This is a genomic window from Vibrio sp. R10-SG3-ISO10 (assembly GCF_059834185.1).
Window position 1 is genome coordinate 109347 of record NZ_JCBDHG010000002.1, and the last position, 115343, is coordinate 224689.

Annotated in this window: 102 protein-coding genes, 1 pseudogene and 1 riboswitch (2 of these 104 cut by a window edge); of the genes and pseudogenes, 36 read left to right on the plus strand and 67 right to left on the minus strand. The window is 42.8% G+C overall.

The window, feature by feature from the left end; translation table 11 throughout:
* A protein-coding gene (locus AC6R16_RS01300) for a GGDEF domain-containing response regulator (protein ID WP_500673586.1) crosses the window boundary here: on the minus strand, positions 1–762 show its 5' portion. Its footprint begins 174 nt before the window's first position; only the first 762 of its 936 coding nucleotides appear in the window; its start codon is at positions 760–762; its stop codon lies beyond the left edge, outside the window.
* Positions 763–986: 224 nt separating this feature from the next.
* Here AC6R16_RS01300 and AC6R16_RS01305 point away from each other — a divergent pair, with 224 nt between their 5' ends.
* Positions 987–1424, plus strand: coding sequence for a DUF3069 domain-containing protein (locus AC6R16_RS01305; protein ID WP_500641102.1), 438 nt, complete (start codon positions 987–989; stop codon positions 1422–1424).
* A 41-nt stretch (positions 1425–1465) separates the two neighbouring features.
* On the opposite strand, the gene modC is transcribed toward AC6R16_RS01305, so the two are convergent.
* From modC to AC6R16_RS01325, 4 genes are read right to left on the minus strand one after another with little or no spacing between them, the layout of a single operon-like run.
* Positions 1466–2572 carry a molybdenum ABC transporter ATP-binding protein ModC gene (gene modC / locus AC6R16_RS01310; RefSeq protein ID WP_500673300.1) on the minus strand — a complete coding sequence of 369 codons (1107 nt, stop codon included), beginning with the start codon at positions 2570–2572 and terminating at the stop codon, positions 1466–1468.
* On the minus strand, positions 2569–3267 hold the full coding sequence (modB, locus tag AC6R16_RS01315; protein WP_500641104.1) for a molybdate ABC transporter permease subunit: 699 nt from the start codon (positions 3265–3267) through the stop codon (positions 2569–2571). The genes modC and modB overlap by 4 nt, the downstream gene beginning before the upstream one ends.
* A gap of 2 nt (positions 3268–3269) precedes the next feature.
* Positions 3270–4025, minus strand: a complete 756-nt coding sequence (gene modA / locus AC6R16_RS01320; protein WP_500673301.1) for a molybdate ABC transporter substrate-binding protein — start codon at positions 4023–4025, stop codon at positions 3270–3272.
* 11 nt (positions 4026–4036) lie between these two features.
* Positions 4037–5494 carry a cobyric acid synthase gene (locus AC6R16_RS01325; protein ID WP_500673302.1) on the minus strand — a complete coding sequence of 486 codons (1458 nt, stop codon included), beginning with the start codon at positions 5492–5494 and terminating at the stop codon, positions 4037–4039.
* Positions 5495–5668: 174 nt separating this feature from the next.
* Here AC6R16_RS01325 and AC6R16_RS01330 point away from each other — a divergent pair, with 174 nt between their 5' ends.
* The gene (locus tag AC6R16_RS01330; protein WP_500673587.1) at positions 5669–6043 is read left to right on the plus strand and encodes a YgiW/YdeI family stress tolerance OB fold protein; all 375 of its coding nucleotides are present in this window, start codon (positions 5669–5671) and stop codon (positions 6041–6043) included.
* Positions 6044–6140: 97 nt separating this feature from the next.
* Entirely contained in the window at positions 6141–6659 is a 519-nt protein-coding gene (locus AC6R16_RS01335) for a hypothetical protein (protein WP_500673303.1), read from the plus strand.
* A gap of 45 nt (positions 6660–6704) precedes the next feature.
* Here the strand turns inward: AC6R16_RS01335 and cra are convergent, their stop codons facing one another.
* The gene (cra, locus tag AC6R16_RS01340; protein WP_500673304.1) at positions 6705–7682 is read right to left on the minus strand and encodes a catabolite repressor/activator; all 978 of its coding nucleotides are present in this window, start codon (positions 7680–7682) and stop codon (positions 6705–6707) included.
* A 304-nt stretch (positions 7683–7986) separates the two neighbouring features.
* On the opposite strand from cra, the gene fruB reads away from it, so the two are divergent.
* The 5 genes from fruB (at position 7987) to glgC (ending at position 15367) form a co-directional block, all read left to right on the plus strand.
* The gene (fruB, locus tag AC6R16_RS01345) at positions 7987–9120 is read left to right on the plus strand and encodes a fused PTS fructose transporter subunit IIA/HPr protein (protein ID WP_500673305.1); all 1134 of its coding nucleotides are present in this window, start codon (positions 7987–7989) and stop codon (positions 9118–9120) included.
* Between the two features lie 11 nt (positions 9121–9131).
* Positions 9132–10106 (plus strand): 1-phosphofructokinase, encoded by a 975-nt coding sequence (gene pfkB / locus AC6R16_RS01350; RefSeq protein ID WP_500673306.1) that lies wholly within the window; start codon positions 9132–9134, stop codon positions 10104–10106.
* A gap of 19 nt (positions 10107–10125) precedes the next feature.
* Positions 10126–11862 (plus strand): PTS fructose transporter subunit IIBC, encoded by a 1737-nt coding sequence (gene fruA, locus AC6R16_RS01355; RefSeq protein WP_500641112.1) that lies wholly within the window; start codon positions 10126–10128, stop codon positions 11860–11862.
* A 236-nt stretch (positions 11863–12098) separates the two neighbouring features.
* Positions 12099–14000 carry a sensor domain-containing diguanylate cyclase gene (locus AC6R16_RS01360; RefSeq protein ID WP_500673307.1) on the plus strand — a complete coding sequence of 634 codons (1902 nt, stop codon included), beginning with the start codon at positions 12099–12101 and terminating at the stop codon, positions 13998–14000.
* Positions 14001–14152: 152 nt separating this feature from the next.
* Positions 14153–15367: a glucose-1-phosphate adenylyltransferase gene (glgC, locus tag AC6R16_RS01365; RefSeq protein WP_500673308.1), complete on the plus strand. Its 1215-nt coding sequence runs from the start codon at positions 14153–14155 to the stop codon at positions 15365–15367.
* Between the two features lie 67 nt (positions 15368–15434).
* On the opposite strand, the gene AC6R16_RS01370 is transcribed toward glgC, so the two are convergent.
* Positions 15435–18575 carry a chitinase C-terminal domain-containing protein gene (locus AC6R16_RS01370; protein ID WP_500673309.1) on the minus strand — a complete coding sequence of 1047 codons (3141 nt, stop codon included), beginning with the start codon at positions 18573–18575 and terminating at the stop codon, positions 15435–15437.
* Between the two features lie 380 nt (positions 18576–18955).
* Entirely contained in the window at positions 18956–19840 is an 885-nt protein-coding gene (locus AC6R16_RS01375; protein WP_500673310.1) for an AraC family transcriptional regulator, read from the minus strand.
* A gap of 141 nt (positions 19841–19981) precedes the next feature.
* Between AC6R16_RS01375 and AC6R16_RS01380 the strand changes: the two genes are divergently transcribed.
* On the plus strand, positions 19982–21130 hold the full coding sequence (locus tag AC6R16_RS01380) for an iron-containing alcohol dehydrogenase (RefSeq protein WP_500673311.1): 1149 nt from the start codon (positions 19982–19984) through the stop codon (positions 21128–21130).
* Positions 21131–21192: 62 nt separating this feature from the next.
* Complete coding sequence (locus tag AC6R16_RS01385; RefSeq protein ID WP_500673312.1) at positions 21193–21816, plus strand: lysoplasmalogenase; 624 nt, start codon at positions 21193–21195, stop codon at positions 21814–21816.
* Here the strand turns inward: AC6R16_RS01385 and AC6R16_RS01390 are convergent.
* Together AC6R16_RS01390 and torS are read right to left on the minus strand one after the other, a co-directional pair.
* On the minus strand, positions 21813–22340 hold the full coding sequence (locus AC6R16_RS01390; RefSeq protein ID WP_500641119.1) for a GNAT family N-acetyltransferase: 528 nt from the start codon (positions 22338–22340) through the stop codon (positions 21813–21815). The two genes, AC6R16_RS01385 and AC6R16_RS01390, sit on opposite strands and share 4 nt — an antisense overlap.
* Before the next feature lie 7 nt (positions 22341–22347).
* Complete coding sequence (gene torS, locus AC6R16_RS01395; protein WP_500673313.1) at positions 22348–25239, minus strand: TMAO reductase system sensor histidine kinase/response regulator TorS; 2892 nt, start codon at positions 25237–25239, stop codon at positions 22348–22350.
* A gap of 80 nt (positions 25240–25319) precedes the next feature.
* Here torS and torT point away from each other — a divergent pair, with 80 nt between their 5' ends.
* Together torT and AC6R16_RS01405 are read left to right on the plus strand one after the other, a co-directional pair.
* Positions 25320–26336, plus strand: coding sequence for a TMAO reductase system periplasmic protein TorT (gene torT / locus AC6R16_RS01400; protein ID WP_500673314.1), 1017 nt, complete (start codon positions 25320–25322; stop codon positions 26334–26336).
* Between the two features lie 9 nt (positions 26337–26345).
* Positions 26346–26801: a methylglyoxal synthase gene (locus AC6R16_RS01405; RefSeq protein ID WP_004743830.1), complete on the plus strand. Its 456-nt coding sequence runs from the start codon at positions 26346–26348 to the stop codon at positions 26799–26801.
* 434 nt (positions 26802–27235) lie between these two features.
* On the opposite strand, the gene AC6R16_RS01410 is transcribed toward AC6R16_RS01405, so the two are convergent.
* Together AC6R16_RS01410 and AC6R16_RS01415 are read right to left on the minus strand one after the other, a co-directional pair.
* Positions 27236–27883 carry an HAD-IA family hydrolase gene (locus AC6R16_RS01410; RefSeq protein WP_500673315.1) on the minus strand — a complete coding sequence of 216 codons (648 nt, stop codon included), beginning with the start codon at positions 27881–27883 and terminating at the stop codon, positions 27236–27238.
* 216 nt (positions 27884–28099) lie between these two features.
* The gene (locus AC6R16_RS01415; RefSeq protein ID WP_500673588.1) at positions 28100–28606 is read right to left on the minus strand and encodes a flavodoxin; all 507 of its coding nucleotides are present in this window, start codon (positions 28604–28606) and stop codon (positions 28100–28102) included.
* 267 nt (positions 28607–28873) lie between these two features.
* Between AC6R16_RS01415 and AC6R16_RS01420 the strand changes: the two genes are divergently transcribed.
* On the plus strand, positions 28874–29341 hold the full coding sequence (locus tag AC6R16_RS01420; protein ID WP_500673316.1) for a CreA family protein: 468 nt from the start codon (positions 28874–28876) through the stop codon (positions 29339–29341).
* Positions 29342–29390: 49 nt separating this feature from the next.
* Here the strand turns inward: AC6R16_RS01420 and AC6R16_RS01425 are convergent, their stop codons facing one another.
* Entirely contained in the window at positions 29391–30125 is a 735-nt protein-coding gene (locus AC6R16_RS01425; protein WP_500673317.1) for a hypothetical protein, read from the minus strand.
* Positions 30126–30467: 342 nt separating this feature from the next.
* Here AC6R16_RS01425 and AC6R16_RS01430 point away from each other — a divergent pair, with 342 nt between their 5' ends.
* Positions 30468–31772 carry an inosine/guanosine kinase gene (locus AC6R16_RS01430; RefSeq protein WP_500641125.1) on the plus strand — a complete coding sequence of 435 codons (1305 nt, stop codon included), beginning with the start codon at positions 30468–30470 and terminating at the stop codon, positions 31770–31772.
* Between the two features lie 32 nt (positions 31773–31804).
* Here AC6R16_RS01430 and AC6R16_RS01435 read toward each other — a convergent pair whose 3' ends face one another.
* Positions 31805–32407 carry a beta-phosphoglucomutase family hydrolase gene (locus tag AC6R16_RS01435; RefSeq protein WP_500673318.1) on the minus strand — a complete coding sequence of 201 codons (603 nt, stop codon included), beginning with the start codon at positions 32405–32407 and terminating at the stop codon, positions 31805–31807.
* Positions 32408–32552: 145 nt separating this feature from the next.
* On the opposite strand from AC6R16_RS01435, the gene AC6R16_RS01440 reads away from it, so the two are divergent.
* A complete protein-coding gene (locus AC6R16_RS01440) occupies positions 32553–34313 on the plus strand; it encodes a methyl-accepting chemotaxis protein (RefSeq protein WP_500673319.1) in 1761 nt (586 codons plus the stop codon).
* Positions 34314–34355: 42 nt separating this feature from the next.
* On the opposite strand, the gene AC6R16_RS01445 is transcribed toward AC6R16_RS01440, so the two are convergent.
* From AC6R16_RS01445 to AC6R16_RS01460, 4 genes are all read right to left on the minus strand, one after another.
* Positions 34356–34538 carry a DUF7661 family protein gene (locus AC6R16_RS01445; protein ID WP_500673320.1) on the minus strand — a complete coding sequence of 61 codons (183 nt, stop codon included), beginning with the start codon at positions 34536–34538 and terminating at the stop codon, positions 34356–34358.
* Between the two features lie 105 nt (positions 34539–34643).
* Complete coding sequence (locus tag AC6R16_RS01450) at positions 34644–37796, minus strand: efflux RND transporter permease subunit (protein ID WP_500673321.1); 3153 nt, start codon at positions 37794–37796, stop codon at positions 34644–34646.
* Between the two features lie 10 nt (positions 37797–37806).
* The gene (locus AC6R16_RS01455) at positions 37807–38925 is read right to left on the minus strand and encodes an efflux RND transporter periplasmic adaptor subunit (protein WP_500673322.1); all 1119 of its coding nucleotides are present in this window, start codon (positions 38923–38925) and stop codon (positions 37807–37809) included.
* A 100-nt stretch (positions 38926–39025) separates the two neighbouring features.
* Positions 39026–39586, minus strand: coding sequence for a GNAT family N-acetyltransferase (locus AC6R16_RS01460; protein WP_500673323.1), 561 nt, complete (start codon positions 39584–39586; stop codon positions 39026–39028).
* A 254-nt stretch (positions 39587–39840) separates the two neighbouring features.
* Between AC6R16_RS01460 and AC6R16_RS01465 the strand changes: the two genes are divergently transcribed.
* The gene (locus tag AC6R16_RS01465) at positions 39841–40968 is read left to right on the plus strand and encodes an acyl-CoA desaturase (RefSeq protein WP_500673324.1); all 1128 of its coding nucleotides are present in this window, start codon (positions 39841–39843) and stop codon (positions 40966–40968) included.
* Positions 40969–41012: 44 nt separating this feature from the next.
* Here AC6R16_RS01465 and AC6R16_RS01470 read toward each other — a convergent pair whose 3' ends face one another.
* From AC6R16_RS01470 to AC6R16_RS01485, 4 genes are all read right to left on the minus strand, one after another.
* Complete coding sequence (locus tag AC6R16_RS01470) at positions 41013–41786, minus strand: substrate-binding periplasmic protein (RefSeq protein ID WP_500641440.1); 774 nt, start codon at positions 41784–41786, stop codon at positions 41013–41015.
* Between the two features lie 192 nt (positions 41787–41978).
* Complete coding sequence (locus tag AC6R16_RS01475) at positions 41979–42485, minus strand: GNAT family N-acetyltransferase (protein ID WP_500641132.1); 507 nt, start codon at positions 42483–42485, stop codon at positions 41979–41981.
* A 72-nt stretch (positions 42486–42557) separates the two neighbouring features.
* Positions 42558–43817: a DEAD/DEAH box helicase gene (locus tag AC6R16_RS01480; protein WP_500673325.1), complete on the minus strand. Its 1260-nt coding sequence runs from the start codon at positions 43815–43817 to the stop codon at positions 42558–42560.
* A 35-nt stretch (positions 43818–43852) separates the two neighbouring features.
* Positions 43853–44428: an acyl carrier protein phosphodiesterase gene (locus AC6R16_RS01485; RefSeq protein WP_500673326.1), complete on the minus strand. Its 576-nt coding sequence runs from the start codon at positions 44426–44428 to the stop codon at positions 43853–43855.
* A 575-nt stretch (positions 44429–45003) separates the two neighbouring features.
* Here AC6R16_RS01485 and AC6R16_RS01490 point away from each other — a divergent pair.
* The 3 genes from AC6R16_RS01490 (at position 45004) to AC6R16_RS01500 (ending at position 48396) form a co-directional block, all read left to right on the plus strand.
* Positions 45004–46206: an aromatic amino acid transport family protein gene (locus AC6R16_RS01490; RefSeq protein WP_500673327.1), complete on the plus strand. Its 1203-nt coding sequence runs from the start codon at positions 45004–45006 to the stop codon at positions 46204–46206.
* 161 nt (positions 46207–46367) lie between these two features.
* Positions 46368–47504, plus strand: a complete 1137-nt coding sequence (gene msrB, locus AC6R16_RS01495) for a peptide-methionine (R)-S-oxide reductase MsrB (protein ID WP_500673328.1) — start codon at positions 46368–46370, stop codon at positions 47502–47504.
* 154 nt (positions 47505–47658) lie between these two features.
* Positions 47659–48396 carry a MipA/OmpV family protein gene (locus AC6R16_RS01500; protein ID WP_500673329.1) on the plus strand — a complete coding sequence of 246 codons (738 nt, stop codon included), beginning with the start codon at positions 47659–47661 and terminating at the stop codon, positions 48394–48396.
* Between the two features lie 76 nt (positions 48397–48472).
* Here the strand turns inward: AC6R16_RS01500 and dbpA are convergent, their stop codons facing one another.
* Together dbpA and folE are read right to left on the minus strand one after the other, a co-directional pair.
* Complete coding sequence (gene dbpA / locus AC6R16_RS01505) at positions 48473–49849, minus strand: ATP-dependent RNA helicase DbpA (RefSeq protein ID WP_500673330.1); 1377 nt, start codon at positions 49847–49849, stop codon at positions 48473–48475.
* A 271-nt stretch (positions 49850–50120) separates the two neighbouring features.
* Entirely contained in the window at positions 50121–50774 is a 654-nt protein-coding gene (gene folE / locus AC6R16_RS01510) for a GTP cyclohydrolase I FolE (protein WP_004746842.1), read from the minus strand.
* 156 nt (positions 50775–50930) lie between these two features.
* Here folE and moeA point away from each other — a divergent pair, with 156 nt between their 5' ends.
* The 5 genes from moeA (at position 50931) to AC6R16_RS01535 (ending at position 56239) form a co-directional block, all read left to right on the plus strand.
* Positions 50931–52166 carry a molybdopterin molybdotransferase MoeA gene (moeA, locus tag AC6R16_RS01515; RefSeq protein WP_500673331.1) on the plus strand — a complete coding sequence of 412 codons (1236 nt, stop codon included), beginning with the start codon at positions 50931–50933 and terminating at the stop codon, positions 52164–52166.
* Between the two features lie 9 nt (positions 52167–52175).
* Positions 52176–52925, plus strand: a complete 750-nt coding sequence (gene moeB / locus AC6R16_RS01520) for a molybdopterin-synthase adenylyltransferase MoeB (RefSeq protein ID WP_500673332.1) — start codon at positions 52176–52178, stop codon at positions 52923–52925.
* Between the two features lie 32 nt (positions 52926–52957).
* Entirely contained in the window at positions 52958–53272 is a 315-nt protein-coding gene (locus AC6R16_RS01525) for a hypothetical protein (RefSeq protein ID WP_500673333.1), read from the plus strand.
* 93 nt (positions 53273–53365) lie between these two features.
* Positions 53366–55312, plus strand: a complete 1947-nt coding sequence (locus AC6R16_RS01530) for a methyl-accepting chemotaxis protein (RefSeq protein ID WP_500673334.1) — start codon at positions 53366–53368, stop codon at positions 55310–55312.
* A gap of 93 nt (positions 55313–55405) precedes the next feature.
* The gene (locus AC6R16_RS01535) at positions 55406–56239 is read left to right on the plus strand and encodes a sulfurtransferase (protein WP_500673335.1); all 834 of its coding nucleotides are present in this window, start codon (positions 55406–55408) and stop codon (positions 56237–56239) included.
* Positions 56240–56375: 136 nt separating this feature from the next.
* Here the strand turns inward: AC6R16_RS01535 and AC6R16_RS01540 are convergent, their stop codons facing one another.
* The 13 genes from AC6R16_RS01540 to AC6R16_RS01600 form a co-directional block, all read right to left on the minus strand.
* Positions 56376–56942 (minus strand): OmpA family protein, encoded by a 567-nt coding sequence (locus AC6R16_RS01540; RefSeq protein ID WP_425667160.1) that lies wholly within the window; start codon positions 56940–56942, stop codon positions 56376–56378.
* A 1-nt stretch (position 56943) separates the two neighbouring features.
* Positions 56944–58254, minus strand: a complete 1311-nt coding sequence (locus AC6R16_RS01545) for a TadE/TadG family type IV pilus assembly protein (RefSeq protein WP_500673336.1) — start codon at positions 58252–58254, stop codon at positions 56944–56946.
* Position 58255: 1 nt separating this feature from the next.
* Positions 58256–58840, minus strand: coding sequence for a tight adherence pilus pseudopilin TadF (gene tadF, locus AC6R16_RS01550; protein ID WP_004746854.1), 585 nt, complete (start codon positions 58838–58840; stop codon positions 58256–58258).
* Positions 58830–59360 (minus strand): TadE family protein, encoded by a 531-nt coding sequence (locus AC6R16_RS01555; protein WP_500673337.1) that lies wholly within the window; start codon positions 59358–59360, stop codon positions 58830–58832. The genes tadF and AC6R16_RS01555 overlap by 11 nt, the downstream gene beginning before the upstream one ends.
* Complete coding sequence (locus AC6R16_RS01560) at positions 59357–60481, minus strand: tetratricopeptide repeat protein (RefSeq protein ID WP_500673338.1); 1125 nt, start codon at positions 60479–60481, stop codon at positions 59357–59359. The genes AC6R16_RS01555 and AC6R16_RS01560 overlap by 4 nt, the downstream gene beginning before the upstream one ends.
* Entirely contained in the window at positions 60478–61344 is an 867-nt protein-coding gene (locus AC6R16_RS01565) for a type II secretion system F family protein (protein WP_500673339.1), read from the minus strand. The genes AC6R16_RS01560 and AC6R16_RS01565 overlap by 4 nt, the downstream gene beginning before the upstream one ends.
* Complete coding sequence (locus tag AC6R16_RS01570; protein WP_500641149.1) at positions 61344–62258, minus strand: type II secretion system F family protein; 915 nt, start codon at positions 62256–62258, stop codon at positions 61344–61346. The genes AC6R16_RS01565 and AC6R16_RS01570 overlap by 1 nt, the downstream gene beginning before the upstream one ends.
* A complete protein-coding gene (locus tag AC6R16_RS01575; protein WP_004746859.1) occupies positions 62255–63520 on the minus strand; it encodes a TadA family conjugal transfer-associated ATPase in 1266 nt (421 codons plus the stop codon). Before AC6R16_RS01575 ends, AC6R16_RS01570 begins: the two co-directional genes overlap by 4 nt.
* Positions 63517–64710, minus strand: coding sequence for an AAA family ATPase (locus tag AC6R16_RS01580; protein ID WP_500641150.1), 1194 nt, complete (start codon positions 64708–64710; stop codon positions 63517–63519). The genes AC6R16_RS01575 and AC6R16_RS01580 overlap by 4 nt, the downstream gene beginning before the upstream one ends.
* Before the next feature lie 2 nt (positions 64711–64712).
* A complete protein-coding gene (locus tag AC6R16_RS01585) occupies positions 64713–65174 on the minus strand; it encodes an ATPase (protein WP_500673340.1) in 462 nt (153 codons plus the stop codon).
* Positions 65174–66499 carry a type II and III secretion system protein family protein gene (locus tag AC6R16_RS01590; protein WP_500673341.1) on the minus strand — a complete coding sequence of 442 codons (1326 nt, stop codon included), beginning with the start codon at positions 66497–66499 and terminating at the stop codon, positions 65174–65176. Before AC6R16_RS01590 ends, AC6R16_RS01585 begins: the two co-directional genes overlap by 1 nt.
* Positions 66500–67276, minus strand: a complete 777-nt coding sequence (locus AC6R16_RS01595) for a pilus assembly protein CpaB (protein WP_500673342.1) — start codon at positions 67274–67276, stop codon at positions 66500–66502. It lies immediately after the preceding gene.
* Between the two features lie 61 nt (positions 67277–67337).
* Entirely contained in the window at positions 67338–67547 is a 210-nt protein-coding gene (locus AC6R16_RS01600; protein ID WP_500673343.1) for a Flp family type IVb pilin, read from the minus strand.
* A 157-nt stretch (positions 67548–67704) separates the two neighbouring features.
* On the opposite strand from AC6R16_RS01600, the gene AC6R16_RS01605 reads away from it, so the two are divergent.
* A complete protein-coding gene (locus AC6R16_RS01605; protein WP_500673344.1) occupies positions 67705–68208 on the plus strand; it encodes an A24 family peptidase in 504 nt (167 codons plus the stop codon).
* On the opposite strand, the gene AC6R16_RS01610 is transcribed toward AC6R16_RS01605, so the two are convergent.
* Together AC6R16_RS01610 and AC6R16_RS01615 are read right to left on the minus strand one after the other, a co-directional pair.
* Positions 68198–69112: a LysR family transcriptional regulator gene (locus AC6R16_RS01610; protein ID WP_171325211.1), complete on the minus strand. Its 915-nt coding sequence runs from the start codon at positions 69110–69112 to the stop codon at positions 68198–68200. The two genes, AC6R16_RS01605 and AC6R16_RS01610, sit on opposite strands and share 11 nt — an antisense overlap.
* A gap of 802 nt (positions 69113–69914) precedes the next feature.
* Complete coding sequence (locus AC6R16_RS01615) at positions 69915–70895, minus strand: sugar-binding transcriptional regulator (protein ID WP_500673345.1); 981 nt, start codon at positions 70893–70895, stop codon at positions 69915–69917.
* A gap of 451 nt (positions 70896–71346) precedes the next feature.
* Here AC6R16_RS01615 and tal point away from each other — a divergent pair, with 451 nt between their 5' ends.
* Both tal and tkt read left to right on the plus strand, forming a co-directional pair.
* Positions 71347–72297: a transaldolase gene (gene tal, locus AC6R16_RS01620; protein WP_500673346.1), complete on the plus strand. Its 951-nt coding sequence runs from the start codon at positions 71347–71349 to the stop codon at positions 72295–72297.
* 82 nt (positions 72298–72379) lie between these two features.
* Positions 72380–74371: a transketolase gene (gene tkt, locus AC6R16_RS01625; protein ID WP_500673347.1), complete on the plus strand. Its 1992-nt coding sequence runs from the start codon at positions 72380–72382 to the stop codon at positions 74369–74371.
* 48 nt (positions 74372–74419) lie between these two features.
* Here the strand turns inward: tkt and AC6R16_RS01630 are convergent, their stop codons facing one another.
* On the minus strand, positions 74420–74890 hold the full coding sequence (locus tag AC6R16_RS01630; protein WP_500673348.1) for an Lrp/AsnC family transcriptional regulator: 471 nt from the start codon (positions 74888–74890) through the stop codon (positions 74420–74422).
* A gap of 150 nt (positions 74891–75040) precedes the next feature.
* Here AC6R16_RS01630 and AC6R16_RS01635 point away from each other — a divergent pair, with 150 nt between their 5' ends.
* Entirely contained in the window at positions 75041–76003 is a 963-nt protein-coding gene (locus AC6R16_RS01635) for a hypothetical protein (protein ID WP_500673349.1), read from the plus strand.
* Positions 76004–76080: 77 nt separating this feature from the next.
* Here the strand turns inward: AC6R16_RS01635 and AC6R16_RS01640 are convergent, their stop codons facing one another.
* The 3 genes from AC6R16_RS01640 to AC6R16_RS01650 form a co-directional block, all read right to left on the minus strand.
* Positions 76081–76599 (minus strand): NUDIX hydrolase, encoded by a 519-nt coding sequence (locus AC6R16_RS01640; protein WP_500641164.1) that lies wholly within the window; start codon positions 76597–76599, stop codon positions 76081–76083.
* Between the two features lie 94 nt (positions 76600–76693).
* A complete protein-coding gene (locus tag AC6R16_RS01645) occupies positions 76694–78331 on the minus strand; it encodes a methyl-accepting chemotaxis protein (protein WP_500673350.1) in 1638 nt (545 codons plus the stop codon).
* A gap of 197 nt (positions 78332–78528) precedes the next feature.
* On the minus strand, positions 78529–79005 hold the full coding sequence (locus AC6R16_RS01650; RefSeq protein WP_500673351.1) for a GNAT family N-acetyltransferase: 477 nt from the start codon (positions 79003–79005) through the stop codon (positions 78529–78531).
* Positions 79006–79160: 155 nt separating this feature from the next.
* On the opposite strand from AC6R16_RS01650, the gene AC6R16_RS01655 reads away from it, so the two are divergent.
* The gene (locus tag AC6R16_RS01655; protein WP_500673352.1) at positions 79161–80159 is read left to right on the plus strand and encodes a 2-hydroxyacid dehydrogenase; all 999 of its coding nucleotides are present in this window, start codon (positions 79161–79163) and stop codon (positions 80157–80159) included.
* A 55-nt stretch (positions 80160–80214) separates the two neighbouring features.
* On the opposite strand, the gene AC6R16_RS01660 is transcribed toward AC6R16_RS01655, so the two are convergent.
* A complete protein-coding gene (locus tag AC6R16_RS01660; protein WP_500673353.1) occupies positions 80215–82575 on the minus strand; it encodes a Lon protease family protein in 2361 nt (786 codons plus the stop codon).
* 206 nt (positions 82576–82781) lie between these two features.
* On the opposite strand from AC6R16_RS01660, the gene AC6R16_RS01665 reads away from it, so the two are divergent.
* Positions 82782–83276, plus strand: a complete 495-nt coding sequence (locus AC6R16_RS01665) for a hypothetical protein (protein ID WP_069669383.1) — start codon at positions 82782–82784, stop codon at positions 83274–83276.
* A 13-nt stretch (positions 83277–83289) separates the two neighbouring features.
* Positions 83290–84912: an ABC transporter ATP-binding protein gene (locus AC6R16_RS01670; RefSeq protein ID WP_500673354.1), complete on the plus strand. Its 1623-nt coding sequence runs from the start codon at positions 83290–83292 to the stop codon at positions 84910–84912.
* 95 nt (positions 84913–85007) lie between these two features.
* On the opposite strand, the gene AC6R16_RS01675 is transcribed toward AC6R16_RS01670, so the two are convergent.
* Positions 85008–85907: a LysR family transcriptional regulator gene (locus tag AC6R16_RS01675; protein WP_239824401.1), complete on the minus strand. Its 900-nt coding sequence runs from the start codon at positions 85905–85907 to the stop codon at positions 85008–85010.
* Between the two features lie 155 nt (positions 85908–86062).
* Between AC6R16_RS01675 and AC6R16_RS01680 the strand changes: the two genes are divergently transcribed.
* The 4 genes from AC6R16_RS01680 (at position 86063) to AC6R16_RS01695 (ending at position 90814) form a co-directional block, all read left to right on the plus strand.
* Entirely contained in the window at positions 86063–87754 is a 1692-nt protein-coding gene (locus tag AC6R16_RS01680) for an L-lactate permease (RefSeq protein WP_500673355.1), read from the plus strand.
* Positions 87755–87913: 159 nt separating this feature from the next.
* Positions 87914–89053, plus strand: a complete 1140-nt coding sequence (gene lldD / locus AC6R16_RS01685) for an FMN-dependent L-lactate dehydrogenase LldD (RefSeq protein ID WP_500673356.1) — start codon at positions 87914–87916, stop codon at positions 89051–89053.
* A 190-nt stretch (positions 89054–89243) separates the two neighbouring features.
* A complete protein-coding gene (locus tag AC6R16_RS01690; RefSeq protein WP_500673589.1) occupies positions 89244–90032 on the plus strand; it encodes a PhzF family phenazine biosynthesis protein in 789 nt (262 codons plus the stop codon).
* Between the two features lie 164 nt (positions 90033–90196).
* Positions 90197–90814, plus strand: coding sequence for an esterase/lipase family protein (locus AC6R16_RS01695; protein WP_500673357.1), 618 nt, complete (start codon positions 90197–90199; stop codon positions 90812–90814).
* Between the two features lie 4 nt (positions 90815–90818).
* Here AC6R16_RS01695 and AC6R16_RS01700 read toward each other — a convergent pair whose 3' ends face one another.
* The 4 genes from AC6R16_RS01700 to AC6R16_RS01715 all read right to left on the minus strand — a co-directional run bounded on the left by AC6R16_RS01700 (position 90819) and on the right by AC6R16_RS01715 (position 93985).
* Positions 90819–91265, minus strand: a complete 447-nt coding sequence (locus tag AC6R16_RS01700; protein WP_500673358.1) for a low molecular weight protein-tyrosine-phosphatase — start codon at positions 91263–91265, stop codon at positions 90819–90821.
* Positions 91258–92685 carry an O-antigen ligase family protein gene (locus AC6R16_RS01705; RefSeq protein WP_500673359.1) on the minus strand — a complete coding sequence of 476 codons (1428 nt, stop codon included), beginning with the start codon at positions 92683–92685 and terminating at the stop codon, positions 91258–91260. The genes AC6R16_RS01700 and AC6R16_RS01705 overlap by 8 nt, the downstream gene beginning before the upstream one ends.
* A gap of 52 nt (positions 92686–92737) precedes the next feature.
* The gene (locus AC6R16_RS01710; RefSeq protein WP_500673360.1) at positions 92738–93184 is read right to left on the minus strand and encodes a hypothetical protein; all 447 of its coding nucleotides are present in this window, start codon (positions 93182–93184) and stop codon (positions 92738–92740) included.
* A gap of 162 nt (positions 93185–93346) precedes the next feature.
* Complete coding sequence (locus tag AC6R16_RS01715; RefSeq protein WP_500673361.1) at positions 93347–93985, minus strand: hypothetical protein; 639 nt, start codon at positions 93983–93985, stop codon at positions 93347–93349.
* An 812-nt stretch (positions 93986–94797) separates the two neighbouring features.
* Between AC6R16_RS01715 and AC6R16_RS01720 the strand changes: the two genes are divergently transcribed.
* Positions 94798–95808: an SDR family oxidoreductase gene (locus tag AC6R16_RS01720; RefSeq protein ID WP_500673362.1), complete on the plus strand. Its 1011-nt coding sequence runs from the start codon at positions 94798–94800 to the stop codon at positions 95806–95808.
* A gap of 34 nt (positions 95809–95842) precedes the next feature.
* Here AC6R16_RS01720 and AC6R16_RS01725 read toward each other — a convergent pair.
* From AC6R16_RS01725 to AC6R16_RS01810, 18 genes and pseudogenes are all read right to left on the minus strand, one after another.
* Positions 95843–95974 (minus strand): annotated as a pseudogene (locus AC6R16_RS01725) (IS5/IS1182 family transposase); the annotation flags it as partial.
* Between the two features lie 83 nt (positions 95975–96057).
* Positions 96058–97782, minus strand: coding sequence for a hypothetical protein (locus AC6R16_RS01730; protein WP_500673363.1), 1725 nt, complete (start codon positions 97780–97782; stop codon positions 96058–96060).
* 71 nt (positions 97783–97853) lie between these two features.
* Positions 97854–99128 (minus strand): HlyD family type I secretion periplasmic adaptor subunit, encoded by a 1275-nt coding sequence (locus AC6R16_RS01735; RefSeq protein WP_171320915.1) that lies wholly within the window; start codon positions 99126–99128, stop codon positions 97854–97856.
* On the minus strand, positions 99125–100789 hold the full coding sequence (locus AC6R16_RS01740; RefSeq protein ID WP_500673364.1) for an ATP-binding cassette domain-containing protein: 1665 nt from the start codon (positions 100787–100789) through the stop codon (positions 99125–99127). The genes AC6R16_RS01735 and AC6R16_RS01740 overlap by 4 nt, the downstream gene beginning before the upstream one ends.
* Positions 100790–100848: 59 nt before the next feature.
* Entirely contained in the window at positions 100849–101850 is a 1002-nt protein-coding gene (locus tag AC6R16_RS01745) for a calcium-binding protein (protein ID WP_171320913.1), read from the minus strand.
* 142 nt (positions 101851–101992) lie between these two features.
* Positions 101993–102080, minus strand: a riboswitch (cyclic di-GMP riboswitch).
* Positions 102081–102328: 248 nt separating this feature from the next.
* A complete protein-coding gene (locus tag AC6R16_RS01750) occupies positions 102329–102907 on the minus strand; it encodes a serine O-acetyltransferase (protein ID WP_171320912.1) in 579 nt (192 codons plus the stop codon).
* A gap of 14 nt (positions 102908–102921) precedes the next feature.
* The gene (locus AC6R16_RS01755; RefSeq protein WP_171320911.1) at positions 102922–103398 is read right to left on the minus strand and encodes a glycosyltransferase; all 477 of its coding nucleotides are present in this window, start codon (positions 103396–103398) and stop codon (positions 102922–102924) included.
* Positions 103395–103850 carry a glycosyltransferase gene (locus AC6R16_RS01760; RefSeq protein WP_272788282.1) on the minus strand — a complete coding sequence of 152 codons (456 nt, stop codon included), beginning with the start codon at positions 103848–103850 and terminating at the stop codon, positions 103395–103397. The genes AC6R16_RS01755 and AC6R16_RS01760 overlap by 4 nt, the downstream gene beginning before the upstream one ends.
* The gene (locus AC6R16_RS01765) at positions 103847–104902 is read right to left on the minus strand and encodes a glycosyltransferase family 4 protein (RefSeq protein ID WP_171320909.1); all 1056 of its coding nucleotides are present in this window, start codon (positions 104900–104902) and stop codon (positions 103847–103849) included. The genes AC6R16_RS01760 and AC6R16_RS01765 overlap by 4 nt, the downstream gene beginning before the upstream one ends.
* Positions 104895–106010 carry a glycosyltransferase family 4 protein gene (locus AC6R16_RS01770; protein WP_500673365.1) on the minus strand — a complete coding sequence of 372 codons (1116 nt, stop codon included), beginning with the start codon at positions 106008–106010 and terminating at the stop codon, positions 104895–104897. The genes AC6R16_RS01765 and AC6R16_RS01770 overlap by 8 nt, the downstream gene beginning before the upstream one ends.
* Entirely contained in the window at positions 106007–107227 is a 1221-nt protein-coding gene (locus tag AC6R16_RS01775) for an O-antigen ligase family protein (RefSeq protein WP_500673366.1), read from the minus strand. The genes AC6R16_RS01770 and AC6R16_RS01775 overlap by 4 nt, the downstream gene beginning before the upstream one ends.
* Positions 107224–108459 carry an MATE family efflux transporter gene (locus AC6R16_RS01780; RefSeq protein WP_500673367.1) on the minus strand — a complete coding sequence of 412 codons (1236 nt, stop codon included), beginning with the start codon at positions 108457–108459 and terminating at the stop codon, positions 107224–107226. The genes AC6R16_RS01775 and AC6R16_RS01780 overlap by 4 nt, the downstream gene beginning before the upstream one ends.
* A complete protein-coding gene (locus AC6R16_RS01785) occupies positions 108447–109478 on the minus strand; it encodes an acyltransferase family protein (RefSeq protein ID WP_500673368.1) in 1032 nt (343 codons plus the stop codon). Before AC6R16_RS01785 ends, AC6R16_RS01780 begins: the two co-directional genes overlap by 13 nt.
* 1 nt (position 109479) lies before the next feature.
* Entirely contained in the window at positions 109480–110760 is a 1281-nt protein-coding gene (gene tviB / locus AC6R16_RS01790) for a Vi polysaccharide biosynthesis UDP-N-acetylglucosamine C-6 dehydrogenase TviB (RefSeq protein ID WP_500673369.1), read from the minus strand.
* 44 nt (positions 110761–110804) lie between these two features.
* The gene (locus AC6R16_RS01795; protein ID WP_500673370.1) at positions 110805–113012 is read right to left on the minus strand and encodes a GumC family protein; all 2208 of its coding nucleotides are present in this window, start codon (positions 113010–113012) and stop codon (positions 110805–110807) included.
* Between the two features lie 41 nt (positions 113013–113053).
* On the minus strand, positions 113054–113584 hold the full coding sequence (locus tag AC6R16_RS01800; RefSeq protein WP_500673371.1) for a polysaccharide biosynthesis/export family protein: 531 nt from the start codon (positions 113582–113584) through the stop codon (positions 113054–113056).
* Positions 113585–113597: 13 nt separating this feature from the next.
* Positions 113598–114836: an outer membrane beta-barrel protein gene (locus AC6R16_RS01805; RefSeq protein WP_500673372.1), complete on the minus strand. Its 1239-nt coding sequence runs from the start codon at positions 114834–114836 to the stop codon at positions 113598–113600.
* A 7-nt stretch (positions 114837–114843) separates the two neighbouring features.
* Positions 114844–115343: the 3' portion of an undecaprenyl-phosphate glucose phosphotransferase gene (locus tag AC6R16_RS01810; protein ID WP_500673373.1), read on the minus strand. It continues 910 nt past the right edge of the window; the window shows 500 of its 1410 coding nt (coding positions 911–1410); its start codon lies beyond the right edge, outside the window; the stop codon is at positions 114844–114846.

Genomic DNA, 115343 nt, shown 5'->3' on the forward strand with positions numbered 1-115343 from the left:
TGCAGCCTCTATAGATGATTTAATTCGCTCGGCGTTTTTCGTCGCTTTTTCATCATCGGTATAGCCGAGTAACACAACAAACTCCTCACCGCCATAACGACCTACGACTTCTCCGCTTCTCGTAAACAACTTGGATAATGTAGAAGCGATTTCTATTAAACAGCGATCACCTTCAATGTGACCATAATTGTCGTTGTATAGTTTGAATCGATCGACATCAAGTAAAATGATACTTAGAGGAAGCTGGTGACGGCCATGCAATGAAATCATCTCTGTGAGTTTCTCGTCGACATAACGTCTGTTTTTTACTTTAGTTAAACCATCTTCTTGTGCTAATTGTGCTAGCTCTTCATTTGCTTTCGCCAGTGCGGCAGACTTTTGTTTAAGCTCTCGACGCATAAAAGCGATACGTTGCATCGCTATTAACTTGGAGTTGAGCACGATCTTGTCAACGGGCTTTATTAGATAGTCGTCACCACCCGCTTCGATGGCACTTGCAATCATCGTCGGTTCATCGTGACTACTTAAAAATATAATAGGTACCCAATCAGGGAAGCATTCTCTGATTTTAGCCGAGACTTCAAATCCATCCATTTCAGGCATTGAAATATCAAGTAGAACAAGATCGGGTTCAAACTTAGGATACATCTCCAGAGCCTCTTGACCCGAACTGGCCATTTCAACTGTATGTCCTAATTGTTTTAACCTGATCGCCAGCTGTATACGCTCCATTTGAACGTCATCAACCAGCAAGATGTTCATCGACGAACCCGTTATTTCCACTATTAATTACCCTTTAATTCGTTTTGGTCTTAGCCTATATGAATCATTTTCCCTTACCGCTTCATACGAACAAAATCGCTAAGAAATCACATGCTTAACAAAAGCATACTCCACCTTGGTTTAATCATCCATTTAAGGTTGACATTTATCCCTAATTTTTTACGATAGCGCCGATACACACACATTTTAAGAGAATATTATCCATGTCTGACGTTGATCAAACAGAACAGCCTAAAGTAGATCTTGCAGAAGTGTCTGCTGAGTTGCGCCAAGTGATTGAATTTGATGAAGTTCCAGAAGCAATGCACTTAATGGTAACGTCAATCCATGAAGTTTCTGAGGAAGCGGTTCGTGAATCGTGGAATGAACTGCCAAGCAGCGCACAAAATGTACTAGATAATTTTGAACAATTTCATGCCTTAGTATCTGTGAGCCAAGCCTTTGCTGGACTCAATGTAATGGAAGAGTTTCCAACGCTAAACCTTCCAAAAGATATGACAGATGAGCAAAAAGAAGAGTACCGTGCAGAATTACTAGACCAAGTCCTACACAACTGTGTTAAAGACATGGTTAAGCAAATCAAAAAAGCACGTCGTGACCCTATTCTAAAACGTGATTTTACTGACGTGTTCGCGAAGTAATTAATTGCTAAAAACTTAAACGCCGCTTTCCGCGGCGTTTTTTAATTGGATACTACGACATCTCGTTGAGTAACACTCACACCTTTAATTTGAACGTAAACCAGAGCCCCTTCTTCGAGCTCTAATTCATCTCTTGCCCAAGCAGTAATTGTTGCCACCAAGAAACACCCTTGTGACAGTTCAACTTGAACCGATACACTGATTCTATCTTGGCTGCTAGCGTGCGTTTCTACTCTCGACACTCTACCTTGCAGTACATTTCGAATAGACGTCCGCTGAGGCTCATCAAGCATTATCGATACATCGTTGGCTCTGACTTGTAGCCTAACTGGCGAACCTAGCTCACCGTCAATCTTTTGTACCCACAGGGCAACGTCGGGAGCCAGTTCAACCTTAGACAACGCATACTGATTGTTGTGTTCTACGACCCTGGCTTCAAACAATGAGCTTTGTTCAGAGAAAGATTGCCAAGGTTTCATGGCTCGTGATGACCAAACTTCTTCAATTGGGCCAGACACCGCAACTTTACCTTCATCAATCACAACTAAGTGACTTGCAAGACGTAATACTTCATTCAAACTGTGAGAAACATAAATTATTGGTATCTCTATGTTCTGCGAGAGTTGTTCTAAGAATGGCATCACTTCTCGCTTACGCGGTAAATCGAGTGAGGCAAGAGGCTCATCCATCAATAGAATATTTGGCTTAGACAGCAGCGCCCTACCTATCGCCACACGTTGTTTTTCTCCACCTGAAAGTTGGTTCGGATAGCGCCCTAGTAAAGGTTTTAACGCTAACAACTGAACAACTTGCTCAAAGTGGGATTCATCTGGGATGGAAACCCCATAATTGAGGTTTCGTTCTACCTTAAAATGGGGAAACAAACGTGCATCTTGAAACACATAGCCAACATTGCGTAAATGCACAGGAACATCAATTTCAAGTTCTGAGTTAAAGAGCGTCTTGTTGCCGATAGCAATCAAGCCATTGTCAGGTTTTTTTAAACCTGCAATGGCGTTAATCAGCGAAGTTTTACCTGCCCCAGAGCGACCAAAGACGGCGGTAATGCCTTTTTCTGGTAGTGTCAGGTCTATGTCGAACTTAACGTCGCCAAGCCGCTGTTGATAACGTGCTGTTATTCCCTTCATTGGCTTGCTCCCAATCGGCGCGCACTCACCCTAGCTAACCACTCAGAAATAAGCATCGACGCAAGCGCGATCGCTATCGAGATTAAACATAATCTCATAGCTTCTGCTTCAGAGCCTGGAGTTTCGATAAAGGTGTACATTGCGAGTGGAAGGGTTTGAGTTTCACCCGGGATATTTGAGACGAAGCTGATTGTCGCCCCAAACTCTCCCAAGCTTCGCGCAAAAGAAAGCATGGTACCGGTGATGATCCCAGGGATCGTGAGCGGCAAGGTTATAGTGAAAAAGATCTTAATTGGAGAGGCGCCTAATGTTGCTGCCGCTTGCTCTAATCGACCATCAACGTTTTCTAAGCTGAGTCTTATAGAGCGCACCATAAGTGGAAGCGCGACAACGATACAGGCCAGCACTGCTCCTTTCCAACTGAAAGAAAAGACTAAACCAAAATGCTCATCTAGCCAGTTGCCAAGAACGCCTTGCCTACCCATTGAAATAAGCAGCAAATAACCAATCACTACTGGTGGCAAAACCAAAGGGAGATGAATCAATGAATCCAACAAGCTTTTTCCAAAAAACTGTTTTCTCGCTAACAGCCATGCAAGACCAACCCCTAACGGAATCAACCAAACAATCGCAAAGAATGCAACTTTTAGACTTAATAGTAATGCTTGATACTCGTAATCGGTTAGCAAACTCACCTCTATTCCACTACCTCAGTAAAACCATACTGTTTAAACACACTTTGAGCTTGTTGACTATGTATAAACTTAACAAAGCGTTGAGCCTCTAACTTTTCATTGAGCGGTGCCATCGGATAAACAATGTGAGTGTGTGAATTATTGGGTAAAGACGCCACAACATCGACCTTGTCACTTAACAACGCATCTGTTTTGTAGACGATACCAAGAGCGGATTCGCCTCTTTCCACTAACGTTAAAGCGATACGTACATTGTTTGTCGGAGCGAGATGCGTTTTTACTTCACCCCAAACCCCTAAGTTAATTAGCGCTTCTTTGGCATAGATACCAGCAGGTACTGCATTAGTTTGTCCAATCGCGAGGCGAAATCCCTCTAATGCTGACATCCATGACTCTCCCGAATTTACATCCAACTGAAGAAGACTACCTTTTGGAGCAATGGCGACTAAGCTATTCGCCGTGACGTTAGTGACAGCGTCACTTAAAACAACACTCTGCTCAACAAGGTAATTCATCCACTTTTGATTCGCAGATATATAGATATCAGCAGGAGCTCCTTGGGCCAATTGACGCGCCAACGATGCACTTCCACCATATACGGTTGTCACCGAAACATCATTTGATTCTTCATACTGCTCGACCAGATCATTGACGACGTTGGTCATTGATGAAGCGGCGTAAATACGCAACGACTCAGAGTGAGCACTAAAGCTAGCACATGCAATAAAGGCTAAAAGAGATTGTTTTAAACTGGTCATAGTCACGTTGGTTATAATTCAGGCCAGAGTTTTTTCAGATCAAGATGCTGTTCTATCGCATCAGCAATTCTATCAATGGCCTTTTGTTGATTTAGTTGATGATCTATTTTCGCTACGTTTTCAACTCCAGCCCACTTACAAATGGCTGATACCGCGTCAGCATTATCAAAGATACCATGGAGGTAAGTACCAAGCACTTGATTGCAATCACTAATCGTGCCATCAAACTGCTTATTTTCCAGTTCAATGAGGTGATTCGAAGACACATCACTAACACCAGCGTGAATTTCATATCCACTGACAGCAATCTTATTTCCTTCTAGTGTCATTATACCGCTCACATTGGTTAGCGTTTTACTTTCCTTAAGTTCAGTCTCGACGCATAAATGCCCCAACCCCTGACTTGATCCCGGGGCACTTTCAATACCCATTGGGTCATGAATCATCGAACCAAGCATCTGGTACCCTCCACAAATGCCCATGACTTTACCACCTAACCTAAGGTGTCTATTGATATCTTTATCCCATCCTTGACTACGAAGATAATCAAGATCATTTCTGACTGATTTTGAACCAGGCAGTATGATTAAGTCGGCATCAGATAAGCGTTCTCCTTTACCTACGTACCTAAGGTTAATATCTGGGTTAAGTCTCAGCGTATCAAAATCTGTATGATTACTAATGCGTGGAAATACAAGAACGACAACATTTAGCTTGCTGTTTTCGCTGCTCACTTGTTGAGTATTGATCGCATCCTCGGCCTCTAAGTCAAAGCCATGTAAGTAAGGTAAGACCCCAATCACGGGTTTACCTGTTTTCTCTTCTAACCAATCAAGTCCTGGTTCTAATAGGGATATGTCGCCTCGAAAGCGGTTAATGACAAAGCCTTTTACTCTCGCCTGTTCACTATCAGACAGCAATGCTAACGTACCGTAAAGATGGGCAAATACACCACCACGATCGATATCTGCCACAATGATTACGGGAACATCTGCCTCTTCTGCAAACCCCATATTTGCGATGTCATTGGCTCTTAGATTGATTTCTGCTGGACTTCCCGCACCTTCAATCAAAACCGACTCATATTGAGACTGAAGGTGAGAAAAAGATTCCATTACTACTGGCAGAGCGACCTTTTTGTAACTTTGGTAACCAATAGCGTCGACCGTCGTAGTGGCCTTACCCTGAAAAATGACCTGAGCACCCATATCCGAATTTGGTTTAAGCAACACCGGATTCATATGGACGCTAGATTCAATGTTACAGGCAAGAGCTTGAACAGCTTGCGCTCGGCCTATCTCTCCTCCGTCTGGGGTAACGGCACTATTGAGCGCCATATTTTGAGGCTTAAACGGGGCGACATTAATCTTTCTTCGCGCTAAGACGCGGCACAAACCTGCCACTAGAACACTTTTACCAGCGTCTGAAGTCGTGCCTTGAACCATTAGTGCTTTCAATGTGGATTGCATGAACTATTGATACTTATTCGATTTATTGGAGTAACGCTAATAATAACGGTATTCGGCCAATTTCCTCAACAATATGAATGGAATATGAATCTGACACTCAGCATGGATTCAAATTGGGTTTGTTTTAATAGCACCATCAAACAAACACTGCCTTACATTAAAAAGGAAAACATGATGAAAAAAGTAATTCTTGCTACTGCTGCGACACTAATCCTTGCTCCAACCTTCGCCCTAGCAAAAGATGGTCACCATGAAAAAGGGACTGGTATTCAATATAGCGGCCCTGTAGAGCTTACTACTGTCGATACCCTACTAACTGACACGAGTATGTTCACAGAAAAGAACGTTGTCGTTGAGGGGAATCTTTTACGACAAGTTAAAGGCGATACTTTCATATTCTCTGACGGTAAGGGAGAGATTCAAGTAGAGCTGGACGACGACATTCATATGACACAGTCAATTGATCATACGACAAAAGTTCGTCTTTTTGGTGAGTACGAAGGTGGAAACACACCAGAAATTGAAGTAGATCGTATTCAGATTCTATAAATCCACTGAATTAGTTCTCTGATTAGGCTATGATTTGGCTTGCTTATTGCAAGCCATTCTTTTTAGTCAATTTATTGTTGTTAGTCGGAGACTACTTTTGAAAAAAATCATTTTGGCCAGTGCCCTAGCGATTGCTGGCATCAGCGCAAGCGCCCAAGCGAACAATTTTAACTATAACTTTTTCGAAGTTCGAACAGCTATTGGCCCTGAAATGACAGGTGCCGAGTTTAGTACATTCTTTACTGAAAACTCGCACTTTATTCTCCGCGCAGACACTCAGTTTGACAAAGACTACGACCTTGCTGGCGGTATCGGATTTAACGGCCCTATCAGTCAGTTCGCCGACGTTTACGGACAGTTACTTATCCACCAAGTTAAATACACAGAAGAAGCCGGCGGTGAAAGTGATACCCAAGCAGAGATCAACGTAGGTGTACGCCTGTGGCTAACAGATCAAATCGAAGCTACGGGACGCCTCGGTCGTAATGATGATGCGTCTGTATTCCATGCTGGTGTGCGTTTCCACTCAACGCAACAACTTTCTCTTTCAGCAGAAACTCGCAACAACGGTCTTTATGGCCCGCAAGTGACTATGTCGGTTCGATTCCAATACTAATCAACCAAACAAAAAACTAAGCCCTGTTATTTACGGGGCTTAATTTTATCTAACAACGATTTTTCTCGGTACTAACTCAACGCCAGCTTGATATCGTTTGGCTGCAGCATTAAGCGCCAGCTCCATCGCACTATCAGCAATGAGTTCAAACTGCTGTGGTAACGAGTTGATTTTCATAGGTAGGAAATCCAATAGACGATTATCACCAAATGTCGCTATCTTAACCTTATTTGCCAAATCTGGATTTTCCAACAGTACATCCAACACCCCTTCTAATAAGGTATAAGAGGTAGTGACGATAGCGTCCGGCACCTTATCTGCTTTGCACCAAGCGTTAAGTACTTGTTGTCCATCTTTGCGATTGAAGTGTTCTCCATAGCCGACAACGGGTTTTACCTTATGCTGCTTTGCCGCTGATATGAACCCAAGCTCGCGCTCACGAGAAATATTTAGCTCAGGTAATGCCCCAATAAGACCAACACTTGTTACATTGTCACTAATTACCGACTGGGTTAGTTCAAAAGCGCCGCCAAAATCTTCACTGATGACACAAGAAAAGTGCTCGTCATCAAGGGGACGGTCAAGTGCAATGACTGGTGTCCCTTTCGCTTTAAGCTCCAGATAAAATTCACTTGCATTGGGTATTACACTAGCCACAAAAAGTGCATCAACTTTACGGCTAACCAGTGCTTGAACAACGTTTTTTTCTGTTTTTGGTTCATCGTCAGAGCAGGCTATTAAAATCTGATAGCCTGCCGAACGTGAATTCTGTTCAAGCAGTTTGGCTAACCTCGCGTAACTGGTGTTTTCTAGATCTGGAATAATGAGTCCAAATGAGCGGCTCTGCCCAGCTCTTAAGGTGCTTGCAGCGAGATCAGGTCGGTAATTGTGTTCATTCACCACGTCCATCACTTTTCGCTGAGTTTTCTCGCTAATTCGATATTTTTGAGCTTTACCATTGATCACATAACTCGCGGTTGTCTTCGAAACCCCGGCAAGTTTTGCTATCTCATCTAGTGTCATATCCACAACCTTTGTTCTGTGCGCCGGATCATAATACTTTATAAATGATCTTACGATGAGTTGAATTATATGCTGAAACGATTCAGTATTAAAGCTGAAAGGATTCAGCAAGGTCTATAAAGTGAGTAAAGTCACTAATTTTTGGGTGTTTGTTCTAAGTAGCAGCCTTTTATCAATAAGTTAGACCCGTTGACGCTGAACCAATATTTTTTATCTTTTTGCTGAATCGATTCAGTTAAGCAAAAAGCCATTGAAAATGAAGACTCGATTAAAAGTTTAAATCCCTTAAGGCTGGAGAAGCACCATGCTTAAGTTAGTGAAAAGTGACATCACCCTTTCCCAAAATGCGACCGATAAGTTTGAAGCGATAAAAAGCATTGCGCAGGCTCTAACGGAGAAAGGCCTTGTTGAACAAGGTTATGTTGAAGGCATGCTAAACCGAGAGAAGCAAAACTCGACTTTCTTGGGGAACGGTATTGCGATCCCACATGGTACGACCGACACACGATCTATGGTCAAAACGACTGGCGTTTCTATTCATCATTTCCCTAACGGTGTTGAGTGGGGAGATGACAACAAGGTGTTTGTCGCAATTGGTATCGCGGCTAAATCCGATGAGCACTTAGGCATCCTTAAACAACTAACAAAAGTTTTGGCTGCTGATGGCGTTGAAGAACGTTTACGTAATGCTAAAACTGAACTGGACATCATCGCCCTACTCAATGGCGATGTTCAATTAGAAGCAGACTTCGATGCGGCACATGTTCAGTTAAAGTTTCCAGCAAGTGACATGGTACAAATGAGCGCGGTTGCGGCAGGCCTTCTTAAAAATACAGGTTGTGCAGGCGCAGAATTCGTTGCCGATCTCGTAACGAAAACACCTACACACCTTGGTCAAGGTCTCTGGCTTGTAGGTAGTGATAAGCAAGTAACACGTACTGGCGTTTCTTTTGTTTCCACCGCCAATGATTGTGAGTTTGAAGGCAAAACAGTTCGTGCTCTCGTCGCTTTCGCTGCTTGTAACAACGCTCATCAGCCTATTCTCAAGACGATTGCAACGCTTGTGTTTAACAACGAGCACAACAAGTTACTGGATGCAACCGAAGAGCAGATAATAGCGCTTTTGAAAGGCGAAGAAGTCACTAATGAACGCGATGAAGCGGGTAATACTGCCACGTTCAAGATCAAAAACGCGCACGGATTACATGCTCGCCCGGGTGCAATGCTGGTTGCGGAAGCGAAAAAATTCGAATCAAACATTCGCGTTGTTAACCTTAATGGTGACAGCAAAGCCGTTAATGCAAAGAGCCTCATGAAGGTTATCGCGCTAGGTGTCAAACACGGCCATCAACTTCATTTTTCTGCCGAAGGTCCAGATGCTGAGCTAGCACTTGAATCTATTGGTAAAGCGATTGCTTCTGGCCTAGGTGAAGGTTAAGGAACATGACCATGTCTGCATTTAAAACGAATAAAGTCGTTACCATCACGCTAAACCCAGCTCTTGACCTAACAGGCTCATTGGACTCGCTCTTAGTAGGCTCAGTAAGCCTAGTTGGAAAGAGTAACCTACATGCCGCGGGCAAAGGCGTGAACGTCGCCAAAGTACTGAGTAATCTTGGCGCAGACGTCACCGTAACCGGCTTTCTTGGTAAAGATAACCCGGAGCTTTTCCATCAGCTATTTGACGATATCCAAGTCAACAATGAGTTTGTAGAGGTGCAAGGCGCAACTCGTATTAACGTCAAGCTCGTCGAAGCCAATGGTCAAGTCAGCGATATTAACTTCCCCGGTGTTCAAGTCACCAAAGAAGAATTAGAGCGATTTGAACAAACCCTATTTCGCCTAGCAGAAACTCACGACTACTTCGTACTTGCAGGCAGCCTTCCGGGTGGTGTCAGCGCAGAGCAATGCGCAGCTTGGATTGAAAAGCTCCATCAACTCGGCAAAAAGGTGTTGTTTGATAGCAGCAAAACCGCATTGCGTGCAGGCATTGAGGCTCAACCTTGGCTGATCAAACCCAATGATGAAGAGCTCAGTGATCTAATTGGTGATCATCTTTCAACACCAGAACAATGCCAATCAGCGGCACAAACGCTAAGCGACAAGGGCATTGCCAATATTGTCGTTTCAATGGGTTCTGACGGCGTGATGTGGCTTAACCAAGGTCAATGGTTACATGCCAAGCCACCACGTATGAATGTTGTCAGCACAGTTGGCGCCGGCGATACGCTTGTCGCTGGATTGTGCTGGGGTCACATGCAACTCATGCCCAAACAAGATTTATTACGCTTCGCCACCGCTCTCTCTGCCCAAGCAGTAAGCCAGGTTGGCGTTGGAATTACCAGTCAGGAAGAACTGGATAACATCAAGCTCCAAACACAAGTAAGCGAGCTCTACCCTAATACGAACTTAGACAACAACTAAGGAACAGAAGGTTATCAGTATGAATATTGCCATTATTACAGCTTGTCCGAGTGGTGTTGCAAACAGCATCATTGCGGCAGGTCTACTAGAACAAGCCGCCGCTAAACTAGGATGGAATGCGAAAATTGAGTGCCAATCCAGCGTGATTGAATCAACACTGCTTGTTGATTCGGACATTCAACAAGCAGACGTCGTTATCATTGCGGCTAATACTCCGGTTGATACTTCTCGTTTTGTAGGTAAGAAAGTTTACCAAGCTGATATCAGCACAGTAGCAAAGGATGCATCGACGTTCTTACAAACTGCCGTTGAAAATGCAGCCATTCTAGAGCAAGCAACCACAGTCGCAGCCCCAGCAGAAAATACATCAGCAACTAAGAAGATTGTTGCTATTACAGCATGCCCAACAGGTGTAGCACATACGTTCATGGCAGCGGAAGCACTTGAAGAAGAAGGTAAACGCCGCGGCCACCAAATCAAAGTGGAAACACGTGGCTCAGTAGGCGCGAAAAACCAGCTGACCGACCAAGAAATCGCTGATGCCGACCTAGTCATCATCGCAGCTGATATCGAGGTACCACTTGACCGATTCAACGGCAAGATGATGTATCGCACCAAAACCGGACCAGCTCTTAAGAAAACTGCTGAAGAAATGGACAAAGCGTTTGAGCAAGCAAACGTATACCAACACTCAGGTTCTTCAAATAGCGCTTCCGCAACAGAAGAGAAGAAAGGCGCATACAAACATCTGATGACAGGTGTATCTCACATGCTTCCTGTGGTCGTTGCTGGTGGTTTGATCATCGCCCTATCCTTCGTTTTTGGTATCGAGGCATTTAAAGAAGAAGGCACACTTGCTGCTGCATTGATGACCATTGGTGGCGGCTCGGCATTTGCTTTGATGATTCCTGTTCTTGCAGGTTACATCGCATTTTCCATTGCTGACCGTCCGGGCCTAGCTCCGGGTCTTGTTGGCGGTATGCTGGCAAGCTCAACTGGTGCAGGCTTCCTTGGTGGTATCGCTGCAGGTTTCATCGCAGGTTATGCAGCCAAACTACTAGCCGACAAAGTATCACTTCCACAATCGATGGAAGCTCTTAAACCAATCCTGATCATCCCATTCGTGGCTACCCTGTTCACAGGCCTTGTGATGATTTACATCGTAGGCGGCCCAGTATCTGGCATCATGAATGGCTTGACAGACTTCCTAAATAACATGGGCTCTGACAGTGCTGTGCTACTGGGTATTATCCTAGGTGCGATGATGTGTTTCGACTTAGGTGGGCCGGTAAACAAAGCGGCATACGCATTTGGGGTTGGCCTGCTTGCTTCACAAACATACGCGCCAATGGCCGCTATCATGGCAGCGGGTATGACACCAGCTCTAGGTATGGGGCTAGCGACATTTATTGCTAAGAACAAGTTCGAGCAAAGCGAACGTGAAGCAGGTAAAGCGTCATTCGTGCTTGGTCTGTGCTTTATTTCTGAAGGTGCCATTCCATTCGCTGCGAAAGACCCAATGCGTGTTATCCCAGCATGTATGGCTGGCGGCGCGCTAACAGGTGCTCTGTCTATGCTCTTCGGTGCTAAGTTAATGGCTCCACATGGCGGACTGTTCGTACTATTAATCCCTAACGCAATCACTCCAGTGCTAATGTACTTGGTTGCTATTGCGGCAGGTACAGCGGTAACAGGTTTCACTTACGCATTCCTAAAAAACAAAGCAGAAGCAAAGCAAGAAACTGCAACTGCTTAAACGTTTCTTGCCACTCCCCCGATAGATGGCAAAAGCACCTCTCCTTAGAGGTGCTTTTTTTTATTTGAAACGACCCTTTATCGTCGACATGATTCACTGGTTAGGTGTACCAATGCCTATTTATTCTTATTAGCACATACATTCATAATTAATATTCAACCACGCTCACAGTAAGTGTAATGATATCGTAGTATGATTTACCCCTTACTGACTAACTTAATAATTAGAATAGTTAAATGCGCAAACGTGGTTCCAAAATCTTCTTTCAATTTATCGCTGTTTTCTTTGCGCTGTCGTTTGTCCCTTTCCTCTATTTTTATACTCAGCTTTCACAAGTAGACCAGCAAACCAAGCAATATGTCGAACAACTCAATCGCAATAAGCTTGAGTACTCAAAAGTAGAGCTACAAACTTCGTTGCAAAAGATATCGTCATCACTTCGCTATCTATCAAATAATGGCGTATTAAACCAAGCTATCTTGAACCCATCCCGCCAAAATCTTGATGCTTTAGAAGAATTTTGGCTACTCATTGCTCGAACACAGGGTTATTACTCTCAATTACGCTTTATTGACAAAGATGGTATGGAGATTGTTCGCATAAACAGCGGCGAGCGATTTATTGAGATTGTTGAACCAGAACGTTTACAATATAAAGGCGACCGTGACTACTTTGCTTTTGCCAAAACCTTAGGTGATCACGATACGGGTAGTTTTGGCATTGACCTAGAAGTCGAAAATAACAAACTAGTTAAGCCTTATCAGCCGGCTTACCGCGTAATATACCCCATAACACTTAATGGTGAACGCAAAGGTTACTTTGTCGCAAACCTTGATCTAAATCGTTTGTACTATGGCTTGGCGTACAAGCGTAATCAGTTAAATCTACCCATTGTCGCGACGGGCGACGGGTTTTATTTAATGTCGACGAATGGTGAAAAGATTTTAGGTAATTTGGTAGATGAACACCGAGAGTCCAACCTTTCTCGGCAGTTCCCTCAGCTATGGCGATCACTACAGTTTAGTAAGTTTGGCACTGTTAAAGAGCGTGATTACTGGATTTCTTATACATCTACCGATCTTAATGAAGTCGAACACGTTGACCAACTGATCTTTTTTATCAAAACCTCCTTTGATGAAGCTCATGCGTTCACTGACGATGCGCGACATGATCTCTATATCCAAGCAGCATTCATTCTTATCATTTTATTCTTGCTCACATTCACCTTTGTGACATGGAATCATAACCATGAAAAAAACAGCTTAGATAGTAAGATAGCGCGCGCAGCGATGAACGGGATGTCAGCAGTCGTTATTACTGATCGAAACAACAGAATCATCCAAGTGAACAGCGAGTTCACAAGGATTAGTGGCTATACGTTAGAAGACGTAAAAGGCCGCCCACCTTCGTTGTTTGCTTCAGGAAAGCATCTGCAAGAGTTTTACATGAATATGTGGAAGATTCTTGAAGAAAAAGGCTTATGGGAAGGCGAAGTCGTCAATAAGCGTCGAGATGGTTCATTAATTACCGAAATTCTGCGCATACAGACGGTCAAAGACCGTTTTGGCGTCATTCAGTTCTATGTCGCGTCATTTGTCGATATATCACATAGAAAAGAGCTAGAAGACCGCCTAAGAGAACTTAGTGAAAAAGACCCGATGACTTCGCTTTGGAATCGTCGAAAGTTCGATAGCGAGATGCAAAATCAAGCAATGCGTACAAAACGTTACTCTGATCATGAGTCCGCCACATTAGCATTAATTGATATTGACCATTTCAAACGCGTTAATGATAAATATGGACATGATCGCGGTGATGAGGTGATTAAAGATGTAGCGGGTAGCCTAACCCACCACTTGCGTGAAACCGACGTTATCGCTCGAATTGGGGGCGAAGAATTCGCTATCATCATGCCACATACCGATCTACGCGAAGCCGAAATGGTGCTCAACCGAGTAAGAACAGCAATCAATCTAGAAAGCGAGCTAAACATTACAGTAAGTGCTGGTGCAACCGAAATCTCTGCCAAACCTGAAGAGACCTATAAACGTGCAGACATTGCACTTTATGAGTCAAAATCACTTGGTCGCAATCAAGTGTCAGTCCTTTCGGTAAGCGAAACTCACTCGATTGCTTAATTTTGGTGCAATATTCAATTTATATGCACCAAGTTCACACATTTTTCGTGCAGACGTTTGCAACAAGCCTTATTAGTACGCTGTTTGCTAGTTGGCGCAGATCTTGAACTAACCTTCATATGTCGTTTGTTGCGCTATATGGAGATAGAAACATGCAAGATACCCTTACCGTTATCTTAGCTGGGGGAATGGGCTCTCGTTTGAGCCCTCTCACGGATGACCGCGCTAAACCAGCCGTACCTTTCGGAGGCAAGTATCGAATTATTGACTTTACCTTAACCAATTGCCTTCATTCAGGGCTTCGTAAAATCTTAGTGCTAACGCAGTATAAATCGCACTCGTTGCAAAAACATCTGCGTGATGGGTGGTCATTGTTTAACCCAGAGCTAGGCGAATTTGTCTCTGTCGTCCCACCTCAGATGCGCGGCAAAGGTAAATGGTATGAAGGTACAGCGGACGCTATCTACCACAACCTGTGGCTGTTAGAGCGAAGCGACGCGAAACACGTTATCGTTTTATCAGGTGACCACATTTATCGCATGGACTATGCAGAAATGCTGAAAGACCATATCGAAAATGGCGCGAAACTCACCATAGCCTCTATGGATGTCGCGCGAAAAGATGCGTCTGCATTCGGCGTCCTGTCTGTCAATGATCAAGGATTAGTCGAAACCTTCTCAGAGAAACCAGCAGACCCGCAATGTATGCCTAACAAACCAGATCGTAGTTTAGCGTCTATGGGCATTTACATATTCGAAATGGAAACACTTCAGCGTGTACTTCGTGACGATGCCGATAATGAATGCTCATCGCACGATTTCGGTAACGACATTATCCCTCAATTAATCGATGAGCAATGTGTTTATGCTTACAACTTTTGCTCCGATCGCGGCCGCGTTGCTCGCGATTGCTATTGGCGTGATGTAGGGACAATAGATTCTTTTTATCAGGCAAACATGGATTTACTTGAGCCGATTCCACCCATGAACCTGTACCAACCAAACTGGGGCGTTCGTACTTATGAGCCACAACTGCCACCCGCAAGAACGGTTTCATCAGCAACTGGCAATGAAGGGATATTTATCAACTCAATCATCGCGAATGGCGTGATTAATTCCGGCGGCTCCGTACAACACTCCATCATTTCCTCTAATGTACGTATCAATGACAGCGCGACCATAGTAGACAGCATTTTATTTGATGATGTTGAAGTCGGTGAAGGATGTAAGCTTGTCAACTGCATCATTGATAAACACGTAACAATCCCCGCGAACACTTCAATCGGATTAAATGCCATGGAAGATGCAAAAAGATTCCACATTTCCGAGAATGGTGTTGTCGTTGTGCCCGAAAGCTACAAATTTTAATTTATGTCAGTTCATCAGCAACAAAAGGCCTTGGCGCGTAGCCAAGGCCTTCTACTAAAAAGCTCACTTACTGAGGGCAAGCTACCTCATCCCAAAACCAATTAGACTGAGTTGGCGATTCCCATGTACCGGGATTATTCTTCGCAACGAAACATTTTCCATTGTAAGAATAGGTGTCACCATTGACTGCTTGGGTCACTCCTGGCTCCCAAGCTGTTACAGTGCCGGTGTTACCTCCATTATTCCCACCGTTATCGCCGCCGTTGTTTCCTCCGTTTGACAAATCAGCGAGTGGCAAGTCTGGTTGCTCAAATTTAAATGCGTAATCAACTCCATTCAGATTTACAGTGTAATTTGCAGGTCCAGAGATCGGTAAGTAGTAAACCATGTCTAGCTCATAAGTCCCACCAGCAGGCAGTTCTTTCCAGCTAGGCAAGCTAAACGCAGCTCGATGCATCGGGCCATCAAGACCACCAATGTTATTTGCTCTGGTATGACCAGACGCGATGACTTTCAAGCCGCCACCAGATTGATCTTTGGCATTATCTGGCGCCGATACTGGGATATCGAATTGGAACTCAGTACCACCGGGAATCGTATGTCCAGTATTGTTAGTGAAGGTTACTTTAGGATTGATCGGGTAGTTTTGATCACCGACTTTAAACCCACCTACTGTCACTGTGATATCAACAGTTTCGGAAGGAGTTACTCCAGATGAAACCTTATTTCCATATGGTGTCGCAGACTTAAATTTATCGTAGATAGCTTTAGTCATAGTGTTACCCATATGATATTCACCAGCACCATTGCTACACGCCTGCTCAGTCAAATCGACAGAGGTACGTTGGCCATTCTCAAGCACATAACAGTTGTAGTCCCCTGCTAGCTCCCAGAACATAATCCCACCGATCTCTTTATTGATGACGTAATCTGCCTTCACAGAGACCGATGCCTCATCTTCAGTGGAAAGGAAAACATTCTTCTGTGCATTCCATAACCACGGTGCTACGGCAACGCTGTCATAATGCCTTGTATAGGTGCCAACTAGTTGGTCGCTCGGATCATTAACGGGATCTAATCCATAAGCAGCGCTGTATGTACCCCATATGCCCTTCTCTAGGTTTTTGGCATGCCACATAGGACCTGAGCCCGCCCCCATTTCGTTGCCTTGAGGATCTTTATCGTGCCACATGTTATCGATGCCCATTGCACCGTTACCACAGTTGTTCTTCTCACCTTCCCCTGTTCCTTCAGGGCATTGTGCTTGGTTCGGTAAAGCTGCGCGCCCCCAAAGGCCATTTGTACCACCCGCGACATCTTGCCAACCACGTGTGTAGTAAGGTACACCAATATTGATTCGACCTGCTGGCATCGAACCACGGAAATAGTGGTAAGCCCAGTCAGTGTTTAGATAGCCAATGCCCCCATAGGCGGCTGTGTTATAAACATTCCATTGAGCTAACTCTGAGTCTTCTCCGGTATCGTAAAGAGCGGCATTGTGTCCTACATGATCATTCCATGCTCCATGAAGGTCGTAGGACATGATATTGACATAATCGAGGTATTTAGTGACATCAAAAGTTTCCATACCACGTAACAGATAACCCGACGAAGGCGCCGCTATAGTGAGCATGTAGTGAACACCGTCTTGCGCTGAAGCCGCATCAAGTTTTTCACGTAGAACTTTCATTAACTCTTGGTAAGAAGCCCACAAGTAAGGGCGACGTGGTTCCATAAATGCTTTGTCATAAGGATTACCTGCGCCAGCCATTGACGTAGGATATTCGTAATCAATATCCAGACCATCAAACTTATAGTTGCGCATCATTTCAACCGCTGAAGCAGCGAATTTTTCAATTCCTGCGTGGTTTATTGATCCATCGGCGTTCGTCGTCATAGTGTAGAAACCACCATCGGCTACACGATTACCGTTCTCATCAAAATGACCACCGGTTTCAGCCCAACCGCCTATCGAAATTAATGTCTTAACACCATAGCGCTGTTTGTAAGTTGCTAGTGCACCAAAGTGGCCTTTAAAGCCTAGTGCCGGGTCTATATCCACCCCTGGCCACTCTTTGTTGGTCGCAGCATTGTTTGGATCGTTGACGTCACCTAGATTCACTTTTCCATCCGATCCAATACCAACAAAGGCGTAATTAATATGGGTCAGTTGCTCCCAAGGAATATCTTTAACGAGGTATGACGCTTGTGGATCGTCACCTGCACGCCAACTGGTGAAGTATCCGATCACTCTACGTGGATGATCAGCGCCCATCTGTTCACGACCTTCCGCATCATAGACTGTACAGTAAGGAACATTAATCCCCTCAGTCTGGTACAAACCGTCTGGACGACAATTAGCAACCGGCGGTACACCGTTAACAACGAGAGTCACAGACGTCGAATTGGTACTTGCCCCAAGATTGTCTGTTGCAACCGCATACACCGCCAAATCTCCAGCTTGTACCGTTGTGTAATTCAAAGTGTAAGGCGCAGTAGCGGCAGTACCCACCAAACTACCACCAACATAAAAGTCGACTTTATCAACTGACCCATCCGCATCTGAGGCTTTCGCCGTAAGTGTTACTGCGCTTCCTACATCTATCGAGTTGGTAGATAGCGCGACATCGACTGTTGGTGCAATGTTGTCAGGATTTGAAGAGGCGACACTTATTGTCACGCTACTGACTGTACTCTGAGCCCCCGCATCATCATAAGAAACCGCACTGATTTGATGACTGCCAACGGTAGCAATCCAAGCCACACTATAAGGAGCTTGTGTCGCTTGACCAACCACAACGCCATCTACAGAGAACTCCACCTTGGCAACCGTTCCATCTACATCTAACGCGCTTGCAGAAATAGTGACGGCGTCACCTTGGGTGATGGCATCAGAAGCAAGAGGAGACGTAACTGATACCGTTGGCGGCTCATTTTCTCCTGCTACGTCACATGTCCCCAGATGTTTCCAATGCCCCCACTCCCCTGATGTTTGGGCGGGATCATTCCCTTGTGTCCAATAGTTTGCTTTATAGCCAGAGCCTAAATGCTGTACTTGTTCTCCACCGTTATAGATGGTCGATGAGTCCCAGTTTGCAAAAGTGGTACAATCTACCGCGGCGTAACTGTTAAATGCGATTAAACATGACGCGCTGAGAGTACTTAGGGTAAAGACTCTTCTAGCCGTTTCTGACGTTGGTTTGTGCATTTCATTTATCCTTAAGTTATTGTTTACACGTGATTAAACTTCAACTTTATCAATGTTGAATACTTATATTTCTGCGTAAAATAACCGTAGATAAGATTGGAAAAATAACACGAAGTATTTCGTTATACTCCAAAATGACTCGCAATTAATCGCATCATGAATGCAACAAACCAACACTTATTTTGCATCAAGAACTAGTTTTCGTTGGTCTTGATAAAAAATAAGCCCCTTCATCATCACTGAAAAAGGGGCTTATCACAGAAGATTGACTAGATCTCCTATAGGGAAACGAGAATAATTCGCTTTGTTTCAATAATATTACTCAAACTTGAGTTAAAAAACACTGTAAATTTGTAAAACCTGATTTCCCCTTTTTACAGTCAGGTAACAAGTTTCGCTTTGGGCGTTTCATTAAAGTGGCGTTTAAATTCCCTTGAAAACTGGGAAGTACTGTTATACCCGACTAAGCGAGCCGCTTCTCCGACTTTAACACCCTCTAACTGTATAAGCTCGCGGGCCTTATCCAATCTTACCTTTTTAATATACTGGATTGGTGATGCTAAGGTGACACTCCTAAATGCTTGGTGAAAAGCAGAAATGCTCATGTTTGCTTGCTCAGCAAGATCTTGCACAGTTACCGAGGCCGTGTAGTTCTGGTGTAAGTAATCCAACGCTTTAGCCACCCTAGCGTAGTGACCCTCATGCCGAGCGAGATCAAATAAAACATGGCCTTCTTTGCTCATTAACGCTCTAAAGGCTAGTTCTTCCATCAAGCTCTCTCCTAACACTGCTAACTCAATCGGATTACATAGCGCCTTCATAAGCCTTTTGCAAACACCAAGCATATCACCATCCATCGCAACAGATTTAAGACCGGAGCGCACACTGCCTTCAACGCACGGCTTGTAACAGTTCATCGATTCCAGTTTATTCACGAGTCGGTGAAGTACTTGCGGATCGATATCGATACTTAATCCTAAAAGTGGCTCACCATCTACAGAAATCGCTTCACACTCTAGTGGCATTGGGACCCCCACAACAAGATAGTCATCAGGACCATACTGAACAGGCTCGTTACCAAGATAGATATTCTTCTTGCCTTGCCCTAGCACAATCACGCCAGATTGATAAACAAAAGGTCTTCGCGTGTTTCCCTGGCTACTTCGGTAAAAGTAGAGACCTTCAATTTCTGTTTTCGCAATTCCTTCGAGTTGACTTAACCCCTTTAAATCTACGTAGTGCTGCATAAGTTCGGCGAGTGACATTGTTCCTCCACTAAAATTATCTTTAGAGAAATAGGCATATTTTTTGGAGTAATTGGCCTTTAATAAGCCACTTTTCAATACTAATATGCATACTAACGATAAAGATTACAATCCATAATTGGAAGCAAGAGGCATAATACGATGCAATTTTCTTACGTCAACCCAACTCAAATTCAGTTTGGTCAAGGCCAGATCCATAGTATTCAATCGATCATCCCTGCCGATCAAAAAGTACTCGTTATATACGGTGGTGGCTCAATAAAACGTAACGGAGTGTATGATCAAGTATCGCAGGCTCTGAGTAACCATACTTGGAACGAATTTTCTGGCGTGGAGCCAAACCCAACAAAAGAAACACTTGATAAAGCTGTCGCACTTGTTAAGCGAGAAGGCATTGACTTCATACTAGCAGTAGGCGGCGGTTCAGTGATAGATGGCTCGAAGTATGTCGCAGCCGCTGCGAAATATGATGGTGATGGTTGGGACATTATGGTTGGCAAACATCAAGTCACAGAAGCCGTACCAATCGGTGCAATTCTAACCTTACCTGCTACCGGTTCGGAATCAAACATGGGCGCTGTGATTACAAAAGCAGAAACTCATGACAAACTCCCATTCATGACACCTCATGTTCAGCCTAAATTTGCGGTGATGGATCCAGATGTCATGAAAACTCTTCCTGAGAAGCAATTAATTAATGGCATTGTCGACGCATGGGTTCATGTCTGCGAGCAGTACTTAACCAACCAACACGGCGCAATGGTTCAAGATGGCTACGCGGAAGCGTTACTTAAGAACTTAAAAATGTTAGGCGCTGAATTCGCTGAGCGTGACAATGATCAGTGGCGTGCAAACTTGATGTGGACAGCGAACCAAGCACTTAACGGATTGATTGGTTCTGGCGTTCCGCAAGATTGGGCGACGCATATGATCGGTCACGAGTTTACGGCGCTTTGGGGTGTTGATCATGCGCGTTCACTCGCTATAGTTCAGCCTTCTTTGCTACGTAATCAATTTGCGGTTAAGAAGACAAAACTAGAGCAGATGGGTGTTAACGTATTCGGTCTCGAAGCGACAGATGATCTAGCAGAGCAGACCATTATTGCTATCGAGTCCTTCTACCACTCACTAGGTGTCGCCACTCAATTTAGCGAGTACGAATCCGATAAAGAACAAGCCGTTGAGTCTGTGATTAGTCAACTTACACAACACGGCATGGTTGCACTCGGTGAAAACCAAGCGATCAACTTAGAGCAAAGCCGTAAGATCCTTGACCTTGCTATTGCGTAAATTCAGCTAAGTTATTAATCTAAAAAGCAGCATTCGCTGCTTTTTTTGTATAAGAAGGATTTATGTGGCTATTCATTGCCCTAACGTGCGCCATACACGTTTGGAGTATTAACCAAAGCAAACGTTGGATTTTTTACCTATCAAAGCCCACGCCGATCTTTCTTATGGCACTTATTGTCTTCACAAATCAACACGCACCGACAACCTATACTTTGTGGATTGGTATAGGGTTGATTTTATCTTGCATCGGCGACATTTTTCTAATGCACCCAAAAGATAAGTTTATCCAAGGTCTAGGCGTTTTTTTGTTTGCTCACTTTGCGTATAGCATCGCTTTTTTCAGTGCTATAGACATGCAGGTTAACGTTTGGACATTCTTAACACTACTCGCCATTGGAACGCTAGTGTATCTGTTGTTATTACCGAGCCTAGGCAATTGGAAGCTTCCTATAGCAGTCTATAGCTTAGGGATAGTGATGATGGCTTGGGGCACAATTGAGCATTGGAACTCATCTTTAGGCTCCGGAGCAGGCTATGCCGTGTTAGGCGCATTCATTTTCATCGTGTCGGATGTTGTACTTGCAGTGGATCGCTTTCGCAGCCACTCAGCTTACTCTCGTCACGTAGTGATGATCACCTATTACACGGCGCAAACATTGCTCACTTTATCCGTCGTCGCGTCTTAGGCCGGAACCTGAAAACGATAGATCAAGTCGTCGTAGTATTTACCGCCCAGAAGATAGGCATCTTTCTCACGTTCAGCTAAGGTAAACCCTGCTTTCTCAAGAACTTTGCATGAGGCAATGTTTCCATCGGTCACAATAGCATTAACTGTTTTAATCGGAAATTCACTCGTGGCATGATCAATCAAGGCAACTAATGACTCCGTTCCATAGCCTTTACCGTGAAATTCTGGAAGTAAAAGGTAACCAACTTCTACTTCATCTTTGCTTTGTTCTGAGACACATAAACCTGTGACACCAATAGCATCACCGGACTGTTTCTCTCGAATCACCAAACACAACCAATGGCTATCAGGCCAGTTCCAAGTCGGTAATCGCGATGTAAAACGCTCTCGGATTTGCTCAGTAGACGGTTTATCGAAAGCATAGCGAATCACGTCTTCATCTTGATTCAATCGTTCAAACAGCGCCCAATCATTTTCAGTTATTTGAGCCATGGAAAGTTGTTGTGATTCAATTTGGTTCATAAACTCTCTAATCTAATAATTCTTTCAGTGCATATTTCGATTGCGAAACAAGTAAAGTTAGCCCTGTTTTGTGTTGTTGATAACACTCTAAAGGGTTTGGCGACTTTTCTATCTCCAAGCAAAGATCATATAAAGAATCCAAGCCTAAGCTGCCTGCGGAACCTTTTAACTTATGCGCTAACTGTACCGTGTTATGCTGATTCTCTTGTTTAGCAGCTGCATCGAGTTGTTCAAGTATTTCATCAGCACCCTTGTTAAACATCATACTGATTTCTTTCATTTTATCTCTGCCCAATACTTCCATATCAGCCAGAATAACATTCGGATTAATAATTAACCGATTTTGCATGCCTATTTCTACATCATCACTATCACTTTGGGCAAGCAACAGAGGCTTCCCTTCTAAACTATTTTGAATCACTTGGCATAATTGATCTTTGTCCAATGGTTTAGGTAGGTAACCATCAAATCCTGCTGCTAGGTAACTTTCAACTTCTTCATTGTATACGTGTGCCGATACAGCAATCATCGGGATATCGCTTATGGCACCTTGGCTTAGTTGATATGACTTAAAGTCTTTAAGTAATTCGGCCCCGTTACAATCCGGGAGATTAATATCCATCAGCACCAAATCGAATTGCTCTTGCTTAAACAGAGAGAAGGCCTTCTCACCCGTTACTGCGGTATGTACTTCGTGATTCATACTTTTCAAGAAACCTTCTGCAACCATGCAGTTCACCGGGTTATCTTCGACCAGCAAGACCTTAGCTTTGATTCGACAATCGGTGGTCACTTCTGACTCTTCAAACTCCTGACCCACAGTAAGCGGGATAGAGAACCAAAAGCAGCTACCTTCACCGACGCTTGAGTCGACAAACAATTGCCCACCCATTGCTTCAACAATTCGCTTGCTGATCGCTAAGCCTAAGCCCGTTCCGCCTTTAGCCCCCATACCACCAGTAGCTTGGGTGAACGCGTCAAACAAGGTCAACTGTTCGTCTGCACTGATTCCTACTCCAGTATCAGAAACCTCAAACGTAATGTGCTCTGGCGTATCTGGGTCAAGTGAAACATAGATATCTACATTACCTTGCTCGGTAAACTTAATCGCGTTTCCAACCAGATTGTTCAGAACCTGACTGATACGAGTGACATCACCAAACCAATATTTACCTACATCGCTTTCGATACAGTATTCAAGCTGCAAAGACTTTTCCTTTGCTCTACCGAGCAGCAGCTGTTTGGTATCATCGACCATCGCAGGAAGATTAAAATCAACGGGGCGAATCTCAAGGTGCCCCGCCTCAATTTTTGAGTAATCCAATACATCGTTTAGAATCGCCAACAGTGTTGTACCACTGCGATTAATCACATCGACATAATGAGCTTGGGTAGTGTTGAGCCCTGCATCTTTTAACAACCGAGCTGTTCCCAATACACCGTTCATTGGTGTGCGAATTTCATGGCTCATTGTTGCTAAGAATGCAGATTTAGCACGGCTGGCTTGCTCAGCTTCCTGACGAGCTCTGGCATGGTTTTCCACTTCTTCATTTAAACGCGTATTGGCATTTTGTAGCTGATGTGTTCGCTCAGTTACCAGCTCTTCAAGGTGACCTTTGTGCTCTTCCAGTTCACGTTTGGCTGCTGCTTCACTCTCTGCAACAACCTTTAGCGCTTTAGCAGTATTGCGCGCAGTAATAATTGCTTGTCCCATGTGAGCGAGCTCATCACTTCCTCTCACTTTCAAGTCAACTTCAAGCTGTCCTTTTGCAATCGAAAGTAGCGCTGACGAGTACTCTGCTAGTCGTTTAACGACCGAGATATAAACAACTTTCCACACGATAATGACCACAATCAACATACCCAGTATTGTGATAATGGTTAGGGTTAATTGAGCGTAATCAAGTGTGGTTTTTAGCTCAGCTACCGCGCGGGTCGTTGTCGCATTCGAGTCATCAACAAGCTTGTTCACCGTGGCGTTTAGAATCGAGAATTGAGTTAGAGTATCTTGCATCAACTGCTGAGCTAACCCCTCGTTCTCATAACGTTGGGTAAGAACATCAAACACCACTTCTCTTTGCTCTAACTTAGCGAGCAATGCGGTCATTTGCGTAGAGCGAGTTGGATCCTCCACCGCTTGAACTCGGCGCTTCATTATACTTAAGTTGTTGTTAAACTCTTGCCGTATAGTGCGAATACGATCAATATCAGAAATGGTGCGCGTTTCTTCAATGTGGTTGAGGAGCTTAAAAGCCAACAAGTGAAGTTCGTGTAAACGTTCTGCTAGATCAAGATCGACTTCGACTAAGGTATCAAGCGCCTGATAAGCTTGATCTTTTTTGTTTTTTTCTAACAGCGCATAGATATGCGTAACATTCGCTACAGCAATAGTCGATGTATTTGCAACTTGAGTACGAGTAAGCTGCTCTAACTCTCTCGCCAGTTTTCTTAGTTCTTGAGTTCTAATTGCTAGGTCATCACTAAGAAACAGTCTTCTTTCGACTACTATTCCCAGTTTAGCGAGTGTATCGATAACCCCTTGTACGTCTGATTCGAGTCGATTAAGCAATGAAGAGTCAAAAGAATCCGAACCCAACTGCTTTATATGCGTCAGTAAGGTTTCTAATTGCGAAAACAGCTCTTTACCCGACTCTTGACGTTCAGCCTCAGTTTTCGCGTTCGAGAGTGTCTGAACTGAGGATATGATTCGTGAACTAAGCTCCGAGACCTGACGCGCTTCAATCATCGATGGAATGGCAGAGTTAACAACATTGCGCTCGGTTTTCGCTACAGACGAAAATCCGAACATACCGATAAGAGCAGATATTAAAACTAGCAGCGCCATGGCCAAAAATGACAGCAGCAATTTACGGCCAATACTCGCTTTAGCAAGTAACATTGAGAATCTTCACTTCTTAACTCTTCTATAATGCGTTATATTTTGCAGTGTTTATTCGCCCATTACCAACGAAATGCTGCATGTCTTTGATCTCCGCAATCAAAACACCTAAAACAATAACTACGTCGATACTGCTCGCTTTCTTTCTGTTTTCTGCAAGTACCTCTGCAGCTCAGGCCGCTCGAATTTGTGCCATCTACCCTCATCTTAAAGATTCATATTGGCTGTCGGTCAATTACGGCATGGTTGATGAAGCCGAAAAACAAGACGTTGACCTTAGAGTTCTCGAAGCTGGTGGTTATCTCAATTTAGAAAAGCAACGTGAACATATGGCGTTGTGCGTAAAATGGGGTGCCGACGCAATCATTTTAGGTACGGTAGCACCCAACCTATTTTATTCATCGCTCAGTTCCGCGGCTTCGTCGGTTCCAGTCTTTGCGACAGTAAACAAACTCGTGGTTGATTCACAAAACCAGTCCGCGTTAAAAGGAGAAGTTGGTGTCGATTGGTATTGGATGGGTTATTACGTTGGAGACTACCTCAAATCTAAGCACCCCGCAGGCTCTGGAGAAGCCAATATCGCATTATTACCTGGCCCTCAATCTAGTGGTGGCACTAAGCCGGTTATTCAGGGCTTCTATTCTGCGATTAAAGGAAGCGATATTAACGTTGTAGAAACATACTGGGCAGACAACGACAAAGAACTGCAACGCAACCTAGTTCAAAAAGCCATTGATAACAGAAATATTAATTATATAGTAGGTAGCGCAGTCGCGATCGAAGCGGCTATTAGTGAGCTACGCAGCGCAAATAGGTCTGAAGAGATTGGACTCGTTTCAACCTATTTAAGCCATGGTGTATACCGAGGGCTGTTGAGGAATAGGGTTGAATTTGCCCCAACGGATAAAATGGTACTGCAAGGTCGCCTATCGATTCAGCAAGCCGTTCACTATTTACGTGGTGAAAACTATAACAAAATTGAAGCGCCTATTATTGAGCCACTAACACCAGATAACTTGAACCCTGAAGTGATAGCGCAATCTCTATCCCCTTCAGAGTATCGACCAACATTTTACGTATATAACGAAAACAATTAGGAAGTCTAAATGGAAAAAACGACGCGTACCTTGCCTGCACACAAACACGTCGCACTTGTCGCACATGACAACTGCAAACCTGAGTTACTACGTTGGGTGAAAGAAAACAAAGAAAAGCTACAACGTCACTTTCTCTACGCAACAGGAACTACGGGCTCAATGTTGAGTAAAGATACTGGTTTAGCGATTAAGAGCATGATCAGCGGCCCTATGGGTGGAGACCAGCAACTAGGTGCTCTAATTTCTGAAGGAAAGATAGACGTGCTGATCTTCTTTTGGGATCCTCTCAACGCGGTACCGCATGACCCAGATGTAAAAGCTCTATTACGTATTGCGAGTGTATGGAATATCCCTGTTGCAACAAATCGTGCGACGGCTAAGTTCATCATTGAGTCAGAGCTTATCGAGCAAGAAGTGGATATTGAAATCCCTGACTACGAAGCGTATCTCGCCAATAGAACTTAAGAAAATAAACAAAAAGCTCGCAAAGTTGCGAGCTTTTATCAAATCTGATTCTTCTATTATCTTTTCAATATATGAAATGCTTCTCAATATTTATGGATAATTCCATTTCTTAGCCAATACAGCGATCCATTCGACTAAAATGGAATTGTCAGGAAACTTACACGCAGTTATCCTGTCGAAGAACATAACAAATTAAAAAATATAATGTTTCTATTGTCGCTGCCGGGAGATTCCCCTATGAATAAAGATGAAATGCTCAACGATGTTCTGTGCTGTCCGTTATGCGGAAGCGAGGAGTACTTGCTGTCTGATAACAACAACATGCTCTGTGCAGAATGCGGGTCTTATTTTGAAAACGTCACACAACTTACCCCTACTCACGCGTTACTGTATAAAGTAGGCACACTCCCATTAGTTTCCCGCACAGCAACACACTAAAGGATCTCTTCAAGCTCCCTTAAGTGGCTTATTTTTTTCAAATCTAGCGTGTGATGCTTGTTGTTTAACCCTGTTAAATGAACAGTTTGCACGCCAGCTCTTACTCCAGCTTCAAGACCTTTTGGCGTATCGTCAACGTAAATACAGTCCTCGAGTTTAAAACCCATATTCATCGCACTGTAAAGGATGAGGTCTGGTTCGGGTTTCCAACTATTGGTATCAAATGCGGAGAATATTTTTCCTTTAAAAAACGGTAGCAGCCCTGTTAACTCTAAGCAGCGCTCGATTTTGTCTCTCGGCCCGTTGGAAGCCACACAGTATTCAACGCTATTTTTATTGAGGTAATCCAAAACCTCGAATACCCCTTCCATTGGCTGTAACTGATCTTCAAACAACGGGTCTAACTTTTGACGATAGATAGGTTCTAGCCGATCGATAGAAACATTGACATTTAGTCTTTGTTTGGTTGCAGCTAAGATGTCTGCAAGCTTGCCTCCCTCAAAATGACTAACCGCTTCATCCATAGTTAACGAAGCGCCAAAATGGTTAAACGTCTCGCACAACGCTTGGCAGCACAGCCTTTCGCTATCGACCAAAGTACCATCACAATCAAAAATTACACATTGAGCTTGAGGCTTTGCCATATCACTACCCTATTAATTTTCTACGAGAAATAATAAGACAGATAGTGAGATTTGAAATGACCAGCTTAACATTTCGCTGGTTTATTAGAGATTTATAATCAGAAGTTTAAAGCGTATCACCATTTACTGCTATTAAGACAAAAATGGTGTTAGGAGTAACGCAAAATACATGAACTTGGTTTAAGAACCATTGCAACTCGTTGTCTGGAAGCTCAATCAGCTTTCAATAAACAAGCTAAGACCATTATCATTAGAGATACCTAATTTAGCGCACAAGCCCGCAACAAAATCTTGTTTGTTTAACTGCTCAGACTCGTCTTTAATTACGATATCTGAAATCAGTGAAGCGTCTTCGCTTTCTGTCACGATTGCAGCTGCCACAGCCTCTCCTGCCTTGAAGCCTAAATACAAACTGCACGGCTCAGAGTAAATAATTTGCGAAAGGAACTCTAAAATCAGGTCCTTGTCGGCTTGGTCGTGCCAACGACGTGCTTGCAGCAAGGCAAACATGACCGTTAAACGATGAAAATCGACCAAGAAGATATCATCTTTGGCAAATTCACTCGATTCTGGCGGTACTTGCTCTAACTGGTGATATTGGCACAAAGCGACCTTCTCTTTGTACAGGGATAGCCCGGCGATACTCTCTTTAGTTGGGTATTCAACATCGACTTGTTGATAAAGCCATTCATTTTTGATTTCAGCAATCTTAGGTATCGTCATAACGTCGGTTAGACCTGTACTCACTTTAGGAAGTTAGGCAGAAGCTTACTAGATAACACCTTGACCTCTCAAGTCTTTTAAAACGAGATTCAGTAAACTATACAAAAACCTGATATGCTATCAGTACTCTATTTGAATTTAGTCTCTTTAAGCTTAGTGCTAGTCATTTTTGAATCATCGGTAAGGGTATATACCTTTGTGGCTTCAAAAGTGCGGTAGATATCTTAGCCAAAGATTCAGATAACTAAACAATAGCAAGGATTTAGAATGAAAAAACTGCTCACCGCAATGCTTTTAACAGGACTATTAGCGGGTTGTTCTGACAACGAAGTTGGCGATGTTTCACTTGGCGTTTTTACATTGAAAGACATTAAGATCGAAAACCTAAAAGATGATGTTGTAACAGGCGTAACGTGCCACATCGCTTCAATTGAAGCGGATTTTAGCCTTGCAGACCCGAGCGACAGCTCTATCTCGTGCCGCCAAACAGGTGACATCACACCAGAAATGATCGCCCAGATCGATAAGAGCAAATCTGGTGAAGTCGTATTCAAGAAATCGAAAAGTATCTTTTTTAAGTCGATGAAGGTTAGACGTATCTACGATGCTGAAAATCAAACTCTCCTTTACCTCTCATACACAACCAAAGAAACAGACGGCAGTTTCAAGCACAGCTTATCGACAGTCCCACTTTGGGGTACATCGGCGTATGTTGAACCAACTGAGCAAAAGTAGTCAGTGATTAAGCAGTCCAAACCTAAGGGCTGCTTAACTCTATTTTTACCTAGCTATCGAATACATTTTCGAGTAAGCATACGGTGATTTTCGTCGGATCCATGTTTGTCGTGTCCATTTTAACGTTCTCCGGTTTGAAGTCTATCTGTTCGACCAAGCCCGATCCTTTAACCTTTATATTTTTGATGCCCATTCGTTCCAGATCTGTTATTGAGTAGTACCAACCATCGGTATTCTGGCTTTTCTGGCAGCTAGCTTCGTTCGTCTGTCCATAAGTTGTTATTCTCTGATCAACGCCAATAACCCCAAAGAAAGCTGTCTCTTTTATACGCAGCCGATTTAAATATTCCATAAACTGCTTTTTATCTTTGCTCGCCATACTATGCATCCAAAGTGCATCAGCTTGTTTGGCACCACCATGCCATCCTACCAGAGACCCTGGGTTAATCACTACGCTCTTTGCTGCTGGGAGAATATAGTTGGCGCATGCGGAGAAACAGAGCTTACTTACTTCTACATCAAGGTTATTCTCTTTGATGAAGTAGCCAAACTCTATGCCTACCGCCATGTCCCCGCCAGAGCTGGTGATTTTAAGCTTATTAATAGGTGTTTTACGTTCACGAACCACGCGCATCGCTTCTAGCACGGCGTCACCAGTGATCATTCCATCGTAAATTAGTGTGTTGCCCGAGACCATCACCTTATGTGCCGGTGGAAAGACCGTAGGGATACTGTTACATCCTGCGAGCAATAGTGTTGTTGCTGCTATATGTAGAAATCGCATGTTCTTATCCTTAAATTCCGTACGTACGTTACGATGTCGCTACGCCACTCGACGCGTCGTATTGTTAATCCTTTATGATCTACACAAACTAACAAATTTGAATCGCCAATACTTACTTAAACATGCTAAGTCACAAAGAGATATGTAATTGATTTTGTTGCTGATAATATAATCGACCCATTTCACCCTATCATTACTCAACAACTACGACTTCAGTAGTTATTACGATCGTGAAGTCTCAGCATCTTCACTAGTGTTCAACACCTTATGATGCAATAAATATGAAAGCATAAACAAAAAAGTGTGATATCATCCGGGAAAATTTCCAACATTACTTTTACCATGAAGTTTCCCGGACAGCGCAAATCTAAGCACTACTTTCCAACTCACGCCCGTGATCCACTCGTCAATCAGATGAAACAGACACCAAAACTCTACCGCCCAATCGTGGTGGGTGTTGGTCAGACAATCGTTGATATTGAAGCCAGGGTCGATGACGAATTTCTCGCGAAATATGACTTGAGTAAAGGACACTCACTAGTTTTAGAGGAAGCGAAAGCGGATGCTTTGTACGAAGAGTTAATGGAACGCGAGCTAATCACTCACCAATACCCTGGTGATACGATTGGCAATACGCTACACAACTACTCTGTACTTGCTGACAGTAAATCAGTATTACTCGGCGTAATGTCACGTAATATTGAAGTAGGCTCTTTCGCCTACCGCTATTTGTGTAGAACCTCGTCACGAATGAACCTCAATCATTTGCAAATGGTCGAAGGCTCAATCGGTCGTTGCTATACCTTAATTTCTGAAAATGGTGAACGTACCTTCGCGATTAATGAAGGTCACATGAACCAATTGCGCCCTGACAGCATTCCTGAAGATGTGTTTGATAAAGCCTCTGCTCTTGTGGTTTCTTCATATTTAATGCGCGGTAAGCCTGAAGATCCAATGCCTCAAGCCGTAGCTCGTGCTATCGAGATTGCTAAATCTAAGAATGTACCTGTTGTCCTTACATTAGGAACGAAATGGGTTATTGAAGGCAATGCGAAGTGGTGGCAAGACTATATCAAGGAGAACATCGCCATAGTCGCGATGAATGAAGAAGAAGGCGAAGCCCTGACCGGTGAAAAAGACCCTCTTCTCGCAGCTGATAAAGCATTGGAATGGGTTGATGTGGTTCTGTGTACCGCTGGCCCTGTAGGTCTTTACATGGCAGGTTACACTGAAGAATCTGTTAAGCGCGAAACAGAATTACCACTATTGCCGGGTAATATCCCTGAGTTCAATAAATACGAGTTCAGCCGCGCAATGCGTAAATCAGACTGTCAGAATCCAGTAAAAGTGTACTCTCATATTGGTCCGTATCTAGGTGGTCCGCTTGAGATCAAAAATACTAACGGTGCTGGTGATGCTGCTCTGTCGGCACTGCTGCATGATATGGCTGCGAATAGCCACCATCAGGTCAATGTACCAAATTCATCGAAGCATGATCAGCCTTACTTAACTTATTCTTCACTGTCGCAGATTTGTAAGTATGCAAACCGTGTGAGCTATGAAGTGTTAACTCAGCACTCACCTCGCTTAGCGCGGGCGCTTCCTGAAAGGGAAGACAGCTTAGAAGAAGCCTACTGGGACAGATAAAATGTCAGAGCCGCTAATTTAGCGGCTCTTTTTTATTTAGTGTACGGATAGAACACAAGTTTATCGCCTTCGACCATCATACAATCCATTTTTGCTGCATGTGCAGCCTGAAGGCCCAGTTTCGTGTCCTCAAACACGAGGCAGTTTTTAGGTAATACGCTCACCTTTTCTGCCGCTTGCAAGAAAGTGTCCGGATTCGGTTTGTGATTGATAACATCTGTCGCTGTAACAACCGCATCTAACTTATCTATCAGTCTCGCTTTAGTCAGCAACCTCATCGCGCTCTCTCGTTGACTTCCTGTGCCTACGGCAAGTTTTTTCTTTCCAAAGAAGTGGTTAAGAACATTCACCGTACAATCAATCGGCTCACCATGTTCATCAAGGGTAGCAAACGCAGCCATTTTATAGCGTGAGACTTCCATAGGTTCCAATGCCAAGTCATGCTTCTTATTGACTTCAGCTGCGATCTTATAACTTGGCATTCCGCCCAAACTATGTAGCCATTGCTCGCAAAACGGGAATGCAAAATGGTCCGCTGTTTGCTGCCACGCTTTTAAATGTGCCGGCATGGTATCAATTATGGTACCATCCATGTCAAATATGAGGGCTTGATATTTCTCTATGCTTTCAAACATTTACTTCTCTTATCAATAAAAACCAGAACCATAGTCGCAACATATAAACCTAAGATGTTAGCGCTAATTGATATATTTACGAATAGCAACTAACATCACATTAACTACCTGTAAATCAAATTGTTTAACAAAATAAGGTAATCTCATGAATATCAAGAATAAACTGTATTCATTGGGTGCTGTCGCCATTTTAGGGGTTGTTTCAGTACTATTAACCTCTACTCATTTTGCCCAATCTACCTCAGAACTCAATCACGCAAGTTTATTAGTTGCCAAACTCGAGATTCGACTTCTAAACCTTCGTCGTAATGAAAAAGATTTCCTACTCCGTAAAGATATGAAATATCTGGATAAGTTTAACAAAAACATGGATACTTTTTTGGCGATTGAGTCCGAGTTATCAACGCTATTAACCCAACACTCTTTACCTTCAAGCAGCCAACTTAAACAAGATATTCTCAAATATCAAACTGGGTTTAATGCTTTAGTTCAAGCGTTTGATCAACGTGGTTTAAAACCCGAGGAAAAGCTAATCGGACGTTTCAATTCCGAGCTTACCGGGATTAAGCCCTCTCTCTCTAGCAACGAACTTGTTGAACTATTCGAGTTCAATAAACAAGTGTTAAAAGGTAAGTTAGACACGTCTTTAATTCCTACAACCGCTTCATCTCTTAAAGCAGCAGCCCAAGCGTATATCGACCAAAGTACACGTATCGGTCTCAAATACAACGAGGGGCTACTCGGTGATACTCGCAATCTTTCCCACACTGTAGAAGAACAATTTAAATCGTTCTCGTCTTTGTTAAACGACGAATCATTAGCAACAAAAGAGCGACTCACAACGTTTAAAACTGGTTTTACAACGCTGGTCATTTTAGTTATTTTTGGATTTATTTTTCAAATCTCTCGTACCATCAACAACCAAGTTGCCTCGTTACTCACGGCAATCCAAGAGATCGCACGTACCAACAACGTTTCACTACGCGCAAACCTAGTTAAAGACGATGAGTTAGGTGTTATAGGAAACTACTTTAACCGTCTATTAGATGAGTTCGAAAAGCTTATATCGGGTACTCAAGCTAAGTCTGCAGAGTTATCACACAGTACCTCCAATATGCACAATGAACTACAAAATGTTATTGAGCAGTTCCACACCCAAGCAGACCATACCAGTACAATGGCCACTTCTGTTCAAGAGATGGTCTCTACTATCAGTGAGATTTCAGAAAGCACCGCTGTTGCAGTTGAAGGTGTTCAGCAAGCCTCTGTCAACGCGCAGAACGGCCGTAAAGTTGTTGAAACCACTGTTCAAAACATCGATCAGTTATCTTCTATCTTAGGAAGTAGCCAAGAATCTATCAGTGACCTGAATAATCACGTTGATAAAATTGGTGATGCTGTAAATATCATTCAAGAAATCGCAGAACAAACTAACTTGTTAGCTCTTAACGCCGCTATTGAGGCAGCGCGCGCCGGTGAGCAAGGCCGAGGGTTTGCGGTGGTTGCCGATGAAGTTCGTGCATTAGCAAGCCGAACTCATCAATCCACAGAAGAGATCACCAAGGTAGTTACGGCTATTCAGTCTCAAATGTCGCAAGTAGTCACCAATATCGATCAATGTAATGAACAAGGCTCTCAGACGCTAGACGCGTCACGTACGCTTGATAGTAGCCTGACACAAATCATTGATGATATGACCAACATTCAAGCGAACTCGGAACGTATTGCCTCGGCGATTGAAGAACAAGGCATCGTAATGAACCAAGTCAGTGAATCGATTACCGAGTTGAACACTATCTCAGAAGGCAATATGGGATCTGCTCAACAATGTTTGACTGAAGTTGATCGTGTCTCTGCTCAAGCCACTGATATGGATAAGGCTGTAGCCGAGTTCAAAACGTCTTAACAGTACCTATAATCTGCAAGCCCTAGTCTATTGGCTAGGGCTTTATATTCTCTGTACCGAAGGGAATCTTTCTGTGGCGTTTTCATGAAACATATCCGCCAAGTACTGAGCGAGATGGCGACACTCAACATTATTTGGAATATAGATATCGTAAACCCTTCGCCGAATTGAAGTTTCCGACTCTTGATACAATAACCACTCACCTTCTCTACGTTCCACAGACATACTCTATACCGAATACGTTGAAAAATACCCTCATCCATACTCTCCCATACAGATATAAAAAATCCCCTTGCCGAAGAGCTAAGGGGATTTTTACTTTACCAGACGTTACTCGTCATCTAAAGGAATCAGCTTGGTGTTACCACCATGTGCCTTTTCTCGTCGGCGCTGAACGAAGGCATAGAAGCCAGGAATTAAGAACGTTCCTGCCAATAGCACACACAGTAGACCACCAATCAACGAGATTCCGAGTGAGTTTTGACTTACATGTCCCGCACCTGATGCAAATATCAGAGGGAATATACCTAAGATAAATGACCACGACGTCATGTTTACCGCTCGGAAACGCAGCTTACCACCTTCTACAGCCGCATCATTGATTGGAACATCCTTCTCTTCTCGCTCTACTTTAGCAAACTCTACAATCAGAATTGCATTTTTCGCTGCTAACGCTATGAGTAGAACTAAACCGATTTGCGCATACAAGTTCAGCGGAGTTCCGGTTAAGTTCAACGCAAGGAATGAACCCAGTGTTGCGATTGGCACAACCAATATAATTGCCAATGGAATTGTCCAGCTTTCATACTGTGCCACCATAAATAAGTAGATGAAGATGAGCGCTAGAGTAAATGCGAATATCGCTTGGTTTCCAGCAAGAACTTCTTGGTATGCCATACCAGTCCATTCGTATTGGTAGCCCTGCGGTAGCACTTCAGCAGCAACGCGTTCCATCGCTGCAATGGCATCACCACTCGAATAGCCAGGTGCAGGCTGTCCCTGAATAACTGCACTGCGGTACATGTTGTATCGCCATGCTACATCGGGTTCAAAGACCTGGTCATAGCTAACTAGAGTGCTTAAAGGAATCATTTCTCCACTTGCCGAGCGAACATGGAATCGCTCCAGATCTTCCATACCGCGGCGGTGTTCGCCGTCCGCTTGCATAGTCACTTGGAAGTTCTTACCGAACATGTTGAAGTCATTTACATACAGCGAACCTAAGTTACCCTGTAGCGTCTGAAAAACGCTAGAGAGTGGTACGCCAAGTTGTTGAGCCTTCTCTCGATCAATATCAACATAATAGTGAGGGACACTTGCGCGGAATGTGCTGAAAGTAAAAGCGATTTCTGGCTGTTTATTTGCCTCTTCGATCATTTGCCCCATCACCATCTCTAGGTCTGTACGGCTTCTGCCTAGGCTATCTTCAAGCACGAACTCAAATCCGGAAGCAGCTCCCATACCTGGCACAGCTGGTGCCCCCATTGCAAAGACAATTGCCTGCGGTAATTCGTTCGCGGCCCGAGCATTAATTCGTTGTCCTATTGCATCAGCTGAGTGTTCCCCTTCTAACGCCTTTCGCGTGTTCCAGTCATGCAGTTTTATAAACAGTGACGCACCATTAGAAGCCGATGCTCCAGTCATAAACGCATATCCGTTTGCAACCGTTACTCCCTCTACGCCTGGTTCTTGCTCAACAATCTCTATAAGTTGTTCTGTTACCTCTTCAGTTCGCGACAACGAAGCCGCATCCGGTAATTGAACATTAACCAACAAGATACCTTTATCTTCTTGTGGAACAAATGCCGTAGAGGTCGTTTTTGCAAAGAAGCTCACTGCAGCAACTGCTACAACGAAGAAAGTTACTAAAAGAATACTCTTCTTAACTAAGAATCCCGCAATTTGACCATAACGAGCAGTTACTTTTTCTAGCCCAGCGTTAAACGCCGTGAACCAACGTGCTGTATTGCCGCCCCCTTGCTTTAGAACAAGTGAACACAAGGCAGGAGATAAAGTTAATGCGTTGATCGAAGAGATTACTACAGAGATACAGATCGTAAGCGCGAACTGTCTGTACATGATCCCTGTAATACCAGGTAACATCGCAACGGGTAGGAATACAGCGAGCAATACCAATGTCGAGGTAATGATTGGCCCTGTTACTTCCTTCATCGCAATCAACGTCGCCTTTCTAGGGCTAATTGAAGGATCTTTCGCCATAGTTGTATCGACGTTCTCGATGACCAATATGGCGTCATCAACAACAATACCAATGGCGAGAATAAGACCAAACAAGGTTACCGTGTTAATCGTAAAGCCCGTCGCCTGCATAATGGCAAAGGTACCAATCAAAGATACGGGAATCGCTACGACAGGAATCAGAGTCGCACGTGCACTGCCTAGGAATAAGTAAGTAACTGCAATAACTAACAAAATCGCTTCGATTAACGTCTTTACTACACCTTTAATCGATTCTGATACAAACAGTGTTGTGTCATAGCTAGTCTCGTAAATCATTCCGTCAGGGAAGTTGGTGCTAAGCTTTTCAAGCAACTCCATGACTGCCGCGCCACTTTCCAATGCGTTCGCATCTGATTGTAGAGAAAGTACTACGATTGAAGCGTCTTGACCGCGGAACTTACCGGTGCCGTCGTAGAACTTTTTACCAAGTTCAACACGAGCAACGTCTTTCAAATAGACCGTAGAACCGTCACTATTTGCACGCAGTACCACATTTTCAAATTCGTCTACCGTTTCTAATCGACCTTTGGTTACGAGGTTAAACTGAACCTCTTGCGCGCTGCTATATGGCGCTGCGCCGACACGGCCAGCAGCAACCTGAACATTTTGCTCGGCAAGTGCAGCGTAAACGTCACTTGTAGTAAGGTTTAGGTTAGCCATTTTTTCAGGATCTAACCAAACACGCATAGCGTACTCGCCACCACCAATAACGTTTACATTACTGATGCCTTTCACGCGTGCCAACTGATCCTTAACGTTGAGGTTAATGTAGTTAATTAGGAACTTGTCATCATACTTGCCATCTGGCGAGTAAAAGTTCAAAACCATCAACATATCTGGCGACTGCTTCTGAACTGTCACGCCAACCATACGTACTTCTTGCGGCAGCTTAGACTCAATCTGTGACACTCGGTTTTGCACGTTTACCTGAGCCATATCAGGGTCTGTACCAACATCAAAGGTGACATTTAAGCTATACGAACCGTCATTCGCGCTTTTCGAGGACATATAAATCATGTTCTCAACGCCATTAACGGAAGTTTCTATAGGATCGGCTATGGCCTGTTCAACGACTTCTGCACTAGCACCTGTATAGTAGGCAGAAACGTTAACCGATGGTGGGCTGATTTTTGGGTACTCAGCAACGGGCAAAATCATTAGCGAGATTGCACCTGCGAGCGTAAGTATTATTGAAATGACCAGCGCGAACTTAGGACGCTGGATAAAGAAGCGACTTAACATTTAGACCTCGTTATTCAGCTGCAGACTTTTCGTCAAAACGCACAGGAACGCCATTTCGGATACGTTGTAGTCCCTGGGTAATTACTTGTTCATCTGCGCTAATACCACTTTGAACAATAATTCCCTGCTCAAGCTGTCGACCCAATTCAACATTTCTTCGCTCAGCGACATTACCTTCTGCAACGACCATGACAAAGTTACCTTCTAGGTCCGTTTGTACTGCACGGCGTGGCACAACTACCACATCAGTCGCTTCTTTCTCGCGCAACTCAACACGTATATGTTGCCCTGGAAGTAAACGATAGTCTGGGTTGTTTACTACGGCACGCATAGCAAGTGTGCCCGTATTAAGGTCAATACGATTTCCAAGAAAATCAAGCTGACCTAGATATTCATAAGGTTGACCGTTTTCAAGTACAACTTGCACTTCGACTAGATCAACATCGCCATCCCCTTTAATTCTGTCCATTCCCAGTTCAAGACGCTCGCGCTCACTAACACTGAAGGCTGTATGGATTGGATCTAAGCTAACTAGCGTGGTGAGAATACCTGACTGCGGAGAAACGAGATCACCAGTGCTCACTTTGCTTTGTGCAATTCGGCCTGAGAATGGGGCTTTGATCTGGGTATATGAAAGGTTGACTTCAGCCAAATGCAATTGTGCTTTACCCGCTTCTACTTGAGCCTTAGCACCAAGCAATGCAGCGTTTAGGTTGTCGAATTCAGACTGTGAAATACTGCCTTTAGGTAACAGGTTTTCACCACGCTTAAAATCAAGTTCAGCTTTTTTAAGATTCGCTTTTGCTTGAGCTAATTCAGCTTTTGCACTCGCTAACTGCGCTTCGAAAGAAGACGGCTCAATGGTGTAAAGAAGCTGTCCTTGTTCGACCATCTGACCTTCTTCGAAATGACGAGACTTCAAGTAGCCGGTAATTTGTGCTGTGATGTTGGTATCTTCAACCGCCTCGACACGACCGATGTACGATTTGCTTTGTTGATGAGAGGTAGATGTCGCTTGTTCAGCAACAACCAATTGCGCTGGAACTTGGTTTTTTCCTTGTGTAGTTTCGCCGCATCCTACGAGAAATAGCGCACTACTGAGCGCTGTGAAGAGTATCGTTTTTTTCATGAATAGACCGTTAGGTAATTAAAAAATGGGCTTATCTAAAACTACCTAACGGCCATAAAGCAAATGTCCGAGAAATATCAGGGTTATAGGCTTATTTGTTTCAACATGTTACAACGTCTAACTTTATGTGAGATTCAACGCTGCGCGCCAAATCATTTCCTGATTTCCATGTATAGACTAACTCTGGAACTTTATTACCACACGGAGCATTCCATAATCGCTCTAGATGACAGTCACCGCCGAGGTGTTCATAGAAGTCCACAGCTTGTTTGTTGTCTTTCATAACTTCAAGGTAAACGCCGTTATCGGGGAAGTATTGTGCGATCCACTTCGCCATTTCCGAAAGTAGTTTAACCCCAACACCTCTCCCTCTATATAAAGGGTCGACATGCAATGCGTCGATTATGGTGCCTTTCTCAAAGTCGTGATTACCAAACGCGCAGATAAAGCCGCATAGTAACCCACCTTCTTCAATTAGAAGGACATGTTGGTTAAAGGGAGGATTAATAAGACGTGTTTGCCATATAGCCACTCTTTCATCGAGCACTTCGTTCTCTAGAAAGTCTTTGCCTAAAATTCCTTGGTAGAATTGCTTCCAGCTTTGTGCATGCAGAGTAGCAATGCGTTCAAAGTCGCTATATTCAGCTACTTTTAATTCCATTTATAGTTCCTTATTACTTCCTGTAAGGATTGCTTACCTCTTCATACTATAAAACATTTAACTAAAAGCCAAACGTTCTGAAACAGATCGCGTAACAAAATGCATCGTTATTTAGGATAATTAGCAGCTACAAATTTGGTTACATAATATATTCACCTAAGGCGTGAGTTAGACATCAAACTCTCTAATTTCGTTTGACTTACACATGTACGCTGATATTCTAGCGAACAACTGTTAGCTGAAAGGAAGTCACCATGTCGGGCTCAAGCAAACCACCTCTGATTTGGTTAAACATATTTATCTTTTTGTCCTCTTTTATTGTCGCTGTTGCTATCGTTCCTTGGTATGGCGTGACATCGGGTTATGGCCTCGAGCATCTCGTTTGGTTTTTAGTCGCGTTTTCTTTTAGTAATCTCTCTATTACCGCTGGTTACCATCGGCTGTGGTCACACAAAACCTACGAAGCTCATTGGTCTCTACGCTTCCTTTTCGCCTTAGGCGGCGCGTTCGCTTTACAAAACAGTGCGCTACATTGGAGCTCTGACCATCGTATTCACCATAAACACGTCGATAATAACGATAAAGACCCGTACTCTGCGAAACGTGGTTTTTGGTTTTCTCATATAGGCTGGATGCTGCGTGAGTACAACGCGAACACGTATGATAATTACAGCAACTGCAGAGATTTACAGAAAGACAAAATTGTTATGTGGCAGCATAAGTACTATGTACCTTTAGCCATTGCGACTAACTTTGGTATTCCTATCGCTCTTGGATTATTGCACGGCGATATCTTAGGTATGCTACTAATTGTTGGCGCTTTGAGGTTGGTACTTAGCCATCACTCAACGTTTTTTATAAACTCTTTGGCCCACATTTGGGGCAGCCAGCCCTATACAGATAAGAATACCGCTCGTGATAATGCTGTGCTTGCTGTATTTACGTTTGGTGAGGGTTACCACAACTACCACCACATTTTTGAGAACGACTACCGAAATGGCATCTACTGGTGGCAATATGATCCAACCAAATGGTTAATCAAATCTTGCTCTTGGCTTGGGCTTACAAAAAAGCTTCGTGTTACGCCCAAACTTAAAGTTGAAAAAGCGCGTGCCAAGCAAGCGCTAAGCACTGCCTCTCGCAATATTAGTAAGCTGCCAAACGCCGCACTGCTTAATGACGCACTAAATAAAGAGTTTGAAGCGCTAATGGGCAAAATGTCCGATTACTATGATGTAAAGAAGCAAGTGTTGGAAGCGAAAAGAAATGATCTTGCAAAAAAATACGAGAAGTCTCTGCTTAAACTTCGCTACCAGCAAATGAAACAAGAACTTGCGACGCAAAGGAAGAGTTGGGAAATCATGGTTGCTCAATACGCCTAAAATAAAAAACGGAAGCCGAGGCTTCCGTTTTTTTCCTAATCCGTTTACTTGATGAAGTCATTTACGATTCTATCTATTTCACCACTTTGTTTCATTTCAGATAGTATTTTGTGATATTCAGTTTTGAAACTTTCTTTGTAAGGAAAAGCAGCCCCGTTGGTAACAATACCTAAGAAGCCTTGCTCGGAACTTATAGTTGCACCTTCAACTACACTTTGACCATCATACTTACCTTCATTTTGCAGCTTTTTAAGTTCCCACTGAATGGACAGAGCATCATTCATGTAGCAGTCAATTCGACCAGCGATCAGCTTAAGTAGATTTTTAGGCGTACCTTTTGTTTCGGTTACCTTAATCTTCCCTGCTTTTACTGCTGACCAAAACTCATCCCCACCAGCCGAAAAACCCGCATTATTGCCAATAGTGAGGCCCATATAATCCCCAGGCCAATTTGGTTTAGGACTGCTTAAAACAGATTTTTGACATACGACAACCAGTTTCTCGTCTAAGATCGGAACATCGTATTCCATATAGGGTCTTTGCTCTGGGCGTTTATAGGGTGGGTAAAGTGCGAATATTTTGCTCCCTTCAATTTGGGATAAACCTCGCTTCCAAGGTGTCCCTTTCAAGGTAACGTTGTAATCAGGCATTTTGGCGAAAATGTTTTCTAGGATAACGGTATAAATTCCGGTTAACCTACCACTTTCAACATAGGAATAAGGCGGGTAAGTATCGTCACCGTAAACAGTAATATCTGTTTTAGCGACCACAACACTCGACAGCGACAGTGTAGTAAGCAATATCAAAAGTAATCTCATCATAGCCCCCATGAATCTATAGATAAACCTTTGTACTATCGCTAAGTAATAGTCTATGCGAAGGTTAAGTCAAGAAAGTGACTCCAACCACACCGCTCACTTTTGAGTAAATTATTACTTTAGTTCATTGATAATAAAGTAAAATATATGTGAGAGATTGTTTTAATCGTATTTTGTTTAACTCGACCAAACTTACTCAACCACAAGTTTAAACTCGATACAGTCGATAGGTGAACCATGCAATTCTGCATAGTCATGAACAACTTTGACGGGCTTAAAACCATTATTTGTGAGCACCTTTTGTGATGCAGGGTTTTCTAATGCTGCATACGCAAAAACTTTTTTTAATCCTTTATCTTTGACCAATTTCGTCACTTCCGACACTGCCCACTTCGCTACTCCTTGATTAGTTGACGCTTTTCCAACGCGATACCCCAGATGTGCACTGCGACGCGCCGAGTCGAGATTGGTCAAATTGATTCTGCCGATGATTTGGTTATCAAGACTCTTAATCAGCAACGGAATCATTTCATTACATTGATAGTCGAGTAAGAACTCCCGGATATGTTGCTGTACACCTTGTATTGAATAGAAACCTTCTTCGCGTGGAGGAATGAACTCCTCAAACCAAGTTTTGTTTTCCAACTCAAACTCCAGTAAGGCTTCAGCGTCTTTTAATGTAATGAGTGACAATTTCACTAACTAGTCCCTAAATATTGATTCCATAATAAAAAGGCTCTGTTGTTACCAACCAGAGCCCTCTTTTTTGCGCTATTTTCTTTTACCTCGATTGGCGTGAATCTTAAGTTTCGCCTTCATTTTGCGCTTGTCTGAGTTACGACCTTTACGACGTGGCGTTTTTTCAGTTTCTACCTCTTCAATCAAACTTGGTTCAAAGCCTTGAAGCCATTCTTGAGGTAGTTTGCTGTCCAATAAGCGTTCTATTGCTTCAAGAAGGTACTCTTCATCGCGACTCATTAGCGATACCGCGAATCCTTCTTTTCCGGCGCGACCAGTTCGACCGATACGATGAACGTAGTCCTCGGCTTTGTATGGCATATCGAAGTTAACAACCTGTTCAAGCTGCTGAATATCGAGACCACGAGCGGCCACATCGGTTGCAATTAGCGCTCGAATTTGGCCTGACTTGAAGTCATCCAGCGCTTTCTGGCGTGCTCCTTGGCTTTTATCTCCATTAATTGAAGCTGCTTTGATCCCATCAAGTTTAAGCTCCTTCGCGAGTGCATCACTCCCTTGCTTAGTTTTGGTGAACACCAACACTTGTTGCCAATTTCTTGAGCCAATCAGGTATGCCAATAGTTCCGCTTTGCGCTTTTTATCAACCGGATACACCATCTGCTTCACCGTTTCAGCAGTACTGTTTGAAGGTGTAACTTGAACTTCTACCGGCTCATTCAGCATTTTATAAGCGATAGTTTTGATTCGTTTATCAAAGGTGGCGGAAAAGAACAGCGTTTGACGTTCTTCATTACAGCGCTTAAGGATGCGTTTGATATCTGGCATAAAGCCCATATCCAACATACGGTCTGCTTCATCCAATACTAAGTATTGCGTTTTGAACAAGTTGATGTTTTTGCAGAACATATGATCGAGCAAGCGCCCAGGTGTAGCAATCAGTATGTCGCATCCCTCGCTCAGGTTACGAGTCTGTAAGTTCATGCTTGTACCACCATAAGCGGTGACGATTTTTATTGTCGTTTCTTGGGCATATTGAACTAAGTTATCGTACACCTGTTGTGCTAACTCTCGAGTAGGCACAAGTACCAGAGCCAGAACGTCATTGCTTTGAGGATCGCGTTTCACATCAGACGCAAGCAGCTTCTGCAATATAGGCAGACCGAAAGCAGCAGTTTTACCCGTACCGGTCTGAGCACCAGCAAGGACATCTGCACCTTCAAGAACATGCGGAATTGCCTGTGCCTGTACTTCGGTTGGTTGGCTAAAACCGAGTTTGTCAGTGGTTTGAGTAAGTGTTGAGCAAAGCCCTAGTGCTTCAAATTGTGTCGACATGCGCGTAACCTTTAATTGCAAGGCGGACGATTCTATCAAAAACTTTTGCTCGCAGTTAGCACATCAGGGTAGAAGGTAGAGAATGTCTCAACCAAGTGGTCATAATTTCGCTCAATATGGGGAAAACAGTCACTTAACCGCTCCATTCTAGGAGACCGACCAGACATCCGTTGCAACGCATATTCAATATTGTCTAGGTGCTGGTAAGACTCCAGCCAACGTCCTTGCCACATTGCGGAGGAAACACGTAAGAAACGCTCAGGTAGTTCGTTGTGGCTATCGAGAGATACACGATGCTCTGCTTGTTGGCAAAACTCATTCAGTGAGTTTGAATGGAACTGACTCCACTGGTTAGCTAAGCAGTGATCCCAAAACATATCCAAAGCGATACCCGAAAAGCGCCTTACTCCATTTGGAAACAAGCCTTTTACTTCGAGTACTTGCTCATGATGGTCTGTGAATGAATCAACATATCGGTGCAGGCGCACGCCTTGGGAGACGTTGTTAGGAAACTGAGAGTCAGGATTACCTTTTACAAAATCACCTAGCAAGTTGCCGAGTAAGTTCGAATCGCAATGATCTGCAATATGTAAGTGAGCGAGATAGTTCAATCGATTAGCCTACTAATAATACCTTGAACAATAAAAGCACAAAGCCAGCGCGAATGCACTGGCTCTTTCTGTTTGCTACCTCAGTAGCGATATCATCGTTGAAGAATTGTTATTTGAAGATTTCTTCTGCGAGTTCTTCAATTGACTGCTCATAATCTGAGAGCTCAAAGCCAATTTCCATCGCATCTAATAGCTCAAGGCATTCTTCGTTTACTGTTTGGTCACTCATTCTGACCTCCTTAATAAAAACACTTCTTAAGACCCATAGACAAGCCTCAACTTGAATATGTGGATCTATTGTTCCTTTTTAAACCACTTATATGACAGTTTTTTGAAAGGGAAAAGTAAATTGTGCGCATGATTTGAAACTAATCCCAAGTAAACGATTACGTCGCGTATTAACTCGTATCCGTACGCCTAAATTTACACTAATGGTAATTTATCTGTACAAAACACTTGATCGCGTTTGTAATATTTTACACAATCACAATCAAGGTAGCTTTTAACACTAAATGCAGAACATTTATTGGTCTATACAGCTAAATACACCATCTCAACGTAAAGAATATTATACAATGACAAAATCAAAGGTATTGGGTAGTACTTTGATCATTGCAGGCACCACTATTGGTGCAGGCATGCTGGCACTGCCACTCGCATCCGCTGGAATCGGTTTCTCTACATCTCTAGTGGTCATGATCGCTTTGTGGGCCCTAATGGCTTACACCGCGCTGTTAATGATCGAAGTCCACCAGCATGCTGAGCAGGATGCAACCCTTCACACTTTAGCTAAACAGTTTCTCGGCACAAAAGGTAAGTGGGTCGCGAGTTTTGCTATGATGTTCTTATTCTATGCACTGTGTGCTGCCTACATTGCTGGTGGCGGAGCTCAATTCGCTGACCGTATTGCTGGTTTCACCAACATTGAAGTCTCAGGCACGACATCTACAGTACTTTTCACCCTAATCGTTGCATCGGTTGTGACTATAGGCACAGCAACTGTAGACAAAGTGAACAGAGTGCTGTTTTTGGTCAAGATTGTCGCCATGGCGATGGTACTCACCTTCTTAGCACCGAACGTTACAGAGTCTTACCTTTTGAGCATGCCTGTTGAGCAAGGATTGGTTATCGCTGCGATTCCTGTGATCTTTACCTCATTTGGTTTCCACGGCAGCATTCCTGCCATTGTTAATTACCTTGATGGTCATACCCCTTCACTGCGCAAAGCGATTTTAATTGGTTCTGCTATTCCTCTAGTTATTTATGTGTTTTGGCAAGTGGTAACGCTTGGTGTTGTAAACCAATCTACGCTGCTTGAAAACCAAGGTCTTAGTGCATTAATTTCAACACTCGCAACAACAGTTCACGCTTCTAGCCTAGGCCAAACCATAGGTATTTTCGCTGACTTAGCCCTACTGACCTCTTTCTTGGGCGTAAGTTTAGGATTGTTTGAGTTCTTAGGAGATACCCTGAAGAAACAAGAAAAAGGCAATTCACGTGCACTAGTTGGTATGATCACTTTCCTTCCACCAATGGGATTCGCGCTCTTCTACCCACAAGGTTTTATTATGGCGCTTGGCTATGCCGCTATTGCACTTGTTGTTCTCGCGATTTTCTTACCAATATTGATGGTTAAGAAGGCGCGTGCTCAATCTGATGCATCGCACTATCAGGTGCTTGGTGGTAATCTAGGTCTCGCGATTGGAAGTACAGTGGGCGTATTGATTATTGGTGCACAGGTTCTTATTACCGCAGGTTTCCTACCCGCTTTAGGTTAACCCTTATTAGAACAGTCCAGAATTCAAAGAAAGACGCCTATATTGGCGTCTTTTTTGATCTGTTTTCAGCGAATATGGATAAAACTTGTATCTACTTGGTAATTTTTTACCCTCTAACCCGTTCTTATTAATCGATAACGAAGACAATCGATGAGGTTGATATGAAAGTGAAGTTTAAGTTTGTCCTATCCGCTCTCGCAGCCGTTGCTGCCCTTGCCTCTTTCGTAGGCACTGCAGAAAGTGACATGCCCAAAACCACAACTTCAAATGGATACGAAGTTGCCACACTAGCAGGAGGCTGTTTTTGGTGTACAGAGTCAGACCTAGAGAAGTTTAACGGCGTATTGGACGTTGTTTCTGGGTATTCAGGTGGCGATTTACAAAACCCAACCTATAAGCAAGTTTCTTCGGGGAAATCAGGTCATATTGAAGTGATAGAAGTAAAGTATGATCCAAAAGCAGTAAGTTATGAGCAGGTTTTAGACCAGTTTTTCCGCCATATCGATCCAACGGACAATAAAGGTTCATTTGTTGACCGCGGACCACAATATCGACCAGCAATCTTTTATCACAATGATGAACAAAAGATGATCGCTGAGGAATTTATGGCCGAGATTGATGCTCTAGGTATATTCAAAAAGCCATTAAAAACTGAACTGATTAAATTCGAAAAGTTCTGGCCTGCTGAGAATTACCACCAAGACTATTACAAGCGTAATAAAGTTCGATACAACTATTATCGATATGCTTCCGGTCGCGACCAATATCTTGATGAAATCTTTGGTGATGATCGCGAAGACAACCCAGTGACTTTACGTCAATTGATTGATGAGAAAAATGCTGTCGCTAACATCAAAGCGTACAATAAGCCTTCAGATAAGCAAATCAAGGCGAAGCTGACGGACTTACAGTACTATGTCACTCAAAAAGAAGGGACAGAGCGTGCCTTCAACAATGAATATTGGGATAACAAAGAAGCTGGTATTTACGTCGATATCGTTTCTGGTGAGCCACTATTCTCGTCGACAGATAAATATAAGTCAGGTACGGGTTGGCCGAGTTTTACCAAGCCAATTAATGAAGGTTACATTGTCACTAAAACAGACTATCACCTTCTTTATCCAAGAACCGAAGTAAGAAGCCGCTTTGCTGATTCACACTTAGGTCATGTATTTAAAGACGGACCAGCCCCAACAGGTCTGCGCTACTGTATGAATTCTGCGGCGATGAAGTTCATCCCTGTTTCCGATTTAGAAAAAGAAGGCTACGCAGAATACCTATACTTATTCGACAGTTAATCCATCCAAACGTCGACCAAGGAGCCAGTTCCCATCAGAATTGGCTCTTTTCTTATCTAGTCTCACATCAAAGTTATTGATTATTTTTTCTGTTTTTATGCAATTTATTTTCTCAATACCCTTTCTCCTATTTGTGAAGACGAGGAGAATCATAATGAAATCAAACATCAAAGCAGTGGTCACTATATTACTAACTTCAGCACTCACATTTCATGCCTCTGCTAACGAGCAGTACCATGATTTTGGTTTTGTCGGAGCGAGCGGCACTATCGGCCAATCTGTATTTACTGACGGTGATAAGGGACAAGCCTCTGCAGAGCCGAACCTGTTTTATAACGGCAAATATGGTTTTGTTGATGGCAGCTTAGTTAACGTTTCCGTTTTGCCGTATCTTGGTATTTCAGGTCAATGGCGATTTTCAGAAGTATCCAACGATTTTGATGAGCTTCCAAGTGGAATTCAAGATCGCGATGGCAATGGTGAGCTTGGTGTGACCATTGGTACGGTAGGTGCACGATTAACCTTTCTTCACGATGTCACAAGTGAACACAAAGGTTATGAAGTTCAACTTCATCTAGGTAGAACGCTAGATTTGCCCTTTGATAACTTAACTTTAACCCCATACATTGAAGTTGACTACCGTGACAAGAAACTCTCACAGCACCTCTACAATGTTAGCGCTATTGAAGCGAGTCAGTCTCGATTCAGTGCATTTGAAGCGAAGCAATCTTGGGTTTATCAAGCAGGTTTGATTGGTATCTATACCCTCACACCAGAATGGCTTGGCTTAGCTAAGCTTGAGCTACAACATCACGACTCAAATAGCCCGTTAGTGCAGCGTGATTTAGGTTGGGTAGCAAGTCTTGGTGTCGTCTATAAGTTCACTGATTAACGACCAATAAGCCTAACAGCAGAGAAAATAAACCCCAGTGGCTCTTCGCCTACTGGGGTTTTAACTCTTGTGGCTTTTATTTCATAACTCGAGCTTTGAAATTACGACCTTTCATTTTACCGGTTTGAAGCTGTTTAAGAGCAGCTTTAACAATGTCATGTTCAACGGCGACATAAGAGACCATTGGCAAAATATTAATCTTACCGATCTTCTTACCATCGAGCCCCGCTTGCTTAGTCAGTGCGCCTAAAATGTCCCCTGCGCGTACTTTCTGCTTTTTGCCACCCAAGATTTGAATGGTTTGCATCTTAGGATAAAAAGGACGCTCAACTGGCTTTTCAGGCAATTGTGAAGGTGTAATCGCAATATCCATGTACTCATCGATACGAGCCACACGATACTCTTCTTTCTCACTATAGAAACTAAACGCCACCCCTTTTGAGCCAGCGCGCCCTGTACGGCCAATACGGTGAACATGCACCTCAGGGTCACGTGATAGCTCAAAGTTAAATACGGCATCAAGGTTATCAACGTCCAAGCCACGCGCCGCAACGTCCGTCGCAACCAGAATTGAAATACTTTTGTTGGCAAACATGGTTAACGCTTGTTCGCGTTCACGTTGTTCCATATCACCATGCAGCTCAACCACGCTAAAGCCTCGATGGCTTAACTCATCAGTCACGTTCTGAACTTCTTTCTTAGTGTTACAGAACACCACTGAAGATTCAGGTTTATGAGTCAGCAGCAATGTTTCCAGTGCATCGTCGCGTACTTCAGTGGTGTCTAGCTTATAGAAACGCTGCTCAATAGTGCTCTTTTGATGCGTCGATTCCACTTTTACCATTTCTGGGTTAACCATTACCTTGGCGGAAAGTGATTCAATATTATCTGGGAAAGTCGCACTGAACAGAAGTGTTTGACGCTTGCTCGGTGCTACTTCGATAATGGTATCGATCGCCTCTTCAAAACCCATCTCAAGCATTCGGTCTGCTTCATCAAGCACAAGAGTATTGAGCTCATCAAGGCTAATTCGACCTTTTGACATATGGTCTAGGATTCGACCTGGCGTACCCACCAAAATATGTGCGCCATGCTCCAGCGAACCAATCTGAGGCCCCATTGGCATGCCGCCACATAGGGTCAGAACTTTAATGTTGTGAATACCACGCGCTAAAGTACGAATCTCTTTCGCCACTTGGTCGGCAAGCTCACGAGTTGGACAAAGAACCAAAGTTTGAACTCGGAATCGTTGCACGTTTAGGTTGCTCAATAAGCCCAATGAAAACGTCGCTGTCTTACCTGAACCTGTTTTCCCCTGACCAATCACATCTTTGCCCGCCAAAACCATTGGTAGAGCCTGCTGCTGAATAGGCGTCATTTGGTTGTAGCCTAAGCTATCGAGTGTTTCTAGCAGTTCGCTACGAAGACCAAGCGTCTTAAATGAAGTCGTCACAATATTAACCTTAGTGGTTTATCGAAAGTATCTTATACCAATCGGGATAAATAGCTGCTCAGATAATTGCGCAGGAAAAATCGCTTAGAGCAAGGCATAGATTGCAGATAGCTAGTTGATCTACCTATAAAATCTATAACGCAGCTATCAGCGATTTTAACTAGCAAGAATGACCAGATATTTGTTCTGATTGGTATTACCCTCGATTTAAAAAAGTAAAAACCGCCTCAATAGAAGCGGTTTTGAATAAGTCGATAACCTAATCGCTGCCCTATCGAATCCCGTGAAGGAACTCGTGTCTTGTTGCCGGATTAGATTTAAAAATGCCGCCTAATGCAGTCGTTGTTGTTTCGCTAGTCGCATCCATAACGCCACGCGACTTAACGCAGTAATGCGTTGCATCGATTGTTACCGCCACATCATCCGATTCTAATAGCGTTTGTAGAGCTACCAAAATCTGCTGCGTCATGCGTTCTTGAACTTGTGGGCGCTGAGCAAAAAAGCGAACAATGCGATTGATTTTCGAAAGACCGATGATCTTACCACGAGGGATGTAAGCTACCGCCGCTCGCCCATCAATCGTTACAAGGTGATGCTCACAGGTACTTGTCACGGTAATATCTTTGACGCGAACCATCTCGCTCACGTCCATTTTGTTTTCGATCACCGTGATTTTCGGGAAGTTTGAATAGTCTAAACCAGAGAAGATTTCATCCACATACATCTTCGCAATACGATGCGGTGTTTCTTCTAGACTGTCATCGGTAAGGTCAAGCTCTAATAGAGAGAGAATTTCACGCATATGGTGCTGAATTTTCTCTTTTTTCTCTTCTCGATTGAACTGATTAGGAGCCATTGGCGTTTCTAATCCTCGACGTTCTAGCGCATCTTTTACCAACTTTGCGGATTCGCTAAGACCTGACATACCACTTCCTCTCATTTACCCCTTTAGGATGGCTGACAAGGATACTCGGATTTTTGAATAATTACACCCATATTTTATCGGAGGTCATTATTGCACAAGGCTTTCTGTGATAGAGTGATTTGATTACCTTACAATAATAAAAGAGTAGGATTATTTATGGGATGCTGTGACGCACCTGGCTTGATGCCAATCGAAGAAGCGATGGATAAAATGCTATCGCCAATCAAACCTATCCAAACGACCTTGCAACTCCCACTTGCTGAAGCTATTGGGTTTGTCTTAGCAGAAGACATTCTTTCACCTATTTTTGTCCCTCCTTTTGATAATTCAGCGATGGATGGTTACGCGCTTCGCCTAACGGATCTTGCAGAAAACAATGTTATGCCTTTGGCTGGAAAGTCTTTTGCGGGTCAACCGTTTGAGGGTGAATGGCCGCAAGGAACCTGTATTCGCATTATGACCGGAGCAAAGATTCCAGACGGTTGTGATGCAGTAATTATGCAAGAGAACACCGAAGTACTCGAACAAGGGATCCTGTTCAATCAGAGCGATGTAAAACCGCAGAACAACATCCGACCTATGGGTGACGATATCAAGCAAGGTGACGTTGTTCTTAATAAAGGCGCTCGTCTCACCTCTCGTGATATCCCTATGATTGCCACTTTGGGCATCAGCCACGTGACCGTTGTACGTAAACCGCGCGTTGCCTTTTTCTCGACAGGTGATGAGCTGAAACCACTGGGTGAACCATTAGCTGAAGGTCAGATCTACGACAGTAACCGCTATGGCATTAAGCCATTGATTGAAAACTTTGGCTGTGAGGCAATTGATCTTGGGATTATTCCTGATTGCCCTGAAACCCTCAAAGAGACGTTTGAGAAAGCTCAAACTCTTGCAGATGTAGTCGTAACTTCAGGCGGTGTCAGCGTCGGCGAAGCTGACTACACTAAAGACATTCTTGAAGAGCTTGGGCGAATTGGATTTTGGAAGCTCGCGATTAAACCGGGCAAACCTTTTGCCTTTGGTAAACTCTCTACTGCTTGGTTCTGTGGTTTGCCTGGTAACCCAGTATCGGCCGTATTGACTATGTATGTGCTAGTACAGCCACTATTGGCTAAATTGGCAGGGCACACTGAGTGGGCAGCACCAGAGTCTATTCCAGCAACGACACGAAGCGCATTTAAAAAAGCACCAGGTCGTACAGACTATCAACGTGGTATCTATTCAATTGAAGATGGCAAATTTGTTGTTGAAACCACAGGCAACCAAAGTTCAGGAGCGTTCCGTTCCATGAGCTTAGCCAACTGCTTTGTCGTTCTTGAACGCGAGCGTGGTCGTGTTGAAGCAGGTGAGACAGTCAACATTCAACTTTTCAACCCGACCCTGTACTAGAGGTAAAGTTTGGAAATCTTATCTGATCAAGAGATGCTGCGATACAACCGTCAAATCATTCTTAAACAGTTTGATTTTGACGGTCAAGAAGCATTGAAACAGGCTTCAGTTTTGATATTGGGGGCTGGTGGTTTAGGCTGTGCCTCTAGCCAGTACTTGGCAGCAGCGGGGGTCGGCAAACTTACACTGATTGATGATGATGTGGTTGAGCTTTCTAACCTTCAACGTCAAGTATTACATCACGATGCCGATGTAGGCACTAAGAAAGTGTTGTCTGCGTCTAACTCGCTCAAACAACTCAACCCACACCTTGATGTTGAGACATTTGATAAGCGTCTTAATGACGAAGAGCTATCTGCACTGGTTGCAAATCACAGCTTGGTTCTCGATGCCTCAGACAATGTTGAAACCAGAAATCAACTTAACAAGCTTTGCTATGCTCTAAAAACACCATTAGTGTCCGGAGCTGCTATCCGAATGGAAGGTCAAGTCAGTGTCTTTATCTACCAAGATGACAGCCAGCCTTGCTATCAGTGTTTAAGTGCACTATTTGGTAACGCCGCCTTAAGCTGTGTTGAAGCCGGAGTTATGTCCCCCGTCGTTGGCATCATTGGCGCAGTACAAGCCATGGAAGCGATAAAGGTAATTGCCAATTATGGAACGCCAAAACAAGGTAAGATCCTGATGCTTGACGCAATGAGCATGTCTTGGCGTGAAATGAACTTAATGAAAATGCCAAATTGCCCTGTTTGTGGTTAACTTTGTAAGCAGTAAGGAACGAAGACTTGTTGATGAACAATCCCAAAATTTTCCTTACTGCTTTAGTTACCCTGTCACTAGCTTTAATCCTGCTGATCGACCTTCTACCACCCACTCAAAATAGGTCCATTAATGGTGTTGTCGTTTCTCAGACAGTCACTCAATCTTTAGATGGCCAGCGTCGCTATTTAAATGTTCAGCTGGACAACGGCGACACTGTACTCGTCACCGCCCCAACCTCTACTCCATGCCCTAAAGGCTCAGTCATATCCCTACTCAAAGAACAAAATGTAATTAGCAAAAGTAGCAACTATCGCTTCTCGTCCTGTCTACCTCGTTATGAGTAACGTGGTGCACAAATTAGATAAATATCAATTTGCGTATAAGCTTATTTAAAGTACCAGTAGGTCATTTAGCACACTATACGGGCAGGGACGCTTATGTTGAATCTTACTATTGCCAATAAAATACGCCTTGGTTTTGCTGTCTGTCTTTTGTTTTTCCTCGTGGCAATTCTCTATAGCTACAAGGGTATGGTAACAGCCGCACATAACTTTGAGCATTATGGAGAACTTTCCACAGAAACCGCTTTGGCTGGGGAAATACAAGCTAATTTTCTCAAAGTCCGTCTAAGTGCCCTTCAATACGCCAACACATTGTCTCAACAGCAGCTCTCTATTTACGAAAGTCGTCTCTCTAAATTGCGTAAAATGGTCTCTGATGATTTGAAAGCCACCACAGACCCTCTACGTAAAAAACATTTAGAAACCGTCTTCAAAGAGGTCAATTTATTTGATGAATCATTTCAAATCGTTAAGCAATCAACTGAGGCAGTAGAACATAAAGTTTATGTTGAAATGGTCGAATTGGAGAAAAAGGCCATTTACGATCTAGAGCAGATGATTGAAGCTGCACACGATGCGTCTAATGCAGATATTGAATACTATTCGTCTTTGATCATGGAGAAGTTCTTGCTCGCCAATATCGCAGTATTGAACTATCTGCACAATGAGAAAGCGGAAGTCGCGGCTGAAGTGAGAAACTATTTTGGTTCCGAGTTGCCAGCACTTGAAGATAAGTTCCGCAACTACATCACCAGTAGACGAGATACCGAATTGCTAAATGAATTCCTTGAACAACGTATTGCCTACGCTACTGGGTTTGAAGAGGTTGTTAAACTTCGAGAAACACAACATATTGCCGAGAAAGAAATGTTGGCACTCGGGCTTGATATCTCAAAAGAACTAGAGCTGATAAAGTTAGAATCTGTCGAAGAGCAACACGTACTTTCTAACGACCTGTTGGAAGCAAAAAATGACACTATAGAAATTATCATCTCGCTCGCGATCCTTGCGTTCATTGTAGGGATAGTCACTGCCCTTGCAATTACCCGCTCAATCCGTATTGGGATAGATAAAGTTAAACAGATTTCCTCTCAACTAGCAGAAGGCGATCTTTCTAATGATGTCGAGATTAAAGGCAAAGATGAGATAGCTGAACTTCTCAAAAACATGCGCACCACGATTCTTTCGTTACGCGATATCGTCGGAAAGGTAAACGATTCTTGTATTAAAGTCGGACAGATGTCAGAAGAGCTTTCAGCTATAACTCACACCACCAATCAATCATCAAATCAGCTTAGCCATGAAATGGAGCAGATTTCGTCTTCTGTTCAACAGCTTTCAACTAGCACTACAGAGATTTCACAAAGTGCTTCAGACGCTGCCTCATTCACTCAATCAGCGACGACCAACGTCAATAGCAGCCTTAAAGAAGTAGAGAGCACGCTTGAGGCAATAGAAAACGCCGAGAAAGCGATGAAAGTTGGTTCAAGTCAAGTAGGTGAACTGTACGATGAATCGATGAATATCGGTAGTATTTTGGAAGTGATACAAGGCGTAGCAGAGCAAACCAATCTACTTGCCCTCAATGCAGCAATCGAGGCAGCGCGCGCAGGTGATCAAGGTCGAGGATTCGCAGTGGTCGCTGATGAAGTACGTTCGTTGGCGAAAAGGACCCAAGAAGCTACAGGTCAGATAGATTCAATGATTCATTCACTGCAATCTGGTGCCGACTCTGCAAGGCAATCCATTGATTCAAGTCACGAAACCGTAACCAAGGCAGCGATACAGGCTAAATCAGCATCAGAGAATATTTCCGCAATACACAGCACTATTGATGAACTCGGTGACACTAACACGCAAATAGCTGCCGCCGTGGAAGAACAGTGTATGGTGACGACGACGGTTAGCGAGAACATTACTGAAACCTATAACATCACCAGAGAAAACAGTGAGACGGTCAAACATGTCGCCGACTCTGCACACGAGCTCGCTGAAGTCGCGCAGTATCTCGATTTGCAGATGAAGCGATTTAAAATCGCTTAGCGTACAATTCAGTTTCAAGGTCTACACGGTTGCTTGTGATAGAGTGGTCGTGTAGCTTAATCCTTATGCCTTTCAAAAACATAAGGATAGCCAATGTCACCACTGATTACCCCTAATGATCTCAATAAGTTAATGGACGACGAGAAGCTGGTAATTTTAGATGCCAGTATTGATTTTCAGATTCCCGGCGAAGTAGAAAAAGATAAAACTCACCTCATTCCAAACAGCTTAAGATTCGATTACGACAAAGAGTTTTGTGACCCAAACGCTTCTTTACCACATATGATGCCAACTGAAGAGCGATTCAATACCTTGGCGCAAGGTCTGGGTATCAACAACGACTCCATCATTGTTATATATGACAACAGCGGCACCTTCGCTTCACCAAGAGCATGGTGGATGTTCCGCGCAATGGGTCATCAGCAAGTCTATATCCTTGATGGCGGTTTAACAGAATGGAAGTCCGGGGGTCTGCCAGTCACAAAAACGTATCGAAAAAATGAATCCACTGGGGATTTCTCAGGCAAGCTCAATCCAAGCTACTTTGTTGATGCCAACTACGTACTCGAACAAATTGACAATAGCCAAAGCCTAACTGTCGACGCACGTTCTAGAGCTCGCTTTAACAGTGAAGTCGCTGAACCAAGGCCGGGCATTCGAAGCGGTCATATCCCTAACTCTGTCTGTCAACCATTTGCTGAACTCATGGACGGACATAAGGTTAAGCCTATTGAAGAGTTGCAAACAATCTTGGGAAGCTCACTGTCGCAACAAGCAAATCAAACTCTGTTTAGTTGCGGTTCAGGTGTCACAGCTTGTATCGTCCTATTAGCGGCCCATTTGTGCGGCTATCAAAATCTCGCAGTATATGATGGTTCATGGACTGAATGGGGAGCCGAACTATCCCTGCCGATTAACAGTAAATAAGTTTGGCAATTCGTTGAACGCTGAGTTTCTATAGATGAAAAAAAGCCAGCACTCTATCCTGGCTCTTTTGTTTAAAGTAATCCACTCATCGCCGACGCCCACAAAATACACAAACAAGCAAAGATTAGACAGCGCATCACGATTTAACGGTTATCACTACACGACGATTGCAGCCTGTCGCCGAATTTTCAGTAAGGTTACAAATGGGAGAGCTTTCTCCAAAAGCATGTTCCACAATTCTGTTACCCTGATTTAAATCGTTTTTTAGATACTTTGCTACCTGTTTAGCTCGTCGAGCAGACAGCGCTTTATTGTAAACCTCACCACCTAAACTGTCTGCATGCCCTTCGATATAGATCTGTGCTTTGTCACTAACCAATCCTAAATACTGCTCTAGTACCTGCTTATGGCTAGGCGACAGCCTGTAAATATCAATACCGTAGTTAAGTACTAAAGATTGTGTCTCTTTGTCGTAAAAACACAGTTCATCTCTAGCTTCAACATGAACCACATCGCGATTGCTGTTCAATACAGTATTTTCAAGCATTTGTTCACGCTGAGTTAAATGGCCAGAAACCTGAGTTTTGACTGTATGAGAAGAGACTAAGGTAGTTGATGTTATAAATTCATCGACACTACCCAAGCAGTTCGCATAACCCAGCGGCGATAGTAAGATTGAAGTAATAATTACTGGGTATTTCATGTTAATCCTTAAGTCTTCCTGTTTCTTCGTTGATTAGGTTTAAAATATATTTGTAAACGTCGTCACCATCTTTGGCGTGGTAAATGTTTTTCCGACCAAAACAATCACCAAATCCATCCGACTCTTTAACTCGGTAGTCCACGCCAATTACTCCCATGGTGACTTTGGTTTTGCCCGCACTGCCTGTTTTGCTTTGGAATCGATTCCTTTTAGCAGATATAGTTGAGCGTAGCTTTTTGCATAGACCTTGGTTTACCAATCGTTGTAGATAGCCTTCGTCATTATCGGCACCATCAGATAAAACGATAAACACCTGCTCTGGGTTAATATTTGTTGCTCGATTCGCTTCTTGTGCAGCAGCGATGATCCCATTCCAAGAAGAAGTACCACCTTCAGCACCGAGAGATGTGTTTGATAGTCTTCTCTTAAAATTGGAGTAATCTTCAGTAAGTGGAATATCGTAAAACTTGTAATAGTCCACAAACCGATCGTTATTCTGCACAAGAGAATTAACTTCTATGCGTGACATTCCAGATACATACTCTTGTACCTTTGAGTAAACGATTGGCTGGTCGAACATCTTGGCAACTGTTTGACCAGCTGTGTTTCGTGCAAAATTGTAGGCAACTTTCCGAGGCCACGACCTGCGATAACCGTAAGCATTCAAATATACCGTTCCAGTCTGCTTGACGTGCATTGGGTTGTACCCCATTAACGCAATTCGACTTTTCTCTTCGGTGTTGAAGTTTTCAATATCTTCAACCACTCGCTCGATCGTTTGTTTAACAACATCTAGCTTTGATTTTCCCCCTTTCCAGTGATGCTTCATCGAACCACTGAAATCAGCGATAAAGTAAACATCTACTGGCTGTGGAAGATATTTTCGAGTCACCGATTGACCAGCGACTTCAAACTCAGGCTTCAAGTCTGCTTCTTCATAAGCGATCCATGATTTGTGTTCCGCTTTTGCACTGACAACAAAGTCACTAAACGGTGCCAACTCCCCACTCGCCTGAACACAGCCATCCTTGTATTCGCATTTACGTGTGTACACTTCAACGTCGACATCATTAATGTTGTCAACGACATATCGATCCACTAACTGACGTGCGTATTTAACGTTGTCGTCTTCCGTTTCTTTTGGACTTGCAATTAAAGCTAAGCTTGACACTTCCGCCGCTTCCAAGACACGAGCATGGGCCAACATTTGTTGCGCCATTTGCATCGAAAAAGCCATAAAGATGACCATGATGGGCAGCAAACCTATAAAAAGGATTCCTGCCACACCATTCTGTTTCTTAATTGTTCTCATCCTAGACCCTCGCGAACGAATAAGAAGTGCTTAACAGGCGTAGAACCTCACCATTAGCTACACCCAATAGATTCACCGGAATCTCATAGCACAATGACACTTGATACAAAGGCAATCTCCGGCCACGAGAGGTTATTGGTAATAATTCAATCGCCTTATCTTTGGTTATGTCGCTCATATTTGGAAAATCGCAGCCATGAATTGCCCCTTTAGTCAGCGTTTTTTGGACGCGTTTGTAATGAGTTTTACCACTAGGCAACAGTGTCTCTTCTAAACGAATCTCATCGATACGCATACCAAACTTAGATTTGTCAAAGTTTGGTATCATGCGTTTCATCGATGCTGAAGCAATTGAATACGTGGTTTGCTCTGTTTTACGGCAATTCCCTGCACATATGTCCAGATCCGAACTAAACAATTGTTTTCTTTCAGATAGAATCGTCGTAAGAGAATATGAAGCTCTGTCCAACTGACCTTTTTTGTTGATAGCCAACATGTAATTCACGACAACTAAGAACAAACCAGAAGCGAACACTAGGACTAACGCCAACTCCACAGCAAAAGAACCTGTTTGTTTAACTCGCACAACCAGCCCCCTGCCCAATCTTGAACGAACAACGCTCGTACTCCTGAATGGTGATCACTTCTCTTCTAATGACCATGTCTGGAAACCAAATTGATACTAAAGGATCATAGGTATATACAAGGTTATACACTGCCAGTGCCATGTCTTCCGGCTGGTCTTTTTTTTCAGGGCACTCTTTAGAAGATTGATACGCGTCGGTGCACTTTAAGAATCCATCATAGTCTTTGAAGTAATCAACCCGAATTTTGACACTGCCAGGCTTTACACCATTGCTCCACAATGCGCCTCCGGCTTTGTTCATTTCATCTTTGATCATTTGACCATAGTTAACCGTGTTGCTATTGCTTGAATCACCTGCTTTTTTGGTACGCATTACTGCAGTGGTCAATGCATGGTCAGTCATGCTCATATTAAATGTCAGGATACAAATCTCGACCCAGCCAAAAATAATCGCCAGAAACAAGGGAATGCCCATCGCAGCCTCTATCGTCAACGAGCCTTTTTGTTTTGAGCGATTCATAGTCTAACGTACCTTTTCTTCGTGTAATCAACGACGAATGCGCCTTTGATATCTAAGCGAGAAAGAAAGGTCTTGGCTTCATCTAGATCATTGAACTCGCCGATACAATAACGCTTCCATAAGCCGTGAGTGTATGAATAGACGGTTCCATAATTGGTCTTTAGATAGTTCAGAAAATCAGAGGGGATTGCAGTATAAGTCGCTAACACTTGGACACGATAAGTTGGCAATACTCCTGGTTTCAATTTCTTTGGGTCAAGTTCTGAACCATCAAGGCTATTTTTCGCCTGTTGAAACTCGTTACCGGTAGCAAGGCGACTAACCTTTGTCGTTGGTGCAACGAAACTAGCACCAGCCCCTCTTGAGTTAAATGACGTTTTTGCTGTTGACTGTCTCACTGAACTTTCGCTCCTTTTGTTCTTTTTGATAGAGCGCATTAATGCTGCAAGTTGCTTTCGCGCCTGTTCATCACTGTTGGTATGTCGAAGTACTTCTAACGCAATGTCAGGACGGTCAGCGTTTACCGAAGAAATAATCAGGTTCGATCGCACTTTCTTATCGCTAGGGCTGGCTAAGTACAAGTCGTATAAAGTATCTGTTGCTCCAAGGTAATCGGACTGCATCATCTTAACCACGGCAATATTGTTGCCCGCTTCTCTGTCAGAAGCGCCTTGCTTCCGGCTTTCTTCGAACTGCTCGATGGCTTCTGGAAAACGTTTCTGCTGGGCGAGTATTTTCCCTTTTAACAAGTGGAATTGTCCCTCTTCACCGCCTTCGTCCAAGTACAAATCGAGATTTTCTAATGCTTGAACGTAGTTTTTCTTTTGATAATCGAGGCGCGCATTGGTCAATATGAATTCTGGCTGCTCCAAATCACTCTCAGAATAGGTATTTCTATAGAGTTGTGCGGACTTTATGTCTTTTTGCGTCAAATAAAGATTAACCAGTTTTGCTTTGTAGATTGGTTCAAGCTTTAAATTTGCTTTGTAAAACTCTATCAGTTGCTGGTCATTCCCTGACCCTACAAGCAGTTTTTCTTTGGTTTCCAGTTCAGTGTTTATGGCCGAGCATCCTGAAAGAGCACAGGTAATTAACAGCGCGCTAAGGGTAAGTTTTTTCACGTCAACATCCTTAGAATGCCTGGAGCGGCAATCAGTACGACGATAGGTATCATGATAAAAGCGATTAGCGGTATAGACATTTTTGCGCCCATTTTTCCTATCCTTTCTTCAAGATCCATCATATTGAGTTCACGAATATCGGTAGCCAATGTCGCCAATACCGGCCCAATAGACGAACCAAATTGAAGACTCTGCACGAGTGTCATAACAAAGCTTTGAGATTCACTGGTAGGCACTAGATCATAAAATTCTTCTAACGCCTTTTCTAAACCGACCAATCGCGACCGTTCCACAGTGACTCGCACCACATAGGCTAAATTACGGTCGACAGTCGCTAATTCTTTGGACAAGTAATCTAAACTTGATTCGATTGTCATCCCTGTATGAACACAAACATTCATAAGATCGAGAAGAAATGGAAGTCTTGAGCTGATGTGTTTTATATTGGCTTTGCCTCTACTAGTCACAAACGCATCGGGGCCTATTATAAATAGACCTAAGGCGCCTAATAAGTAGAGTAGCGAAAAGGCAACCTCTGTTTGACCTTGAAAGTAATCAAAACCGATTAGAGCGAGGCAAACTGTAAACGGGATAATTTTGATTAGGTAGTAAACATCAGCCAAATAATCACTATAGAATCCGGCTGCTACGAGCTTTTTCCGCGTTTCTTCTTTGTTAAAACTCACTTGAGACAGCGCTACTTTAATTAAGTCGATGCGCTTACGTTCCTCGCGTGTAGAACCAATGATTTTTCTCGTTGCAATATTGGCTCGTGTATTGTCCCATGCTTTCAGTACACCACCTGCGATTAACATTGAAAACAAGAATGCGAAAGCCCATAGCATTAGGGTTTTAAAATCCATTATTCGACCCCTCGCAAGATAAACCAGATGCACACAAAACCAATGAATTCACTGATCAACACGTAATAGAAGATCGGTTGTCCGCCCGGTTCAAACATGACGAAGTTGTAATTCTCTGGGCTGGTGAATTTCAAAATAACTAGAAAAATGACGGGTAAACAGGCGATGATTTTCGCGGAAGCGCGTGCCTCTGACGTCAACGCATTTTTCTTTTTTTCTACGGCTCTTGAATCAAACATAAGTCGGTTAATGCGATTGATTACGTCCTTTAGCTGCCCGCCTCGGCTCAAGTTGATTCGAATTGTTGACGCAAAGAAAAAGTACTCCAAGTAAGGGAAAGTCGCGGCACTTCTTTCAAGTACGTCGTCAGGGTCTTCGCCAATAAGCAGTCGTTCGGCCATGAACTTAAATTCATTGCCAACTTCGTTGTCTAGTTGTTTCCCTACATACTCAAATGCATGCACGATACTTTGACCAGAAGAGATCGCACCACTAAGAATATTCAGTGCATCTGGAAAGTTGTTTTTGAATTTTTCCGACTGTCTTTGCTTGAGCTTGGTAAAAAACATCACAAACAATATCGGTTCGATGATGACCAAGCATGTCATGAAATCCTGTCGAAAAAAGAACTCGTTGATCGCGTACACTGCTCCCGAAGAGATTGAAAAGAACAGCAACAGCTTGAGTGGCATGTTTGGTTGAAACACTTTCACTGCAGCTTTGTATTGTTGACGTAGACGCGCTTTGAAATCTTTTTCGAATTGCTGAGCATCAATAACTGCTCTTGCGCCTTTCACCCCCTCAAATTCTGCTTCCATTTGGATGAGCTTATTTAGTTCCTTGTTTTGACGTGTGCGCACTATCATCCAATAAACAAAGAGACCTCCCCAAGCAAGTATCAGTAATAGGGTCATGCAAAAATCTCCCTAACCGTCTCTTCGAGGCCAAAGAACTTGGCACGCTCATAAATAACCGAACGTGTAGATAAACCTGGTGTTCGAAACTCGCCGTTAATCTTACCCTCTTTATATTCTGAGCTCGCTTCATAACGGAAAATGTCTTCCATAACCACACTGTCACCTTCCATCCCGATTATCTCGGATATGTACATTACTTTACGGCTACCATCGTGGAGACGCTTAACCTGCACGATCAAGTCGACAGCACTAACAATGGTTCGTCGAATAGCAGCGATTGGAAGACTCGCGGTCGCCATCATTACCATGCTCTCGGTACGCGCAATGGCATCTCTTGGCGTATTGGCGTGTAAGGTAGACATTGAGCCATCGTGTCCGGTGTTCATCGCCTGAAGCATCTCGAATGCCTCTCCGCCACGACACTCACCAACAATTATTCGGTCTGGACGCATACGTAACGCGTTAATCACCAGCTCTCGAGCCGATACTTCACCCGTCCCTTCTACACTCGCTTGACGTGTTTCTAGTCGAACTATATGAGGCTTTTGTAATTGAAGCTCCGCCGCATCTTCAATCGTAACGATACGTTCGGTTTCTCCGATAAAACCTGACAATGCATTGAGAAGCGTGGTTTTCCCTGAACCTGTACCACCCGAAATCAAAATATTGCATTTGCAATGGCTTGCAATCGACAGCAACTTAGCCATTTCAACTGACATGGCACCGAATTCAACTAAGTTCTCAAGCTTTATCTTTTGCTCTTTAAACTTACGAATTGAAATAGATGTACCGTCTATGGCCAAAGGAGGGATTACAATATTAACACGACTTCCGTCCATTAAACGCGCATCACACAAGGGCTTCGATTCATCAATACGACGTCCAACGTTGGAAGCGATACGCTTTGCTATCGTATTAAGTTGCTTCTCGTTAACAAACTGAATTGGAGACTTTTCAACCTTACCACCAATCTCAATAAAGATATCCGACGGGCCATTGATCATGATGTCTGATATATCATCGTTATCAACCAGCTTTTGCAGTGGCCCTAACCCCTTAAGTTCATCAAGAAGTGCTTTTACCAGTTCGACACGCTTTAGCGAGCTTACTTGTAGCTTGTTTTTGTCGATAAGAATGTTAACCGAATCTTTTAACTGCTCTTCAAGCTCTTGTGTCGTGATTTCAACTAATGTCGCAGCATCCAATGCATCAAAGATTTCATCTCTAAGTTGGATGTAAATTTCTTTTATTTGATTCATTTTCTAAACAGTGAAAAACGTGATTTGGTTTTGATTTTCTTACCCGTTAAGGTGGAAACCATATGAGCGATCGGTGCTGATGACTTAGATTTCATGAAGTGCCCGATACCTTGCTGAATAAGCAGCTTTTCCAACGCAGGTTCGTACGCGAAATCAATACTTGTCTTAACACGAATTCGCTCTTTAGCACTGGCGAGCGTAACCATAAAATCCTTAGCTGGGCGATTGAGGTTAAACACCAATTCATGTTCCACTTTACCGAGTTTTTTCTTTAGCAAGTTGTAAGAACGTAAAGAGGATACTGAAGGGTCACACACCACAAAAATTCGATGATATTTGTCACTTAGCTCTTGGTCATGGATTTCTTCGTAGCACGAGAGCGGAGCTGAATCGATTATAAAGTTATATTGATCAATAAGCTGATTGGACAAATTAAATAGCGTTGTCGCGTGATCTGACAAACATGCTATGTTCTTTTCCAAAACAAGATAGTCCAGTTTATCTACTACAGGGTGGACATACGTCTTAGCGATCGCATCATCGATATCAATTTGATTCAAATCTATACTATTTTGCTTAGCCTTTAGACCTTTAACCCCAAGATAGATATCACTGTTCATAGCTCCAGAATCGTGGTCAACAAGTAAGGTTTTTAGATTGGCTTGTCCTGCTAAGGAATGGCATAAGAGCGAACTAACACTAGAAACACCTACCCCACCTTTTGTACCAAGGATCAGAATTCGCTTAGCGACACGGGTACGCTTGACACTGGACTCTTGTTCTTCATTCGACTTAATTGCCGCGAGTAATGCGTCAAGATCTGCATCCCATAACACATAATTGGCACCTAGAGAATGAACCTGGTTTCGTAACTTAATCGAATCGACATCGCATAACACTAACAATGAAATGCTGACATCAAGGCGTGTTGCTATCTCCGAAGTTTGATCAACCACGTTGCCTGCGCCTCTTAGATCCAAGATAACGTGATTAAGTTTTACGTCCGAGTTGTTCCACGTACTGTCGTTATCAATATCTGGCACTTCTATTGGTTTTGCATAACCTTCAATCGCATATAGGTCGTTAACGGACTCTATAAACGCAGCATCATCTGAAACGACAAGATCCCTTGCGGATATACTCTCCTTCATTTTTGAAGACGAGTTTTTGAATAAGATATCTAAATCCATGCTTATTGAACTCGTGTGATCGGATTAACTAGGCTAATGTTTCTGTTGTGTTCGACACTACACCCAAATCGGTATGCTTCTCTCTTGCTAAAGGTCATCGCTCCACAATCACTACTTTTGATCCTCACATACCGTGCGGTAATCAATATGTTTTTTTCTTGGCCTGGAGTGGCGAGCGCGACCTTATATCTGTCCTTTGCCACACCTTGTGTTTTGAACTGGTCATGCAGTGTTGCGACAAAATCACTAGAACCCGTTTTGTACTCAACGAGGAATCTCGCTTTAGGCTCACGTCTTTTTACGTCTTGTATAAAAGCGACTGCTCGTGCCATTGAGTCATCTCCTTGAGTGGAATTGAACTCCAGTCGTTCTTCCAATTGTTCAATGACACTCGAGTTCGTTGTATCAACTTGACTGCATGCCGCGCTTAAAAGTGCCAACATTGAAATAACTATCCAACGCATTAGTTGAAGCCCCCCTGTTCAATTGTTCCTTCTAGTTCTGGTTCATTTAGCGATGACAAGTCAATTCGCAGTAACCGCTCTAATTCGCTAGTACGCCTAAAACTCGGTAACTTGACTTCTTCTGAATCAACTGGGTCGACAAGATTAACTGTAGCTACGATTATCAGTTCTGTTTTCGAACGATTTGTGGTCGTATGGCTAAATAGAGCCCCCAAAATTGGGATATCACCAAGGAATGGAATTTTGGTTAGCGCCTCACGCTCTTCTGAAGTTAGCAAACCTGCAAGTACAAAACTTTGGCCGTCTTTAAGATGAACGGTAGTTTGCGCGCGACGAGTCCTTAAAGTAGGGACAGAAATCAAACCTGTTGAAGTTTTGTTTGACTCATCAATCGAACTGACTTCAGGCATCAGAGTGAGGCGAATATTTTCTGTATCAGTCACTTTCGCGACCATAGCTAGCTTAACGCCATATTCTTTGTAACTAATGGTGATGCCGTCTTCATCACGTACAGCGATGGGGATTTCACCGCCAGCAAGAAAGCTAGCCTGTTCACCTGAGATTACCGACAGATTAGGCTCGGCTAGAACTTGTCCAATCTTGTCATCTCCACTGGCTGAAATTACCGAAACAATGTCTTGGGCGGTGAAATCAAGCAGTTTATTGACAAACTTTCCTGGCTCACCACTATCGCTATAAGTAACACCTAACTCAGTTAAAAATGAGCTGGACACCTCCGCGACAGTAAGCTTTACGTTGATTTGCTCTGTGGTTAAGACTTTGAGGTTATTAATGACTTGATCGTAAGTAAACCTAGCTGTGTAATCTAACTCATCGAACTCTTCACCATCAGCATCTCGCAGTTCGTAGACTTTCCGACGTCGCTCTTTATTTAACATTTCGCCCACAAGGCGATACACTTTCTGTTTAACCTCTTCACTACTGACAATACCATCTAGTACCACCTGATCACCGACGTTCGAAACCACAACACTTTCATCAGGGAAGCGAGCAATTATAGTTTGCTTTAGTAATCTCAAGCTTTGGTTTACAACCAATTCTGCGTTGTATATTTCGTTTCCACCTCGGTCGTACACAATCACTGAGGTGCTACCCTGACCAACGCCATAAACCACAACTTTATTCTCATCAATAATCTTGTAATCGGCGATTTCTTGGTTTGCGACAAAGACGGTTGCAACCTGACGTTTTAGATTAATCGTTTTAGCCGCTCCTTGATCTAAACTCATCAATTGAGAAGCGTATGACGGAAAACAGAGAATGAGATACAGTAGTGCTGCCGACTTAGTTTTATTTATTACCATTTAGTCTTTACCCCTTAACTCTCTTACTCCAAATTGTGTTTCCAGTAAGTCACTGCTGCGAATAGATAAATAACGGTTTTCAATCTCCGCCGGAACAATGTTTACATCGCCTACTTTTTGCGCCATTTCAAGTTTGAGTACATCACGCATTTTGAGTGCTATCACGACGCTATATTGCTTATCCTCCGCATCCTCGGCATCTTCATCCTCATCGCCCTTTATTACCTGTAAAACCCTTGCGCCGCTGATTATGACGCGGCTCACTAAACCACCAACATCACCATAGCCATCTTCGAGCAAGTTATTTTCAGAAGAAGTGGTAGAGACAAAACTAACTTTGTCTCCCGGATAAAGAGTTAGAGTTTGAACAATTCCGAGGCCCGATACATGGTAGTAATAAGGCAGTTCCCCATCATTTACAGACAAAAACATATAATCTCGGTCACCTGGATTTGATATATCTTTTTGAGAAATAAGTTCTCCTGGATTTAACTCTCTTCTAAATAAAGCCCCTGGTTGAATGTTAATATTTTCTTGCGCTGTATAGTCCAAGCCCTCGACTTGCGATAAGTCGATCAACTCTGTTTTATAAGAATATGCGTTTATTATCTGACCTTTGTTTACGTCATCATTGATGACCAAAACAGTGACTTTGGGTTCTGGTTTTTCAGTTTGCTCTTGCTGTTCTACAGTCGTAGAAAAATAAGTATTGTTAATAAAAACAAAGCTGGAGAAAATGGCGAGAGCAACAAGTACAAGAATAATTGTTCTATTCATATTGAGTCTAAGTAGTAACGAAATAGGGGCTATCGCCCCTAGAAAAACACAGTGAAGTAACTTACTTACCTGTTGCTTTAGTTAGGTTATCAGTGACTTTGGTTAAAGCCCCTGTAATTGCATTTTTCAGTGCATCTGTTTGGAATGCTGCTAATACAAGTGCTGACATAACAACGGCGATAATTGCATACTCAACAGCCGTTACACCACGGATGTCATCTTCGAATTTCATTTTAAGCTCTGCAAGCTTAGCTAAAGTTTTGTAGTACATAATGTTCCTCTAAAATGTTGGCCTTAGCCTGTGTATATTTCAGATGGAATTAAATCACTCAATACTAATCACAACAAATTATTAGTTTTTATAGAGTTATAATTTTTTATTATCCTCACAAACAGAATTTTTTATAGAAGCATAAAATAACTTTATAATGGCAATGGTTGATACTGTTTATACGAAGAGATATTATTTCAATATGATTATAGACAATATCTTTTCAATATCATTTATTATCTTAAACCTTTCTTGTGCTATTAAAGCATGTAATAGTGATCATAAAAGCAGGACAATATCAAATAGTCTGTGTAAAACACTATTCGTTATAAATACGGTCTCTGCTTGTTACCATGGCTATATTCTTCAATCAGCAACCACAACCTTTGTTATTTTTTCAGTTCTTATTTTGATGTGGTTAGTTGGCTGTTTAGGTGCTGGAGACATCAAGTTACTGTGTGCGTTTACAATAGGAATAAAACCCGAACTCACTATTGCTTGTTTGGTTATGGTGGGACTACTGGGGGGTGTTCAAGTGACTATCATGTATTTAGTAGGAATAGCGTCGGGTAAGAAAGTTTTCGAAAAAGGTATTCCCTATGGAATACCTATATCTATGAGCGGTTTAGCTTTTTCAACACTCTCTTTTCTTAGTTTCTAAAAGCTGACACTCGGCAAGGTTTGAAACTAGTGGTATTTTGTCGTAGTTGCTCGTCTTCCTTAAGTTCAAACAACTCTTGCATTTTGTGCTTTAATCCAAGCTCTTCAAGTTCGTGAGTAACATCATCGCTACACCAAACATACATATTAGCCTTCTGGTTAATGATCACTTTGCGACAGTCTAAATTTCGAACTGACCATTCTGGAAAGATCAATACCGTGCCATTTGTTTCAAGCTCATTCTTAATCAATCTCAATGAGTTAGTTGAAACCCAACTAGTAACAAAAGAAGCATCTATACCGTGCTGTTTAAGAATATCTTGAACATCCGATCGATTTAACGTGTGGCAATATACAATTCGCTGTGGGTAGCACTCATGCGGATCCATAACATGTGAATGGGCAATAGCATAGTTGACCGTATTGAGTTGATACGAACGCCCATCTGTACAAGGAAGCCTACTAACCGAAAAAATTAGGTCATAATTGTCTATATCTAGATGCCCACAACTCGCAAAACTGGTGATTGAAAGGTCGATATTGTTTAGCGCTCTAAATTCATTGATAATTTTATCAACCATGTCGGGACAGAATAGCTCTGCAATGGCAATGTTGAATTGATCTCGCAGTTCTACACTTTCCAAATCGTTGAACAACTTCTCATACATAGACATTGTTTGATCAGCATATTCAAGTAACACTTGGCCATGTTTTGTGAGCACAAAGCCCTCTTTTCTATCAAAAATACTTGCCCCTATCGTACTTTCAATCTTCTTAATATGTTGTGAAACTGCAGGTTGTGTCATAAACAACGATTCAGCCGCTGCGGTAAAGCTTTTTTGCTTGGCAACCTGCGAAAAAGTTCTTAGGTATTTGACGTCGATACTTCTATTGACGGTTTTCATGGTCGAAACTACCTCGATGTTGCGATTTTATATTTTTTTTTAATGAGCTAAATAATTTAGCTGCAAAATAACAATTGTGTCATATAGATACAAACAGCAATATTTATGGAGTCATAAGCAAGTCTTATACAACAAAACACTTAATCACAAAGCTCACCACGCCACTTCAAAGCAACAGGTATTAATGTTGAAACATAAAAATTGTTGGACTGAATGTTAGAATATTGGCTCTAAAGTGGGTTTCACTTAGGTTTTACACTGCAATTGGTCGCAAATACAGATAATTTTCCTGCGATAGATAATCGTCGTTGAGCCTGAAAGTTTGGGGGGTAGATAGTGAGGGTGTTAAAAAATCAACTGAAATTTGTGAAGTAAAATCACTTATATAAAAAACAATTAATGTGATCTATGCAACATTATGAATTTCATCGCTGTAAGCTAGGTGTAGTTAGGGATGACTGAAGCCACACTTAGTGTAAGTAAGCGATGTAAAACCACCTACTGCTAGCATTGAGGAATGACCAGAAACAGATGCCAAAGCAACCGCAAAGCTAGGTAAAGTTAGGCAAAGATATCTTATCCTCAGTTCGTTGCCTGTTGTGCTAAGCAGAAAAAACAATTCAACTAGTTAACGAGGAAAAATCTATCAGTTCAATTGGATACCAGCCAATTAAGTTTTGTTCTAATTGCATAATTAAACCTTATAGTCACAACAAGTTATTACACTTAAGAATAAGCACATAAAGCTCTTTTATTGCGAGTCTTGTGTAAAAAGTTTGTCAGACTAATCTCAACAGACCCACTACTTCATCTGCTCATCTAAGTTGAGTACTGTCAGTGCATTACTTACGCTTGTCGCTATAACGTCAATCACACCTGTTCTGAGTGCGCCTAACAATGCCAGCGGCTTACTGTTTTCCGCGGCGATGGCTATAACCTCTGAAATCGGACGAAACTCGTCGATACTTAAGCCGATAACACGGTCACTCATTACTGTCGTCGCTGAGTCGCCATGGATATCGAAGAAATCGTAACCAGCAAAGTCACCCACTACCCCTTGCTGCATTCGCGACTGCACCACTTCATCTGCCGTAAACCAGCCAAGGTCAACCATATAACTGTTCTCGCTCATATCACCGATACCAACTAAGGCAACATCAGCTTTACGCGCGAGATCCAAGGTTTGCTTAACGGTTGCATTTTGCATAAAGGCCAGCTTTTGCTCTCTGTTTTCTGCATAGGCTGGTGCGTATAATGTCTCTGAGGTTCCACCGTAACTCTTCGCAAACTGACGGCAAATATGATCAGCATTGAACATCCCTCCGCGAGGGTGGATACCACCGATACCACAGACAAACTTAACATCACGCTGTGGAATGACACCAACGTGATGAGCTACTGCTGAGACATTACGACCTTGCCCGACGGTGACTACCGATCCATTTTGAATGGAACTAGCCATATATTTTGAAACCAGTCCTGCTACCTGCTGGCGTTGCTGCTCTTCTACCGGCTGATCTAGCGCGATAAGCGCACGCTTAACACCAAAGCGCTCAATCAGGCGCTGCTCTATTTTGGCACTAAACACTGGGTGGTATTTAACCGTAATTTCAACAATGCCCTCATCCCGGGCCTGCTTTAACATGCGGCCTACCTTGGCACGCGAGACAGAAAACTTTTTCGATATTTCTTCCTGAGTCGCACCATCCTGATAGTAGGCGACCGAGATTTCCGTCAATAGATCTGCGTTATCATCTGAAATGTCGCTTTGCGATTTGCTCATTAGGGTATCTTCCACAGCTAACCAATTGCACCTAACATGTGCTCACAGCCGTAGCATATGTCACAACACCCTTTTATGGCAACATTTGCTCATGAGAATTACATTTTCTCAGCCTATATTTTCACCTGATAAGTTTATCCGTAGCCCCTACGCCGCCTTGGCAAACGTTTAGTTTCCTTACTAAGCGTAGGTAACACAAAAAATACTTGATGAACATCACTTAAAAGCTCATTCAACAATTGACTTTCTAGCTGTATGAGATAATTATGAACCCATCATTTACTCAGCGTTCGAGCAAATGTTCACAACAATTGTTCATACGTTGAAAATTATTTAAGTTGAGTAAGCTAAGTTGTCCCCTGTGGGAAATTCGACTATTACTTAACTCGCTTGCAATTGCACACCCATATCCTTTAGTGATGTGGAAGCCCAATGAAATAGGATGATCGAAATGAGCAACAAATTAGAGCAACTTCGTAAACTAACGACTGTAGTCGCTGACACTGGTGAAATTGATGCAATCAAAAAATACCAGCCAGAAGACGCTACAACTAACCCTTCTCTGATTCTTAAAGCAGCTCAAATCGCTGAGTATGCTCCTCTAATCGACGCTTCTATCGAATACGCTAAAGCGCAAAGCTCTGATAAAGCACAACAAGTACAAGACACTTGTGACATGCTAGCGGTAAACATCGGTAAAGAAATCCTTAAGACTATTCCAGGCCGTATCTCTACTGAGGTTGACGCTCGTCTTTCTTACGACATGGAAGGCAGCGTTGCTAAAGCTCGCCAACTAGTAAAAATGTACAACGATGCGGGCATCACTAACGATCGTATCCTTATCAAACTGGCTTCAACTTGGGAAGGTATCCGCGCAGCTGAAATCCTAGAGAAAGAAGGCATCAACTGTAACCTGACTCTACTATTCTCTTTTGCTCAAGCTCGTGCATGTGCTGAAGCTGGCGTATTCCTAATTTCTCCATTCGTTGGTCGTATCATGGACTGGTACAAAGCGAAAGAAGGTCGTGACTTCGAAGCTCAAGAAGATCCAGGTGTTCTATCTGTAACTAGCATCTACAACTACTACAAAGAGTACGGATACAACACTGTAGTAATGGGCGCAAGCTTCCGTAACATCGGTGAGATCCTAGAGCTAGCGGGTTGTGACCGTCTAACTATTGCTCCTGCACTTCTTGCTGAACTAGAAGCGGCTGAAGGTGAAGTGGTAGAGAAGCTAGTTGACTCTAAAGGCACTAAAGAGCGTCCTGCTGCAATGACTCACGCTGAGTTCCTATGGGATCACAACCAAGACCCGATGGCAGTTGAGAAGCTTGCTGAAGGTATCCGCAACTTCGCAGTTGACCAAGGCAAACTTGAAGCAATGATTGAAGCTAAGCTTTAATCAACAGAATTTCTAGAGGGGAACGTTTGCGTTCCCCTCTTAACATCCTTTCTAAGAAACAATCTATTTATCGGTATTTATTATGGATCGTAAAAATTTAGCTAATGCTATCCGCGCTCTAAGCATGGATGGTGTACAACAAGCAAACTCTGGCCACCCAGGCGCACCTATGGGTATGGCTGACATCGCTGAAGTTCTTTGGCGCTCTCACCTAAACCACAACCCTTCAAACCCTGAGTGGGCTGACCGCGACCGTTTCGTACTTTCAAACGGCCACGGCTCAATGCTGATTTACTCTCTGCTTCACCTAGCAGGCTACGAGCTATCAATCGACGATCTGAAAAACTTCCGTCAACTACACTCTAAGACTCCAGGTCACCCAGAGTACGGTTACGCACCAGGTATCGAGACAACAACAGGTCCTCTAGGTCAAGGTATCACTAACGCTGTAGGTATGGCGCTAGCTGAGAAGACCCTAGCAGCACAGTTCAACAAAGAAGGCCACGACATCGTTGACCACTTTACTTATGCATTCATGGGTGACGGCTGTCTGATGGAAGGTATCTCTCACGAAGCATGTTCTCTAGCCGGTACGCTAGGTCTTGGTAAGCTAATCGCGTTCTGGGATGACAACGGTATCTCAATCGATGGTCACGTTGAAGGTTGGTTCTCTGACGATACACCTAAGCGTTTTGAAGCTTACGGTTGGCACGTAATCCCAGCAGTAGACGGTCACGATCCAGAAGCAATCAACGCAGCTATCATCGCAGCTAAAGCTGACCCTCGCCCTACTCTAATCTGTACTAAAACTATCATCGGTTTTGGTTCACCTAACAAGTCTGGTTCACACGACTGTCACGGTGCTCCGCTAGGCGCTGAAGAAATTGCAGCTACACGTAAAGAACTAGGTTGGGAGCACGGTCCTTTTGAAATTCCGCAAGATGTCTACGCGCAGTGGGACGCGAAAGAAGCAGGCGCAGCTAAGGAAGCAGCGTGGAACGAGAAACTTGCAGCTTATGAAGCAGCATATCCAGAGCTTGCAGCAGAATTCAAACGCCGCGTAAACGGTGAACTGCCAGCACAGTGGGAAGAGAAAGCAAACGCAATCATTGCTGACCTTCAAGCGAATCCTGCAAACATCGCATCACGTAAAGCATCGCAAAATGCTCTAGAAGCGTTCGGTGCTATGCTACCAGAATTCCTAGGTGGCTCTGCTGACCTTGCGCCTTCTAACCTAACCATGTGGTCTGGCTCTAAGTCTGTTTCTGCTGAAGATCCAGCCGGTAACTACATCCACTACGGTGTACGTGAATTTGGTATGACAGCGATCATGAACGGTATCGCTCTGCACGGTGGTTTCGTACCATACGGCGCAACGTTCCTAATGTTTATGGAATACGCGCGTAACGCAATGCGCATGGCTGCTCTGATGAAAGTTCAGAACATCCAAGTTTACACGCACGACTCTATCGGTCTTGGCGAAGATGGCCCAACTCACCAACCGGTTGAGCAAATGGCTTCTCTACGTCTGACACCCAACATGAGCACATGGCGTCCATGTGACCAAGTGGAATCAGCAGTCGCTTGGAAACTGGCAATCGAGCGTAAAGATGGCCCAACATCGCTAATCTTCTCTCGTCAAAACCTTGCACAGCAAGAGCGTAACGAAGAGCAAGTTGCAAACATCGCTCGCGGTGGCTACATCCTGAAAGATTGTGAAGGCAAGCCAGAGCTAATCCTTATCGCTACAGGTTCTGAAGTTGAGCTAGCGGTTAACGCGGCTGCTGAACTTACCGCTGAAGGTAAGAAGGTACGTGTAGTATCTATGCCTGCAACTGACGCATTCGACAAGCAAGACGCTGAGTACCGTGAAGCTGTACTTCCATCTGACGTAACGGCTCGTATCGCTGTTGAAGCAGGCATCGCTGACTTCTGGTACAAGTACGTTGGCTTCGGCGGCAAGATCATCGGTATGACGACATTCGGTGAATCTGCACCAGCAGGTGAGCTATTCAAGATGTTCGGTTTCACTACTGAAAACGTAGTAAACACAGCGAAAGAGCTCCTAGCTTAATCTCTGCATCTCGATAATAGAATGCCCCGCTATCTTAGCGGGGCATTTTTATTGGATCTCTTCTACATTTACTTGGGTGCTGAACTTAACGGTCTTAGTCGACACTGAAGTGTGAAACTTTCTAATGTTCTTATCCTGATGAAGCACCCTTTCAATAAAGCGCTCATAGGCTTGAATATCGGGCACCGAAACAATGATCAGAAAATCATAGCTTCCGGTGATCTGATAACATTGTGTGACTTCAGGAGCCTGCTCAATAGAGCGCCTAAACACGCTATAGATATCCCCTCTATCACGCTCCATTTCCACAGATACAATCAAGGTCATTTTGTTGCCCGCTAACGACGGGTTGATGATCGAGACATCTCCAACAATCACTTTTCCCGCTCTTAAACGCTTAACACGCTTTAAGCAAGCAGGTGGAGACAAGCCAACTTCCTCTGCGAGCTCAACGTTCGCTATACGGTTATTATTTTGCAGCACTGAAAGGATCTTCCGATCAATCTTGTCAATTTCCATATATTTCTTAAAACCCCGCCCTTAGGAATTTTTGCCTCCTTATTGAGAAAACAAAGAAACAATATTAGTAAATAGCATTATATAAGCATCACCATATTTCTCCACATTCGATTAACATTTTGCCATCCGTTGTTTTTAAAGGAATCGACAATGAACAAGCTGCAAAATTTCTTTCGAGATCTCGTTAAAGAAATATTCGATGTCACCTGGACGCTCTACAAGATCATGGTGCCGATCATTATCATCATCAAAGTAATTGAAGAGTTAGGTGGAATCGCAATTTTGAGTAACTGGCTTAGCCCTTTGATGAGCCTGGTAGGCCTTCCGGATGAGATGGGACTCGTTTGGGCAACCACGCTGCTGACGAACATCTATGCGGGTTTATTGGTATTTATGAATACTGATGTGCAGCTTACTGTCGCCCAAGTGTCAGTACTTGGCACATTGATGTTACTTGCTCACTCATTACCCATTGAAGCTGCCATTGCCAAAAAAGCGGGGGTAAGCCTAACAATGACGTTATTGCTTCGCTTAGGAGGAGGTATACTCTTAGCGTGGCTATTACATCATACCTACCAATATTGGAACTTGTTGGGTCATACCGCAAATGTCGTCTGGTCACCAGAGCAAGTGGTACAGCAAACCTATTTTGAATGGGCGTGGGTTCAAGTCGAAAATCTATTTGCGATTTTCCTTGTCATTTCTGCTCTGCTTTTTACCCTCAAGCTAATGAAACTTATTGGTGTAGAACGAGCAATGGCGATAATGTTGCGACCAGTCTTAAGGTTACTTGGAATCAGTCGTGAAGCGACAAACATGACCATTGTAGGCATTACGTTAGGCTTGTCTTTTGGTGGCGGTCTTTTGATTAACGAAGCGAAACGTGGACACATCCCCGCACGAGATGTGTTTATCGCGATTATGTTACTTAATCTTGTTCACAGTATGATTGAAGACACCATCCTTGTACTTCTAATAGGGGCTGATTTCATTTCTATCTTTTGGGGAAGGTTACTGTTTGGCCTAGTTACCGTCGCGATACTCTCTCACACGCTCAAATATGTAAGTGATGCGACTTGCGAAAAGTACTTTTATCGAAGAGTCGAGTCTTAATTGTGGACGTTAGACTCTAACAAAACAAATGCCTACCAAAGCAATTTGGTAGGCATTTATCTTTTAACCTTAATAACTTAAAGCATTTCTTTGGCGATTAGGTGAAGTAGAAAGGTCTCACGTTCAATACTCATGCCTTTCTTCGGGCTTTCAGCAATGGTTTTTTCATTATGCGCGATGGCTTCGTGAATGTTCATCCAGACAGCTTTCATGCCATTTTTAATCTCGTAATCTTCGTAGTTAGTGTCACCGAGTTCCCGGTTAACTTTGCACGTATAGCAGTACGAAATCATATGAACAACATCAGCGTCCTCTTTGTACCAAGGTCGAAACTCTTCATAGATACCAAAAGGCTTAATACCATGAATATTGTTAGCGCCCGTCTCTTCTTCTAACTCTCGTACCATCCCAGCAATGATATCTTCACCTTCATCAAGGCCGCCGCCAGGAATGGTATAGTCATGGTAGCGCTCGGTGTACAACAGTAAAATATCTTCTCCATCAACCACGATGGCGCGTGCTGCATTGCGCTTGAATATAATTTTGTCGTCCAAGTGTTCCAGATCAGGATGGACTGTGGTCTTTAGATGTCTCATAGATAAGCTAGTGATAGAAAATTTGTTGCGATTCTATCACTAGCACTGTCTTTGATTCCAATAAGAATGACGATAACTCTGTTTGCTTAAACCTTTATGCAAGCTTAAAGCGGTTAATCATGCTCATAAGGTTTTCAGAGACGTGTCTTAACTCTTTACCCGAACTCGCCATTTGAGCCGATTCACTCGATACAGAGCTCGCCATGTCACTCAAGCTAACCACATTACGGTTGATATCATTCACTGTGACCGTTTGCTGTTCCGCGGCAGTAGCAATATGCTGCGCCATCTCCTCTATGGTATGAACCTCTTGATTAATTTTATCTAGAGTTTGACCTGCTTGGGTGGATAGCGCAGACGCTTGGTTTGCTTTGTCTGCGCCTTGGTTCATCACGACTACTACATTTTCAGCGCCTGTTTGAAGCTTCTCGACGATGTTTTGAATCTCAAGCGTTGACTCTTGAGTCCGCTGCGACAGTGTTCTTACTTCATCAGCCACCACGGCAAAACCACGACCTTGCTCTCCGGCCCTCGCCGCTTCAATCGCGGCATTGAGTGCCAACAGATTAGTTTGTTCGGCAACGCCACGAATCACTTCAAGGACCGTATCCACATTTCTCGCATCCGTCGCGAGCTTCTGTACTACTTGCCCTGCAGAACCGATTTGCTCCGCCAATTCATTCGCTTCAGTAACATTCTTTTGAATGATGGAGTGGCTATTTTGCGTCTCTTTTGCCGCAAGGCGACTGGCGTCATTAGCTTCAACCGTTCTACCTGCTACTTCTTCAACGGTGGCGAGCATTTCTGTCATCGCTGTCGCTAACATGTCCACATCGTTTTGCTGCTGATTCAGACTGTCATCAATATGATGAACGGAATTAGATAATTGAGTCGCCGATGCCGAAACTTGTGTCCCCGCATCGCTGATATTAAGCATAATCGATTGAATAGAGGCGACAAACTGGTTGAAGTAACGAGCTAAGTGAATCAGTTCTTTACTGCCCTCTTCCGGTAAACGCTGAGTTAAATCGCCTTCACCTTGAGACAATGTTTTCATTGCGCGTAACGTGCGTTTTAACGGTGACGTTATCGTTTTAATGAAATATCCAACCACCAACGATAACACGACTAAAATGCCGACGGCATAGCTTAGCGACGTGACTTCCGAACGGTAAGTTACCGCTTTTAAAGCAACCATATTCATTCCAGAGCCAACCATCCAACCCCACGGTTCAAACATGACTGCGTAACTCGTTTTAGGGTCTAGGGAGTCTTTATCTGGATTTTTCCAATGATAATCAACAAAACCGCCACCATTTCTAGCTGTTTGATAGAGTTCTTTGACAAAATAGGCACCGTTACTATCTTGGAGGTTCATAATGTTTTTGCCGAGCAAAGAAAGGACGCCAGAAGCAATTTGGATTCCTTCATTATCACCAACAAAAATATAGTTATCACCATCAAAACGCATTGCAGAAATCGTTTCCAAAGCGCGCGCTTGTGCTACCTCTTTGGTTAACGCCCCGCTTTCACTCTGCTGATGATAATAATCGATAACACTAACGGCACTTTCCACTAGAGTTTCAACTCCGCGCTCGTAATTTTCACGCATATGTTGACGAGATTTATCGATATTTAAAAAAGTATTGGCAAACAAGCCAATTGCGAATAATCCAAGTATTGACCATGCCCTTGCGGCAATTGAGACGTTTTTAAGTTTCGTTACCAACATATCCATATACCCTAACCAATCAAGTTTATTATCAACCCAACCGCAAATACCATAGTAATTAGATGGTTACCGACTGGTCGGATTTATTTTATAAATATAACGGTAGCAGTAAAATGAATGGTTTGTGTAACTATTATATGAATTTAGTAATACTTAGGAGGTAGTGATATAAAGGTCAATCTAACTCTTTGAAAGTTTCATCCTTCACTAAGTTGCAACGACATAATATGCTGGGGCCCTGCTGCTCCTCCCAAATAAAGATCGCCATTATCGACAAAGCCATTATTTAAATAGCAACGATAAGCCGCTGGATTCTTGCAGTTAACGGTCAAGTAAACAGCATCAAATTGTGTATATTGTTGCGCTAGATAACTACCTAAAACAGACATTGCGGCGCTTCCATATCCTCGACCTTGGCAGTTTATATCGATCAAAAATGCTCTAAAGCCTAGTGAACCCGCGGGAGCAAATTCATAAACACGGCTATAAGTGGTATCGATAAGAAAAATTCCAACCACATTGTCACTATCCAGAACAAGATGAGGGTGCACTTTATCGTCAGCATTGAGGAGAACTTGCTCCACCGTCCCTACATAAGGGAGTTGTTCATCCGCCACACTGAGCGTAATCACCTGTTCAAGATGCGCGGGGGTCATTGGCGTCAGTTTAATCATATTTTTCTCCAATCCTTGTCGAATCTAATATATATCAATAATTTAACTAGAGGTGCAACTTGGATATAGCCTCAGTAAATTCATGGTTTATTTTCTTTCTAATTCAGTATTCAATAGGCGTCGTTACTCTCCTTCAATACCTTAGAGAGGTTTTTATGATAGATGTCGCTGTGTTTAGCTCTAAGTCTTACGACGAAGTATCTTTCTCGAAAGTTAACCAAGCTTATGGTTTTAACCTTCACTTCCACGATTTCCCGTTAACTCGAAAAACCGCAAAGATGGCTCATGACTGTCAAGTTGTTTGCGCGTTCGTTAATGATGATCTTTCGGCACCAGTCCTTGAAGCGTTATCACAACAAGGCGTAAAGATGGTCGCAATGCGCTGCGCTGGGTTTGATCGCGTCGACTTAGAAGCCGCGAAACGACTTGGTATTCAGGTAGTACGCGTTCCTGCTTACTCGCCAGAATCTGTCGCAGAGCACACAGTCGGCTTAATGATGAGCCTAAACCGTCGTTTTCACAAAGCCTACCAAAGAACCCGAGATGCGAACTTTAACCTAGAAGGCCTAGTAGGGTTTAACTTCTTTGGTAAAACTGCAGGCGTGATCGGTACAGGTAAAATTGGCATTGCAACAATGCGAATATTGAAAGGCTTAGGGATGGAGCTTTTATGCCACGATCCATATGAGAATCCGGTTGCTCTCGAACTCGGAGCCAAATATGTTTCTAAGCAAGAACTATTTGAGAAGAGCGACATCATTACTCTGCACTGCCCTATGTCGGATGAGAACTATCATCTGCTCGATGAAGCGGCTTTCGAGCAAATGAAAGATGGCGTTATGATCGTTAATACGAGTCGTGGTGGCTTACTCGATTCTGCTGCAGCGGTTGAAGCGCTGAAACGCGGGCGAATCGGCGCGCTTGGCCTTGATGTTTATGAGCATGAAAAAGAGCTGTTTTTCCAAGACAAATCTAACGATGTGATTGTTGATGATGTATTTCGTCGATTGTCGGCTTGCCACAATGTCTTATTCACAGGCCACCAAGCTTTCTTAACCAATGAAGCGTTGGGCAATATTGCAGAAACAACGCTCGGTAATGTGGACGCATTTGCAAAAGGTGTTCGATCAGGAAACGAAGTGCTAGAGCTTTAGTTTTCAATTAACCAACCACTAAGAAAGAGCCCCTTTGTTAGGGGCTCTTGTCGTTTTATTTCCTTAACGCGTTAAGCTTAGCTTGCGCGATACCGAACACGGTATCAATCGGGTAACTCCCCTCATCACTTGGCGTACCGGCGGCTTTTCCGGTGAAAAGTTCGATCGCCTCAGTCACATGGTCGATTGCCCAGATATGGAACTCACCTTTTTCTACCGCTTTGACGATGTCTGGTCGTAACATCAAATTATGCATATTCGAACGCGGGATAATCACACCTTGCTCGTTCGTACGCCCTTTGATTTCACATACATCGAAGAAACCTTCGATTTTCTCATTAACACCGCCAATTGGTTGTGATTCACCAAACTGGTTCATCGAACCTGTAATAGCTATATCCTGACGGTTTGGCTGTTTAGAAAAGGCCGAAACCACGGCACAGAACTCAGCCATACTTGCGCTATCACCATCAACGCCACCGTATGATTGCTCAAAAGTAATGGTGGTGCTTAATGGGACTTTCGCCGTTTTGCCAAATACTGAGGACAAGTACGCTGTTAGGATCATCACACCTTTTGAGTGGATACTACCGCCAAGGTCAACACTACGTTCAATATCGATTACTTCACCTTCACCGTAACAGGTTGTCGCAGTAATCCGGTTTGGCGCGCCAAACATATACTCACTGGTACTAAGAACCGACAACGCATTAACCTGACCAACCGCTTCACCATGAGTGTGAATAAGGGTTGTTCCGTTAATAAAGCTCTCCATCACGCTGTCTTTTAATCGGCTTACACGCAATTCTTGATTCGACAGCGCCTCTTCGACATGGCTAGAACGAATCATGTTAGAATTCGCTTGTCTTGCCACATAGTTCGACTCACGGAGTAGATTCGCAATGTTAGCGGAATGAAGAGAGATTTTGTTCTGATCGCCCGCTAAGCGCGAACTATGCTCAATGATCCTTGCTATCGCCTTGCGGTCGCAATGCAGCATGCCGTTATCGTTCACCACACTGGAAATGAATTTCGCGTACTGAAGCTCCGAGTCGGCATTACGCGTCATCTCATCTTCAAAATCAGCGGTCACACGGAATAGCTCGCTAAACTCTGGGTCGTAATGTTGAAGTAACTGATAGGTACGGTAATCACCGAATAGGATAATTTTCACATCCAAAGGAATCGCTTCAGGATCAAGTGATACCGTACCTGTTAGCGTGACTTCTTTCTCTAGAGAAGTAAAACTCAACTGGCGCGCACGCAGAGCACGTTTAAGTCCATCCCATACATAAGGTTGCTCCAGCACCTTCTGCGCATCCATCAAGAGCACACCACCGTTCGCCTTGTGCAGACTACCTGGGCGAATTAAGGAGAAATCAGTAAAAACCGTTCCCTTAAAGGTGGCGGTTTCAATGTAACCAAATAATGTGTGATAGTTTGGGTTCTCTTCAACGACGATTGGAAACTCTTCGTTTTTGCGGCTTACCAGGACGTTAACCTTGTAACGACGCGGCAACTTCTTGTCTAGCGAGGCTGTCGCTACCTCGCCTTGCTCAGCACTTTGCTCTAGGAAAATATCTGCATTGTCAACGATGTCCTGCTGTAGCTCTGTAAGATAACTCTTAATCACAGGATAACCAGAATAGTCTTTCTTGAGCTGCTTTATGAAGTGGGTTATCACATCTAGCGTCACTTCGTCATTGAGCTTTTTGATCTTCTCTGTGTACGCTTCTTCCCATTCTGTAAGTTGACGGACCATGTTTCTCAGTTGGACTTCAAGTTCGTCGATCGTGTCACCAAAGTATTCTTGCTCTTTATTGCTCAGTTCTTCAAACGACTCTTCTGTGTGTAGCTCTTCGCCATTCATCGCAACAAACTGGTAGTCACCTTGAGTCGTAATCGTCAGGCTAATGCCCTTAGACTTGGCTTCTTTGGTGATGACCGCAAGTTCGGCTTCTTGCTTGGTGGCCAACTGGTTTTTCAGCTTATCTGCGCGGCTATAATACAGTTCGTTATCAAAGGCCAATGGCATCGCATTGACGAGCTTAGACATGAGTTTTTCAATATCTTGTTTGAACTTGCTGCCCACGCCGCAAGGGAGCTTTAGGACCTTTGGTGTTCGAATATCTTCAAAATTCGCGACATAGCACCAATCAAACAATGCCGCTTCGTCATGTTGATGACGATTCAAATAGCGCAAAATCATCGTACGCTTGCCCAACCCATTTTGGCCAATTGCGTAGATGTTGTATCCCTTCTCTTTAATCGACATAGCAAACTCGACGGCTTTCTGAGCACGCTCCTGCCCGACAATCTCATCGATAGGCGCCAACTCTTTTGTCGACTTGCTTTGTAGTTTTTCTAGCTCAGCTGATAGGTATAGCTGATTCGCTTCAAGTCTTTGAATGGTCATCACTCTATCCTTGTAGTTATTGTTCTCATAAAGCTAGTTTAGGCTAGATTTGTTTAAGTTTTAGTGACTTACAGCCAAATCACGTTTAACCGCTCACTTTTTAATCATTCGTATCAAATTAAACATCAATTAAATGATAATTATTTGCATTGGGTAATGAATTGCATTTAAATAGGCATAACATTTTGAGAGCGGAGTATTTGGACATGGATTTGCAGCAATGCTGGACACATTATCTAAAAGCAGAGCAATTGCTAGAACAAGGACACTGGCCTGAAGCACATTACCTATATGAACTTGTGCTAAGCCACTTGCCTTCTCATCTGCAAGATGCACTGATGGATAATGAGACAAAGCCCTGCCAATTTAGCTGCTTAGTCACAGGGTTACGCGATGCTGCCGTTTCTCAATCAGAGATTCTGAACAAGATGGGTCAGCACCAACAGGCATTCGACCTGCTAAATCAAACCTATGCACAACTCCAGTTTGTCTCGATTGAGTCTTTCGATTTAGTTCAAGCTACTCAACATGTCATACAAAATCAGTGTGAGGATTTATTGCGTCATATGGGCGCTTTTTGTAGTGCTCAACGTAGTGCACAGTGGATGCTCGAATTTGAACATGTACAAAAAGCTCACCACTACTTTTCGACGCTCAAGCAATACAACTCTGCTATGGAAAGCTCACACACTATAAATTAAATAAGGATGTACAATGTCACAGACGCCTATTCTTAAGGTTCGAAACCTTTCCGTAAGTTTTACCACCAACGATGGAATTGTTGACGCGGTAAAAGATGTCAGTTTCGATCTGCTAAAAGGTGAAACGCTTGCTATCGTTGGTGAATCTGGTAGTGGAAAATCAGTATCAACCAACGCCTTGATGCAGCTCCTACCAAATAATGCGATTGTTCATTCTCAATCAAGCATTGAGTTTGAAAATGAAGAGCTATTGGATAAATCCGAGAAAACCATGCAAGGCATTCGTGGTGATCGCATCGGGATGATATTCCAAGAGCCAATGACCTCTCTCAATCCATTTATGCGCGTTGGAATTCAAGTCGCTGAGGCCATCATGTGTCACCGAAGTGTGACTCGATCTCAGGCGAAACAAAAAGTGCTCGACCTATTCGATTTGGTCCACCTACCAAACCCTCAGCAAGCTTACACCAAGTACCCTCACGAGTTTTCCGGTGGTCAATTACAACGCATCATGATCGCGATGGCACTGATCAATGAACCCGATATTCTCATCGCCGATGAACCAACGACAGCTCTAGACGTGACAGTTCAAGCTGAGGTGCTGAACCTTATTAAAGAGATTCAAGCAAAGATGGGCATGTCTATTCTGTTCATCACTCATGACCTCGGTGTTGTAAAACATCTCGCTGATCGAGTCATCGTAATGTGTAAAGGTGACGTGGTAGAAAAAGGTCAGTGTGACGAGTTGTTTGCCCAGCCGAAACATGAGTATACGCAAATGCTGATCAACTCCATACCTAGTGGCAGCAAAGACCCTATAGAAGAAGATGCCCCTGCTCTGCTCAAAGCTGATGATATTCGCGTAAAGTTCTTAATTAAATCTCACTTCTTACCTAACCGTAACCAATATTTTGAAGCGGTTAAAGGGATCTCATTGGAGCTAAAACAAGGTGAAACCTTAGGCATTGTAGGCGAATCTGGCTCCGGCAAATCAACCCTAGGCCGAGCTCTGATTGGGTTACTTCCTTCGACTGGCCACATCCAGTTCAAAGGCCAAGACATCAGCCAACTGTCTGACAAGCAACGCTTTGAACTGAAAAAAGATATTCAGATGGTGTTCCAAGACCCTTATGGGTCGCTATCTCCACGTATGACAGTGGGCGATATCATCACGGAAGCGCTAACCGTGCATCAACCTCAACTGACACGCTCTGAACGTATGGCAAGAGCGCGAAAAGCACTTGAAGAGGTGCGTCTAGATCCGCACTCTATCAACCGCTACCCGCACGAATTCTCCGGAGGTCAGCGTCAGCGTATCGCCATCGCGCGAGCCCTGATTCTTGAGCCATCGTTCATCTTGCTAGACGAGCCTACATCAGCACTTGATCGATCTGTCCAGTTAACGGTTATTGATCTGCTTAAGGATCTTCAGAAGAGGCACAACATCGGCTTCTTATTCATTAGCCATGATTTAAGTGTTGTAAAAGCCCTATCAGACCGCGTGCTTGTGATGCAAAAAGGCGAAGTGATGGAACAAGGCACTGCTGATGAAATATTCCATAGCCCGAAGAGCGATTACACCAAGAAGCTTATCGCTGCCTCATTTGATTTGGAAGAATCTACAGAAGCTGCCTAAACTTACGTAAGTTCGGTTTGGCCGCCGACCCTAAAGCCGACGCATGGAAGCGTCGGCTTTTTTGTTTCTCTTTTGCTGAGCTGATGTTGAACTGGCTAGAAGTAGTGAGAAATCGCCAAATACCGCGCTCGAATATGTTCAATCAGTAATTTTACTTTGTTCGGTGGTTGCCTGGTAAATGGGTACACAGCATAGATCCCAAGCCGTTTGCCAACCTGCTCGGGAAACAAATCCACCAGCTGACCATTTCGTATGTCGTGATAGACCAAACATCTCGGAACATACGCGATTCCATGGCCACCCAAGGCGGCTTTTCTCAACGCGGTTGCGTTATCGGTCGAAAAGGATCCCGTCACTTTGACGATATAGTTCCCCTGCTCTGCTTTAAACTCCCATTCGCTCGCACCCGTGGTTTGATAGGCATACTGAAGACAGTTATGCTTTGCTAAGTCTTGTGGCTCTATCGGTTTGCCATTTCTGGCGATATAAGAAGGCGACGCGCACACTACCCATTGGGAATCCAAAATGTGCCTTGCGATCAAGCTCGAATCTTCTAGATAGCCTGTTCTAATAACCAAATCGTACCCCCCTTCCACGAGGTCGACAAATCGATTGTCTAAAGACATATCGACCGTTAACCCTGGATGAGAGTTGCAAAATTCAGCGACAGCATCGGCCAATATGAGATCACCTGAAATGGTAGGGACAGACATCTTGATATGGCCGCTCACATTCTCACCAAACCCTGAAACAGCGTCCATAGCCTCTTGAGCGGCTTGCTTCACATTTTTGGCACCATGCGTTAACGCTTTCCCCGCTTCTGTTAACGTTAATTTGCGCGTTGTACGATATAATAGCTGAACACCGATCTCTTCCTCTAATCGGGCAATTCTCTTGCTAACTACCGAGTTTGTAAGGTTATTTGCCTCAGCCACTTTGCTAAAACTGCCCATTTCCACGACTTGAGAAAACAGGATTAAGTCATCTGCACGCATAGATTATGTCATTTTTGGAATTAATTATTTTCATTATTTCCCTGTATCAATAAAAAATAAAGGGGTAAATTCACCCCAAATTAACAATAACATCACAATTATAAAATCTAAGAGACTCTCAAGAGCCCTGATTGAAGAATGTAAAGGACGTACCAATGAGTGAAACATTACTTGCCCTCGTGGCTTTCTCACCAATAGTGGTGGCTGCCATACTCCTCGTCGGCCTAAACTGGCCTGCAAAACGCGCGATGCCCGTCGCATTTGGTTTAACTGTTGTCATCGCTCTATTCGCATGGGATATGTCAACGACACGAGTGCTTGCTTCTGTATTTCAGGGACTCGGGATCACCGTCTCCGTACTATGGATTGTGTTTGGTGCCATCTTCTTACTTAACACTTTAAAACACACTGGCGCAATCTCAACGATTAGAAACGGATTTACCAACATCTCTCCAGATAGACGTGTTCAGGCGATTATTATCGCTTGGTGTTTTGGTTCATTCATTGAAGGCGCTTCCGGTTTTGGTACGCCAGCAGCCATTGCCGCGCCGCTACTTGTCGCCATCGGTTTCCCAGCACTTGCGGCTGTATTGATGGGAATGATGATTCAGTCAACACCTGTCTCTTTCGGCGCGGTGGGTACACCTATTATCGTGGGCGTTAACAAAGGGTTAGACACTCACAACATTGGCGAAGCGCTTATCGCTAATGGTTCAACGTGGGATGCTTACCTACAGCAAATCACATCGAGCGTTGCTTTAATTCACGCCTGTGTAGGTACGTTAATCCCTGTACTAATGGCGATGATGTTGACTCGATTCTTCGGCAAGAACAGAAGCTGGACTGAAGGGCTAGATATCCTACCATTCGCGATATTCGCTGGCCTCTCTTTCACTATCCCATATGCGTTAACAGGCGTCTTCCTTGGTGCAGAGTTCCCTTCACTCATCGGAGGTTTAGTTGGTCTGTCCATTGTTGTTTCAGCGGCTAAACGTGGCTTCTTAGTCCCTAAGTCAACGTGGGACTTTGAAGAAGAAAACAAATGGCCGGCAGAATGGTTGGGCTCGCTAAAGATTGATTTAGACGACTCTAAAACTAAACCAATGAACATGGCTTTGGCTTGGCTTCCATATGTACTACTTGCTGTTGTACTTGTCGCTAGCCGTGTAAGTTCAGAATTCAAAGCGATGCTACGTAGCGTTAGCCTTTCATTTAGCAATATCCTTGGTGAAGCCGGTATCAGTACTGCAATCCAACCATTGTACCTACCAGGCGGTATTCTAGTGTTTGTTGCTTTAGTAGCGGTATTACTTCAATCGCGCAGCATTACACCACTTGCGAAAGCATTTGGTGAATCAAGTAAAACACTGATTGGCGCAGGATTTGTCTTGGTGTTTACTATCCCTATGGTTCGTATCTTCATCAACTCAGGCATCAACGGAGCTGATCTAGCAAGTATGCCAGTCACGACAGCTAACTTTGCTGCTGGCTTAGTGGGTGAGGCATTCCCAGCACTTAGTGCGACTGTAGGTGCGCTTGGCGCCTTCATTGCGGGCTCTAACACAGTGTCAAACATGATGTTTAGCCAGTTTCAGTTCGAAGTGGCTCAAACACTGACCATATCGAGTGCCGTGGTTGTTGCGCTACAAGCTGTCGGTGCTGCTGCCGGTAACATGATCGCTATCCACAATGTGGTTGCTGCATCTGCCACCGTTGGACTGCTTGGACGCGAAGGGGCAACGCTGCGTAAGACCATTATCCCTACCATTTACTACTTAGTTGTAACGGGCATCATTGGCCTAGTCGCTATCTATGGCTTGCAGATTACTGACGCGTTAATGAACTAAAAGAATTTCCCTTGAGGCGTTAATACTCTAACCCCTGACAAGCCCCCTGCTAACGTGAAAACGATAGCAAAAACGTGGGTATTAACGCCTCCCTTTTACGATATCGACCATACTAAACCTTCATAGAAAGGCACTAAAAACTCTATTAGGAATGACTTTATGATTATCTCTGCTTCTACTGACTATCGTGCCGCTGCAAAAGCGAAGCTTCCTCCGTTCCTTTTTCACTACATTGATGGCGGTTCTTACGGTGAACATACCTTGAGAAAAAACACCGAAGATCTCGCAGACATCGCGCTTAAACAACGCGTACTAAACAATATGGAAGATCTAAGTCTAGAAACAGAGATCTTTGGCGAAAAGTTTGCGATGCCAATTGCACTTGCACCTGTTGGGCTCACTGGAATGTATGCACGAAGAGGTGAAGTTCAGGCAGCCAAAGCAGCGGAAAACAAAGGCATTCCATTCACTATGTCTACAGTGTCAGTTTGCCCGATTGAAGAAGTCGTTCCTGCGATTGAGCGCCCAATGTGGTTTCAACTGTATGTACTTAAAGATCGTGGCTTTATGAAGAATGTGCTTGAGCGTGCTAAAGCTGCCGGCGTGACAACGCTTGTTTTTACCGTTGATATGCCAGTACCGGGAGCTCGCTACCGAGACATGCACTCTGGTATGAGTGGTCCTAACGCAGCTGCGCGCCGTGTGTTCCAAGCGATGCGTCACCCAAGCTGGGCTTTCGATGTCGGCTTATTTGGCAAGCCACATGACCTAGGTAACATTTCGACTTATCGTGGAGAGCCAACCAAGCTTGAGGACTACATTGGCTGGCTTGGCGACAATTTTGACCCTTCTATTTCGTGGAAAGACCTTGAATGGATTCGCGAATTTTGGGATGGCCCAATGGTTATCAAAGGAATTCTTGATGAGCAAGATGCCAAAGATGCGGTAAGTTTTGGTGCGGATGGCATTGTGGTATCGAATCACGGTGGTCGACAATTAGATGGCGTGCTTTCAACCGCAAAAGCTCTGCCTACTATCGCAGACGCAGTGAAAGGTGACCTTAAAATCTTTGTCGACTCAGGTATTAGAACCGGCCTTGATGTCGTCCGAATGCTTGCACTCGGCGCCGATTGTACCCTTCTGGGTCGCTCATTTATTTATGCTTTGGCAGCGCAAGGTCAAGCTGGTGTTGAAAACCTTCTAGACCTATACGAGAAAGAAATGCGTGTAGCTATGACGTTAACGGGAGCTAAAAATATCCACGATCTTAATAGAGACTCTCTAGTTAACTTTAAATAACACCTCTTTTTCAACACGTTCGTGACACTGTAACATATACAATGCTCACTTTTAATTATCGGAGAGTATGTCGACTCAGTATGCTTTCAGTTGAAGCGAGTCGCAACTCTCCTCCAATCCCAACCAACAATGGTAACTAAGCGCAATAATTCATATCATTTATAAAATCTCCACAACCAAGGGAAAGATGATGGAATTCGAGATGTTCGTTTGCGATGCCTTTACAACTCAAAGGTTTAAGGGAAACTCCGCTGCAGTTATTCCGGTCAATGATTGGCTTAGCGATGATTTAATGCTTGATATTGCCGCCGAAAACAACTTATCGGAAACGGCGTTTATTAAGCCTATAGATGTCGATCACTATGAAATTCGCTGGTTTTCTCCTCTTTGTGAAGTTGATTTTTGCGGCCATGCCACTTTAGTCTCCGCCTATGTCCTATTTTCCCACTTTGATGCGGGAGACAGCATTACATTTGAAACTCGCTTTGTTGGTCCGTTAGTTGTCGATAAAGACCTTAGTGGTCGTATTTTGATGACGTTTCCACTTAGAAAGCCGCAAGCCATTAATCCCCCTTCAGATCTGCTAGAAGGCTTGTCTATCCCTCCGGTCGAGGTGCTAAAAAGCCCGCAAGCTTATTTTGCTATCTATGACAATGAACAAGATGTTTATGATTTAAAAACCAAAAGTGATTTCCTTAAACGTCTAGCCCCATATGACGTGGTTGTAACAGCAAAAAGTAAAGAGTATGACTTTATTTCCCGTTATTTTTGGCCTGCCAATGGTGGGGATGAAGATCCTGTGACAGGTTCCATTCATGCTGGATTGGCTCCATTTTGGTTTGATAGGCTCAACAAGAACAATTTGAAAGCATACCAAGCATCCAAGCGCGGCGGCATTGTCTATTGCCATGTTTCACAACAAAATGTCGTTGTTGCCGGCGATGTAGTGCCCTACTCTCATGGAAAAATATACGTTTGAAATTCACCATGCTGCCATAGACCTAAGCCCACATTAGCCACTTGAATAACTGGTTAAGTGATTTATTTGATCATCTTGGTTAGCTGCACAAACTTGTCAGAAAGTAGGTGATTTTGTCAGAAAATATGGTTAGATTCTCTGTATTAGCGGTTGTGGGGAATTATATGAAAATCATTATCTTACATGGGCTTTACATGCATGGAATGGTGATGCAACCACTAAGCCACAAACTCAGGGAGCTTGGTTACCGAACTAAGATACTCTCTTACAACAGCGTTGCGATCGATGAACAACAAGTATTTACCTCTATCGATAACGCTTTATCCGATACTATGCCTAACGTTCTCGTTGGGCACAGTTTAGGTGGTCTGATCATTAAGCATTACCTGCAATCTCGCCAGCCAAATCAAGGTGTTGTTTCACACGTTGTGACCATAGGCTCTCCAATGCAAGGCGCATCCATTGTTACTCGTATCCAAGAGCTCGGCATGAGTGTTATTTTAGGTAACTCCCCTGACTTTGGTCTTGCTCAACATGAAGGAAGTTGGACTCTTCCGCAAAAGCTTGGTTGTATTGCTGGTACTCTTCCACTTGGCGCTCGCTCGTTGCTTTTAATGGACAACAAAATGATGTCAGACGGCACGGTAACAGTAGAAGAGACTAAGATAGAAGGGATGACTGACCATATCGAGATTAGAAACAGCCACACCAGTATGATCTACTCATCATTCGTGCCTAAGCAGATTGATTGGTTTATTCGGAATGATCGTTTCAAGGTATAGGTAGTTATATAGCTAATCGAGTTCTCCACGAATCTACGGCCCTTTCTAAGGTGGCGTAGCAATCGACAAATTCTGCATAGCCCTTATTGATAGGATCTGCTACTTCACCGACACCAATCCATTGACCAATTAGAAGTGTTTTTGCGCGAGCTCCCGGTACAATATCCGAAAGCCGATTGATATGATCATGCTCCATCACTAAAATCAGGTCACTCCACTCAGCCAGTTCTCTATTCAATTGCTTAGCCCGATGACAAGATAGATCTAAATTATGGAGGTCAGCCACTTTTTGAGAATAGCGAGCCGCAGAGTAGTCATGCAAACCACTTTGTTCTACTAATAAACCAGCCGAATCAAACTCAATTTGAGGTAACTCGCGCTTAAAAATTACTTCAGCAAGTGGAGAGCGACATATGTTACCGGAACATACAATAAGAACTCGGCTAATCATTAACAACCTTTCCCTTTCTCTGTGGTCTTTCTGCAGACTTAATTTGAGCGGTTGAAGTCCCTATCGCAGGTAGTGTCGCTGTAGCATTAGCTATAAACAAGACCAAAATAAACGTCAGCGCATTAGCCATTGGCTGTAAGTTAAAATCAACGCTAATATGGATCAACATACCGATAATAGCCATCATTGAACCTAAGGCAAGACCCTTCATCGTTCTGCTATTTCGAGTTCGAATGGTATTAATACAGCGCAAAAATGAATAGAGTACAATGCAACCGAGTAAAAGTGTGGCAGGCAGTCCAGCTTCTACTATGAACTGTATATAATCATTGTGTGCATGGTCATAGAATCCAATGTCAGATTTTGAGTACATTGGAAAAACTGCGTAGAAACTACCCATGCCCGTACCGAAAACCGGGAAGTCACGAATAATGTCCAGTGACCATATTACTACTTGATCACGCGATTCAACTTCCAGTGAAGTTTCTACTATTCGTTGCTTAACCTTTTCCAAACCAAACAACGCTCCAACAACAATAGTATCTATCGCAATCACACTAACTACCAAAGCCGTTAATGCTCTAGGTTTCTGTTTATAGATAAGCAATGCAATTGCTCCACCCAGCGTAGTAGCTACAAAAAACGCGGTATTACCCATCCTTGAGCGAGTCATGACCAATGCGATAACCATAATAATCAAACACAGTCGAACGAGCATTTTGGGGCTCATCACTCCCTCAAGAATTCGTTTGGTTCGAATATGCCAAGAGCCTGATTTACTAACGTGAAGTTGTGTCACAATCAACCCTATACCAATACATAGCGCGATCATTAGGTAGTTTGCTAAATGGTTTTTATATACAAAGGAGCCAGTTGCGATGTCTTTTTCAGGCAAGCCAAAGACAAGACTCTCGTGCACATTTAATAAAACTGCTGTAGCTCCATAAAATGCCTGAAATGTTCCACTGACGACTAATGATAAAGCGACAAGCTTTAAGCGCTGGCTAGAGTTGACTAAAAACGCCGCATTTACTGCAAACAAAAGATAAGTAACTCCTTTAACCAAAGACACTTGGCTCATTCTAGAGTCTAAAGAGAGAAAACCAACTTCTGCATCCACCAAACTGTAGATATACGCTGTTTTTTCGGAAAATAATGCCAGCCAATCAAGGGGCCAAGGAATTGTCTGTAACAATACCCATATTTGAAAGCCTAACAATCCTAACAACAACACTTTGTATGAACGTAGTGCTCCAAAAGGAAGCACTCCTCGGTATGCGATAACCAATATCAGGCTCTGCGCTGCGACCCAAAGTTCTGCAATAGCCCATGCCCAATCTCGATTGCTACCTAAAGGAATAGGTAGCCAAACTATTAGAATCAGAAAGGAATAGAAGACAAATTGTTCTAAGTTTTTCATGAGATAAATAAAAGCCCGGACAAGCCGGGCCCTCTAGAATATGCAAAAGTGTTTAGTTAGGAGAGACTACTGCACTACCACCACCGCCGTCAGATCCAACCGCAGGTGCTGCTGGAGGCGCAATAGAAGAAGCAGTTTGGATACCCGCAGCAGTTGCTTCAGCAACTACCGTAGGGTCGAGTCCTGCTAACAATGCTGACGTTGTAATAATTTCGTTGCTCACGCCAGCTTGACGTGCAATCTCAACGATTTCATCTACAAGTTCTGGTGAAACAGTCAATGCCTGGGTAATAGCGGTTTGAGGATCTACGACTTGGTTCGATAGCAGTGCAGTCAGTACGTCTAAAACCTGTTCTGGATTTGCTAAAAATGCAGACTGAATAGTTTGTTCATCAGGTACATCTCCCAACGATTCTAGAAGCGTACTATCTAGACTTGCCTCACCTGCCACGACATTTGCAGATACTGCTAACGCAGCCATTAAGAGTCGCAATTTCATTTAAATTCCTTGAATTAAATTTTCAGCTCATTAACTATAAATTCTAGCAAGGTTGATACATCGTTAACACGGTTCTTAAGTAACTTTCTGTCTCTTTTTTTAGAATTAACGGCTATTAGTGAGTAGCTCCAATTAAAAACGGCTTCTCTAAACTACCTAATATTACTTACAAGACTCTATCGTCAGATTGTTGAACATAAGCAAATTACACATTCTTTCCTTTCCACGTGAAAAAGAGATCATATTATTCAAATCGGCGCGATACTCTTTCCGATAGATCACACCTACTAATTGAGTAGCAGCTTTGATTTGAAATTCGCGACTTACATCTTCCCAATGTGAAAACGTAAAATCGATGTGTTGTATTATTGCCTGTGAATTATAAGGACCAAACAAAAGAGCTAAATCCAACTTCTCCTTCTCCATACCATTGCCGAGCTCGCGAGATAACTTAGAGCGCTCTACGTGATTTGGTGCCCAGGTTGGACGAAGCTTCGCGCTTTTCTCTCTTAAGCTTGTTCTCAATTCAATATATTTTTTCTCTTGAGATAAGTAATCTTCCCATCCATATAGGGTTGCGCTCAAGTCTAAATCGTAGGCTGTTGGGAGCGGGAAATGAGACAATTCATCTGAAAGTGATATCGTTAATTTGATTCCATCGGCATTAGCTACATTGTGAGTAAGGTTTTCCAATTGTAACTCTGCTGCACTTCGGTACATGCTCTGATAAAGCACGACCATTCCAACTGTGAGAACATATAAAGTTACTGTAACGTAAGTAAACAAAGCTAATTTTTTCATGACAAAATAAATATAATTTCTAAAGGTATCTTGTTCTGGAGCATATGGAAAACTTGTCGGCCAAATTGCCAGTGGACAATATTCGTATATTGGCAATCTTAGAAACACAATCAACAACCAACGTGTTGCGAAAGTTCACTATGAAATTTTTATCTTCAGTAAGTTAATGTTTGACTCATATTACCTAAGCCCACAGAACAATCAAACGTTGTTTCTACTCGGTCCATTGTAACCTCGTAACTAATCACGCACGAACTATTGACATCGGTTTATGCTAAATTCGCTGACACCTGATACATTTTTCTGCTGGAATACGAGACAAGGTCTACTCTTTACCGCCTATACTAGTTATTTTTTACAGTGACTACTATCCTGCCAGAGGGGATAGGTAACTGATGTACCTCAGCGTTGGTCAGTAATCGTTTGAAAATATACTCTTAAATGGTCAATAGGTATTATGCGGTCCTTAAATGGGAGTATATGATTGCAGCTAAATGTTATCGTCAAATCTATCATTGTCTTGACTAGAAAACGTTCACGATCTCACCCTGCCCCATTGGGGCTTAAAAATAATGACGCAAAAATAAGAACGTAGGCTTTTCGTAAAAAAAGCAATTTTTAGCACTTGATAATATATATACAAGACATAAAATTATGTCCCTTAACATTTTTTCATCTCAAACAAGGATGTCTGAAAAGATTGCGTTTGCTCCCCGTATTTTTCTTCCTGTCACAACCTTGTAATAGATGAAATCATACATTGCATGACTTGATCTAGTAATGTTTACTCGATATTGCCTAAAGGGAATTCCATGAAAAATTATTCTGAAGTTTGCATAAGCCTTAAGCAGCAACCTAAAACTTGGCTAGTGACAGGTGTGGCGGGGTTCATTGGCTCAAATATTCTTGAGTCCTTATTAAAACTCGATCAAGTTGTAGTCGGCTTAGATAATTTTGCCACGGGTTATAGAAAAAATTTAGATGAAGTAAAAATAAAAGTGTCAGCAGAGCAATGGCAGCGTTTTACTTTCGTTGAAGGTGATATTCGCGATGTGGCCACTTGTAAGCAGGTCGTCGAAGGCGTTGATTATGTATTGCATCAAGCCGCATTGGGCTCTGTCCCACGCTCTTTGAATGATCCAATAACTACCAACGGTGTGAATATTAGTGGCATGCTTAATATGTTGACCGTAGCTAAAGATGCCAATGTAAGCGGTTTTGTGTTTGCGGCTTCTAGCTCTACTTATGGAGATCACCCTGCGTTACCAAAAGTAGAACAGAACATAGGTAACCCGCTCTCTCCTTATGCGGTGACCAAATACGTTAATGAACTCTACGCCGACGTATTTATGAAAGCATATCAATTCAAATCTGTCGGCCTACGCTACTTTAACGTCTTTGGCCCACGCCAAGATCCTAATGGTGCTTATGCTGCGGTAATCCCAAAATGGACTGACGCCATGATTAACGGCGAAGATGTGTTTATAAACGGGGACGGTGAAACCAGCCGCGATTTTTGTTTCATTGATAATGTGGTACAAGCCAATATTTTATCCGCAGTGGCCGAGTTAGACAAAAACGAAGTTTTTAATGTGGCTTTAGGCGACAGAACCACGCTAAACGAACTATATCAGGCGATTAAAAAAGCCTTAGCCGACAATAATGTAATCTATCAAAACGAGCCGGTTTACCGTGATTTTAGAGCGGGTGACGTACGGCATTCTCAAGCAGACATCAGCAAAGCGCAATCAATGATAGGCTTTGACCCTAAGATCCGCATTATGGAAGGCATTAGCATTGCGATGCCTTGGTACATTGCCTAGGGCGTGTTGATCTTTGTTGTACGTATTTTGCTCACTAATACATCGGTAACCATATTATCACAAATGCCAGCGGTAACATGCTGGCATAATTTCTTTCTAACTTGTCGCATCTAGTTGAAGTAGTTTTATATTGTTCAATTCTTACACACGCATTTTCAACCAAGTGTCCGTGTTATAAGCAGCAATACGAGCCAAAATTGCTAAAAAATTCAGTAATCTCTGGCTATTTTATCTGGACTGGAACAGACTCTAGCGGTTGCCGAATTGTAGTTGAGTTTCGTATGGCTGCTGCGCACCTACATCTAACTGTGTATCAACAGGGGTGAAGCCAACAATTGGTCTAGCTTCTTTAGCACCTGGGGATGTATCTGTTAAACGATAATCGCCAAAGCGCAGCGCATTTATTGAGCCAATATTTTGGGTTGGATTAGCGCGGTACTCAGGTTTAGCCGCTATGCTGTCTACCAATGAACGGTTACCAGCTACGACTTCTCCGAACAAAAGGTCGTTATGAAAAGTATTTGTTGCCGATAGCGAGACATCTCTAATTGCCTTGCTGTAGTGGTTTGACACTTCAATTATATTATTTTTGGAAACTAGATTATCCATGCCACCACCTGAATCAACAATTCCTTCATGAGCACCTAAACGTGCACTATTATCGGCCAAAGGTTGCAATACGGTATTGTGGTAAACATAAATACGTCCGCCCCATTGGCCATTCACTTTTTCAGAATCTTGATTTGCACCCGTTTTGAGAAAAGCACCTTTGGAGTCGTTATCCGTTATCATGTTTTTACCACTGATGTTCTTCCAAATGTAAAGTGGACCTTGGGAGACATTAGCAGTCGCTAAACTATTGTAAGTATCTGTAATAATATTATTCCAAACACGTACATTTTTCATCGCTCCCTCAAGCTCAATACCGTCATCCCACGCATCTGATACTATGTTGCCATAAACATCACTGTCTTTATTTAAAAAACCATTTTGAGAAAAGTTGCCTTTACCTCCAAGGGCATCATTAAATTTATTACCGTTGTTAGAGAAAATCTCATTATATCTGATGACATGTTGGCCATTGGTTTCAAATAGGGTAATGCCTTGGGGGCCTGAAGGGTGCTTACCGCTTTCTGGGTTCCATTGACGCCAATTGTTTGAAGTTGTTGCAGGGTTGTAGATGCGGTTGTTTTGAATTACCACCTTAGTCAAGTTCTGTTGTAAATGATGACCAGTCGCAAAAACACCAGCTTGAAGGTTTACGCCATAAGGGCAGGTATAACCCTCTCCACATTGGTTATGCCCCCCCCACTGAGATATGTCACTGTTCTCAATCACGACACTAGATTGTTGGCTGGACCAATCTTTTGGTGATATAACGATAGCCGATTCAGAGGCGCGTTTTACGGTGACGCCACGGACAATAACATATGAGCCGTTGATGACTATATTATTTGCGTAACGATTTTTAGTATTAATGACTGCTCGCTTCCCTGTAGCTGGGCGAACTAAGATATAGCCATTTTCAGTGCCAGATTCCTCGATAACCAAAGGTTCATCGCTGTACTCTGGCAAAACAATTTCTTTGCCAATAGGAAAGTTTTCTGACCAAGTCCTAAACTCTTGAGCTGCTATTATAGTTTTGCCGTTTTTGATCCGTAACTGGTAGCGTGTATTGTCATCCAAGTTAACCAAGGACGTTTTGAATTCGTCTATGCGGTGATCGAACCATAGCTCAGGTCCTGTTAGCCACTCATTACCGCCAAAGTGTTGATATTCAATAACTAGAGGTTCAGTGCCTAATAAGTCGCCTCTTTTTAGCGTAATACCTAAAGAAGAAAAGGTCGGGACAAGATCTAGGTTTTCGGCAGGTAGCAGATTATCTTCCATCATCACGCCGCTGGCGGTGAGGCTAGAGCAGAACAGCGCTGAAGAAATGGCTAATACATTGCTTTTAAATGTCTTTTTTATCATTTTTCAGGTGTAGTTTGTTGTTAAACAAAAATTAGGTGATGTTATTACTTCGAACCTTTGCTTGCAAAATATTAAGATTCCCGCATACCTTTGTTCATACTATCTAGTACTGGGTTAAGTAAATAATCTAAGGTAGTTCTTTCTTGTAACAAAATCATGATTTCTGCGGGCATGCCTGGGTACAACGAAATCTCGGACCTTTGTTTGATAACCAACGGGTCTAACTTTACCTTTATTCGATAGTAACTGGTTTCATCATTTTGATTTTTAATGAGATCTGGTGATATTTCTATGACAATAGCCGAAATTGGGCTAACTTTTCTAATGTCATAGGATGATAGTCTTACCATGGCTGTTTGACCAAGTCTGACTTCGTCTATGTCTTTAGGATTAAGTCTCCCTTCAACAATAAAGTTTCCCTCTGTTGGGATGATTCCTACAATAGTTTTGCCTGGAGAGATGACCGCTCCTATTGTATTAATATTTAAATCCACAATTTTACCAGCAATAGGGCTGTAAATTTTTGTGCGAGACAAAATGTTTTTAGACTCAGTAAGTGCTTGTTTTATCTGTGCGAGTTTAATCTCTAATAACTGAATCTCATCACTTACCTTGGTTAAGAAGTCAACTTTGTTATTTAATAACTCTTGTTCTGTCTCCACTATTAACAACCTAGCTTCTGCCTCTTTTGATTGATATTCGCCTAATCGACCGAGAATGGCTTGTTTCTTAGACTCCATCTCTAAGTATTGGTTGCGAGCGGCAAAGCCTTTTTCTAACAAGCTCGCAATCATGTTTATTTGCTTTTGCAATAACGCCAAGGATTCCTGTTCTGACTTTACCCGGTGAGTATATGACTCAGCTTGTTTTTCAGCTTGATTAATACGCTCTTTGAGAACCTTAAGGCTCCCTTCTAATGCTTGTTTACGTTGTTGAAATAGCAACTTTTGGTTGGTAAGTATTTGGCGGTTATCCTGTGATATTTGTAGGGTCTCATCACTAAAGTCTATGGAGTCTTTCAGAGCTAGCTCAGACTTTAATCGATCGATTTTGGCTAACTCGTAGTAGTACTGCAATTTTAACTGAGAGTAATTACTGTTAGCTTTAGTTCCATCTAGCTCTATCAGTAATTGATTAGCCGCTATTGTATCACTCTCTTTGACGTGAATTTTTTTTATAATACCGCCATCATAATGTTGAACTTCTTGCTTTTTCCCTTCAACGACTATTAAGCCTGGCGCAATTGCAGCGCTGTGCAGGGGGGATAAAGCTGCCCAGCTAAAAAAACCAAAGAAGCCAAAAAATATTGTACATAAGCCAATAGTTTTAAAATTATTTAAACTCATGCTCGATTCTCATTCTTTATTTTTTTAGAATTGGCGGAGTTGCAGATTTGTGCTGCAGACTGATCTCTTTCTATGGAGCCTTTATTGAGTACTACAACGCGGTTAGCTGCGCCCAATAGGCCAGAGCGGTTAGTAGTAAACAAGGTCGTTTTATTTTTTCTACAACGTTCTTTGATCATCTCGCTGATTAGTCTTTCACCCGCTGAGTCCTGAAAACTGTCAGGTTCATCCAGAATAAGCACAGCTGGTTCGTCAAAAATAGCACGCGCTAGTAGTAGCTTTTGCACCTCGCCATCCGAGGGGTGAATATCGACGCCAATAATTGAGTCGTAACCTTTTGGCCAGCTAAGTATTGTTTGGTGCATACCAACGCGCTCACAGGCTTTGAAGCTGGCTGCTTCATCTGCTTTAAATCGCGAGATGTTATTAAATACGGAAGTCTTTAGAAGTGCTGACTTACTTGAATAAAAGCCAAGGTGTGCCCCCAGTACTTCACTGGACCACTGTTCAAATGCTGCAGAGTCTAACCTTATTTTCCCTAGGTTAGGTTGATAGTGACCTGCGATTAGTGCAAGTAATGTAGACTTTCCTGCTCCTTGGGCACCAACTATTGCAGCTGAATCTCCAGGAGAAAAGTTTAAGTTAATGCCATGCAAAAAAGGGATATTAGAGTTAGGGTAGGTGAGCATTACCCCGGCGAGCGTCAGCTTGCCGGAAGGTTGAACCAAGTCACAATCGGGCTCAACTACCTTTTCAAATGTTTTGTTGAGTTTGGACATATCTAACCACAAACGATAGCAACTCAACCAATTTTTAGCTTGGGTAACGGCCTGTTCAAACGGACCAATAGTACGTCCAAATATCATACTCGAAGCGATTAAAGCACCGACGGAAGTTTCACCGTTGAGTACGAGATATGCGCCAACCGCAATAATAATGATTTGCGCGGCAAGTCGTATAAAACGAGCTATTGCAAGTAGGTTATATTCTTTGCTCGCATGTTTATTTAACTCTTGGTTTTCCTGTTGCTCACTTTCCAGTAAAGCTTTGGTGATGATATCAAGCATACCTAAGGTTTTAATTTCTTGGCTATACTCTGTAATCGCTGTCAGTTTGAGGTGCTGCTGATTGAGTTGCTTTGGTTTATTTGTGAAGTTAACAAATGCAACGATAAGTAAACATATAGCAGCAATCAAGGAGATAACACCAAACAAGGGGTGGATTAATGCTAGAATAACGATGAGCAGGGGCGACCAAGGCAATTCAAACAATGGACTGAGGCCTTGAGCAACGAAGTTAGAAAACTTATCTATGCTGTTGAGGGCTTGACTCTTTAAGTTTTTGCCTTCTAAATCAGCGGATTCAAGTATTTTTACAGTTAACAGTTGCTTAATAGTACTCGACCACTCTAAAGATGTTTGTAGCAGTACTCTGTTTTTTACCCAGTCTAGTATGCTGTACATAAGTGTTAGCCAAAGCGCAATAATGCACAGCATTAGAAGCGTGTCTTCACTGCGTGAGTTCATCACCCTGTCAAATACTTGTAATGAGTAGAGGGGAACGGCAAGCAGCAACATACTAGTAAAGAAGCTACAAGCAAGAGCAAAAATGAGGGACTTTTTTAGATTTGTGTTGATTACACTTAATGATGGATTTTGCATAATTTTATTAAAAAAATAGAGTGCCAGTAAGCACTCTATTTGCTCAGTCAGAATCTCAATTATGCGATATCTAAATCAACGCTTGCATCAGGTACAAGTGCTGCGTCAGTGATTACGTTTACCACTTCGCCATTTTTCTCGAAGCTGTATTGTACTAAGTCTACAGAAGCTTTTACTCCAGCCAGAGAAAGGTAAGCTTCTTCTTCTGCGCCAGAGATGTCTGTTACTTGAGCAGCGACGTCACCCATTCCGTTTTTAAAGCCGTTAGAAGCTGAGATAACTAGCTCATCAATACCTACCGCTATGAAAGTGTTGTCAATATCAACTGTATTCACGTCGCCGTCGTCTTGTGAGTTGTGAAGAATTTTATCTAGGCTGATTTTCGCAGTAGTAGAAACACCTGATTCGCCTATTAATGCTTCGATACCTGCATTGTTTGTTGTTAGGTCAACAGAGACTTGCATGTCGCCATCTGCGTCTAGCACTGTTAGTGTGTCGAAGTCTTGGCCACCGTTGAAAAGCACGTCGTCTTCAGTTGCGATAAGTGTATCATTACCTGCGCCGCCAAGTAGTGCGTCCATGCCTTCGCCGCCAACAAGAGTATCGTTACCTTTGCCGCCTTTTAGTACGTCGTCGCCAACTTGACCATAAAGTTGGTCATCATCAGCACCGCCCCATAGTTTGTCGTTACCTTCACCACCAACGAGGATGTCTTCACCGCGACCACCTACAAGTGAATCATTACCTTCACCACCTGATAGGATGTCGTCACCACGACCGCCACGTACGATGTCATCGCCTGCACCACCAAGTACATAGTCATCACCGCGGCCACCGGTTACCAGATCATTACCTTCACCACCGAAGATGCGGTCGTTACCTAGACCACCAGATACAAAATCAGATTGATCGCCACCATTAAGGAAGTCATCACCGCGACCACCGAAAACTATATCAGCACCGCCAGAACCATTGATGTAGTCACTGCCGCGGGTGCCGATTAAGAAATCAGAAGTTTCTGAGCCGATTACGTGAGTATCTGTAACGTAGTTGTTCGCCATTTTTATCTCCAAACTCAATTTAAAAATTAAAGTTAATTACATTGGAGGTCTCAAAATTAATTGAGTGCTGCGATAGATGGGGTGAATCCTACTGAAAAATAGGATCATCTCTATTGCCCTCACATTTAATACCATTTAAATGTGTGGTAACCCAGCCGTCTTATAGGTTGGCACCTTAAGACCTGTTAGTTTTCCGTCCCTGACTCACATCAGGTTTGGCTTTTTCACGTGCTGCCTGTTACTAAAAAGGCGGAATTACTATAGGGCTTATTTTTAATAAAATCAACAAAAAAACCAAATATGTAACATAGGTCATTCTAAAAAGTTTTAGCCTTATTCGAAAAAGAAAAGAATTAAATTTAACCTCATCAAAACGAAGTCAACAGAGCCTATCAATATACAAGTAAGCAATATCATCAGTTACTGCAAAACTATGGGATACGAGTCAGTATGGGAGATGTTTGAATATAAAGCTCAATTAACCTGATACTTGATAATTTACTATACCCGAAGATCCTTTGTAAGAAATAATTCGCCCGGCGGTCGGAGCCACAACAGCGCACGTTTTAACATCGAAGTTTACCGTGGCATTTGCGCCAATTACGGCGTTATTGGCGATACTGACTTTGCCAAATACTTTGCAGCCCGGACCTAAATAAACATTATCGCCAATAGTAGGAGTTCCAGCGCTCTTACCTCGATTACTTGTACCTATCGTTACTCCTTGCGAAAGATTAACGTTACGCCCAATTTTTACACGACTATTAACAATAATCCCACCGAAATGACCAATGTATAAGCCTGGGCCTATTTGAGTAGTAACTGGGATAGAGATCCCTAACTTAAAGCCGACTTGTCTTAATTTAAGTCGGAACAAAGGATAAAGAAATACCTTCAGAATCTTCCGTTGTTTTAAAAACTGGCAAGTACGAAAATGGAAAATATACTTCCAGCCCTCTCCGATAAAGTATTCTTTTAACCCTGCATTAAAGCCAGATTTTCCCTCAATGCGATATAAGTCGGCAGCTAACAGAGTCTTATATTCTTGGTAATCCATGACCAAATCCTAAATTAACTGTTAATAACATCACTCAAAAATTCGACCAACTCGCTTTCTGAATACTGGTTACAAGTAAGCAAGTTACCCATTTTCAGTGCAGCTTGATAAGCTTGCTCTAAGGTCTCAACAGAGTCGAATTCAAGCACATGCTGCCAGTCTTTAACCCAATCTTTAGTCGCTATTTGGTGATCGTTACGAGTTTCCTGCCTAGCGCCTTCTCGAGCCATAATGATTAATGGTTTACCCAACTCTAAGCAAGTTAATATCGTACCCATACCTGCATGACCTATCACTACCTCAGCTTGTTCAATCTTTTGTTGGTATTGACTAGGCGTAAAGCCATCATGGCAGCTTAGGTTTTGAAACTGAGTTTTAGTATTACCTACTTGCGCAACAATATTACTGCGCTGAGTGACTTGCGCCCACTCATCAATAACTTTAACCATGCGATCAAAGGGCATTTGAGAGCCCACTGTTGCAAAAATCATAAACAATTACCTTTAAACTTAAAACCTCGACCATCTAAGTGTTGCCACTGAGTTAAGCAGTGATCAACATGTTTCGAAACCTTTTCTCCAGACAAAGAAATTTTCTCGACGTTGGCAATACTGTCGATCCAAATAGTCTTTGCTCCTAATAAGCGGCCAAGCCTTAGCGCAAAATAGCCTGGAGCGGCTCCCGTTGATATAACGATATCAGGACGCTCTTTGAAGACAATAACAATGAGTTGCAACAACAATTGAATCAACCCGATCTTGTCCCAGCGTGTCGCATCTCGCACAGTATAAAATTTAGCGCCCTCAGGAGTGTCAGCTTGATAATCAGGTTTCACAGTTACATACACTTGGTTATGGCCAGAGAAAGCTTTTTGTAACCTTCTAAGCTGCACCCAGTGTCCCCCACCAGAAGCTACAGCAAGAATTTTTTTTGTCTTCATCATGATTGTTCCTGTGCATACAAGCTTATTAAGGCAGCATTAACTGATTGGCTGGTAAATTGCTGGCTGGCCCTATGGTAAGCATTATTAATGTATCTATTTTTCAGCTCTGAGTTCTGTAGCAGCTCTTTTATAGCCTCAGCTAACTCATTTGTATCTTTAGCTTTTACCAGTAAACCCTCTTGGCCCGATGTTAAAACGTCAGGGATACCGCCGACATCCGTTGCAATCACTGCAACCTTATTCGCCATAGCTTCTAATATTCCTATAGGCAAACCTTCAAAATATGACGGTAAGACAAAAATATCAGATTCTAGCAACAGTCTTTCCTTCGCTTTACCATCAACCCAACCAGGTAACTTGACAACATCTGCTAACCCTTTAGCAGCGCAGAGTTGACGAATGTCTTCAATATCACCATCTCCTGCAAGCACAAGTTCAAACTCAGTTCCCTGTTGCTTCAACTTGGCACAGGCATCGATTAACTCAAATAAACCTTTTGTGTCCCGTAGGCGGCCTAAAAATAATATTTGATTGTTAAGTTTTTGATAGTCACCAGCGATTTCCTCCACAGGATTGTATACCACTTCAACTCTTGCCCGCGGTGATATCTCGAGAACAACTTGCTTCCAAGATTCAGTCAAAGCGATCACAATATCAACTTGGGAAAGAAAATCTGAAATATATTTTTTAATTTTTGGCGAACATGACTCATAGTAGTTTTTGAATTCGCCACTATGTAAGTGGAAAATGGTTTTGACACCAAAAAATCTAGCTAATTGCAATAAAACTGTTTTCCGCCAAAAACTACCTCTAGAAGCAGAATGTACGTGAACACAGACAACTTTTTTCAGCATCAGCATTCTAAAAAGTTGCATATAACAAATGAAAAACTTCACTAACATAGAAAGTTTATTTGGCTTATCGTATGAGGCAAGGTACTTCACCTTCGCTTGTTCAAAGAGGCCACTTTTTTTATAGGTAGTAGCAACGGCTGAAATGCCACCAGGGCTCGTCAGTTCGCTGCCGATCATGACAATGTATTTATTAGACATGTTGAGCAACATCCATATAGTTTTTTACCATAGCTTGGTCTGAGAAATCTCTTTCGACCCTTTTGCGCGCATTTTGCCCTAAACCTTGTTTTTCAGTTTCAGATATTAATTGTCGCATTTGTTGCGCCATAGCACCGGGGTTTAAAGCTTCAAATAGATAACCATTACTTCCCTGTTCTACCATTTCAGGCGCGCCTCCAACATCAGACATCAATACTGGCAGTGACAATGCCATAGCCTCTAGCGCTGCATTGGAAAAGGTTTCACTTTCCGAGGCTAGCAGAAAAGCATCGCTCGCGACCAAATAGGGACGACAATCATCAACTTGGCCAATAAATATAATGTTTTCGGTTACGTCATGCTGCTCTGCCAAAGCGCGAAGGGTTTGTTGGTAGCTAGGGGTTCCTGCTCCTACAAACATACACGCTACATTAATATCGTGAGATTTCAATTTCGCACAAGCTTCGATGATATCTTGATGCCGCTTTTCAATTCGTAGCTGGGCTACTGTACAAAAAACGAAATCGAATTTTGCTAATTGCAGCTCCTCCTGTAACAAAGAAGCGTGTTGTTCGAGCGAAAAGTTGCGGCAAAACTTTTCGGTATCAACGCCGTTGTACAAAATGCTCGCTGGCATTTTGCCAAGCTTATACTTTTTCTGCCAAAGCAGCTTTTGTGCTTCCGCACCAAAGGCAATATGATCAGCAAAAAAGAGTGCGCTCCGATAAACCAACATCTGTAACTCTTTTTTTACTGTTTCAAACTGCGTCGTATTTGTAAGAGAAACAAAACGCAGCTTATTACCTCGTTTTACCTTGGCTTTGATAGCGTATAACAAAGGATACATATTAACGGTAAATACTGTTTCAATACCTTTATCTATTAGGAAATCACAAGCCGAGTTAATACCTGAGTAGAAGCTATCATTAACCTCACGTAGTTTTATTACTGTAATCGAGTCATCAAGATTCACTTCCAATTCATTCGAACCAGAAACATACATTACACTTACATCCCAACCTTTTTCGGATATCCGATTAGCCAAATTGACAATTTTTCTTTCACTTCCGCCAATCGCCAAACTATTAAGCAAAAAAGCTATTTTCACGTTTGATTCCTTTCACCATGTAAGTAAAACCAGCTGACACAAAACAACACCCACATCATATTATTTTGTTTTACAAATCCACCGCCACTTAAGGTATAGAGCACAATAAATAAAGTAGTAATAAAGAAGAGAGAGGAAAATTCGTCCCCTTCAAGCACCGTTCTTTTAAAGCCTTGATAGATAACTTTAAAATTAAGAAACAAGTAAAAAGAAGTACCGATATAGCCGAGCTCTAGCCAAATATCGACAATGCCATTATGAGCGTGCCCTAAATTGTAATAGTCCTCATCCAAAAGATAATAAGCACTATTATATTCACCCCAGAAGACCCCACCAAAACCATGACCAATCCAGGGTCTTTGAGATGCATTGAATAAAGCTTCCCAAACTAGCGTTCTACCAGAACCTGTCATATCTTTTTGAAAAACTTCAGTTACAATCCAAGGTAATACAAAAATGGCGAAGACCAGGCCCATAAAGAAGAGTAAAATAGCAACAACCTTCAGTCCACTTTTAACACTTCTATTTTTAACAAAAAGGCTAAAAAACAAAATAAACGGGCATAGCAGTAATAGCATAAATGCTGTAGACGAACCTGCTTTTACAGTACAAACAAATGCGGCTAGAAAGGTAGCTACCTGAACTAGAGTCAATCGCTTATTAATTAAAAACAAAGACAAAACACAAAAAATTAAAATCACCATAAAGCGTCCTAAGTGATTTTTAAAACCATAAACTCCTTTCCACAGGCCAATATGGTCAATTGAGGTTTCGCCTGCGTGAATGCCTAAAGCTGGAACAAATAAAGCTAAAAAAAGAGATATAAATGCTCCGGTACCGAATACGACAAGAAGTAGATTTACGAATTGCTTTACTGAAAGGGTTTTATAAATTGCGTAAGAGAAGATCAAAGTTCCTAACATAGCAATACTTCGAGAAAATGTCTTATTCGGCAAATCGGACCAAAGTACCGATAGGAACATAAGGGTAATCAAGCCAAGTATATAGCGAGACTCATAAATAAACTGTTGGATACGAGCACTATTAATTAAGATATAACTTGAAAGTATGTATACCAGCAAAGCAATAAGCTGAAAAGATGAACTAGACCCTATACCTTCCTCTCTCTCAAACATAAATGTAAAACTGCGAGAAAAAAATAGGGCGCTAAATACAAAAAATGTATATATAAGCCAACTTTTCTTAACCTCCATCATACTGCCTCTTCTACTTTAATATTCGGCATAGCTCTTCCCTTAGAAAAGCAAACAACAAAAATCACACAGTACCAAAAAACGCTGAAGCCACTAAATAAAAAAATAAATTGAACGAAGGTAAAATCATAAAAATAGAACAAGAAGACGCCCCCGGCCTTAATGGTTAACGCAGAAACTTCTAGCTTAAATAAGACAGAAGATTTCTTTATAATTGTTAAAAAAGGAGTTGTGGCTGTATTAACTAGTGAAGCCATTGCCCAGGCAGTAATTAGGTATAAGTACAAATCTAAGTTTTGCCACCCTGGGAAGTTAAAATATTTAAATAGAAGGTAGATGGCGACATAAGCAATGACAGTTAACGATATAGCTAATACAACGAGCTTTGCGACAATTCTAAAGTAAGATTGAGAAATATTACTCGCGGCTACCAACTGCCTCATGATCATGGGACGCACAGACTGAGCAATAAGGTAAATAGGAGTTCTGACTAACCTTTCAGCCAAAAAATATGGCGCAACGACACTACTGCCTAAGGTCATTGCTATAAACATCGGCAGTTGCTGGGAAACGAAATTAGCAACATCACTCAAGGTGTTAAACTTTATAATTTCTTTGTGATTCTTATACGCTGAACTTATTTGTTGAACCGTAAATTCAAGCTTTCGTACATAAGGCTTAACATTCCAAAAAATCAAAGATGTAACGAGGTAACTCACCAAGGTACCGACAATCAAACCTTCCTGAAGATAAGCCACAAGAGTAAACTGTATAGCAACAGTAATAAGCGCTCGCATAACTTTTTGTTTTGCGATAGCAGTGTAACATTCTTGATAAACCAGAAACGCATATGACAAGTTAAAGAATGCGAAAACTATTCCGCCAACAACACAATATAATACAAGAGATAGTGAAATTGGAGAAATAAGGTAGCTATAAAATTGTGCTATCAACAAGCAAGCTGGTAGGAAAAATACTAAGCCAAGAAGGAATATTGACAGAGCTTGTTCCACATCGCAACTATCTTGAGATTTCGAAATGACTAAGTCTACTCGAAGTGAAAAAATAATGGCAAGAAGAGACGAGATGGTAAAAAAGGTGCCGAAAAGGCCAAAACTTTCCGGCCCATATAATTTAGCAAGAATAGGAGTTGCTAAAAACACAATAGCTTGAGCAATTGCTACACCGCCAAATAACTTGGCTAGTTTAACATACATAGAATTCACTTTTGGCATGAGGCTTCTCTGCCGGACTTAAGCCTTAGGTTAGCTCGTGCTTGCTCCAATGCAGACTTCATCAATGTTCTCCCAGGCCCTTCAATACACTTATATAAAACGTGGGCTACTATTAGCGTCAATAAAATAGCTAAAGCTACTGTAAGGTAGTAGTTTATGCCAACAACTATTAGCTTATTAATAATGATATAGCCAAGGTTTTGATGGGTAAGGTAAAGAGAGTATGAAATACTGCCTAACCAGAGAAAGATACCTTGATTGACTACTTTCAACTTATCAAAAACTAGGAGTAGAAAGACAAAAGAAACGAACATAAACACAGCTATTTCATGTAATAGAGCTTGCAACCCCGCACAGACTACTAAAAGAGCGAGGTTAACCGTATTAAGCTTTTTAGACTTATAGATATCAAAAAAGAACATGCCAACTAAGAAATAGGCTAGATAAGAAATAAAAAATAACTTGCTAATTATCTTAGAAACAATGAACTCTGGCAGAGCCAAATTTAGTGCTGCACCGAGAATAAAAATCAAGCTAAAACAACGAAATAGGTTCAAATTTTCATTAACAAGCAAGATCATTGTAACCCAAAAATAAAACTGAGCTTCAATGAGCAAGGTCCAATATACCCCATCTACAGAGGGTATCGACAAGTATTGATGAAACAAAGTTAAGTTGAGTAGCGCATCTAAAATCGATACTTCACGACCTGGTAGCCCGAATAGGCTCACAGCCGAAAAAGTAACTAGAACAGCAACAGCATAAGGCGGATAAAGCCGTGCTGCTCTTGCAATACAAAAGTCTGTCGCGTCGTTTATCCTGACCAAGCTCCAGGCAATAACAAAACCACTGATGCCAAAGAAAACATGAACGCCATACTCTCCTACTTCAAAAAAAGTAAGGGGAGTATTACCGGTTGGGTATATTTGTTCGTGACGGATAAAAAAGTGGTATAACACCACCATTAAAGCCGCAATTCCTCTAAGAGCATCTAGCTCAGGTAAACGACGCAGATTCATATTACAGTCTTAAGTCCGTTAGGGCTTTTGGTAATACGTACTTAAGGTCGTATATTACCGCGCTTTCCTTTTGTAACGCTTTCAGCTCTTCCTCACTCATGGCTTTAAACTCATTGTGAGCCACCGCTACAATCACGCCGTCATATTTACCTGCCACAGGCTCTTTGATTGGCGTAATGCCGTACTCGTGCTCTGCTTCTTCAGCCGATACCCAAGGATCATACACGTCTACGTTGATACCGTACTCTGCCAACTCGCTGATAATATCAACCACTTTTGTATTACGTAGGTCTGGACAGTTCTCTTTAAAAGTTAAGCCCATCAGTAACACGTTGGCATCATTTACGTGAATTTTTTTGCCTAGCATCGCTTTCACCAGCTGGCTCACCACGTAGCGGCCCATGTTATCATTCAAGCGACGACCCGCTAGTATCATTTCTGGGTGATAACCGATAGACTCTGCTTTGTGAGTCAAGTAGTACGGGTCAACGCCAATACAGTGGCCGCCAACCAAGCCTGGACGGAAAGGTAAGAAGTTCCACTTGGTACCAGCAGCTTCCAATACTTCAAGGGTATCAATACCCATCTTATTAAAAATCAGTGATAACTCATTAATCAACGCGATGTTTACGTCACGCTGCGTATTTTCTATGACCTTCGCCGCCTCTGCGACGCGAATTGAGCTTGCCTTGTGCGTACCCGCTTCAATTACCTCGTTGTATAAACTATCAACAATAGCTGCAATCTCAGAGTTTGAACCTGAGGTTACCTTAAGGATATTGGTGACACGGTGCTCTTTATCACCAGGGTTAATTCGCTCAGGGCTGTAACCTGCAAAGAAATCTTGGTTAAAAGTTAAACCAGATACTGCTTCTAGCACTGGTACACAATCTTCTTCCGTTGCGCCTGGGTACACTGTTGATTCATAAATGACGATATCGCCTTTTTTCAATACCTTTCCTATCATTTCGCTGGCTTTGATCAAAGGCGTGAGATCTGGCTTTTTCGCATCATCGATTGGTGTTGGTACAGTTACTAAATAAGTATTAGCTTCTTTTAGCTTCTCGACATCACAAGTGAATACTAAGCCTTGCGCTTCAGCTAATAATTCAGGCTCAACTTCTAACGTACTGTCGACCCCAGTATTCAACTCGTCAATACGTGGTTGGTTAATGTCAAAACCTATCACGTCACGCTTTTTACCAAACTCTACCGCTAAAGGTAGGCCAACATAGCCGAGACCAATAATGGCCAGTTTAAGATCTTTATTTATATTACTCATCGTCTAACTCAAATTAATTGTAAATGAAAATTATTAGGGTGTGTTTATCTTTGTTGTGCATATTCCGAATAAGTATGAGCTCCTTTTTTCGGCGCGGGCACCTGATTCAACACCACTCCATCAATGGCAATTTCGTGCTTGGTAAATAGCGTCATGGTGTGTTTGTAGACAGATTTACTGGTGCTGTTTGCTTTAAGTACTAACAAAATTCCTTCCGTTAGCTTACCCACAATAAACGCATCTTTAACCGGCAAAATTGGTGGTGTATCGAAGATGATGCGATCATATTTACTAGCTAGGTAAGTAACTAGTTTGTCAAATGCATCGCTGCTCAATAGTTCTTGAGAATTTGGTGCCAACATACCCGCAGTCAGAATATCTAAGCTTCTCCCCTCGACACAATGAATACACTCTTCAATAGGAGTGTTCATCAGTAAAATATTGGATAAACCCGGTTTGCTTGGAGAAAACCCAAAGCGGTGCGCAACCGATGGTTTTCTCAAGTCACAATCAATCAACAATACTTTTTCTAACTTTGCGAATGAGTTGGCTAAGTTTACTGCAGTGGTCGTTTTGCCTTCTCCCGGCACCGCGGACGATACTGCCAACAGTTTACGCTGTTTATTGAACAGGCTTAAATTTAATGAAGTCCTTACTGAATCAACCGATTCTTGATATATTCGGAATTTCTCATCATCGAATACCTTCGCATCAATAGGTGCCTTTTTGTAACGACGATCTTTTATGAAAGGCAGAGTACCCGTTGGTAAAAGACCGAGTTTGTTTTCAAAATCGCGTGCAGATTCAATCGTATTGTTGAATGCATCAAGCAGGATAACTAAAACAACGGCAAAACCTGCACTCGCAACTAGCACTAAAGCAACGATTAACTTGCGGTTCGGTTTGTGCGGAAACTCAGGAGTTAATGCGTAGTCACTAAAACGAGCGTTAGCTGCGCTAAAGTCACTCGTGGCAGAGGTTTCTTTTTGGCGAGTGAGGAATAAATCGTACAGCTTAGCATTAGTGTCAACATCACGTTTCAGTGTGTCGTATTCACGTTTAACGACGCTTAGTGCCTGAAACTCTTCTTTTTTATTTAGTAGCTCTTGTTTAAGCAAGAATTCTTGCTGCTTAGCACTCGTGAGTTCTTTCTCTATTCCATTCACAAGCTTTTGAATCAAACGATTGGCACTTTGCTGAACTGATTTTAACTGCGCGTTGGCTTGGATCATTTTGTCATGCTTTGGGCCATAGCGTTTTGCCAGTTCGCTGACTTGCTTTTCTGCATTCGACTCTGCGAGTCGAATATCACGAATTTGCGGATGATTGGAGATAAGTGAAATAGATGCGAGGGTAGTTGCATCAGCTTTTGTATTATCTTTCAGCGAGTTGTAAATTGCTTGGGTTTCTATGCGTCTCTCTGTTGCTTTAGAGATTCTATCGGTAAGGTTAGATAGCTCCGAACTGGTGAGCGACACGATACCGCTGTTATCAATCAGCTCTTGTCGCTGCAAAAAACTTAGCAATGCTTGTTCAGACTCATCCAATTTCTGTTTTAGTTCAGCCAATCGAACATTGATCCAACCAGTCGCTTGCTCAGTCGCGAGAAGTTTCGATTCTAGATTATTTTCGATAAAAGCTTGTCCAACTTCGTTCGCAACTTGAGCGGCAAGTTTAGGATCTTGAGATTCAAATGAGATATTAACCAACTGAGTTTTTCGAATCGGAGATATTGATAGCTTCTCTTTAAACGCTTTGAGTACGTTACGGTTAATCGCGTCTTCAGCCGCTGATAAATCAATGGCTTGTGGTTCGTGACTAGCAAAGTATGGGAAGATTAGGGGGTGACTTTTTATGTCGTCAACGATCCCGTCAAAAAAGCTAGGCTCTGATGGAAGGACGCTTGGATTAAACTCTGCCACTTGCGCTAACTGTAACTTGTCGATAACACGTTGCGCGACTTGATTTGACTTGAGGATTTCAAATTGAGTCAGGTAATATTCTGCCGCTCTAGTATCAATACCAACCACCTCTTCAATGGAAATAGCATTCTTGGGTGCTGACTCTATAAGTAACGTTGCGGTGGCTTTGTAAGTTGGGGTAATCGATAATGCCACCAAGGCAGAAATTGCCGTACACAGCAAAGTAAACAGGGAAATAGAAAGCCACCGCTTTTTGATTAAATGGAAGAAATAACCAAGATCGATCAAATGTTCTTGTTCGTAAGTGTTAGATTGAGAAGGGCTTAACATGTTGTATTGTAGTCCGAATATGAAGAGTGATGAACTTAGGGTTAAAAGAAGCTCTGTTCAATAACGATGATGTCGCCAGGCATAATCTTTTTTGATAGTCTGACTTTATTTTTTATCTCCTCAGACCCTGACTGAGTAATGTAAACTTTGTCTTTTGCAGCTCGATCTGTAAAACCACCAGCTAATGCAATCGCTTTATCAACTGTAAGTCCTGGTTGATACTCATATCCACCGGGTTTTTTTACTTCACCATTTACGTAAATACTACGAAACCCTACTACGCTCACCCTCACTTTTGGCGAGATTAGATAATCGTCTTTTAAGCCGTTAATTATTTCATTTTTAAGACTTTCAGGCGTTTTGTTCAACGCAATTAACTGACCTAAGTAGGGATATTCAAATTTCCCACTGTTACTTATGTAAAGTTCGTCAATAGATAAATCTGACTCACCATAAACTGAGATCTGAATTTTATCTCCCGCACCAATAACATAAGTATCTTCAAAGGATTTAGCTTGAACGACTGATAAAGAAATATAAAATAACAAGCTAGCTTTAATAAAGTAAGACATCAAAACTCCTCAACTAAAACAACATGTTGGCAGAAAAATACATAACGCTTTGCTCATAGCTATTACCAACAACAGAAGAGTCATTATCTTCTAATCGCCAGCCAGCGTTAATCTCTACGTGATCTCTAAGTTCGTAGCCTATGGACAGGTCTACTTTGTATAGGTCATCGGTTCTCGAAGACTCGGAATAATCATCGAAGATGAATCTAAGTGACGTTTCAGTAAACAAATGAGTCAACCAATAATGCTTCCAACTACCGTCAAAGCTCGTCTCATCGACAAAATTTGAACCTTGATCAGGGTCTCTTGCCCTCTGAGCAGCTGATACAGTGACTTTTGAATAATTTAGCGGTTCCCAAACAAATTCTAAATCCCAACTAAAGCCACTAAAATCATTCTTAGTCACATCATCATACGACTTATCTTGTAAACCAAATCTTAGCTTACCTGTTGTTTTACCTGTGATATCCCACGTCGCACCAGTTAGGTAAAATATATCAACACTATCCTGCGAATTATTGGTCACAGGATCATTTAGATCATAACCACGTTTAGACGCATCTATTTCAAACAGTAAACTCGTCGCGGGAAAAGCACGCCAATAAAAGGCCACCCCACCGCTATACTCGAAGTAGTCCTTGAAACGAGTACTAATTTGACTAAAACGTGTGTCCTGGATATCACGATAGTTATGGTACTTCCTATCCTGCATGCGTACGGTAGTTTCGATTCTTCCTTTAGCTTCATCAGCCCCAAAAGCATGTACTATGCTTGCATCATTAACAGCATATTCAACTGGCCCTGAAGCGATTGTAGACAGTGAGTCACCCGCGAGAATTCCTGTACCACGTTCTTCATGAAGAAATAGGTAGGCATAATTTAGAGAAAGTGCATTTCGGCTATTCAGAATAATAGAATTATTGGTCGATATCTTGTGGTCAACATAATTGTCATCACCACTGTCAGTATAAAAACCAGATGAGATTTGATATGCAATCTGGTAGGTATTTCCTGCGCGGTCCGATTGAAAAGCAATCCCAGGTTCAATGACAAATACTGTTGAAGACTCAGGAGACTCTGCGTCAGAATATCGTCCAACGTTGTCGTTATGTTCGATTCTGCTGTCTAAAATAGGCATTATTTTTAAACCTGATTGCGTAACATAGCCATTACCCTCAAATTGGGCATAGACGTGAGATGCTGTTAGAGTAAGTGCCAAAGCGGACAATGCTTTCTTTACTGTGTTCATCATTAATCCTCTAGTAGGCGGCTTTACCCACAAAACCTTTAAAAATAGTCATAAATATGATTTTCAGATCGAGTGTTAAACTCCAGTTCTGAATATACTTAAGATCATATTCCACACGCTTTTCCATTTTTTCTATTGTGTCCGTTTCGCCTCGATAACCACTAATTTGAGCCAATCCAGTGATTCCTGGTTTTACTTTGTGGCGTAGCATGTATTTGTCGACTATTTGTCGATACTCTTCGTTATGTGCGACTGCATGTGGTCTTGGCCCAACAATTGACATTCGACCTTGAATAACATTAATAAACTGAGGTAATTCATCTAGCGACGTTTTTCGAATAAATGCTCCAAACTTGGTCACTCTTGGATCATTTTTCGTTGCTTGCTTTACAACGTTGCCATTATCCGTGGAATTCATCGAGCGGAACTTCCAAACCTTAATAGCCGCCCCATCCAACCCATAACGCATTTGCTTAAAAATAATTGGACCTGGACCAGACAACTTAACGC

What these genes read in the sequence shown, in the direction of transcription:
- AC6R16_RS01305 (WP_500641102.1), top strand. Translation starts at nt 987, where the DNA reads ATGTCTGACGTTGATCAAACAGAACAGCCTAAAGTAGATCTTGCAGAA.
- modC (WP_500673300.1), bottom strand. Translation starts at nt 2,572, where the DNA reads ATGAAGGGAATAACAGCACGTTATCAACAGCGGCTTGGCGACGTTAAG.
- modA (WP_500673301.1), bottom strand. Translation starts at nt 4,025, where the DNA reads ATGACCAGTTTAAAACAATCTCTTTTAGCCTTTATTGCATGTGCTAGC.
- AC6R16_RS01325 (WP_500673302.1), bottom strand. Translation starts at nt 5,494, where the DNA reads ATGCAATCCACATTGAAAGCACTAATGGTTCAAGGCACGACTTCAGAC.
- AC6R16_RS01330 (WP_500673587.1), top strand. Translation starts at nt 5,669, where the DNA reads ATGAAAAAAGTAATTCTTGCTACTGCTGCGACACTAATCCTTGCTCCA.
- cra (WP_500673304.1), bottom strand. Translation starts at nt 7,682, where the DNA reads ATGACACTAGATGAGATAGCAAAACTTGCCGGGGTTTCGAAGACAACC.
- fruB (WP_500673305.1), top strand. Translation starts at nt 7,987, where the DNA reads ATGCTTAAGTTAGTGAAAAGTGACATCACCCTTTCCCAAAATGCGACC.
- pfkB (WP_500673306.1), top strand. Translation starts at nt 9,132, where the DNA reads ATGTCTGCATTTAAAACGAATAAAGTCGTTACCATCACGCTAAACCCA.
- fruA (WP_500641112.1), top strand. Translation starts at nt 10,126, where the DNA reads ATGAATATTGCCATTATTACAGCTTGTCCGAGTGGTGTTGCAAACAGC.
- AC6R16_RS01360 (WP_500673307.1), top strand. Translation starts at nt 12,099, where the DNA reads ATGCGCAAACGTGGTTCCAAAATCTTCTTTCAATTTATCGCTGTTTTC.
- glgC (WP_500673308.1), top strand. Translation starts at nt 14,153, where the DNA reads ATGCAAGATACCCTTACCGTTATCTTAGCTGGGGGAATGGGCTCTCGT.
- AC6R16_RS01370 (WP_500673309.1), bottom strand. Translation starts at nt 18,575, where the DNA reads ATGCACAAACCAACGTCAGAAACGGCTAGAAGAGTCTTTACCCTAAGT.
- AC6R16_RS01375 (WP_500673310.1), bottom strand. Translation starts at nt 19,840, where the DNA reads ATGTCACTCGCCGAACTTATGCAGCACTACGTAGATTTAAAGGGGTTA.
- AC6R16_RS01380 (WP_500673311.1), top strand. Translation starts at nt 19,982, where the DNA reads ATGCAATTTTCTTACGTCAACCCAACTCAAATTCAGTTTGGTCAAGGC.
- AC6R16_RS01385 (WP_500673312.1), top strand. Translation starts at nt 21,193, where the DNA reads ATGTGGCTATTCATTGCCCTAACGTGCGCCATACACGTTTGGAGTATT.
- AC6R16_RS01390 (WP_500641119.1), bottom strand. Translation starts at nt 22,340, where the DNA reads ATGAACCAAATTGAATCACAACAACTTTCCATGGCTCAAATAACTGAA.
- torS (WP_500673313.1), bottom strand. Translation starts at nt 25,239, where the DNA reads ATGTTACTTGCTAAAGCGAGTATTGGCCGTAAATTGCTGCTGTCATTT.
- torT (WP_500673314.1), top strand. Translation starts at nt 25,320, where the DNA reads ATGTCTTTGATCTCCGCAATCAAAACACCTAAAACAATAACTACGTCG.
- AC6R16_RS01405 (WP_004743830.1), top strand. Translation starts at nt 26,346, where the DNA reads ATGGAAAAAACGACGCGTACCTTGCCTGCACACAAACACGTCGCACTT.
- AC6R16_RS01410 (WP_500673315.1), bottom strand. Translation starts at nt 27,883, where the DNA reads ATGGCAAAGCCTCAAGCTCAATGTGTAATTTTTGATTGTGATGGTACT.
- AC6R16_RS01415 (WP_500673588.1), bottom strand. Translation starts at nt 28,606, where the DNA reads ATGACGATACCTAAGATTGCTGAAATCAAAAATGAATGGCTTTATCAA.
- AC6R16_RS01420 (WP_500673316.1), top strand. Translation starts at nt 28,874, where the DNA reads ATGAAAAAACTGCTCACCGCAATGCTTTTAACAGGACTATTAGCGGGT.
- AC6R16_RS01425 (WP_500673317.1), bottom strand. Translation starts at nt 30,125, where the DNA reads ATGCGATTTCTACATATAGCAGCAACAACACTATTGCTCGCAGGATGT.
- AC6R16_RS01430 (WP_500641125.1), top strand. Translation starts at nt 30,468, where the DNA reads ATGAAGTTTCCCGGACAGCGCAAATCTAAGCACTACTTTCCAACTCAC.
- AC6R16_RS01435 (WP_500673318.1), bottom strand. Translation starts at nt 32,407, where the DNA reads ATGTTTGAAAGCATAGAGAAATATCAAGCCCTCATATTTGACATGGAT.
- AC6R16_RS01440 (WP_500673319.1), top strand. Translation starts at nt 32,553, where the DNA reads ATGAATATCAAGAATAAACTGTATTCATTGGGTGCTGTCGCCATTTTA.
- AC6R16_RS01445 (WP_500673320.1), bottom strand. Translation starts at nt 34,538, where the DNA reads ATGTCTGTGGAACGTAGAGAAGGTGAGTGGTTATTGTATCAAGAGTCG.
- AC6R16_RS01450 (WP_500673321.1), bottom strand. Translation starts at nt 37,796, where the DNA reads ATGTTAAGTCGCTTCTTTATCCAGCGTCCTAAGTTCGCGCTGGTCATT.
- AC6R16_RS01455 (WP_500673322.1), bottom strand. Translation starts at nt 38,925, where the DNA reads ATGAAAAAAACGATACTCTTCACAGCGCTCAGTAGTGCGCTATTTCTC.
- AC6R16_RS01460 (WP_500673323.1), bottom strand. Translation starts at nt 39,586, where the DNA reads ATGGAATTAAAAGTAGCTGAATATAGCGACTTTGAACGCATTGCTACT.
- AC6R16_RS01465 (WP_500673324.1), top strand. Translation starts at nt 39,841, where the DNA reads ATGTCGGGCTCAAGCAAACCACCTCTGATTTGGTTAAACATATTTATC.
- AC6R16_RS01470 (WP_500641440.1), bottom strand. Translation starts at nt 41,786, where the DNA reads ATGAGATTACTTTTGATATTGCTTACTACACTGTCGCTGTCGAGTGTT.
- AC6R16_RS01480 (WP_500673325.1), bottom strand. Translation starts at nt 43,817, where the DNA reads ATGTCGACACAATTTGAAGCACTAGGGCTTTGCTCAACACTTACTCAA.
- AC6R16_RS01490 (WP_500673327.1), top strand. Translation starts at nt 45,004, where the DNA reads ATGACAAAATCAAAGGTATTGGGTAGTACTTTGATCATTGCAGGCACC.
- msrB (WP_500673328.1), top strand. Translation starts at nt 46,368, where the DNA reads ATGAAAGTGAAGTTTAAGTTTGTCCTATCCGCTCTCGCAGCCGTTGCT.
- AC6R16_RS01500 (WP_500673329.1), top strand. Translation starts at nt 47,659, where the DNA reads ATGAAATCAAACATCAAAGCAGTGGTCACTATATTACTAACTTCAGCA.
- folE (WP_004746842.1), bottom strand. Translation starts at nt 50,774, where the DNA reads ATGTCAGGTCTTAGCGAATCCGCAAAGTTGGTAAAAGATGCGCTAGAA.
- moeA (WP_500673331.1), top strand. Translation starts at nt 50,931, where the DNA reads ATGGGATGCTGTGACGCACCTGGCTTGATGCCAATCGAAGAAGCGATG.
- AC6R16_RS01525 (WP_500673333.1), top strand. Translation starts at nt 52,958, where the DNA reads ATGAACAATCCCAAAATTTTCCTTACTGCTTTAGTTACCCTGTCACTA.
- AC6R16_RS01530 (WP_500673334.1), top strand. Translation starts at nt 53,366, where the DNA reads ATGTTGAATCTTACTATTGCCAATAAAATACGCCTTGGTTTTGCTGTC.
- AC6R16_RS01535 (WP_500673335.1), top strand. Translation starts at nt 55,406, where the DNA reads ATGTCACCACTGATTACCCCTAATGATCTCAATAAGTTAATGGACGAC.
- AC6R16_RS01540 (WP_425667160.1), bottom strand. Translation starts at nt 56,942, where the DNA reads ATGAAATACCCAGTAATTATTACTTCAATCTTACTATCGCCGCTGGGT.
- AC6R16_RS01545 (WP_500673336.1), bottom strand. Translation starts at nt 58,254, where the DNA reads ATGAGAACAATTAAGAAACAGAATGGTGTGGCAGGAATCCTTTTTATA.
- AC6R16_RS01555 (WP_500673337.1), bottom strand. Translation starts at nt 59,360, where the DNA reads ATGAATCGCTCAAAACAAAAAGGCTCGTTGACGATAGAGGCTGCGATG.
- AC6R16_RS01565 (WP_500673339.1), bottom strand. Translation starts at nt 61,344, where the DNA reads ATGGATTTTAAAACCCTAATGCTATGGGCTTTCGCATTCTTGTTTTCA.
- AC6R16_RS01570 (WP_500641149.1), bottom strand. Translation starts at nt 62,258, where the DNA reads ATGACCCTATTACTGATACTTGCTTGGGGAGGTCTCTTTGTTTATTGG.
- AC6R16_RS01575 (WP_004746859.1), bottom strand. Translation starts at nt 63,520, where the DNA reads ATGAATCAAATAAAAGAAATTTACATCCAACTTAGAGATGAAATCTTT.
- AC6R16_RS01580 (WP_500641150.1), bottom strand. Translation starts at nt 64,710, where the DNA reads ATGGATTTAGATATCTTATTCAAAAACTCGTCTTCAAAAATGAAGGAG.
- AC6R16_RS01585 (WP_500673340.1), bottom strand. Translation starts at nt 65,174, where the DNA reads ATGCGTTGGATAGTTATTTCAATGTTGGCACTTTTAAGCGCGGCATGC.
- AC6R16_RS01590 (WP_500673341.1), bottom strand. Translation starts at nt 66,499, where the DNA reads ATGGTAATAAATAAAACTAAGTCGGCAGCACTACTGTATCTCATTCTC.
- AC6R16_RS01595 (WP_500673342.1), bottom strand. Translation starts at nt 67,276, where the DNA reads ATGAATAGAACAATTATTCTTGTACTTGTTGCTCTCGCCATTTTCTCC.
- AC6R16_RS01600 (WP_500673343.1), bottom strand. Translation starts at nt 67,547, where the DNA reads ATGTACTACAAAACTTTAGCTAAGCTTGCAGAGCTTAAAATGAAATTC.
- AC6R16_RS01605 (WP_500673344.1), top strand. Translation starts at nt 67,705, where the DNA reads ATGGCAATGGTTGATACTGTTTATACGAAGAGATATTATTTCAATATG.
- AC6R16_RS01610 (WP_171325211.1), bottom strand. Translation starts at nt 69,112, where the DNA reads ATGAAAACCGTCAATAGAAGTATCGACGTCAAATACCTAAGAACTTTT.
- AC6R16_RS01615 (WP_500673345.1), bottom strand. Translation starts at nt 70,895, where the DNA reads ATGAGCAAATCGCAAAGCGACATTTCAGATGATAACGCAGATCTATTG.
- tal (WP_500673346.1), top strand. Translation starts at nt 71,347, where the DNA reads ATGAGCAACAAATTAGAGCAACTTCGTAAACTAACGACTGTAGTCGCT.
- tkt (WP_500673347.1), top strand. Translation starts at nt 72,380, where the DNA reads ATGGATCGTAAAAATTTAGCTAATGCTATCCGCGCTCTAAGCATGGAT.
- AC6R16_RS01630 (WP_500673348.1), bottom strand. Translation starts at nt 74,890, where the DNA reads ATGGAAATTGACAAGATTGATCGGAAGATCCTTTCAGTGCTGCAAAAT.
- AC6R16_RS01635 (WP_500673349.1), top strand. Translation starts at nt 75,041, where the DNA reads ATGAACAAGCTGCAAAATTTCTTTCGAGATCTCGTTAAAGAAATATTC.
- AC6R16_RS01640 (WP_500641164.1), bottom strand. Translation starts at nt 76,599, where the DNA reads ATGAGACATCTAAAGACCACAGTCCATCCTGATCTGGAACACTTGGAC.
- AC6R16_RS01645 (WP_500673350.1), bottom strand. Translation starts at nt 78,331, where the DNA reads ATGTTGGTAACGAAACTTAAAAACGTCTCAATTGCCGCAAGGGCATGG.
- AC6R16_RS01650 (WP_500673351.1), bottom strand. Translation starts at nt 79,005, where the DNA reads ATGATTAAACTGACGCCAATGACCCCCGCGCATCTTGAACAGGTGATT.
- AC6R16_RS01655 (WP_500673352.1), top strand. Translation starts at nt 79,161, where the DNA reads ATGATAGATGTCGCTGTGTTTAGCTCTAAGTCTTACGACGAAGTATCT.
- AC6R16_RS01660 (WP_500673353.1), bottom strand. Translation starts at nt 82,575, where the DNA reads ATGACCATTCAAAGACTTGAAGCGAATCAGCTATACCTATCAGCTGAG.
- AC6R16_RS01665 (WP_069669383.1), top strand. Translation starts at nt 82,782, where the DNA reads ATGGATTTGCAGCAATGCTGGACACATTATCTAAAAGCAGAGCAATTG.
- AC6R16_RS01670 (WP_500673354.1), top strand. Translation starts at nt 83,290, where the DNA reads ATGTCACAGACGCCTATTCTTAAGGTTCGAAACCTTTCCGTAAGTTTT.
- AC6R16_RS01675 (WP_239824401.1), bottom strand. Translation starts at nt 85,907, where the DNA reads ATGCGTGCAGATGACTTAATCCTGTTTTCTCAAGTCGTGGAAATGGGC.
- AC6R16_RS01680 (WP_500673355.1), top strand. Translation starts at nt 86,063, where the DNA reads ATGAGTGAAACATTACTTGCCCTCGTGGCTTTCTCACCAATAGTGGTG.
- lldD (WP_500673356.1), top strand. Translation starts at nt 87,914, where the DNA reads ATGATTATCTCTGCTTCTACTGACTATCGTGCCGCTGCAAAAGCGAAG.
- AC6R16_RS01690 (WP_500673589.1), top strand. Translation starts at nt 89,244, where the DNA reads ATGGAATTCGAGATGTTCGTTTGCGATGCCTTTACAACTCAAAGGTTT.
- AC6R16_RS01695 (WP_500673357.1), top strand. Translation starts at nt 90,197, where the DNA reads ATGAAAATCATTATCTTACATGGGCTTTACATGCATGGAATGGTGATG.
- AC6R16_RS01700 (WP_500673358.1), bottom strand. Translation starts at nt 91,265, where the DNA reads ATGATTAGCCGAGTTCTTATTGTATGTTCCGGTAACATATGTCGCTCT.
- AC6R16_RS01705 (WP_500673359.1), bottom strand. Translation starts at nt 92,685, where the DNA reads ATGAAAAACTTAGAACAATTTGTCTTCTATTCCTTTCTGATTCTAATA.
- AC6R16_RS01710 (WP_500673360.1), bottom strand. Translation starts at nt 93,184, where the DNA reads ATGAAATTGCGACTCTTAATGGCTGCGTTAGCAGTATCTGCAAATGTC.
- AC6R16_RS01715 (WP_500673361.1), bottom strand. Translation starts at nt 93,985, where the DNA reads ATGAAAAAATTAGCTTTGTTTACTTACGTTACAGTAACTTTATATGTT.
- AC6R16_RS01720 (WP_500673362.1), top strand. Translation starts at nt 94,798, where the DNA reads ATGAAAAATTATTCTGAAGTTTGCATAAGCCTTAAGCAGCAACCTAAA.
- AC6R16_RS01730 (WP_500673363.1), bottom strand. Translation starts at nt 97,782, where the DNA reads ATGATAAAAAAGACATTTAAAAGCAATGTATTAGCCATTTCTTCAGCG.
- AC6R16_RS01735 (WP_171320915.1), bottom strand. Translation starts at nt 99,128, where the DNA reads ATGAGTTTAAATAATTTTAAAACTATTGGCTTATGTACAATATTTTTT.
- AC6R16_RS01740 (WP_500673364.1), bottom strand. Translation starts at nt 100,789, where the DNA reads ATGCAAAATCCATCATTAAGTGTAATCAACACAAATCTAAAAAAGTCC.
- AC6R16_RS01745 (WP_171320913.1), bottom strand. Translation starts at nt 101,850, where the DNA reads ATGGCGAACAACTACGTTACAGATACTCACGTAATCGGCTCAGAAACT.
- AC6R16_RS01750 (WP_171320912.1), bottom strand. Translation starts at nt 102,907, where the DNA reads ATGGATTACCAAGAATATAAGACTCTGTTAGCTGCCGACTTATATCGC.
- AC6R16_RS01755 (WP_171320911.1), bottom strand. Translation starts at nt 103,398, where the DNA reads ATGATTTTTGCAACAGTGGGCTCTCAAATGCCCTTTGATCGCATGGTT.
- AC6R16_RS01760 (WP_272788282.1), bottom strand. Translation starts at nt 103,850, where the DNA reads ATGATGAAGACAAAAAAAATTCTTGCTGTAGCTTCTGGTGGGGGACAC.
- AC6R16_RS01765 (WP_171320909.1), bottom strand. Translation starts at nt 104,902, where the DNA reads ATGTCTAATAAATACATTGTCATGATCGGCAGCGAACTGACGAGCCCT.
- AC6R16_RS01775 (WP_500673366.1), bottom strand. Translation starts at nt 107,227, where the DNA reads ATGATGGAGGTTAAGAAAAGTTGGCTTATATATACATTTTTTGTATTT.
- AC6R16_RS01780 (WP_500673367.1), bottom strand. Translation starts at nt 108,459, where the DNA reads ATGCCAAAAGTGAATTCTATGTATGTTAAACTAGCCAAGTTATTTGGC.
- AC6R16_RS01785 (WP_500673368.1), bottom strand. Translation starts at nt 109,478, where the DNA reads ATGAATCTGCGTCGTTTACCTGAGCTAGATGCTCTTAGAGGAATTGCG.
- tviB (WP_500673369.1), bottom strand. Translation starts at nt 110,760, where the DNA reads ATGAGTAATATAAATAAAGATCTTAAACTGGCCATTATTGGTCTCGGC.
- AC6R16_RS01795 (WP_500673370.1), bottom strand. Translation starts at nt 113,012, where the DNA reads ATGTTAAGCCCTTCTCAATCTAACACTTACGAACAAGAACATTTGATC.
- AC6R16_RS01800 (WP_500673371.1), bottom strand. Translation starts at nt 113,584, where the DNA reads ATGTCTTACTTTATTAAAGCTAGCTTGTTATTTTATATTTCTTTATCA.
- AC6R16_RS01805 (WP_500673372.1), bottom strand. Translation starts at nt 114,836, where the DNA reads ATGATGAACACAGTAAAGAAAGCATTGTCCGCTTTGGCACTTACTCTA.